The 113,538-nt window shown below is 57.2% G+C and carries 110 protein-coding genes and 1 tRNA gene (2 of these 111 only partly in view); 48 read left to right on the top strand and 63 right to left on the bottom strand.

Annotated elements, in window-relative coordinates; translation table 11 throughout:
- The 4 genes from ABWV42_RS16670 to pip all read right to left on the bottom strand — a co-directional run.
- A protein-coding gene (locus tag ABWV42_RS16670; RefSeq protein ID WP_353341165.1) for an ABC transporter ATP-binding protein crosses the window boundary here: on the bottom strand, positions 1-1,089 show its 5' portion. Its footprint begins 558 nt before the window's first position; only the first 1,089 of its 1,647 coding nucleotides appear in the window; its start codon is at positions 1,087-1,089; the stop codon falls past the left edge of the window.
- A 12-nt stretch (positions 1,090-1,101) separates the two neighbouring features.
- A complete protein-coding gene (locus tag ABWV42_RS16665) occupies positions 1,102-2,298 on the bottom strand; it encodes an ABC transporter permease (protein WP_353341164.1) in 1,197 nt (398 codons plus the stop codon).
- Positions 2,298-3,296 (bottom strand): ABC transporter permease, encoded by a 999-nt coding sequence (locus tag ABWV42_RS16660; RefSeq protein ID WP_255107157.1) that lies wholly within the window; start codon positions 3,294-3,296, stop codon positions 2,298-2,300. Before ABWV42_RS16660 ends, ABWV42_RS16665 begins: the two co-directional genes overlap by 1 nt.
- Positions 3,297-3,477: 181 nt before the next feature.
- A complete protein-coding gene (gene pip / locus ABWV42_RS16655) occupies positions 3,478-4,449 on the bottom strand; it encodes a prolyl aminopeptidase (protein ID WP_353341163.1) in 972 nt (323 codons plus the stop codon).
- 50 nt (positions 4,450-4,499) lie between these two features.
- Between pip and ubiG the strand changes: the two genes are divergently transcribed.
- Entirely contained in the window at positions 4,500-5,246 is a 747-nt protein-coding gene (gene ubiG / locus ABWV42_RS16650; protein WP_353341408.1) for a bifunctional 2-polyprenyl-6-hydroxyphenol methylase/3-demethylubiquinol 3-O-methyltransferase UbiG, read from the top strand.
- A gap of 6 nt (positions 5,247-5,252) precedes the next feature.
- On the opposite strand, the gene ABWV42_RS16645 is transcribed toward ubiG, so the two are convergent.
- The 4 genes from ABWV42_RS16645 to ABWV42_RS16630 are packed head-to-tail and all read right to left on the bottom strand — an operon-like array spanning position 5,253 to position 7,557.
- The gene (locus ABWV42_RS16645) at positions 5,253-5,690 is read right to left on the bottom strand and encodes a MarR family winged helix-turn-helix transcriptional regulator (protein ID WP_255107160.1); all 438 of its coding nucleotides are present in this window, start codon (positions 5,688-5,690) and stop codon (positions 5,253-5,255) included.
- The gene (locus tag ABWV42_RS16640) at positions 5,691-6,524 is read right to left on the bottom strand and encodes a carbon-nitrogen hydrolase family protein (protein ID WP_353341162.1); all 834 of its coding nucleotides are present in this window, start codon (positions 6,522-6,524) and stop codon (positions 5,691-5,693) included.
- 3 nt (positions 6,525-6,527) lie between these two features.
- On the bottom strand, positions 6,528-6,788 hold the full coding sequence (grxC, locus tag ABWV42_RS16635) for a glutaredoxin 3 (protein ID WP_255107162.1): 261 nt from the start codon (positions 6,786-6,788) through the stop codon (positions 6,528-6,530).
- A gap of 34 nt (positions 6,789-6,822) precedes the next feature.
- Entirely contained in the window at positions 6,823-7,557 is a 735-nt protein-coding gene (locus ABWV42_RS16630) for a double zinc ribbon domain-containing protein (protein ID WP_353341161.1), read from the bottom strand.
- A gap of 11 nt (positions 7,558-7,568) precedes the next feature.
- Here ABWV42_RS16630 and ABWV42_RS16625 point away from each other — a divergent pair, with 11 nt between their 5' ends.
- Both ABWV42_RS16625 and hemH read left to right on the top strand, forming a co-directional pair.
- Positions 7,569-8,387 carry a methyltransferase domain-containing protein gene (locus tag ABWV42_RS16625; protein WP_353341160.1) on the top strand — a complete coding sequence of 273 codons (819 nt, stop codon included), beginning with the start codon at positions 7,569-7,571 and terminating at the stop codon, positions 8,385-8,387.
- A gap of 55 nt (positions 8,388-8,442) precedes the next feature.
- On the top strand, positions 8,443-9,501 hold the full coding sequence (gene hemH, locus ABWV42_RS16620) for a ferrochelatase (protein WP_353341159.1): 1,059 nt from the start codon (positions 8,443-8,445) through the stop codon (positions 9,499-9,501).
- 78 nt (positions 9,502-9,579) lie between these two features.
- Here hemH and ABWV42_RS16615 read toward each other — a convergent pair whose 3' ends face one another.
- A complete protein-coding gene (locus ABWV42_RS16615) occupies positions 9,580-9,756 on the bottom strand; it encodes a hypothetical protein (protein WP_255107166.1) in 177 nt (58 codons plus the stop codon).
- 146 nt (positions 9,757-9,902) lie between these two features.
- A complete protein-coding gene (locus ABWV42_RS16610; protein ID WP_353341158.1) occupies positions 9,903-10,499 on the bottom strand; it encodes a L,D-transpeptidase in 597 nt (198 codons plus the stop codon).
- 169 nt (positions 10,500-10,668) lie between these two features.
- On the opposite strand from ABWV42_RS16610, the gene dalA reads away from it, so the two are divergent.
- Positions 10,669-11,190, top strand: coding sequence for a divisome-associated lipoprotein DalA (gene dalA / locus ABWV42_RS16605; RefSeq protein ID WP_353341157.1), 522 nt, complete (start codon positions 10,669-10,671; stop codon positions 11,188-11,190).
- Here dalA and ABWV42_RS16600 read toward each other — a convergent pair.
- The 6 genes from ABWV42_RS16600 to hslO form a co-directional block, all read right to left on the bottom strand.
- Complete coding sequence (locus ABWV42_RS16600; RefSeq protein ID WP_255107169.1) at positions 11,181-11,675, bottom strand: L,D-transpeptidase family protein; 495 nt, start codon at positions 11,673-11,675, stop codon at positions 11,181-11,183. The two genes, dalA and ABWV42_RS16600, sit on opposite strands and share 10 nt — an antisense overlap.
- Before the next feature lie 84 nt (positions 11,676-11,759).
- A complete protein-coding gene (locus ABWV42_RS16595; protein WP_353341407.1) occupies positions 11,760-12,974 on the bottom strand; it encodes a class I SAM-dependent RNA methyltransferase in 1,215 nt (404 codons plus the stop codon).
- Position 12,975: 1 nt separating this feature from the next.
- Entirely contained in the window at positions 12,976-14,826 is a 1,851-nt protein-coding gene (locus ABWV42_RS16590; RefSeq protein ID WP_353341156.1) for an ABC transporter ATP-binding protein, read from the bottom strand.
- An 18-nt stretch (positions 14,827-14,844) separates the two neighbouring features.
- Positions 14,845-15,999 (bottom strand): CCA tRNA nucleotidyltransferase, encoded by a 1,155-nt coding sequence (locus tag ABWV42_RS16585; RefSeq protein ID WP_353341155.1) that lies wholly within the window; start codon positions 15,997-15,999, stop codon positions 14,845-14,847.
- The gene (locus tag ABWV42_RS16580) at positions 15,996-16,592 is read right to left on the bottom strand and encodes a CoA pyrophosphatase (protein ID WP_353341154.1); all 597 of its coding nucleotides are present in this window, start codon (positions 16,590-16,592) and stop codon (positions 15,996-15,998) included. The genes ABWV42_RS16585 and ABWV42_RS16580 overlap by 4 nt, the downstream gene beginning before the upstream one ends.
- Positions 16,585-17,577 (bottom strand): Hsp33 family molecular chaperone HslO, encoded by a 993-nt coding sequence (hslO, locus tag ABWV42_RS16575; RefSeq protein ID WP_255107172.1) that lies wholly within the window; start codon positions 17,575-17,577, stop codon positions 16,585-16,587. Before hslO ends, ABWV42_RS16580 begins: the two co-directional genes overlap by 8 nt.
- 76 nt (positions 17,578-17,653) lie before the next feature.
- Here hslO and ABWV42_RS16570 point away from each other — a divergent pair, with 76 nt between their 5' ends.
- Positions 17,654-18,091, top strand: a complete 438-nt coding sequence (locus tag ABWV42_RS16570) for an NUDIX hydrolase (RefSeq protein WP_353341153.1) — start codon at positions 17,654-17,656, stop codon at positions 18,089-18,091.
- Here the strand turns inward: ABWV42_RS16570 and ABWV42_RS16565 are convergent.
- The gene (locus ABWV42_RS16565; RefSeq protein WP_353341152.1) at positions 18,061-19,359 is read right to left on the bottom strand and encodes a PP2C family protein-serine/threonine phosphatase; all 1,299 of its coding nucleotides are present in this window, start codon (positions 19,357-19,359) and stop codon (positions 18,061-18,063) included. The two genes, ABWV42_RS16570 and ABWV42_RS16565, sit on opposite strands and share 31 nt — an antisense overlap.
- A 161-nt stretch (positions 19,360-19,520) precedes the next feature.
- Here ABWV42_RS16565 and ABWV42_RS16560 point away from each other — a divergent pair, with 161 nt between their 5' ends.
- From ABWV42_RS16560 to ABWV42_RS16550, 3 genes are all read left to right on the top strand, one after another.
- Positions 19,521-19,889, top strand: a complete 369-nt coding sequence (locus tag ABWV42_RS16560) for an Hpt domain-containing protein (RefSeq protein ID WP_353341151.1) — start codon at positions 19,521-19,523, stop codon at positions 19,887-19,889.
- A 150-nt stretch (positions 19,890-20,039) separates the two neighbouring features.
- Entirely contained in the window at positions 20,040-21,266 is a 1,227-nt protein-coding gene (locus tag ABWV42_RS16555) for an argininosuccinate synthase (protein ID WP_255107176.1), read from the top strand.
- A gap of 79 nt (positions 21,267-21,345) precedes the next feature.
- The gene (locus tag ABWV42_RS16550; RefSeq protein ID WP_353341150.1) at positions 21,346-21,630 is read left to right on the top strand and encodes an SCP2 sterol-binding domain-containing protein; all 285 of its coding nucleotides are present in this window, start codon (positions 21,346-21,348) and stop codon (positions 21,628-21,630) included.
- A 20-nt stretch (positions 21,631-21,650) separates the two neighbouring features.
- On the opposite strand, the gene ABWV42_RS16545 is transcribed toward ABWV42_RS16550, so the two are convergent.
- Together ABWV42_RS16545 and ABWV42_RS16540 are read right to left on the bottom strand one after the other, a co-directional pair.
- Positions 21,651-22,364: a sulfotransferase-like domain-containing protein gene (locus ABWV42_RS16545; RefSeq protein ID WP_353341149.1), complete on the bottom strand. Its 714-nt coding sequence runs from the start codon at positions 22,362-22,364 to the stop codon at positions 21,651-21,653.
- Between the two features lie 58 nt (positions 22,365-22,422).
- Complete coding sequence (locus ABWV42_RS16540; protein WP_353341148.1) at positions 22,423-23,334, bottom strand: D-amino acid aminotransferase; 912 nt, start codon at positions 23,332-23,334, stop codon at positions 22,423-22,425.
- Between the two features lie 150 nt (positions 23,335-23,484).
- On the opposite strand from ABWV42_RS16540, the gene msrA reads away from it, so the two are divergent.
- A complete protein-coding gene (gene msrA, locus ABWV42_RS16535; RefSeq protein WP_255107180.1) occupies positions 23,485-24,144 on the top strand; it encodes a peptide-methionine (S)-S-oxide reductase MsrA in 660 nt (219 codons plus the stop codon).
- Between the two features lie 33 nt (positions 24,145-24,177).
- Here the strand turns inward: msrA and ABWV42_RS16530 are convergent, their stop codons facing one another.
- Positions 24,178-25,050: a ribokinase gene (locus ABWV42_RS16530; protein WP_353341147.1), complete on the bottom strand. Its 873-nt coding sequence runs from the start codon at positions 25,048-25,050 to the stop codon at positions 24,178-24,180.
- A gap of 83 nt (positions 25,051-25,133) precedes the next feature.
- Positions 25,134-27,389: an NADP-dependent malic enzyme gene (locus tag ABWV42_RS16525; protein WP_353341146.1), complete on the bottom strand. Its 2,256-nt coding sequence runs from the start codon at positions 27,387-27,389 to the stop codon at positions 25,134-25,136.
- Positions 27,390-27,568: 179 nt separating this feature from the next.
- Between ABWV42_RS16525 and mutS the strand changes: the two genes are divergently transcribed.
- Positions 27,569-30,184, top strand: coding sequence for a DNA mismatch repair protein MutS (gene mutS, locus ABWV42_RS16520; RefSeq protein WP_353341406.1), 2,616 nt, complete (start codon positions 27,569-27,571; stop codon positions 30,182-30,184).
- Between the two features lie 61 nt (positions 30,185-30,245).
- Here mutS and ABWV42_RS16515 read toward each other — a convergent pair whose 3' ends face one another.
- Entirely contained in the window at positions 30,246-30,806 is a 561-nt protein-coding gene (locus ABWV42_RS16515; protein ID WP_255107183.1) for a nucleotide exchange factor GrpE, read from the bottom strand.
- Positions 30,807-30,816: 10 nt separating this feature from the next.
- Positions 30,817-31,881 (bottom strand): heat-inducible transcriptional repressor HrcA, encoded by a 1,065-nt coding sequence (gene hrcA / locus ABWV42_RS16510; protein WP_353341145.1) that lies wholly within the window; start codon positions 31,879-31,881, stop codon positions 30,817-30,819.
- A gap of 115 nt (positions 31,882-31,996) precedes the next feature.
- Between hrcA and rph the strand changes: the two genes are divergently transcribed.
- From rph to ABWV42_RS16490, 4 genes are read left to right on the top strand one after another with little or no spacing between them, the layout of a single operon-like run.
- Positions 31,997-32,710: a ribonuclease PH gene (rph, locus tag ABWV42_RS16505; RefSeq protein WP_353341405.1), complete on the top strand. Its 714-nt coding sequence runs from the start codon at positions 31,997-31,999 to the stop codon at positions 32,708-32,710.
- Positions 32,707-33,318 carry an RdgB/HAM1 family non-canonical purine NTP pyrophosphatase gene (rdgB, locus tag ABWV42_RS16500; protein ID WP_353341144.1) on the top strand — a complete coding sequence of 204 codons (612 nt, stop codon included), beginning with the start codon at positions 32,707-32,709 and terminating at the stop codon, positions 33,316-33,318. Before rph ends, rdgB begins: the two co-directional genes overlap by 4 nt.
- On the top strand, positions 33,311-34,468 hold the full coding sequence (gene hemW / locus ABWV42_RS16495; RefSeq protein ID WP_353341143.1) for a radical SAM family heme chaperone HemW: 1,158 nt from the start codon (positions 33,311-33,313) through the stop codon (positions 34,466-34,468). Before rdgB ends, hemW begins: the two co-directional genes overlap by 8 nt.
- A 2-nt stretch (positions 34,469-34,470) precedes the next feature.
- Complete coding sequence (locus ABWV42_RS16490) at positions 34,471-34,824, top strand: YbaN family protein (protein ID WP_353341142.1); 354 nt, start codon at positions 34,471-34,473, stop codon at positions 34,822-34,824.
- Here ABWV42_RS16490 and ABWV42_RS16485 read toward each other — a convergent pair.
- From ABWV42_RS16485 to ABWV42_RS16455, 7 genes are all read right to left on the bottom strand, one after another.
- Positions 34,814-35,707 (bottom strand): ParB/RepB/Spo0J family partition protein, encoded by an 894-nt coding sequence (locus ABWV42_RS16485; RefSeq protein ID WP_255107189.1) that lies wholly within the window; start codon positions 35,705-35,707, stop codon positions 34,814-34,816. The two genes, ABWV42_RS16490 and ABWV42_RS16485, sit on opposite strands and share 11 nt — an antisense overlap.
- Before the next feature lie 21 nt (positions 35,708-35,728).
- A complete protein-coding gene (locus ABWV42_RS16480; RefSeq protein WP_353341141.1) occupies positions 35,729-36,538 on the bottom strand; it encodes a ParA family protein in 810 nt (269 codons plus the stop codon).
- Positions 36,531-37,151 carry a 16S rRNA (guanine(527)-N(7))-methyltransferase RsmG gene (gene rsmG, locus ABWV42_RS16475; protein WP_353341140.1) on the bottom strand — a complete coding sequence of 207 codons (621 nt, stop codon included), beginning with the start codon at positions 37,149-37,151 and terminating at the stop codon, positions 36,531-36,533. Before rsmG ends, ABWV42_RS16480 begins: the two co-directional genes overlap by 8 nt.
- Positions 37,152-37,153: 2 nt before the next feature.
- Positions 37,154-39,016 carry a tRNA uridine-5-carboxymethylaminomethyl(34) synthesis enzyme MnmG gene (gene mnmG, locus ABWV42_RS16470; RefSeq protein ID WP_353341139.1) on the bottom strand — a complete coding sequence of 621 codons (1,863 nt, stop codon included), beginning with the start codon at positions 39,014-39,016 and terminating at the stop codon, positions 37,154-37,156.
- Positions 39,017-39,028: 12 nt separating this feature from the next.
- Entirely contained in the window at positions 39,029-40,327 is a 1,299-nt protein-coding gene (gene mnmE, locus ABWV42_RS16465) for a tRNA uridine-5-carboxymethylaminomethyl(34) synthesis GTPase MnmE (protein ID WP_353341138.1), read from the bottom strand.
- 10 nt (positions 40,328-40,337) lie between these two features.
- A complete protein-coding gene (gene rho / locus ABWV42_RS16460; protein WP_353341137.1) occupies positions 40,338-41,609 on the bottom strand; it encodes a transcription termination factor Rho in 1,272 nt (423 codons plus the stop codon).
- A 123-nt stretch (positions 41,610-41,732) separates the two neighbouring features.
- Positions 41,733-42,182: a CopD family protein gene (locus ABWV42_RS16455; RefSeq protein WP_353341136.1), complete on the bottom strand. Its 450-nt coding sequence runs from the start codon at positions 42,180-42,182 to the stop codon at positions 41,733-41,735.
- Between the two features lie 409 nt (positions 42,183-42,591).
- Between ABWV42_RS16455 and ABWV42_RS16450 the strand changes: the two genes are divergently transcribed.
- From ABWV42_RS16450 to dnaQ, 4 genes are read left to right on the top strand one after another with little or no spacing between them, the layout of a single operon-like run.
- Complete coding sequence (locus ABWV42_RS16450; protein ID WP_353341135.1) at positions 42,592-43,191, top strand: Maf family protein; 600 nt, start codon at positions 42,592-42,594, stop codon at positions 43,189-43,191.
- Positions 43,188-44,021, top strand: coding sequence for a shikimate dehydrogenase (locus ABWV42_RS16445; RefSeq protein ID WP_255107197.1), 834 nt, complete (start codon positions 43,188-43,190; stop codon positions 44,019-44,021). The genes ABWV42_RS16450 and ABWV42_RS16445 overlap by 4 nt, the downstream gene beginning before the upstream one ends.
- Positions 44,018-44,611 carry a dephospho-CoA kinase gene (coaE, locus tag ABWV42_RS16440; RefSeq protein WP_353341134.1) on the top strand — a complete coding sequence of 198 codons (594 nt, stop codon included), beginning with the start codon at positions 44,018-44,020 and terminating at the stop codon, positions 44,609-44,611. Before ABWV42_RS16445 ends, coaE begins: the two co-directional genes overlap by 4 nt.
- Entirely contained in the window at positions 44,604-45,335 is a 732-nt protein-coding gene (dnaQ, locus tag ABWV42_RS16435; RefSeq protein ID WP_353341133.1) for a DNA polymerase III subunit epsilon, read from the top strand. The genes coaE and dnaQ overlap by 8 nt, the downstream gene beginning before the upstream one ends.
- 28 nt (positions 45,336-45,363) lie before the next feature.
- Here the strand turns inward: dnaQ and secB are convergent, their stop codons facing one another.
- The gene (gene secB, locus ABWV42_RS16430) at positions 45,364-45,858 is read right to left on the bottom strand and encodes a protein-export chaperone SecB (RefSeq protein WP_255107200.1); all 495 of its coding nucleotides are present in this window, start codon (positions 45,856-45,858) and stop codon (positions 45,364-45,366) included.
- 58 nt (positions 45,859-45,916) lie between these two features.
- A complete protein-coding gene (locus ABWV42_RS16425; protein WP_353341132.1) occupies positions 45,917-46,405 on the bottom strand; it encodes an FxsA family protein in 489 nt (162 codons plus the stop codon).
- A gap of 104 nt (positions 46,406-46,509) precedes the next feature.
- Here ABWV42_RS16425 and ABWV42_RS16420 point away from each other — a divergent pair, with 104 nt between their 5' ends.
- Genes ABWV42_RS16420 through ABWV42_RS16410 form a run of 3 tightly spaced genes read left to right on the top strand, consistent with a single transcriptional unit; the run spans position 46,510 to position 48,775 of the window.
- Positions 46,510-47,166, top strand: a complete 657-nt coding sequence (locus ABWV42_RS16420) for a Tim44/TimA family putative adaptor protein (protein WP_353341131.1) — start codon at positions 46,510-46,512, stop codon at positions 47,164-47,166.
- Positions 47,163-48,200, top strand: a complete 1,038-nt coding sequence (mltA, locus tag ABWV42_RS16415; RefSeq protein ID WP_353341130.1) for a murein transglycosylase A — start codon at positions 47,163-47,165, stop codon at positions 48,198-48,200. The genes ABWV42_RS16420 and mltA overlap by 4 nt, the downstream gene beginning before the upstream one ends.
- Complete coding sequence (locus ABWV42_RS16410; RefSeq protein WP_255107204.1) at positions 48,197-48,775, top strand: Smr/MutS family protein; 579 nt, start codon at positions 48,197-48,199, stop codon at positions 48,773-48,775. The genes mltA and ABWV42_RS16410 overlap by 4 nt, the downstream gene beginning before the upstream one ends.
- A gap of 3 nt (positions 48,776-48,778) precedes the next feature.
- Here ABWV42_RS16410 and hslU read toward each other — a convergent pair whose 3' ends face one another.
- The 10 genes from hslU to regB all read right to left on the bottom strand — a co-directional run bounded on the left by hslU (position 48,779) and on the right by regB (position 62,645).
- Entirely contained in the window at positions 48,779-50,089 is a 1,311-nt protein-coding gene (gene hslU / locus ABWV42_RS16405; protein ID WP_353341129.1) for an ATP-dependent protease ATPase subunit HslU, read from the bottom strand.
- A complete protein-coding gene (hslV, locus tag ABWV42_RS16400) occupies positions 50,086-50,643 on the bottom strand; it encodes an ATP-dependent protease subunit HslV (RefSeq protein WP_255107206.1) in 558 nt (185 codons plus the stop codon). The genes hslU and hslV overlap by 4 nt, the downstream gene beginning before the upstream one ends.
- A gap of 124 nt (positions 50,644-50,767) precedes the next feature.
- Positions 50,768-51,088 (bottom strand): thioredoxin, encoded by a 321-nt coding sequence (gene trxA, locus ABWV42_RS16395; protein WP_255107207.1) that lies wholly within the window; start codon positions 51,086-51,088, stop codon positions 50,768-50,770.
- A 38-nt stretch (positions 51,089-51,126) separates the two neighbouring features.
- Positions 51,127-54,525: a double-strand break repair helicase AddA gene (addA, locus tag ABWV42_RS16390; RefSeq protein WP_353341128.1), complete on the bottom strand. Its 3,399-nt coding sequence runs from the start codon at positions 54,523-54,525 to the stop codon at positions 51,127-51,129.
- Positions 54,522-57,455 carry a double-strand break repair protein AddB gene (addB, locus tag ABWV42_RS16385; protein WP_353341127.1) on the bottom strand — a complete coding sequence of 978 codons (2,934 nt, stop codon included), beginning with the start codon at positions 57,453-57,455 and terminating at the stop codon, positions 54,522-54,524. The genes addA and addB overlap by 4 nt, the downstream gene beginning before the upstream one ends.
- Positions 57,448-58,140, bottom strand: coding sequence for a nucleotidyltransferase family protein (locus ABWV42_RS16380; protein ID WP_353341126.1), 693 nt, complete (start codon positions 58,138-58,140; stop codon positions 57,448-57,450). The genes addB and ABWV42_RS16380 overlap by 8 nt, the downstream gene beginning before the upstream one ends.
- A complete protein-coding gene (locus ABWV42_RS16375; protein ID WP_353341125.1) occupies positions 58,116-59,135 on the bottom strand; it encodes an aminoglycoside phosphotransferase family protein in 1,020 nt (339 codons plus the stop codon). Before ABWV42_RS16375 ends, ABWV42_RS16380 begins: the two co-directional genes overlap by 25 nt.
- Complete coding sequence (gene tsaE / locus ABWV42_RS16370; protein ID WP_353341124.1) at positions 59,128-59,604, bottom strand: tRNA (adenosine(37)-N6)-threonylcarbamoyltransferase complex ATPase subunit type 1 TsaE; 477 nt, start codon at positions 59,602-59,604, stop codon at positions 59,128-59,130. Before tsaE ends, ABWV42_RS16375 begins: the two co-directional genes overlap by 8 nt.
- A 45-nt stretch (positions 59,605-59,649) precedes the next feature.
- Complete coding sequence (locus tag ABWV42_RS16365; RefSeq protein ID WP_353341123.1) at positions 59,650-61,170, bottom strand: PAS-domain containing protein; 1,521 nt, start codon at positions 61,168-61,170, stop codon at positions 59,650-59,652.
- A 68-nt stretch (positions 61,171-61,238) separates the two neighbouring features.
- Positions 61,239-62,645 carry a sensor histidine kinase RegB gene (gene regB / locus ABWV42_RS16360; RefSeq protein ID WP_353341122.1) on the bottom strand — a complete coding sequence of 469 codons (1,407 nt, stop codon included), beginning with the start codon at positions 62,643-62,645 and terminating at the stop codon, positions 61,239-61,241.
- Positions 62,646-62,733: 88 nt separating this feature from the next.
- Between regB and ABWV42_RS16355 the strand changes: the two genes are divergently transcribed.
- On the top strand, positions 62,734-63,348 hold the full coding sequence (locus tag ABWV42_RS16355; protein WP_353341121.1) for an SCO family protein: 615 nt from the start codon (positions 62,734-62,736) through the stop codon (positions 63,346-63,348).
- A 74-nt stretch (positions 63,349-63,422) separates the two neighbouring features.
- Entirely contained in the window at positions 63,423-63,977 is a 555-nt protein-coding gene (locus ABWV42_RS16350; RefSeq protein WP_255107216.1) for an ActR/PrrA/RegA family redox response regulator transcription factor, read from the top strand.
- 138 nt (positions 63,978-64,115) lie between these two features.
- On the opposite strand, the gene ABWV42_RS16345 is transcribed toward ABWV42_RS16350, so the two are convergent.
- From ABWV42_RS16345 to ABWV42_RS16335, 3 genes are read right to left on the bottom strand one after another with little or no spacing between them, the layout of a single operon-like run.
- Positions 64,116-64,616 (bottom strand): GNAT family N-acetyltransferase, encoded by a 501-nt coding sequence (locus ABWV42_RS16345; protein WP_353341120.1) that lies wholly within the window; start codon positions 64,614-64,616, stop codon positions 64,116-64,118.
- On the bottom strand, positions 64,616-65,200 hold the full coding sequence (locus ABWV42_RS16340) for an HD domain-containing protein (RefSeq protein WP_255107218.1): 585 nt from the start codon (positions 65,198-65,200) through the stop codon (positions 64,616-64,618). Before ABWV42_RS16340 ends, ABWV42_RS16345 begins: the two co-directional genes overlap by 1 nt.
- A 22-nt stretch (positions 65,201-65,222) precedes the next feature.
- Positions 65,223-66,359, bottom strand: a complete 1,137-nt coding sequence (locus tag ABWV42_RS16335) for a glycosyltransferase family 8 protein (protein WP_353341119.1) — start codon at positions 66,357-66,359, stop codon at positions 65,223-65,225.
- Positions 66,360-66,498: 139 nt separating this feature from the next.
- Between ABWV42_RS16335 and ABWV42_RS16330 the strand changes: the two genes are divergently transcribed.
- Positions 66,499-66,819 carry a hypothetical protein gene (locus tag ABWV42_RS16330; protein WP_353341118.1) on the top strand — a complete coding sequence of 107 codons (321 nt, stop codon included), beginning with the start codon at positions 66,499-66,501 and terminating at the stop codon, positions 66,817-66,819.
- 18 nt (positions 66,820-66,837) lie between these two features.
- Here ABWV42_RS16330 and ABWV42_RS16325 read toward each other — a convergent pair whose 3' ends face one another.
- A complete protein-coding gene (locus ABWV42_RS16325) occupies positions 66,838-67,794 on the bottom strand; it encodes a glycosyltransferase family 8 protein (protein ID WP_353341117.1) in 957 nt (318 codons plus the stop codon).
- 201 nt (positions 67,795-67,995) lie between these two features.
- Between ABWV42_RS16325 and ABWV42_RS16320 the strand changes: the two genes are divergently transcribed.
- Positions 67,996-68,310 (top strand): hypothetical protein, encoded by a 315-nt coding sequence (locus ABWV42_RS16320; RefSeq protein ID WP_353341116.1) that lies wholly within the window; start codon positions 67,996-67,998, stop codon positions 68,308-68,310.
- 118 nt (positions 68,311-68,428) lie between these two features.
- Positions 68,429-69,814, top strand: coding sequence for an adenosylhomocysteinase (ahcY, locus tag ABWV42_RS16315; protein ID WP_353341115.1), 1,386 nt, complete (start codon positions 68,429-68,431; stop codon positions 69,812-69,814).
- A 63-nt stretch (positions 69,815-69,877) separates the two neighbouring features.
- Here ahcY and ABWV42_RS16310 read toward each other — a convergent pair whose 3' ends face one another.
- On the bottom strand, positions 69,878-71,260 hold the full coding sequence (locus ABWV42_RS16310; protein ID WP_353341114.1) for a calcium-binding protein: 1,383 nt from the start codon (positions 71,258-71,260) through the stop codon (positions 69,878-69,880).
- Positions 71,261-71,509: 249 nt separating this feature from the next.
- On the opposite strand from ABWV42_RS16310, the gene ABWV42_RS16305 reads away from it, so the two are divergent.
- The gene (locus tag ABWV42_RS16305; protein WP_255107225.1) at positions 71,510-71,851 is read left to right on the top strand and encodes a DUF2853 family protein; all 342 of its coding nucleotides are present in this window, start codon (positions 71,510-71,512) and stop codon (positions 71,849-71,851) included.
- 233 nt (positions 71,852-72,084) lie between these two features.
- On the opposite strand, the gene ABWV42_RS16300 is transcribed toward ABWV42_RS16305, so the two are convergent.
- From ABWV42_RS16300 to tsaD, 5 genes are read right to left on the bottom strand one after another with little or no spacing between them, the layout of a single operon-like run.
- Positions 72,085-72,477: a DUF1761 domain-containing protein gene (locus ABWV42_RS16300; protein WP_353341113.1), complete on the bottom strand. Its 393-nt coding sequence runs from the start codon at positions 72,475-72,477 to the stop codon at positions 72,085-72,087.
- 56 nt (positions 72,478-72,533) lie between these two features.
- Positions 72,534-72,947, bottom strand: coding sequence for an EVE domain-containing protein (locus tag ABWV42_RS16295; protein WP_353341112.1), 414 nt, complete (start codon positions 72,945-72,947; stop codon positions 72,534-72,536).
- The gene (locus ABWV42_RS16290; protein ID WP_255107228.1) at positions 72,947-73,216 is read right to left on the bottom strand and encodes a YciI family protein; all 270 of its coding nucleotides are present in this window, start codon (positions 73,214-73,216) and stop codon (positions 72,947-72,949) included. Before ABWV42_RS16290 ends, ABWV42_RS16295 begins: the two co-directional genes overlap by 1 nt.
- Entirely contained in the window at positions 73,213-74,178 is a 966-nt protein-coding gene (locus ABWV42_RS16285; RefSeq protein ID WP_353341111.1) for an NAD(P)H-dependent glycerol-3-phosphate dehydrogenase, read from the bottom strand. The genes ABWV42_RS16290 and ABWV42_RS16285 overlap by 4 nt, the downstream gene beginning before the upstream one ends.
- Complete coding sequence (gene tsaD, locus ABWV42_RS16280) at positions 74,175-75,272, bottom strand: tRNA (adenosine(37)-N6)-threonylcarbamoyltransferase complex transferase subunit TsaD (protein ID WP_353341110.1); 1,098 nt, start codon at positions 75,270-75,272, stop codon at positions 74,175-74,177. The genes ABWV42_RS16285 and tsaD overlap by 4 nt, the downstream gene beginning before the upstream one ends.
- Positions 75,273-75,345: 73 nt before the next feature.
- On the opposite strand from tsaD, the gene ABWV42_RS16275 reads away from it, so the two are divergent.
- The 4 genes from ABWV42_RS16275 (at position 75,346) to ABWV42_RS16260 (ending at position 79,016) form a co-directional block, all read left to right on the top strand.
- Positions 75,346-76,065, top strand: a complete 720-nt coding sequence (locus ABWV42_RS16275; RefSeq protein WP_353341109.1) for a uroporphyrinogen-III synthase — start codon at positions 75,346-75,348, stop codon at positions 76,063-76,065.
- A 51-nt stretch (positions 76,066-76,116) separates the two neighbouring features.
- Positions 76,117-77,391, top strand: coding sequence for a COG4223 family protein (locus ABWV42_RS16270; RefSeq protein ID WP_353341108.1), 1,275 nt, complete (start codon positions 76,117-76,119; stop codon positions 77,389-77,391).
- Between the two features lie 10 nt (positions 77,392-77,401).
- The gene (locus ABWV42_RS16265; protein WP_353341404.1) at positions 77,402-78,895 is read left to right on the top strand and encodes a heme biosynthesis protein HemY; all 1,494 of its coding nucleotides are present in this window, start codon (positions 77,402-77,404) and stop codon (positions 78,893-78,895) included.
- 45 nt (positions 78,896-78,940) lie between these two features.
- Positions 78,941-79,016 (top strand) — tRNA-Thr (locus ABWV42_RS16260).
- A gap of 948 nt (positions 79,017-79,964) precedes the next feature.
- Here ABWV42_RS16260 and ABWV42_RS16255 read toward each other — a convergent pair.
- The 3 genes from ABWV42_RS16255 to betI form a co-directional block, all read right to left on the bottom strand.
- Entirely contained in the window at positions 79,965-80,675 is a 711-nt protein-coding gene (locus ABWV42_RS16255; RefSeq protein ID WP_353341107.1) for a hypothetical protein, read from the bottom strand.
- Between the two features lie 80 nt (positions 80,676-80,755).
- Positions 80,756-80,965 carry a helix-turn-helix transcriptional regulator gene (locus tag ABWV42_RS16250; protein WP_353341106.1) on the bottom strand — a complete coding sequence of 70 codons (210 nt, stop codon included), beginning with the start codon at positions 80,963-80,965 and terminating at the stop codon, positions 80,756-80,758.
- A 752-nt stretch (positions 80,966-81,717) separates the two neighbouring features.
- Positions 81,718-82,404: a transcriptional regulator BetI gene (gene betI / locus ABWV42_RS16245; protein WP_353341105.1), complete on the bottom strand. Its 687-nt coding sequence runs from the start codon at positions 82,402-82,404 to the stop codon at positions 81,718-81,720.
- A 129-nt stretch (positions 82,405-82,533) separates the two neighbouring features.
- Here betI and ABWV42_RS16240 point away from each other — a divergent pair, with 129 nt between their 5' ends.
- From ABWV42_RS16240 to ABWV42_RS16180, 13 genes are all read left to right on the top strand, one after another.
- Positions 82,534-83,457, top strand: a complete 924-nt coding sequence (locus ABWV42_RS16240) for an ABC transporter substrate-binding protein (RefSeq protein WP_353341104.1) — start codon at positions 82,534-82,536, stop codon at positions 83,455-83,457.
- Between the two features lie 170 nt (positions 83,458-83,627).
- The gene (locus ABWV42_RS16235; protein ID WP_353341103.1) at positions 83,628-84,716 is read left to right on the top strand and encodes a quaternary amine ABC transporter ATP-binding protein; all 1,089 of its coding nucleotides are present in this window, start codon (positions 83,628-83,630) and stop codon (positions 84,714-84,716) included.
- Positions 84,717-84,719: 3 nt separating this feature from the next.
- Entirely contained in the window at positions 84,720-86,777 is a 2,058-nt protein-coding gene (locus ABWV42_RS16230; RefSeq protein ID WP_353341102.1) for an ABC transporter permease, read from the top strand.
- A gap of 12 nt (positions 86,778-86,789) precedes the next feature.
- Complete coding sequence (locus tag ABWV42_RS16225; RefSeq protein ID WP_353341101.1) at positions 86,790-87,686, top strand: alpha/beta hydrolase; 897 nt, start codon at positions 86,790-86,792, stop codon at positions 87,684-87,686.
- A gap of 127 nt (positions 87,687-87,813) precedes the next feature.
- Positions 87,814-88,983 carry an aromatic ring-hydroxylating oxygenase subunit alpha gene (locus tag ABWV42_RS16220; RefSeq protein ID WP_353341100.1) on the top strand — a complete coding sequence of 390 codons (1,170 nt, stop codon included), beginning with the start codon at positions 87,814-87,816 and terminating at the stop codon, positions 88,981-88,983.
- A gap of 72 nt (positions 88,984-89,055) precedes the next feature.
- Complete coding sequence (locus tag ABWV42_RS16215) at positions 89,056-90,477, top strand: aldehyde dehydrogenase family protein (protein ID WP_353341403.1); 1,422 nt, start codon at positions 89,056-89,058, stop codon at positions 90,475-90,477.
- A 48-nt stretch (positions 90,478-90,525) separates the two neighbouring features.
- The gene (locus ABWV42_RS16210) at positions 90,526-91,758 is read left to right on the top strand and encodes an NAD(P)/FAD-dependent oxidoreductase (protein WP_353341099.1); all 1,233 of its coding nucleotides are present in this window, start codon (positions 90,526-90,528) and stop codon (positions 91,756-91,758) included.
- 39 nt (positions 91,759-91,797) lie between these two features.
- Positions 91,798-92,121 carry a 2Fe-2S iron-sulfur cluster-binding protein gene (locus ABWV42_RS16205; protein ID WP_353341098.1) on the top strand — a complete coding sequence of 108 codons (324 nt, stop codon included), beginning with the start codon at positions 91,798-91,800 and terminating at the stop codon, positions 92,119-92,121.
- 684 nt (positions 92,122-92,805) lie between these two features.
- A protein-coding gene (locus ABWV42_RS16200; protein ID WP_353341097.1) for an IS3 family transposase occupies positions 92,806-93,902 on the top strand; the annotation gives its coding sequence in 2 pieces (ribosomal slippage) (positions 92,806-93,055 and positions 93,055-93,902; 1,098 coding nt in all).
- A gap of 280 nt (positions 93,903-94,182) precedes the next feature.
- Positions 94,183-94,509: a hypothetical protein gene (locus tag ABWV42_RS16195; RefSeq protein ID WP_353341096.1), complete on the top strand. Its 327-nt coding sequence runs from the start codon at positions 94,183-94,185 to the stop codon at positions 94,507-94,509.
- Between the two features lie 202 nt (positions 94,510-94,711).
- Positions 94,712-96,571 carry a biotin/lipoyl attachment domain-containing protein gene (locus ABWV42_RS16190; RefSeq protein ID WP_353341095.1) on the top strand — a complete coding sequence of 620 codons (1,860 nt, stop codon included), beginning with the start codon at positions 94,712-94,714 and terminating at the stop codon, positions 96,569-96,571.
- Positions 96,572-96,669: 98 nt separating this feature from the next.
- Positions 96,670-97,116, top strand: a complete 447-nt coding sequence (locus ABWV42_RS16185; RefSeq protein WP_353341094.1) for a hypothetical protein — start codon at positions 96,670-96,672, stop codon at positions 97,114-97,116.
- Between the two features lie 97 nt (positions 97,117-97,213).
- On the top strand, positions 97,214-98,518 hold the full coding sequence (locus ABWV42_RS16180) for a hypothetical protein (protein ID WP_353341093.1): 1,305 nt from the start codon (positions 97,214-97,216) through the stop codon (positions 98,516-98,518).
- Positions 98,519-99,233: 715 nt separating this feature from the next.
- On the opposite strand, the gene ABWV42_RS16170 is transcribed toward ABWV42_RS16180, so the two are convergent.
- The 6 genes from ABWV42_RS16170 to ABWV42_RS16145 are packed head-to-tail and all read right to left on the bottom strand — an operon-like array spanning position 99,234 to position 107,685.
- Positions 99,234-99,986, bottom strand: coding sequence for an amino acid ABC transporter ATP-binding protein (locus tag ABWV42_RS16170; protein ID WP_353341092.1), 753 nt, complete (start codon positions 99,984-99,986; stop codon positions 99,234-99,236).
- Positions 99,983-101,896: a propionyl-CoA synthetase gene (locus ABWV42_RS16165; protein WP_353341091.1), complete on the bottom strand. Its 1,914-nt coding sequence runs from the start codon at positions 101,894-101,896 to the stop codon at positions 99,983-99,985. Before ABWV42_RS16165 ends, ABWV42_RS16170 begins: the two co-directional genes overlap by 4 nt.
- Positions 101,897-101,906: 10 nt before the next feature.
- The gene (locus tag ABWV42_RS16160) at positions 101,907-102,656 is read right to left on the bottom strand and encodes an SDR family NAD(P)-dependent oxidoreductase (protein ID WP_353341090.1); all 750 of its coding nucleotides are present in this window, start codon (positions 102,654-102,656) and stop codon (positions 101,907-101,909) included.
- Positions 102,657-102,668: 12 nt separating this feature from the next.
- A complete protein-coding gene (locus ABWV42_RS16155) occupies positions 102,669-104,315 on the bottom strand; it encodes a hydantoinase B/oxoprolinase family protein (protein ID WP_353341089.1) in 1,647 nt (548 codons plus the stop codon).
- Complete coding sequence (locus ABWV42_RS16150) at positions 104,312-106,399, bottom strand: hydantoinase/oxoprolinase family protein (protein ID WP_353341088.1); 2,088 nt, start codon at positions 106,397-106,399, stop codon at positions 104,312-104,314. Before ABWV42_RS16150 ends, ABWV42_RS16155 begins: the two co-directional genes overlap by 4 nt.
- Before the next feature lie 14 nt (positions 106,400-106,413).
- Positions 106,414-107,685 (bottom strand): NAD(P)/FAD-dependent oxidoreductase, encoded by a 1,272-nt coding sequence (locus tag ABWV42_RS16145; RefSeq protein WP_353341087.1) that lies wholly within the window; start codon positions 107,683-107,685, stop codon positions 106,414-106,416.
- A 145-nt stretch (positions 107,686-107,830) separates the two neighbouring features.
- Here ABWV42_RS16145 and ABWV42_RS16140 point away from each other — a divergent pair, with 145 nt between their 5' ends.
- Positions 107,831-108,232 (top strand): rhodanese-like domain-containing protein, encoded by a 402-nt coding sequence (locus ABWV42_RS16140; RefSeq protein WP_353341086.1) that lies wholly within the window; start codon positions 107,831-107,833, stop codon positions 108,230-108,232.
- Positions 108,233-108,253: 21 nt separating this feature from the next.
- Here ABWV42_RS16140 and ABWV42_RS16135 read toward each other — a convergent pair whose 3' ends face one another.
- Complete coding sequence (locus ABWV42_RS16135; protein ID WP_353341085.1) at positions 108,254-109,039, bottom strand: IclR family transcriptional regulator; 786 nt, start codon at positions 109,037-109,039, stop codon at positions 108,254-108,256.
- A gap of 60 nt (positions 109,040-109,099) precedes the next feature.
- On the bottom strand, positions 109,100-111,421 hold the full coding sequence (locus tag ABWV42_RS16130; RefSeq protein WP_353341084.1) for a molybdopterin-dependent oxidoreductase: 2,322 nt from the start codon (positions 111,419-111,421) through the stop codon (positions 109,100-109,102).
- A 93-nt stretch (positions 111,422-111,514) separates the two neighbouring features.
- On the opposite strand from ABWV42_RS16130, the gene metC reads away from it, so the two are divergent.
- The 3 genes in view from metC to ABWV42_RS16115 are tightly spaced (at most 50 nt apart) and all read left to right on the top strand, a layout consistent with a single transcriptional unit that may run on beyond the window.
- Positions 111,515-112,681, top strand: coding sequence for a cystathionine beta-lyase (gene metC / locus ABWV42_RS16125; protein ID WP_353341083.1), 1,167 nt, complete (start codon positions 111,515-111,517; stop codon positions 112,679-112,681).
- 10 nt (positions 112,682-112,691) lie between these two features.
- On the top strand, positions 112,692-113,327 hold the full coding sequence (locus ABWV42_RS16120) for a VOC family protein (RefSeq protein ID WP_353341082.1): 636 nt from the start codon (positions 112,692-112,694) through the stop codon (positions 113,325-113,327).
- Positions 113,328-113,377: 50 nt separating this feature from the next.
- A protein-coding gene (locus tag ABWV42_RS16115; protein WP_353341081.1) for an MBL fold metallo-hydrolase crosses the window boundary here: on the top strand, positions 113,378-113,538 show its start. The gene runs 703 nt beyond the window's last position; 161 of the gene's 864 nt are visible here — the first part of the coding sequence; it begins with the start codon at positions 113,378-113,380; its stop codon lies beyond the right edge, outside the window.

Genomic DNA, 113,538 nt, shown 5'->3' with positions numbered 1-113,538 from the left:
ATCTGCCATCTGATAGATCATCTGCGCCTGACGCAGCTGCATTTTGCTCCGCTTGCGGTAGTCGAGCGGAAGTGCCTCGCCGTCAAATTCCACATGACCCTGCTTGGGCGGCAGCAAGCCAGTGATACAACGCGCCGTGGTCGATTTGCCCGAACCGGACTCACCAACCACTGCAACTGTCCGACCTTCATGAATGTCGAAGCTGACATCGTGCAGCACCGGAATTTTGCCATAAGCAGCAGTCACGTTCTGCACGGAAATCACCGGGGTTGCCGAAGTGTGCACAGCAGGTTTTTGCGGGCGCTTGAAGCTTCGAACTGCCCAGAGAGATTTCGTGTAATCCTCTTGAGGGTCAGAGAGCATCTTGCGGGTTTCCGCCTCTTCGACCTCATCGCCCTTGAGGAGCACTTTGATCTTGTCAGCCATCTGCGCCACGACCGCAAGATCGTGCGTGATATAGATCGCGGCCGTATCGAATTCCTCGACGATCTCGCGGATCGACGCGAGAACCTCAATCTGGGTCGTTACGTCCAACGCTGTTGTTGGCTCATCAAAGATGATCAGGTCCGGACGGCATGCCATTGCCATTGCAGTCATCGCGCGCTGAAGTTGTCCGCCTGACACCTGGTGCGGATAGCGAAAGCCAATTTCCTCCGGGTTTGGCAGTCGCAACTTACGGTAAAGCTCTACACCATCAGCTTCACTTTCAGCCTTGCCCAGCACTTTGTGCTGAACTGGAGCTTCGGTGTGCTGGTCGATCAAACGGTGAGCCGGGTTGAAACTTGCAGCCGCGGACTGGGCAACATAAGCGATGCGTTTTCCTAGGAGATCGCGCTTTATTGCAGCCGAAGCATTGACCAAGTCGATCCCGTCAAATTCAACGGTTCCATCTGAAATCCGGCATCCATCTCGAGTAAACCCCATCGAAGCGAGACCAACTGTAGATTTACCAGCGCCGGATTCGCCAATGAGACCCAGCACTTCGCCTTTTTTCAAATCAAGATCGACGCCATTTACGATCTGGTTCCAGGTTTCATCACTGCGGCCTTCAATTTTGAGACCGCGAACTTTGAGCAATTGTTCAGACATTCTCAGCCTCCCTTATTCTTTCAGACCCGAAGATTTGTGCAGCATCCAGTCGACTACGAAGTTCACGGCAACTGTCAGCAGGGCGATGGCACCTGCCGCCAGAAGCGGAGCACTTGCCACCTGCGGCGCGAACGCAGCGAAGTTGATAAACTGCGCGAGATCGCGAACCATCGTCCCCCAATCCGCAAGGGGTGGCTGGATCCCCACACCCAGGAACGAAAGCGATGCGATGGTCAGGAACACAAAGCAGAAGCGCAATCCGAATTCGGCCAGAAGCGGCGCTGTCGCATTGGGGAGGATTTCGCGGAAAATCAGATACCCCAACCCCTCACCCCGCAGCTTTGCAGCCTCGATATAGTCCATCACCACGATGTTCAGACCAACCGCGCGGGCCAATCGGAAAACGCGCGTCGAGTCGATGACCGCGATGATGAGAACCATGTAGAAAGTCAGCAGGCCTTTCTCTGATCCCGCCCAGGCAGCCGCAATCGTCATCAGCAAAAGCGCAAAGATGAGAGACGGAATTGCCATAAGAACATCGACAGCCCTAGAAACGATCTGATCAAGCCAACCACCAAGAGTTGCCGCCAAGAAACCAAGAGTGCCACCGATGAAAAAGGCGAGGACAGTGGTTGCAAATGCGATACCAACCGTATTTTGCGCACCGTAGATCAAACGAGACAGGATATCTCGACCGATCTGGTCCGTTCCCAACGGGTAATCTGGATTGCCACCCATTGCGGGATTGCCGCCGGGCACAATGTTGGCTGCACCCAGAATTTCTTCCTGACCGTAAGGTGCAAGAATGCCGGCAAAGATAGCCACAAATGCGTAGATCAGGATGGTCAGGACCCCAAAGCTCGCCGTCAGAGGCATAGAGCGAAAGAGCTTTCTAGTTGCATTCGTTCCAACGGAACGTCCCAGAATCCGGAAGATCCACGCAGCGATGGCAAAGATCACCAAGCCTTCTACCGCTTTCCCGAGGAAGAAGTACTTGTTGGCGACTGTAGCGTCACTCGAGTGCGAGAGCACATAGGACCAAACCAGCCAAACAAGAACCACGGCCCCAAATACAAAGCCAAAGGCGACTCCATAAGACATATCGCGGAAGTAGGGCTTGTTGCCAGTTATCTTCTGGCCAAGAAAGCGGAATGCCCATCCCACAGCCGCCATTCCAACGGCCCAGAGAAGCAAATTCAGAATTGTCATCATTTCGGGTGCCTCAGACGCGGGTTGGACAGGATCGATAGAATGTCAGCCGTCAAATTCAGCAGGATGTATGCCGCTGCAAAAATCAGACAGCACGCCTGTACTACTGGGATGTCACGGATTTTCACGCTGTCCACGAACAGCTGGCCAATGCCTGGATAGACAAACACAACCTCGACAACGACGACGCCCGTGATCAAGTAGGCAAGGTTCAATGCAATCACGTTGATAATCGGAGCAAGCGCATTAGGAAGCGCGTGCTTGACGATCACTCGCATCGGAGAAAGCCCTTTGAGGCGTGCCATTTCGATATAAGGCGAGGCCAAAAGGTTGATAATCGCAGCACGGGTCATTCGCATCATGTGGGCGGTAACAACCAATGTCAGGGTCAAAGCGGGAAGCAGCGTTTTTTCAAACCGCTCTCCAAAGCTCATTCCGTCATAGATGTTGGACAACGACGGAAGCATTGGATTCAAAACCGCAAGGAACAGGATCAGAATGTACGCCAGAAAGAACTCGGGCGACGAGATGGAACTGAGAGTGAGAATGTTCGTTGCGCGATCGAAAATCGAGTTTCGATAGAGGGCGGCCAAAACACCGAGAGTGATCGAGATCGGAACGGCGATCAGTGCGGTGACGCCAGCGAGGAACATGGTGTTCTCAAACCGCGGGCCGATCTGCGCTGCAACCGAGGCCATTCCAGAGCCAGCATCGGATCCTACGAATGACGCGAAGTTCGCTTGGGCAAAGCTATTTCCAAGGTCTCCTTGGACAGCGCCGCCCAGCCAGCTCAGATACCTGGAAACAGGATGCTGATCCAACCCAAGATCCTTGCGGATTGCATTTACGGCTTCTTCTGTTGCGCCCTGTCCTAGGATTGCTTGCGCAAAATCCCCGGGCAGCAAGTTCACCGCGGTGAAAATGACGACTGAAACGACGAACAGCGTCAAAACCCCCAGCGCAAGACGCTGGGCTATGATTTTCAATATCGAGGCCACTTGTCCTCACCTGTTGGCTTTTTTGTGATTAGCTTCAGGTTAACGGGCGACAGAAACCTGTAAACCCTCTAAATCTTAAATGCCCATAAGAATTTCGTTTTCGTGTGTTTTTATGTTGGGTTTCCCCCATTTTTCGTTTTTTTGGGGGTAGAGCCAAAGAAAATCTGGACCTATCAATCGCTCAAATTCGTGCCAATTGGTTCATAACACGGACCAATTCCGCACTGATGCCCGGCTCCGAAAGCGCATGCCCAGCGTTGTGAACCATCCTGAGTTGTGCGTTTTTCCACCGAGACGTTAGCTCGTAAGCGGACTGAGGTGGACAAATCATGTCATAGCGCCCCTGCACGACAAAACCGGGGATATGAGCGATCTTGTCCAAATTTCCAAGAATTTGGCTATCTTCGTCGAGAAAACCCATGTTCTGAAAATAGTGGTTCTCCAGCCGAGAAAATGCCCGTGCATACTCGGCGGGAGGCTCGCCCACTGCACCTACCGAATTCATGGAAGCGAGTGCGTTTTCCCACTTGGCCCAGGCCTGCGCGTAGCGGACTTCGGTCGATCGATCCCCGCTGAACAACCGCGTGTGATAGGCTGCAATCAAGTCACCGCGCTCAGTTTCCGGAATGAGGTTTACGAACTTTTCCCAATGCTCCGGCCAGAAATGACCTGCACCGCCACCATAGAACCAATCTAGTTCCGGGCGCGTCATCAAGAAAACCCCACGGAGAACCAAACAGGCCACCCTGTCAGGATGAGTTTGTCCGTAGATGAGAGCAAGCGTCGCCCCCCAACTACCGCCGAACACAATCCACGACTCGATATCGAGAGCCTCGCGAATGGCCTCCATATCGCCGACAAGGTGCCATGTCGTGTTGTTTTCAACAGACGCATGAGGTCTGGATTTCCCACATCCCCGCTGATCGAAGAGGACTATTCGATAAACTTTCGGGTCAAAATACCGCCGCATCGCCGGGCTCGAACCACCACCCGGACCGCCATGCACAACAACGACCGGCAAACCATCTGGCCGACCGGACTGTTCGACATAAATTGTATGACCATCACCCCTGTCGAACATCCTCTGGTCAAAGGGTTCAACAGGAGGGTAAAGGTAGCTGACCGCGCGCTTTTGGCCCGAGTTTTTATCCATGTCCGACCTATATAAAGTGAGGCGGCCCAAATGAGCATATGGAGATCAGAATGCAAGGCTCACAATCAACTGTCGACCCCTCAGAAGTCGCAAAGTTTGAAGCCATGGCGGCTGAGTGGTGGGATCCAAACGGAAAATTCAAACCTCTCCATATGCTGAATCCCTGCCGGTTGGACTATATCACCCGCCAGGTTGCCGCGGAATTCGACCGCGATCTTTCGCAACCAGAACCCTTCAAGGGGCTCCGTCTGCTGGATATCGGTTGCGGTGGCGGCCTGCTGAGCGAGCCTATGGCGCGTCTCGGCGCGACTGTGGTTGGAGCGGACGCTGCGGGTGGCAATATTCCCGTGGCCAAAGTCCATGCAGAACAGTCCGGCCTGGACATCGACTACAGACACACCACAGCCGAAGCCCTTGCGGAAGCGGGTGAGCAATTCGATGTGGTTCTCAATATGGAAGTGGTCGAACATGTGGCCGATCCGCTTTCCTACCTCACAGCCTGCAAAACGCTTCTGAAATCCAGTGGCCTGCATCTGTGCTCGACGATCAATCGCAACCCCAAGAGCTTTGCTGTCGCAATTGTCGGAGCGGAATACGTGATGCGCTGGCTGCCCAAAGGTACACACGAGTGGCACAAGTTCATCACGCCGGACGAGCTTTTCGATCTGTTGGAGAAATCCGGCGTCAAACCGGTGGATCGCAAGGGGTTTGTGTTCAACCCTATCAGCTGGCAATGGTCGATTTCTGATCGCGACCTCAGCGTGAACTACGTCACGGCAAGTGTGCGGGCTGACTGATCAGAATTAGGTCTGATCAAGCTTGACCCGCAATTCGCGAAGGATAGGCAAGGCCGCACGCACGCGATCTTCGCCAAGATCTTCCACGATTTCGGTAATCATCGGAGCGATTCCCGACAGCGCCTCATCTCGGGCTTGTCGACCAGCCGGGCTTATCCCCACGATCTTGCGGCGAGCATCATCCCAATCAGGGCGCACGTGAATGTAGCCTGCCACCTCAAGCTTGTTGAGCGTGTTCGTCATTGCGCCGCGCGTGACATGAAAGGTTTTTGCCAACTGTGCCGGGCTGCGCTCAGCCCCTGCTGGTGCCAGATGGTTGAGAACAGAAAAATGGGAAAGCTCCATTCCTTTTGGAAGAACTTTGGACAGGCGCGCGCGTGCCAACTGATCTGCCATCAGGATTTCACCGAACAATGAAATCGCCAACGAATTGTTATCGCTCATTCAGGGGCCTTCGAAATCTCTGTCGTGGGTCAATGACGGGACCTTTCGTCGTGCTTTTGCCACCATAGATAGGTCCAGATCAACACAAGACACGCCGGTTTTCGTTCCGGCGTCCAACAGAACCTCGCCCCATGGCGCAATTACCATCGAATGCCCATGTGTTTGCCGCTGTTTTCCACGCGATGCAGAATGAAGGCCGGTTTGCGCGGGAGCCAACACGAAGCACCCTGTTTCAATTGCCCGCGCCCGGAGAAGTGTTTCCCAATGCGCTTTTCCGGTCAGATGGGAAAAAGCAGCCGGAACAGTCAAAATTTCCGCGCCTTCCTTTGCAAGCCGCCTATGCAAGTCAGGGAAGCGCACGTCATAACAAATCGTCATCCCGACTTTGCCGAACGCAGTTCCCGCCACGACCGCTTTGGATCCCGGGCGATAGCCGTCCGACTCGCGATAGGTTTCCTCAGTTGAAACCTGCACATCAAACATGTGGATCTTGTCGTATCTGGCGAGAATCTCGCCATCAGGGCCAATTAGGAAAGATCGGTTGGCGAACCTGCCGTCCTTGTCATCGGTTTTCAGCGCGAGTGATCCGATAAGTAGCCAAATCCCAAGCTCACGTGCCTCAGCCCGCAAGCCGGCCAGCGTTTCGTCATCCGTTTCAAGTGACAGAACACCGGCCTGGTGCGCGCGGCTTGAGGAAACACAGTTGGTCACTTCAGGCGTAAGCACAAATTCGGCGCCCTGCACTGCTGCGTCCTGCATCATGTCGCGGACTGTCTGAAGGTTTTCGACAGGGTCATCCGAACTTGTCATTTGCAGAAGTGCAACGCGCGTCATGGATCAAGCGGCCAAAAGAGGATCAAGTTTACCCGCACGTTCCAGCGCATAGAGATCGTCGCAGCCGCCGACATGAGTTTCACCAACAAAAATCTGAGGGACCGTACGCCCACCATTGGCACGATCAATCATCTCGGCCTTGCGCGAAGGCTCGCGGAAAACGTCAATCTCAGTGAACTCGACACCCTTTTGGTTAAGCAAGCGTTTAGCCGCGTGACAGAAACCGCATAGTGGGCTGGTGTAGATCTCGATGGGTTTAGACATGGTTTCCTCAGTCGATATGTCGTTCGAGAGGAATTTAGGCATCCTTGGCAACGCGCGCCAGTGTAATGACGTTCACGTCCTTGGCACCGTGTTCAATGAGCACATCAGCCGCAGCTGTCAAAGTCGCACCAGTCGTCATCACATCGTCGACCAATAGTATTTTCGCGTCCGCCACGAGTTCTTCGTGTTTCGGATTCACTGTGATGGCACCTTGCATGCGGGCAAACCTCTCATCCATTGAAAGGCCCTTCATTGTTCCCCCAACCAGTGGGCGCTCCAACAGATCAAGACACGATTGAAGCGAAAGCTCGTTCGCAAGGGCTTGGGTCAGCAGGGCGGCTTGGTTGAACTTCCGCAAAAAGAAGCGTCTTCGGTGCAGTGGGATAGGAACAAGAAGTGTGTCCTTTTTTACAAGAGGCTTGGCCGCCAGGGCCATCCATCGGGCGGCAGGATATGCGACGTCATGTCGATCGCCATGCTTGAGAGCCAAAACAAGTTTGCGTGCGTTGTCTCGGTACAAAAGAGCTGCTCGCCCCTTTTTCCATGGCCGTTCAATTTTCAGGCAGTCATCACAAACTTCGGTACCTGTTTCGGCCTCGCCTGGAAGAGGCACTCCACATTTGTCGCACACCAATCCTCCAATGAATAACATGTCGTGCCAACACGCTCCGCACAGACCGAAATCCGTTGCAACCAACGCGCCACAATTCACGCAACGCGGAGGAAAAAGCAGTTGGATGAGCGTTTGAAACTTTTCCTGCATCAACATATGTTCCGCCCATGCAAACCACGCCTGAAATAGTCGACCGCAAGTCGCTTAGCCTGCACCGATCTCGCGCAGATCGCGACAAGGGGATGTTTCTTCAGAAGCTTGCTTTCGATGATGTTCAGGATCGTCTGTCTTTGGTTAACAGAGACTTTACAAATGTCGCGGTTGTGTCGCCCTTCCCCGAAGTTTGGGCAGCGATTTTTCCTGATGCGCGTGTCGTTCTTGATACCGATCTTCTTGATCTGGAGCCAAAGTCGTTTGACCTTGTGATCCATGCTCTTTGCCTTCACTGGGCAAACGACCCCGTTGGCCAGATCATTCAATGTCACCGCGCCCTTAAAAGCGACGGGTTGTTCATGTGCGTCACCTTCGGAGGACAAACCCTCACCGAACTACGTGCCGCTCTCGGACAGGCCGAAAGCGAAGAAAGAAACGGGCTTTCCCCGCGCGTCGTCCCCATGGGGGAAATTCGGGATCTCGGAGCTTTGCTTCAAAGGGCCGGCCTTGCGCTTCCAGTAGCCGATTCCGTGCCCATGAAGGTGACCTACAAAACCCCCTGGCATCTGATGAAAGACTTGCGTGCGATGGGGGAAACCAATGCGCTTTCGGGGCGCCTACGTCATCCAACAGGAAAATCGGTGTTTCTCAAGGCTGCCAGCTTGTACGAATCCGAGTTTGGGGAAGATGGTAGAATACCGGCGACTTTTGAACTGGTGTTCCTGACAGGCTGGGCACCTGATGAAAGCCAACCCAAACCGCTTCGTCCGGGATCGGCTTCGGCCCGTCTTGCCGAGGCACTTGGCGCAGTAGAAACGCCACTCAAAGATTGACACAAGCAGGCCAAGCACTAGGTCAGCGATGACGTTGAAGAAAAAGGGACATTTCATGTCGGACACCACCGCAACCCGCCCAGAACACAGTCAGCCGGATCATCCAAAGGTGGCACGCGGTAAGGTTGGTGTTTTGCTTGCAAACTTGGGCACGCCGGATTCCTACACCTACTGGCCAATGCGCAGATATTTGAACCAATTTCTCTCGGATAAACGTGTCATCGATTACCCCGCATGGAAATGGCAACCGATCCTGAAGGCAATCATCCTGACGAAGCGCCCCTTTTCGAGCGGCGAGGCCTATAAGTCGATCTGGAATCATGAGCTTGACGAAAGCCCGCTGATGACCATTACGAAGGATCAGACCGCAAAAGTCGCCACTTCAATGCACGAGAGTTTCGGCGAGAATGTCATGGTCGATTTCTGCATGCGCTATGGAAACCCATCTACCGAATCGAAAGTGCGGGAGATGGTTGCCGCGGGATGTGAAAAGATACTCTTTTTCCCACTGTATCCGCAGTACGCTGGCGCCACTACGGCCACTGCCAATGACGAATTTTTCCGCGCCTTGATGAAAGAGAAATGGCAACCGGCGGTCAGGACGGTACCAGCATATTTCGACAATCCAGGATACATTGATGCCTTGGCGCAATCGGTTGAAGCGGCCTATGCCGAAATCGAGCAAAAACCCGAGCTTCTAGTGGTATCCTATCACGGAATGCCCATCCGCTACTTGATGGAGGGCGATCCCTATCATTGCCAGTGCCAAAAGAACACGCGGCTATTGCAAGAGCGCTTGGGTTGGGAAAAGACAGATCTCAAGACTACGTTCCAGTCTCAGTTTGGACCGGAAGAATGGTTACAGCCTTATACGGTGGAAGAGGTGGCACGCCTTGCCAAGGAAGACGGCGTCAAGCGCATCGCAGTTATTGCTCCAGCGTTCTCGTCCGACTGCATCGAGACGCTTGAAGAGATCAACGAAGAAATCAAAGAGAGCTTCGAAGAGGCTGGCGGTGAGGAGTTCACCTATATCCCCTGCCTCAACGATCAGGATGCGCACATCGCCGCCCTTTCGGACATCATCAAGGACAATCTGAAAGGTTGGATTGGCTAAAGCCGGCTCAGCCCCTCCAGAATGCGAAAAAGGCGGAGCCATCGGCTCCGCCTTTTTCTTTAGTAGTGTATCGTAAAATTACGATGCAGCTGCAGCAACCAGAGCGATCAGGAGCAGCGGAACCCAGATAGCAGCGCTCGACGAGCTTGCTTCGGCTTCAACTACAGTCGGCTCAACAACCGGATCAGCCATCGAACCAGCGAATGCGGTCGAAGCAGCGGCGGTCAGAGCAGCAGCGAGAACGAGTTTTTTCATGTTATCCTCCAGATAAAAGCTTGCCGCCATAGTGTGAGGGCGACGACAAGCACCCAAGACTTACCTCGTATCTTTGTCTAAACCGCAATTCAGATCAATTGCAAACCCAAGATACGGATTCTCAAGGCCCAACGGCCAAAATGTCGTCAAATAAGCAACACTTGCGTGCCAACTTTGGCCAAACCGAACAACTCCGAAATATGCTCGTTATAGAGCCCGATGCAGCCATTGGACGAACGCCGGCCAATCTTGCGTGTATCGTGTGTTCCGTGAATACGGTAATACGTCCAGCTTAGGTAAAGAGCGTGTGTGCCAAGCGGATTGTCAGGCCCCGGCGGAACATGATCGGGCCATTCAGGATTGCGTTTACGCATCGCAGGAGTCGGCCGCCAGCTTGGACCTTCCACCTTGCGCACCACCTTGGTGCGTCCCCGGCGTGTCAAATCCTCGGTCAACGGGACAGATGATGGGTAAAGCTTGTACGTTTCACCATCTTCAGACCAATAGTGCAGTGCGCGTGATGTAACATCCACCAAGATGGCACCATTTCTCAGATTGGAGAAATAAGGCGTCCAATCCAGTGCTCGAAAGCTTGAGATGTTGCGTACGACAACCTCGCTGAGATCACGCTCAACTTCGGTCGTGGAGGACTCGGTCTGTGCGAGCGCGGGTGCACCTATAAAGGCCGCACCAGCCGCAAGGAACGAGCGCCGTCCAAATCCTTTTTGGCTATTTTCTTTCATAGTTGCTCTCCAAACCCCTTTGGATTTCTGTTCCACAAAAGAATATTGCGTGAAAGCCGCAGTCGCAAATCAAACACCTGTCATTTGGCGAAGTCACGCTGATGTGGGTTTTCAAGGCAACGGACCCTAAGGTAGAGGTGAGTCCAAAGGAAAAATGATGGGACGAGCAATGACGCGACTAATTGCGCTTTTCACCGCCGCAGTAATTGTGCTTGCAGGCTGTGACACGACAACCGGCGGATCTGGCAGCACGCGACAGTATAAGATCTCGTCCAACAGCACAGCCAAAATTCAGTATCGCGTTCTCGACTCCATCAATGCGCTGCGTCAGGCTTCAGGTGCCCCTGCTCTCGAATTGAATGCACAGCTAAACGCAGCGGCGGCAACGCACTCTCGTGACATGTCCATCCAGAACCGCCCTTGGCACTTTGGCTCTGACGGCTCTTCGCCTCTGCAGCGCGTGCAACGCGTTGGCTACACTGGTCGTTTTCTTGGCGAAAACATCTCTGAAACCTATGAGACCGACATGCAAACCATCGAAGCATGGCTTGCCGATGAAGGAACACGTACGATTCTGCTTAACCCAGAAGCACGCCACTTGGGCTTTGCCTGGTATCAGGAATCAAACGGCAAAATCTGGTGGACACTCGTGACGGGCAGCCCGGTCGATACTCCGCAGGTTCACGGATAGATCGAAATCGGTGTCCCGTTTCGAACCATCGCGTAGATATCTTCCATTTCGCTGTTGGTAACGGCGATACAGCCGGCCGTCCAATCAGGTCCGCCTTTCCGGTTCTTCCAGGGGCGGCCATGGATGAAAATGTCACCGCCGGGATCTTTTCCCTGTGAAGATGCGTAAGCTCTGTCCGCCGCATTTGGATAGGAAATACCCAGGGACAAATGAAAGGCGCTGTTTGGATTGCGACGGTCGATAATATAGTCGCCTTCGGGCGTACGCCCGTCACCTAGAATCGTCTTGTCACCTTCGGGTGCAAATCCCAGTCCGATGTCATAGGTTTCCAAAACATCGTCTTGATGCATCAGATACATTTTGCGGCTGTCTTTGTAGACGAGAATCCGCGTAACTTCTGGCCCATTGTAAGTCTTGAACTTCGACGCACACCCGGCAAGGCCAACAAGACTCAAGATCAATAGGGCAACTGCGAACCTGCGCATGGAAACGATCCTTTTGGGTGCTGTCTTACAGTGTTGCTGGTTTCGAGTACAGAAAAGGCTGGCGTTCCACGATATCGTGATGCCTCATCGAGAGAAGCAAGCAGCAAGTTCAATGTGTGTCGACCACCGAAACTGATCAACCACCTGAATCCAATCTAGTTCATAACCCGCGTCGACCAATGCCTTGGCATCTCGGGCAAATGTGACCGGGTTGCAGGACACGAAAGCGATGACGGGAATATTGGATACCGCCAGTTGTTTGACCTGAGCAGCGGCACCCGCCCGAGGTGGGTCGACAACGGCAAGGTCATAGTCAAGATCTTCAGCCATCACCGGATTCCTGAAGAGATCACGTGTTTCCGTCGTCACTTTCTTTAAACCGTGCGACTTGCGCCAACCCTGATCCAGCGCCTCCATCATCGGGCGCGCACCTTCGACCGCGTGCATCTCATGTCTCAAGGCCAAGGGCAGCGTGAAGGTGCCGCAGCCAGCAAACAAATCGATGCCCTTGCGCCCAGCGCCTTCAATCGCGCTTTCGACCGCGGCCAAAAGCGCCTTTTCACCTTCATCCGTAGCCTGGAGAAATGCTCCTGCCGGAGGAATGACTTGAGCCTGGCCGAAACTCTGACTGGCTGAATGTCTCGCGGCAACAACCTCACCATCCCAGCTCAATCGCGCCAGCTTATGGCGTTCTGTTTCCTGGGCGAGCAGGTTTTGCAGCGGACCATCAAGGGGTTTGCCGCCAGTTACGGCGACGTCCAGCCCATTGGCGGAAACGGCAACCGTCACACTCATCTCGCCCTTGCGACTCCCGCCAAAAATGGCCAGCTCCTTCACCGCTGCAATGCCGTCGCGAAGTTGCGGCAACAGCAACTGACACTCTGGAATTTCGGTTATCACATCGCTGCTACGGGCATGAAACCCAACGGTTGCGCCCTTTTTCGTACGGCGAGCCGAGAAAACTGCCCTGCGTCGGGACATGGGGGAAGACGTTTGGATTGGATAAAACTCTGCTTCCAGTCCCTGAGCTGCAAGAGCCTGCCTCACCACATCGGTTTTCCAATCGGCAACAAAAGAGTCGCTTGCATGTTGCAGTTGGCACCCTCCGCAGCTGCGAAAATGGCGGCAGGGCGCTTTTACCCGATCAGAAGAGGGCTCAACGACTTTGACGTTTTCCAGACGGCTTCCAACGAGTTCCCCGGAAACGATCTCGCCGGGAAGTGTCAGCGGCGCGTATACAGGACCCTCAGCAATACCATCGCCGTGATGGCCCAGACGTTCGATCTTGTACTCTGTCATTTCATCCGTTTTCGTCTTCTTCACCTTCGATGCTGATAAACCCGCCTGACTGCCGCTCCCAGAAACGTGCATAAAGGCCATTGTTCTTCAGCAACTCGTCGTGTGGGCCTTCTTCAACGATTTGTCCATCGTCCAGCACAAGAATTCTGTCCATTTTGGCGATGGTCGAAAGGCGATGCGCAATCGCAATTACGGTTTTGCCTTCCATCATGCCGTAGAGCGTTTCCTGAATGGCGGCTTCAATTTCGGAATCCAGAGCGCTTGTCGCTTCGTCCAGGATCAGGATTGGTGCGTCTTTCAGGATCACGCGGGCCAATGAAATGCGCTGCCGCTGGCCGCCGGAGAGTTTAACACCACGCTCACCAACCTTGGCGTCATACCCGCCCTGCCCGCCGGGATCACGCAGGTCCATGATAAAATCATGCGCCTCCGCCTTTTGCGCCGCCTCGATCATCTCGCTTTCTGTCGCATCAGGTCGACCATAGAGAATGTTCTCCCGAACCGAGCGATGCAAAAGCGCACTGTCTTGCTGCACCATGCCAATCTGATCTCGCAAAGAGTTTTGCGAAACGCGCCCGATGTCTTGTCCATCGATAAGAACTCGGCCCTCTTCCGCATCGTAAAACCGTAGGAGCAACTTGACCAAAGTGGATTTTCCGGCTCCGGATCGCCCAATCAATCCAACTTTTTCTCCCGGTTGGACCCTCAAAGAAACCGAATTCAAACCTCCCGCGCCACGGCCATAGTGATGGGACAGGTTCTCGATTTCGATCTGGCCGTCTTCGACCTTGAGATCAGGGGCACCCGGCACATCAACAAGCGAGATCGGCTGTGCGATGGTTTCCATACCTTCTGCCACAACACCCAATTGGCGGAAGAAACTGGTCAACGCCCACATGATCCAACCCGTCATCGCGTTCAACCGAAGCGTCAGAGCAGTCGCGGCGGCAACGATACCAACACTGGCCGTACCCTGAGACCACAGCCATATCGCCCATCCAACAACGGCAACAATCAGAACCCCGTTCAGAAGCACGAGAACCACATCCATGACGGTGTAGATACGCATCTCGGCCTGGAACGTTTCGCGGGCGTATTCGATCGACTCCTTGGCATAGTCCATCTCGCGCTCATCATGTGAGAACAGCTTGACCGAATGGATATTCGTGTAGGCGTCGACAACGCGGCCTGTAACCTGCGATCTTGCATCGGACGCGCGCTGAGACGCAGGCCCAACCCTTTGGATCGTCCAACGCACAAGAAGCCCGTAAAGGAAAACCCACCCAAGCATTGGCAGAACGAGTCTGGGATCGCTGTCGGCCAATAGAATTGCCGCGCCCACAAAGTAGGCCATCGAGAATGTAATGGCGTCGAACACCTGAAAGACCGCTTCGCCAGCTGCAGGCGGTGTCTGCATGATCCGGTTCGCAATGCGCCCCGCAAAATCACCTTCGAACCAGCCGACCGACTGGCGCAGAACATGTTTATGCGCACGGTACCGGATTAACGTGCCAAAGTTCGGCATGACCGCATTGTTGAGAAGCAGAACATCAATTGCCTGAAGCAATGGGCGAAACAGAAGGATCGCCAGGCCAACAACAACAAGTTCGAAGCCGTGAACACTCCAGAACTGCGCCGGATCACCGGACAGCAAATCGACAATACGACCCATATATCCGATCAGGATGATCTCGACCGCGGCAACAATGATCGACATGAGCGTTGCAAGCGCAAAGAGCTTTTTGAAAGGCTGAGAGTATTCCCAGAGAAACGGGAACAGCTTGCGAGGAGGCGTATCACTGTCCTCATAGGCACAGTACGGATCAACGAGGTTCTCGAAAAACCTGAACATGAAACACTCTCTCGATAGTTAAATTTCGAGAAGCGCCTCACGATCCAGTTGAAAGTTGGACTCGATCCAGCGGCGCTCCAACTCCTTGAGCTTTTGCCCCAAGGTGGGGCCAGAATACGCTGGCATCAAGTCTTTCGGCTTGATCGGAAACACAGCGGCCACACCCTGTTGGATTTCTGCAAGCAATGACTTCTCCAGGGGCATCTCCAACATGGCGCATCGCAGAACCATAACAGAAGCCGCGAAAGACGCGCCAAATCGGTATCCGAGCTCGGCGAGTGAGCGCGCACTTCCGGTTTCTTCCCGCAATTCCTCAACAAGGCGCAATTGTTTTTTGGAAAGGCGCAAGGCGTCGCCAAGGTTTTCGCCTACGGTTGCGGCAAGCCGGCGCATTGGGTCGGGTTCAAGCCCGAGCAACCCCTCGAAATGCACCAATGGCGCGACTGCCTTTGCTTCGGCGCCCTCAATGACCCTGATCAGCACGCCGCTTGCATTCATTGCGGCCAAGGCCGGTGCAGGATCCCTCGCGCTCAATAGTTTGACAAATTCTGCGCCGACTCGTTCTTTTGACAGGCTATCAATCCCGTCAACATTCGCAGCAATCGCTGCGAGGGCTTCGGCGTCCATGCCCTCTTCGGGATTGCCGTACCAAGCGTGGAACCGAAAGAACCGCAGAATTCGTAGATAATCTTCGCGAATGCGCTGATCGGCATCATCAATGAATCGCAGCTTTCGGGCGTCTAGGTCTTTCAATCCCCCCAGGGGATCAAGGACGATCCCGCTGGCATCCGCGTAAAGCGCATTCATGGTGAAATCACGGCGGTGCGCATCGTCTTCTACATGTTTGGAAAACGCGACAACCGCCCGACGACCGTCAGTCTCAACATCTTTGCGGAAGGTGGTAATTTCATGGGGAACATGGCCGGAAACAACCGTGATCGTACCATGTTCAATCCCGGTTGGAATCGCGTTTAGCCCAGCGCCAGCGGCAAGTTCCATAACGATCTTGGGCAAAGCGTCGGTCGAAATATCGATGTCGTTGACCTCTGCGCCAATCAACGCGTTGCGCACGCAGCCGCCCACAAACAGTGCTTGGTACCCGGCGTTGGTGAGCATCTTGCACACGGCTTGCGTATGCTCGTTCTCCAGCCAGGAACCAGATACCCGGATCACGCTTCCATCCTTTCGGCAAGACCGCGCAGAATGCGCGCCGTCGCCCCCCAGATGTAATAGGGACCAAAGGGAACCGTAAAGTAATGACGCCTCTGTCCGCGCCATCGCCGCGATTGGATCGAATACCGACCGGATTGAACAAGGTGGGACAGAGGAACCGAAAACACCTCATCCACTTCGCCCGGTTCTGGAGTGACAACAAACCGGGAAGTTACGTGCGCGACAACGGGAGTGACGGAAAATCCTGTGACTGTCTCGTGGCAAGGCAGTGTTCCGAGAACCTCCACGATATCAGAAGGCAATCCGATTTCTTCGCGGGCTTCCCGAAGGGCAGCGGCCGTGACGTCCACATCTCCCTCATCCTTTTTGCCGCCAGGAAAGGCGATTTGACCTGGATGGTGTTTGAGATGCGATGCGCGCTTGGTAAGGATCACGCGCAGCTCGCCTTGCTGCATTTCTATGGGAACAAGCACACCAGCAGGCCGCAGTTTACGCCCCGCCGGCAAGACAACATCTGGATTGAGATCGAAATCCGAAGACTCGCCGCTTTCACGAGCAAGGGCCCGTTTCAGTGGAATTAGCGGGTCACTCACCCTTGGTCTCTTCCGCCTGGAATCCAACCGTCTTCGGATCAAGCTCGTAGTGCGCCCCACAGAACTGGCAATCCGCAGTTACCAGACCATCATCGGTGGTCATCTTTTCGATGTCCTTTGCCGAATATATAGAAAGGCTTTGGCGAACGCGTTCCTCGGAGCACGTACATCCAAACTTAACAGACTGCGTATCGTAGACGCGTGGCTGTTCTTCGTGGAAAAGGCGAATCAGCAGGTCCGTCGGGGAAACGGAGGGGCCGATCATCTCCAGATCTTCAACGCTATCGAGCAGAATGTTAGCGCGATTCCAGTTCTCTCCGTCATCCTCGTTTAGGATGTCAGACGCAGCAAGGAGGCCTCCCTCGGCGCTACCACCTTCTCCGGTCACATGAGGAGATGCCTTTGGCATGTGTTGGAGCATGATACCGCCCGCGCGCCAATGTTCTGGCACACCCGGCTCAATCGACTTGCCAAACCGTAGGGCAAAACGAGTCGCCAGCTGTTCGGATTGCGCAAAATATGTCTCGGCACAGGCCTTCAATGACCCACCGGCCAATGGCGCAATCCCCTGGTAGGGTGTCATACCATTGCCCTGATCCATGAGAATGGCAAAATACCCGGCGCCGATCTGTTCAAAGGGATCGCCATCCGTCAGGCGGCTCTCATCATAACTCGCGTAAGCACGAATGCGCGCGGGTTCGCCTTCTTCTTGTGGCCCATAGTAATCCGTTGCGATCATCCGCACGGCGCCTTTGGACTGAACTTGCAAAGAAAGCTTCCAACGTAGCTTAATCGACTGACCAATAAGCGCGGTCAAAAGTGCCATCTCGGCAACCAGTGCTTCCACGGCGGGGGGATAGTTGTGTTGCTTCAACACACCATCCAACACGCCATCAAGACGTGCAACGCGACCGCGAATATCCGATTTGTCGAGCTGGAACGGCAGAACTGTGTCGTCCCAGGCGATTTTGTTTCCAAGAGTCATGGGGTTTCCCTAGTGGCCTTCATTTGCCATACCGCGACTATATAGGAGCGGCAAGCCAAACAAAAAGAGGTGCAACGTGATACGACGATTTGGGCAACCTCCGAGAGCCGATGTCAAATACCGGGCCCGACCCGGCGTCTATGCCGTCCTGCTTCAAGGATCGGATATGCTTCTGACATTTCAAGAAGAGCCGGATCCGGAATTCCAACTGCCCGGGGGCGGCATCGACCCAGGCGAGTCCCCTGTCTTCGCTCTTCACAGAGAAGTATACGAGGAAACGGGCTGGACAATTTCCGCACCGAAACGTTTGGGGGCATTTCGGCGCTTCGTGTTCATGCCAGAGTACGATCTCTGGGCGGAAAAGGTCTGTACGATATATGTCGCGAGACCTGCGCTTCGATTGGGCCCTCCGACTGAACCCCTGCATTCAGCTTTTTGGTTGCCAGCAAGTGAGGCGATCGGGGTTCTGGCGAATTCAGGCGATCAGCATTTTGCGGCCACATGTTTGCAATGACGGGCGCAGGGACTGAATTCAAACAAAATTCCGGAGACATCATCAGACATCTTTTCACTTCCAGAAAAGGCGATGAGTCTTTTGTGGAGGTCGGCCAACATCGTTTCGACGGGCTGGTTTCTCAGTTGGTATAACAACTTCGACAAGGCGCTTTCACCTAGCAGGTGACCATCAGGCCCGGAGCATTCCGTGACTCCATCTGACAGGATTAAAAGACGGTCTCCCTCGTTGAGGTCCACTTCAAGTTCCTGATATTCCACGTCTTTAATCAGGCCAATTGGAAACCCTCCCGACCCAAGAAATTCAACCTTCCCTGTTTTGCGCAAAATCACTGGATGCGGATGTCCAGCCTGAGTCATCGAAACTCTGCCCAACTTAAGATCCAAAACCGCCAGAAGCATTGTGAAATAGTGCTCCGTTTCGAGTTCAGAAAGCAGGATGTTATTTAGCCTCGCGGCGACCTGCGAAGGCGCGAGATACTTTGTTTCACTGTTCTCATTTGAAACTAGTGCGATGTTCTGATCCGCGGAATTGGACGAAAGATAGCCAGCTAACCTTGCGGTCATAAGTGCGGAACTGACCCCATGTCCTGACACGTCCAGTGCATAAAGGCCGATTTGGTGGGGGCTAATCCTGTAGTGACCAACGAGATCGCCACCTACATGCCCGCTTGGTTGAAGCATGTAGGAAACAGACCCCCTATCGAAAACCTGAAAAGTCTCTTTAACCAAAGACTGTTGAAGCTTTTTGGCTTCCAGCAAATCGTTGTCCAACAAGCCATACAACCTTCTCAATTCGCCTAGTGTTTGGGAAATAACTTCATTCTTTTGCGTCAACTCCTTCTGCATCCGGAGGATTCGATCACCAGCGTTGATCCTTGCCCTGAGTTCATGCGCATTGACCGGCTTGGAAATGAAGTCATCTGCTCCACTCTCCAATCCCCTGGCAACCTCTGCCTTCTCGCTCTTGGAGGTCAGCAAAATAAAATATCCGTAGCCATCTGACGGAAGTGCCCGAAAAGCCTGACAGAATTCGAGGCCGTCCATTCCCGGCATGACCCAATCGCTGATAATCAGATCTGGGCGCTGGTGAAGGCAATGTTGGAGCGCTTCCTCGCCAGAAGCGGCTTCATGAACCTCATACCCATCGCGAACCAAGGACGCGGATAGAATCCGACGTTGAAGCCGGCTGTCATCGACCAATAGCACACGCTTGATAGCTCTTGGTGGTGATTTGGTTGGTACATCTTGGTGCTTTTGAAGTGACAAAGGTGGATCTACCGGGACAGTCGCTCGAGTTCACAGGACCATTGTTATCACGTTGTGCCTTAACAAGACCTCAACCCAACTGCGCTCGATACTGTTTGTCGTGGCGCTCATTTCTTAAGGATTCCATGTCACAGTCGTCTCGGGCGACTGCGAGGTAAGGAATGATCAATTGGGATCGCGTTGAAGAATTGCACGAAGAAATTGGGCCAGAGGATTTTGACTCTGTCGTCGCGCTATTTCTGGAGGAGGTCGGTCAAGCAATTTGCCGGCTTGAGGAAAATTCTTCTCGCTCTAATCTGGAGGCGGATCTGCATTTTCTGAAAGGCTGTGCTCTAAATCTTGGGTTCAACAGTTTCTCGCTGGTTTGCCAAACAGGGGAAACACTGGTTTCCGAGGGCAATGAGGAGCTCGTTAATTTGCCTGGCTTGCTTGCAACTTATGAGGACTCTCTGAATGAGTTTCAATTGGAGCTGGAGACCCGGCTCAAACAACTGAAGCGGTCTATTCCCAAACCTTCCAGCATTGGCTGAAACAACAGGGTTTCCAGGCTGAAATCCGCAGTAAACAAAGCCAATTTAAGGGATTTCGATCGATTTCTCTTCTATGGTTCTGCCTGCACCTTGCCCTAGTGTGGAAAACCCGTTATCGCGCCCTCGATATACGTATAAGGGGAAGAAAACATGTCCGCGCCCAAGAAAGTTGTTCTGGCCTATTCCGGCGGCCTTGATACCTCGATCATCCTGAAGTGGCTGCAAACCGAATATGGTTGCGAAGTGGTGACCTTCACCGCCGATCTGGGTCAGGGTGAAGAACTCGATCCTGCCCGCAAAAAGGCAGAACTTCTCGGTATCAAACCCGAGAACATCTATATCGAGGACATCCGCGAAGAATTCGTGCGCGACTTCGTGTTCCCCATGTTCCGCGCCAACGCGCAGTACGAAGGCCTGTACCTTCTTGGCACCTCGATCGCGCGCCCTCTGATTTCGAAGCGTCTAATTGAAATCGCCGAAGAAACCGGCGCAGACGCCGTCGCGCACGGTGCGACAGGCAAGGGCAACGACCAAGTCCGTTTCGAACTGGCTGCTTATGCGCTGAACCCCGACATCAAGGTGATTGCACCCTGGCGTGAGTGGGATCTGACTTCGCGGACCCGCTTGATCGACTTTGCCGAGAAGAACCAGATTCCGATCGCAAAAGACAAACGTGGCGAGGCCCCGTTCTCTGTAGATGCAAACCTTCTGCACACCTCTTCCGAAGGCAAGGTTCTGGAAGATCCGGCGCAAATGGCACCCGACTATGTGTTCCAGCGCACCGTGCATCCCGAAGATGCACCCGACACTCCGGAGTATATCGAGATCGGCTTTGAAAAGGGTGACCCGGTAAGCATCAATGGCGTCGCCATGTCGCCGGCAACCATTCTGACGGAACTGAACGAATACGGTCGCAAGCACGGCATTGGCCGTCTTGACCTCGTTGAGGGCCGTTTTGTTGGCATGAAATCGCGCGGCATCTACGAAACACCTGGCGGCACGATCCTGATCGAAGCCCACCGTGGGATCGAGTCGATCACGATGGATCGCGGTGCGATGCACCTGAAAGACCAGCTCATGCCGCAATATGCCGAGCTGATCTACAATGGTTTCTGGTACTCGCCCGAGCGCGAAATGTTGCAAGCCGCCATCGATCTGAGCCAAGAGCACGTCACCGGCACCGTTCGCGTGAAACTGTACAAAGGCCTGGCTTCGACGGTTGGTCGCTGGTCTGAGCATTCGCTCTATTCGGAAGAGCACGTGACTTTCGAAGAGGATGCTGGCGCGTATGACCAGAAGGACGCGGCGGGCTTTATCCAGCTGCAGGCCCTGCGTCTCAAGCTGATCGCGATGCGCAACAAGCGTGTGGGCAAGTAAGCTCCAGCAACGTCAGCATTGCCTGAATATGAACGCCCCCCTAGCACTCTAGGCGGGGCGTTTTCTTTGGGAGTGAGACATGGCGTTGCAACAAATTGCGGATGGAATTCAATCGGGTTTGGCGGGTAAGTCCTTTGATGGCAGTCTAAAATTCGATTGTGGAGACGATGGGGTAATCGTTCTCAAGGATGCATCAGCCAGCACAGAGGATCAGGAAACCGACTGCACCATTCGGATTTCCAAGGACAACCTAACCAAGTTGTTGACTGGGAAGCTCAACCCGATGACCGGTGTCATGATGGGCAAGCTGAAAGTATCCGGCGATATGGGCGTTGCGATGAAGCTTGGGAAGCTAATCAGTTAAGTTTCTGATTTTGCGCGCTTTCACGCCTTCTCAGACTGCATCTTGCGGTAGTAGATCATAGCCTCATCCAGCACTTTTTGAAGATGCTGGGGGACGCTCGGCAAGGGGCCTTCGGGCCCTGCGAAACCGGAAGAGTTCCAGACCGCACTGTACCAATGCGGGGCCCAGACGCCATCGTCCTTGTGGCCGCCGCGGGGCCATTTGAGCATGGCATCTTCGAAGTCCAGTTCAAGCTTAGTACATATTTTTTTCAATTCTTTCATAGGGTTATATCGTATGTCGTGACTATCGACGACAATTGGAGTTTGCCCCCACCCCTTAACTAGATCGAACAATTCGACCTGTTGACGAAAGCCGATGTCGTTCACCGTGGGGTTCTCACGCTTGGCGGCATAGCTGGCGATGACGCGGGCGGGATGACGAATGAGGAAGACGTTGACGCAGTCTTTCATCCACTCCCTTGGTATGCCAGGGATCATGTGTTGCGTCATATGCTTTTGATAGAAAACGGTTTTTCCCTCTGGAACTTCCCCAACCAGAGATCGGGAAACCACCTCGGGATCCAGTGATTGCGATGCCAGAATCTCGTCTCGCATCGGGTGATCAAGGCCCGTCCTGGCAAGGTAAGCGGCGTAGAATGGTTCGTCCACGACGGCGCAATCCGAGCGATTTCCAAAGCTGTACATCATGGCTGTCGAGAGGTTTCGCGGGCCGGACCACATGGCGATTTTCATCGGATTTTGCCTGTCTGTATCACGTCGGTATTACGTCGGTATTGCGGAGGTGCGGGATTCAGCTTTCGACATTGCGGGCGACCAAATCTTTGTAGAGCGCGCGAATGCGGTTGGTCACCGGCCCCATTTCTCCGCTGCCAATCTGCCGCCCGTCAATATCGCCCACGGGCGTCTGGGCGCCGAATGTTCCGGTGAGAAATGCCTCGTCGGCGCCATAGGTATCCACGAGTGAGTAGTTGCGCTCGAACACCGGAATGCCGTCTGCGCGGCACAGGTCGATCACCTTTTGGCGGGTGATGCCGTTCATGCAGTAATCGCCGGTTGAGGTCCAAACTTCGCCCTTACGCACGATGAAAAAGTTGCAGGCATTGGTCGTATTCACAAAGCCATTCACATCCAGCATGAGGCCTTCATCTGCCCCTGCCTTTTCGGCAGCGATACAGGCGAGGATGCAGTTCAACTTGGAATGCGAATTGAGCTTTGGGTCCTGTGTCATAGGGAGGCCGCGGATATGGGGTACCGTGGCCAGGCGAATCGGGCGTGGGATCGATGGCCTGGAATGTTCCATGATGATGGTTATCGTTGGCCCCTGTCGGGACAGGCCCGGGTGCTGAAACGGGCGGGTTTTGACACCGCGTGTAACCATAAGGCGGGCATGGGCATCGGTGGTCATGCCATTCGCGGCGCGGGTATCTTCCAGCGCCTGTTTCACGGCGTCTTTGGACATGCCGATGTCGAGATCAATTGCCTTGGCGGCTTCGAACAGGCGGTCCATGTGTTCATCAAGGAAGGCCCAGTGCCCCTGATAAAGCCGCAACCCCTCCCAGACACCGTCACCAAGCATGAAACCGGAATCATAGACGCTTACCACGGCTTCGGCCTTGGGAACGATTCGACCATTCAAATAGATCAGGATGTTTTCGTTTCGCGCATCGTCTTCGGCCTGGTGCGTCGTGACGTGATCGTCCATTTCGAGCTCTCCCTCTTTCTCGCGAGGCTAGGAGCCTCAGGACAGACTTCCAAGGGGTAAACTGTGGTCACCAACCCGTGACATTCGATTGCATGGGATTGTGCTTCGCGTTGTTGCGCAGCAGGCTACTCCATATCAGGAGGTTTCATCATGCGTCTGGTTCTCAAAGCTAAGCCCATTGTACTGGGAGCACTCATCTCAATTGGTCTTCTTGCACACGGCACCCAAGCGAAAGCCGCCGAAGATACCTTGATCGTAGCAGGAGGGTGTTTTTGGTGCGTCGAGAGCGATTTTGAAAGCGTGAAGGGCGTAAAGGAAGCCGTTTCCGGATACACCGGCGGAAAGACCAAGAACCCCAGCTACAAGGATGTGACTCGTGGAGGCTCGGGCCACTACGAGGCAGTAAAGATCATTTTTGATCCGAACGTGGTGAGCCGGAGAGAGCTGTTGCACAAGTTTTTCCGTTCGGTTGATCCGACGGATGCGGGTGGCCAATTCTGTGACCGTGGAAACAGCTATCGAACAGCCATTTTCGTCTCTAACAAGGCGGAAAAGTCCCTTGCAGAGAAATCCAAGGCCGAAGCACAAAGTGCGCTGGGGCGTAAAATTGTGACGCCGATCCTTGAGGAAGGCCGGTTTTACGATGCCGAAGCGTACCACCAGGATTACTACAAGGGTTCAAAGCTTGTCCTGACGCGGTTCGGGCCGAAACGCCAATCCGAAGCATATAAACGCTATCGCGAAGCCTGTGGCCGCGATGCGCGCGTCGCGCAGCTTTGGGGTGATGCGGCACCTTTTGTCGGTCACTAAGGGCTTAACCCGGGTAGCGGGCTGCCGCCCCTGTCAAAAACCGGCGGCCCTTACCTCTGCAAGATCAGGAATGACATCTGCAGTGCCCTCGCGAGTCACCATGAGCGCAGAGGCACGGATCGCTAGGTCGATTGCCTGTTCGATCGGCTGACCCCGATCAAGCCCCGCAGCAACATATCCCGCAAAGGTATCACCGGCCCCTGTCGCGTCGACGGGCGTGACCTTGGGCGCGGGGAATTCGTGCTTTTCGCCTGAAATAGTGTCTATCAACACGCAACCACGGGCCCCCAATGTCACAATGATCTTGAGCGCGCGCCCCTGCCCGATCGCTTCACCGGTGGCGGCCTTGTGCTGCTTCAGTTCGACTTCGTTCAGGATGACGACGTCGGCAAAGGGAAGCGCGGCTTCCAGAGCTTCGGTTTCATAAGGAGCAGGACAACAGATCACGCGCAGACCGAGGCTCTTGGCTGTTTGCGCGGCAAAGACCTGTGCGTTGGTTTCGTTCTGAAAGATCAGGGTGTCCCCAGGGGACGCCTCGGATAGGACAAGGCCGATCTGGTCTTCGGAAATCAGGCGATTGGCACCGGGATAGATGACGATGGCGTTCTCGCCTGAGGGATCAACGTTGATAATGGCGTGGCCCGTGGGTTCTTCGATCCGGGCAATGGCGCGGGTGTCGACGCCATATTCCATCATCCTCTCAACCGCCCACGCGCCATCGGACCCAACCGCGCCGATATGGGCCACATGCGCGCCGGCGCGGGCCGCCGCGACCGACATGTTGGCCCCCTTGCCGCCAAGCCCGCGGCTCATGGCAGAGGCCGCCAAAGTTTCCCCCGGCGCGGGAAGGTGCGGGACGCGGTAGAAGTAATCGGCATTGATCGAACCGAGATTGTAGATCGCCATTGGGTTTGTCCAAGTGTGAGGGCCAAAGAAAACGGGCCGGACAAGTTTGCCCGACCCGTCAAAAACTTCAAGCTGATCCGCGGTTAGCCGACTTTGCAGGCCGCGAGGATCGCCATGTTCAGGATGTCGTTGGCGGTGGAGCCGGTCGAGCAGATCTGAATCGACTTGTCGACGCCCGAGAGGATCGGGCCAATCACGGTTGCGCCGGCCATTTCCTGAAGCAGTTTGGTTGAGATCGACGCCGAGTGGCGGGCGGGTACGACCAGAATGTTGGCGGGACCAGTCAGGCGTTGGAACGGATAACTTTCCTGCGCCTTGGGATTCAGGGCGACGTCGACTGTCATCTCGCCTTCGTATTCGAAATCGACACCGCGAGCGTCCAGTACGCGGGGCGCGATGTGCATCTTTTCGGCACGTTCCGACACCGGGTAGCCGAAGGTCGAGAAGCTGACAAAGGCCACGCGCGGCTCGAGGCCCATGTGACGGGCAACGCCTGCTGCGCGTTCGGCGATGTTTGCCAGATCGGTTTCATCCGGCCATTCATGAACAAGCGTGTCGGCCACAAGAACGATGCGGCCGTTGTGAAGAAGCGCGGTCACACCAACAGCGCCATGTTCTGCATCGGCATCAAACACGTGGTTGATGAGGCCAAGAACGTGGGCGGATTTACGGGTGGCACCGGTGACGAGGCCGTCGCCATGCCCGTGTTGAAGCATCAGCGACGAGAACACGTGGCGATCACGCGCGGCCAGTTTGAACACGTCGTGACGGTCAAACCCTTTTCGTTGCAAACGTTCGTAGAGGAAGTCGACGTAGGTATCGAGGTGGCGGGTGTTCTTGGCGTTGACCACTTCAATTTCGCGAACGGCATCGCCAAGGCCGGCAGCCTCGAGCTTCTTTTTCACGTCATCTTCACGACCAACAACCAGCGCCTTGCCGAGGCCGGAACGCTGATAGGTTACGGCGGCGCGCAGAACGCGGGGGTCGTCGCCTTCGGCAAAGATCATGCGGGCCTGCGCGTTGCGGGCGCGGGCATTCAGGCTGCGCAGGATCGACGCCGTCGGATCCATCCGCGATTTCAGGCTGTCTTCGTAGCCCTGCATGTCGATGATCGGACGGCGGGCAACACCGGTGTCCATGCCAGCCTTGGCGACTGCCGGCGGAATGCGGAAGATGAGACGCGGATCAAACGGTGTGGGAATAATGTAGTCGCGACCGAAGGAAAGCTTGCGACCATAGGCCATCGCGACCTCGTCGGGCACGTCTTCGCGGGCCAACTCTGCAAGGGCTTCGGCGCATGCGATTTTCATTTCGTCATTGATGGCACGGGCGTGAATGTCGAGAGCACCGCGGAACAGGTAGGGGAAGCCAAGCACGTTGTTCACCTGGTTCGGATAGTCCGAGCGGCCCGTGGCAACGATGGCATCAGCGCGTACTGCGTGCGCTTCTTCCGGTGTGATTTCCGGATCGGGGTTGGCCATGGCAAAGATCACGGGATCATCCGCCATCGACGCGACCATATCCTGGGTCACGGCGCCCTTGACCGAAACACCAAGGAAGACGTCGGCATCTTTCATGGCCTCTTCGAGTGTGCGGAGATCGGTCTTGATCGCGTGGGCCGATTTCCATTGGTTCATACCTTCGGTACGGCCCTGATAGATCACGCCCTTGGTATCGCAAACGATACAATTTTCATGTTTCGCACCCATCGATTTGAGCAGTTCGATACATGCAATGCCCGCAGCCCCTGCCCCGTTGAGCACGATTTTGCAGTCTTCGATTTTCTTGCCCGAGATATACAGCGCGTTCAGAAGGCCAGCGGCGCAGATCACGGCGGTGCCGTGCTGGTCGTCGTGGAAAACCGGAATATCCATCTCTGCCTTGAGTTGCTGCTCGATGATGAAGCACTCGGGCGCCTTGATGTCTTCGAGATTGATGCCGCCAAAGGTGGGGCCCATCAGCTTGACCGCCTTGATGAACTCTTCCGGATCTTCGGTATCCAACTCGATGTCGATCGAGTTCACATCGGCGAAGCGTTTAAAAAGAACTGCCTTGCCTTCCATCACCGGCTTAGAACCAAGTGCGCCGAGGTTGCCCAGACCAAGAACCGCCGTACCGTTCGAAATGACCGCAACAAGGTTGCCCTTGTTGGTATAGTCATAAGCAGTCGAGGGATCGGCAGCGATTGCTTCGCAAGGAACCGCCACACCAGGGCTATAGGCCAGCGAAAGATCGCGCTGGGTGGTCATCGGGACCGATGCCTTGATCTCGAACTTGCCCGGGGTCGGTTCAAGGTGGAAGGCTAGGGCCTCTTCGGGTGTGACTTTGGTCTTGGTCATCAAATAGCGTCCTTTTTCGGGTCAAAGGCGTCATAGACGAGCCTACGGACTCTCTCAACCTGTTTGCGCCAGTTCTTAACGCGTTTTCGCCTTTCGTCCTCTGCGACGATTTTGCTAAGTCTGTCTGCACTATCTTGGGGGAAACAGCAGTGAACGCAGGCAAACCGGCCGTCACGCCGATGATGGCGCAATATCTCGAGATCAAGGCCGAGTATCCGGACGCCCTTTTGTTTTATCGAATGGGCGACTTTTACGAGATGTTCTTTGATGATGCCGTTGCGGCGGCCGAGGCGCTGGATATCGCGCTGACCAAGCGCGGCAAACACGACGGTGCCGAGATCCCGATGTGCGGTGTGCCGCATCATGCGGCCGAGGGCTATTTCCTGACCCTGATCCGAAAAGGGTTTCGCGTTGCTGTTTGCGAACAGATGGAAAGCCCGGCTGAGGCCAAGAAGCGCGGCTACAAGGCTGTTGTGAAACGGGAAGTTGTGCGGCTTGTTACTCCGGGCACCCTGACCGAAGATTCCCTTTTGGATGCGCGCAGGCACAATTTCCTTGCAGCCTTTGCGACCGTGCGGGACGAGGCTGCGCTGGCCTGGGCGGATATTTCGACCGGATCGCTTTACGTGATGCCCGTTTCGCCCGTGCGTCTTGGCCCGGAACTGGCGCGGCTGGCCCCGTCGGAACTTCTTGTCGCCGAGGGATCAGAGGCGGAATTGTACGAAACAGTCTCGGATGTTGGGGTTTCCCTTACACCTATGTCGCGTGGGTCTTTTGACTCGACCAGTGCGGAAAAGCGTGTTGCGACGCTGTTCAAGACGTCTTCGCTGGATGCCTTCGGAACCTTTACCCGCCCAGAAATCGGGGCGCTCGGCGCAATTGTCGACTATCTTGAACTGACCCAAAAAGGCAAACTGCCGCTTTTGCAACCGCCGGTACGGGAAGCAACGCAGGGCGTGATGCAGATTGATGCCGCGACGCGCCGGAACCTTGAACTGACCCATGCGCTTTCGGGGGGTAAGGCAGGTTCATTGCTCGCGACCATCGACAAGACGGTAACCCCGAGTGGCGCCCGGCTTCTTGAACAACGCCTATCCAGCCCGTCGCGGCGGCTTTCGGTGATTCAGGGTCGGCACGATTCAGTCTCTAACATGGTGGAAAACCGTCAGATTGCGCGTGATTTGCGTGACAGCCTCAAGAAGGTCCCCGATCTGGATCGGGCGCTGTCACGTTTGTCTTTGGACCGAGGCGGCCCGCGTGACCTTGCCGCGATCCGAAATGGCCTAAACCAAGCAGAATCGCTTTATTCGAGCCTGAATTCGGCACAATTGTCCGATGATCTGGCCGATGCGGTAGAGGCTCTGGGGGGGCATGAAGAACTGTTGGACCTGCTGGATCAGGCGCTTGTGGCCGATCCGCCCCTTCTGGCGCGGGATGGCGGATTCATCGCGCCGGGATACGATGACGAGCTGGACGAAAGCCGGACGTTGCGCGACGAAGGGCGCGGCGTGATCGCGGGGATGCAATCCCAGTATTCGGAAATGACGGGAATTGCCTCTCTCAAGATCAAGCACAATAACGTTCTGGGCTATTTCATTGAAACAACGGCAAAACATGCCGATGCGATGATGTCCGCGCCGCTGTCCGAGACCTTCATTCACCGCCAGACAACCGCCAATCAGGTGCGCTTCACAACCGTGGAGCTCTCTGAGATGGAAACCAAGATCCTGAATGCGGGGAATCGGGCGCTTGAGATCGAAAAACGTCTCTATGACACCTTAAAAGGGTCTATTCTGGACGCAGCGGGACAGGTTTCAAGCGCATCAAGGGGGCTCGCGGAACTGGATTTGGCCACTGCGTTGGCCGAACTGGCCATTGAGGAAAGCTGGTGTCGTCCGGACGTGAACGAAAGCCGTGACTTTCACGTGGAAGGCGGACGCCATCCGGTGGTTGAGGCGGCCTTGCGCAAGCAGGGCGGGTCGCCTTTTGTCGCCAATGACTGCGATCTTTCCGGCGGGGATGAAGCGAGCATCTGGCTTTTGACTGGTCCGAACATGGCCGGTAAATCGACCTTTCTGCGTCAGAACGCGTTGATTGCCCTTCTCGCGCAGATGGGGAGTTTTGTGCCGGCAACCGAAGCGCGGATTGGCGTGGTGAGCCAGTTGTTCAGCCGCGTTGGCGCCTCGGATGATCTGGCGCGCGGGCGATCCACTTTCATGGTTGAAATGGTGGAAACCGCCGCGATCCTGAATCAGGCCGATGATCGCGCGCTGGTTATTCTTGACGAGATCGGCCGCGGCACCGCGACCTATGATGGTTTGTCGATCGCATGGGCCACGCTGGAACATCTGCATGACGTGAACAAATCGCGCGCCCTGTTTGCCACGCACTATCATGAAATGACGGCGCTTTCTGAAAAGCTTGGCGGTGTTGAAAACGCCACAGTGACGGTTCGGGAGTGGGAAGGCGAGGTCATCTTCCTGCACGAAGTCAAAAAAGGGGCGGCGGATCGCAGTTACGGGGTGCAGGTTGCACAACTCGCCGGATTACCGCCAGTCGTTGTCGAGCGTGCGCGCGTTGTTCTGGAGGCTCTGGAAAAGGGCGAGCGTGAAGGGTCAGGTCAGAAGGCGTTGATCGATGATCTTCCGCTTTTCGCCGCGACGCCGGCACCGCAACCGGTAGCGGCCAAGGGCCCCTCGCCGGTTGAGGAAATGCTGGGCGATGTGCATCCCGATGACTTGAGCCCGCGAGAGGCGCTTCAGGTTCTTTATGCTTTGAAGGAAAAGCTGGGCTAGCGCGACACGCGCCAATATCCCAAAGAAAAAGCCCCCGAACTTGCGTCGGGGGCTTTGTTTTTTAGCCAGTGAAGGACGAAACGCCCACCTGCGCGGGGCGCAGCAGGCGATCGTGCAGCATGAAGCCTTCGGCCGATACCTGGATGATGTCGCCCGATTTGGTGCCAGGCAGCGGCGCTTCGAACATGGCTTCGTGCATGTTCGGATCGAACCGGTCTCCAACGGCCGGGCTTACGATCTCAACACCGTGTTTTTTGAAAACGTTCAGCAGCTCGCGCATGGTCAGTTCGATCCCTTCGATCAGCGCGGCCGAAGCCTCTTTCTGTTCGTCGGTGATCGCGTCCAGCGCGCGCTTCATGTTGTCGTAGACCGGCAGGATATCGCGGGCCAGCTTGGAACCGCCATATTGCTCGGCGTCGCGGCGCGCTTTGTCGCTGCGTTTACGCGCGTTTTCGGCATCTGCCAGCGCACGCATGAACCGGTCTTTGTACTCGTCACGCTCAGCGCGCAGCGAATCCAGTTCAACCGCCTCGTCTTCGAGTTCGTCCAGGCTCTGGGCAAACTCTTCGGCCTCGGCTTGTTCGATGTCGTCCAGAAACTCGTCTTTTTTCGGTTCTGCCATTTCTCAACCTCTAACCGCGATCGGAAATCAATTTTCCAACCAGTTGCGCCGTGTAATCCACAATCGGCACGATACGTCCATAGTTAAGGCGCTTGGGGCCGATTACGCCCACAGCACCCACAATCTTTCGATCCGCGTTCATATATGGAGACACCACCAAAGAGGAACCCGAAAGTGAAAAAAGTTTGTTCTCAGAGCCAATAAAAATGCGCACACCGTCGCCCTCTTCGGCGAGTTCGAGAAATTCGGCAATGTCGCGCTTGCGCTCGAGGTCATCAAACAGGGTGCGGATGCGTTCGAGATCTTCGGCTTCTTCTTCCGATCCCAGCAGGTTTGCCCTGCCCCGCACGATCAGGCGCTCGTGGCTGCCTTCATCATCCGCCCAAAGCGCCAACCCGTTTTCGACCAGATCACGCGCGAGGGTGTCGATCTCCTGACGGCGCTGGCTGATCTGGTTGCGCACGCTTGTTTGCAATTCGGACAGCGTGAGCCCCTCGACCATGGAATTGAGGAAGTTCGCCGCTTCCCTCATCGAGCTTGGGGTTTGTCCGGGCGGCGGTGTAAAAAGGCGGTTTTCAACGTGCCCATCGGCAAAAACGAGAACAACAAGGGCGCGATCATGCGCAAGGCTAACGAACTCGATATGCTTGATCGGTGCCTCGTGTTTTGGCGCCAGAACCAGAGAAGCGCCCTGTGTTACACCCGAAAGGGCCGCGCCAACCCTGTCGAGCATGCCGCCAACATCGGCGTTGCCTTCGCCAAGGGTCGCGTCAATCTTCTGACGGTCCTGCGCATCGAGATCGGAAACCTCCAAAAGACCATCGACAAACATGCGCAATCCCATCTGCGTGGGAACGCGGCCGGCACTGACGTGGGGGCTGTCCAGAAGGCCAAGATACTCCAAATCCTGCATCACGTTGCGCACGGTTGCCGCGGAAACCTTTTCCGACATGCTCCGCGTGAGGGTTCGAGACCCGACGGGATCGCCTGTATCCAGATAGCCCTGGACGACGCGGCGAAATACTTCGCGCGAGCGGTCGTTCATTTCGTTGAAAATGCGGGCGCTGTCGCTCATGGCTCATCCTTGTCCTGAATGTCATTAAAGTGCCCTTGGCAGAAAGGTCAATCGGGGTTGCGTTTCGTTGCTGCGGCCTTGTATCCCCATGCCCAAGCAACAAAGGATTATCGCCATGCGTCCGTCGGGAAGAGAACTGAATGAAATGCGCCCGGTTTCCATTGAAACCGATGTCACGAAACACGCCGAAGGCTCTTGCATGATCAAGATGGGCGATACGCATGTTCTGTGCACCGCCTCGATCGAAGCGCGCGTTCCGCCCTTTATCAAGGGTTCGGGTCTTGGTTGGGTGACAGCAGAATACGGCATGCTGCCGCGCTCGACCTCATCGCGTATGCGTCGCGAGGCTGCCGCGGGTAAGCAAGGCGGAAGAACGGTTGAAATTCAACGACTTATTGGTCGCTCTCTGCGTGCTGGTGTGGATCGTGTCGCGTTGGGTGAACGCCAGATCACGGTTGACTGTGACGTTATCCAGGCAGATGGCGGCACGCGCTGCGCGTCGATCACGGGCGGCTGGGTTGCGCTGCGTCTTGCTGTGAACAAGCTGATGAAAGCGGGCGACGTGATCACCGATCCGCTGATTTCGCCGGTTGCCGCGGTATCTTGCGGGATCTACGCGGGCCAGCCTGTTCTGGACCTGGATTATCCGGAAGACTCCGAAGCCGGCGTTGACGGGAATTTCATCATGCTGGGCAACAAACAGATGATCGAAGTCCAGATGTCGGCGGAAGGGTCGACCTATTCGCGCGACCAGATGAACCAACTTCTCGACCTGGCAGACAAGGGTGTTGAAGAACTGGTTTCTGCGCAGCTTGCGGCGACGGCATGACCCGGAAATTCGACGGAAAAACCCTGTTGGTGGCAACACACAACAAGGGAAAACTCGAGGAGGTGGCCCACCTTCTCGAGCCCTATGGCGTCAAGGTGGTAGGCGCGGGTGAAATGAACCTGCCCGAACCGGAAGAAACCGAGGATACGTTTGTCGGGAATGCCCGGATCAAGGCGCATGCCGCCGCAAAGGCAACCGGTTTGCCGGCACTTTCGGATGATTCCGGCCTGTCGATTGACGCTCTGGATGGTGCGCCCGGTGTCTATACGGCGGATTGGGCCGAAACCGGAAATGGCCGGGATTTCATGATGGCGATGACTCGCGCACATGACGAATTGATTGCGAAAGACGCCCCAAAGCCGTGGACGGCACAATTCCGGAGTACGCTGGTTCTGGCTTGGCCTGATGGGCATGATGAAGTGTTCGAGGGTGTCGCGCCCGGCACGTTGACCTGGCCGATCCGTGGCAAAGACGGTTTTGGCTATGATCCGATGTTCATTCCCGAAGGCCTTACCGTGACATTCGCGGAGATGGATCGCTGGGAGAAAAACAAGATCAGCCACCGCGGTCTCGCGGTTGCCAAGTTCGTAGCAGGCTGTTTTGGCTGAGGATTGGCAAAACGGGGGCTTTGGTCTCTACATTCATTGGCCGTTCTGTCAGGCCAAATGCCCCTATTGCGACTTCAACAGCCATGTTTCGCAAAAAATAGACCAGAAACGCTGGCTTAGAGCCTATCTGGCCGAGATTGACAGAGTCTCTCAAGAGACTCCAAATCGCATTCTCAACACGGTCTTCTTTGGTGGCGGCACGCCAAGTTTGATGGATCCCGAGATCGTGGCCGAGATCCTTGATAAGGTGCGCAGGGCCTGGCCGTCTTCCAACGATGTCGAAATCACGCTTGAGGCTAATCCGGGCACTGTTGAAGCAGGACGATTTGAGGCCTATCGCCAAGGTGGCGTAAACCGGATTTCAATGGGTATCCAGGCGTTGAATGACCATGATCTGCAGCGTTTGGGGCGGATTCATTCGGTTTCCGAAGCCAAAGCCGCTTTTGACATCGCCCGCACAACCTTTGATCGGGTTAGTTTTGATCTGATTTACGCACGACAGGACCAAACGCTGGAAGATTGGCGGGCAGAATTGCGCGAAGCCCTGTCTATGGCGATTGATCATCTGTCTTTGTACCAGTTGACGATCGAGGATGGCACGGCGTTCGGTGACCGCTATGCCCGAGGAAAATTGCGCGGCCTTCCTGAAGACGATCTTTCGGCCGATATGTACGAGGCGACATTCGATATCTGCGGTGAATTCGGTTTTGAGGGCTATGAAGTCTCTAACTATGCCAAAGTTGGCAATGAATCGCGCCACAATCTGATCTACTGGCGCTATGGGGATTATGCCGGGATTGGCCCGGGTGCACATGCACGCCTTACATTTAATGGTCAGAAATACGCCGCTGAAAGCTGGCGCAACCCTACAAAATGGCTGGATTCCGTGCAATCAGGCTCGGGAGAGTCGCTCCGGGAATGCGTTGACCGGGAATCTCAGCTGATCGAGTTCATGTTGATGGGTTTGCGCTTGTCAGAGGGAATTGATCTCCTACGTTACAAACAGTTGGCTGGCCGAGACTTTGGTAGCACCAAAGCGGACACGTTGAAGGATCTGGGTCTCATAGAATGGGACGATCAGAGGTTGAGGGTGCTTCCGAATGGCCGGATGGTTCTGAATTCCGTTCTTGCGGAGCTTTTGGTGGAGTAGACATGCGGGTACTTTGGGCAGTTCTTGGCTTGCTTTGCGTTGCCCTTGCCGTGATCGGCATCGTTCTTCCGCTTTTGCCAACCGTCCCGTTCCTGCTTCTGGCGGCATTCTTCTTTGCAAGATCGTCTGAGCGGCTTCACAACTGGCTATTGGATCACCCTACCCTCGGCCCCCCGATCGAAGACTGGCAATCGCGCGGCGCAATCAATCCAGCAGCAAAACGTCTTGCCACCATCTCGATTGTCGTTGTGTTCGGAATTTCGCTCGCCATCGGCCTGCGCCCAATGTTGTTGGGCATTCAGGCCGGTGTTCTAAGCATGGTTCTCTTGTTTATCTGGACGCGGCCTAGCTGGTAGAGCTGAGGATACGGCAGATTTCATCAAGCTGATCGAGCGAGACGTATTTGATGGTCAGCTGACCGCTTTCGTCGCCGGTTTTGTGATCAATGATGACCTTCATCCCCAGGTTGGCCGACAAATCCCCTTCGAGGGCAACGGTATCCGCGTCTTTCTTGGGTTTGGGCGCCGCGGGCTTTGGTTCGGACGGCTTGTTTTGCGCGGCTTTTGCCAGAGCTTCGGTCTGGCGCACGGAAAGACCGCCTTTGACCACCTTCTTGGCCAGCGCAGACGCATCTTCCGACGTAATCAAGGCGCGCGCATGGCCAGACGACAAGGCCCCTGTTTTCAGCAGCTCAAGAACATCTTCGGGCAATTGAAGCAGACGCATGACGTTTGCGATGTGGCTGCGGCTTTTGCCGAGAGCTTCGGAAAGCTTTTCCTGCGTATGACCAAACCGATCCATCAGCGCGCGATAGCCCGCCGCCTCTTCGACCGGGTTCAGATCGGCGCGCTGGATGTTTTCAATAATCGCGATCTCAAGAACTTCGGTATCGTTGTATTCGCGCACAACGACGGGCAGTTCGTGTAGTTGTGCAAGCTGCGAGGCACGCCAGCGGCGTTCACCAGCGACGATTTCATAGGTTCCGCCTTCACGCTCGCGCACGATCAGCGGCTGAATGACGCCTTTTTCCTTGATCGAAGCGGCCAGTTCGTCGAGTTGGTCCTGAGTAAAGTCGCGACGGGGCTGATCGGGATTGGGTACGATCTTTTCGATCGGGACAGTCATATCCGCGCGGCGCGGCTCGCCTGTTTGTTCCTGAACCTTTTCTTCAGTCACATCTGCCATCAACGCAGACAGACCACGCCCCAGACCACGGGCTCTTCCCTTTTTCTCAGCCACAGCGCTCTCCTCTTTTTCTTATTATGCAGCGATTTTCATGTGCTTGGACATAAGTTCGCGCGCCAACTCGCGGTAAGCCTCGGCCCCTTTGGACGTAGGATCGTAGTCGATAACCGGCTGGGCGAAAGACGGGGCCTCGGAAACGCGGACATTCCGCGGAATGCGCGTTTCCATAACCAGTTCGCCGAGGTTGTCACGGGCATCCTGTTCAACCTGCTGCGAAAGGTTGTTGCGCGCATCAAACATAGTGAGAACCACGCCTTCGATGCGCAGCTTGGGGTTCGCCGTCTGGCGCACTTCGCGAACGGTCAGCATGAGTTGCGACAGACCTTCAAGGGCGAAAAATTCGCTCTGGAGCGGGATCAGCACGGAATCCGAGGCGATCATGGCGTTGACCGTCAGCAGGTTGAGTGACGGAGGGCAATCAATCAGGATGTAATCCCAGTCAAAGGCATCCATTGCCGGCTGGCGCAGCGCGTCATGAAGAAGAAAGCTTCGTTTTTCGTTGGAAAGCAGTTCGATATCTGCCGAACTCAGGTCGACGGTTGCCGGGATAATTCCCATCCCCTGAACGCCGGTCTCCTGGATGACATCGGTCAGTTTGATGTCTTCAAGCAGAAGATCATAGGTCGTGAGTTTCCGGTCTTCGGTTTCAACACCCAGACCTGTCGATGCGTTGCCCTGCGGATCAAGATCGACGACCAGAACGCGGCACCCTGCCTCGGCAAGGGCGGCGGAAAGGTTGATAGCGGTTGTTGTCTTGCCAACCCCACCTTTCTGGTTGGCGACTGAGATAATTTTCGGGCCCCGGGGACGAGTGGGATCAGACACGTCGTATTTCTCCGACCTTGAGAATAACTGCTTCGACTTCTGTCTTACTTGTAATGACCTCGTGGTTGAATGACCACGATTCCTCTGCTTTGCGCAGTTCTTTTTGCCAAGTGGCGCCTTTCGGGAACAAGGCGGTGCCGGTTTCGCCTAAATGGCGCTCAGCAAAGGAAAACAGGAGATCCAGATCTGCGAGAGCGCGGGCTGAAAGGATCGAGGCATTCTGGGGTTCGGCCTGTTCGATTCGTTTTGTGATGACATTTGCCGTGACACCGGTCTCGCGTAGAACCGTCCGCAAGAAGGCGCACTTACGTTGATCGCTTTCGATCATGGTGAGCTTGGTCGGGGAATTGGCTTCGGCGGCCATGATGGCGATCACCAATCCGGGGAACCCTCCCCCACTGCCGATATCCACCCAATGATCTATAGGATGATCTGCGCAGTGAAAAATCTGTGCGGAATCATAGATGTGGCGCTCCCAGAGATCGGGAAGTGTTGTTTTGGAGACCAGATTGATTTTCGGGTTCCACTTGCAGAGGAGATCAGCCAGCTTTTTGAGGCGATCCGATGTTTCACGTGAAACATTCAGGCGGCCCAAAACATCTTCTGCGCTCATACTCACGCGATCTTTCCCTTCTTGGCCTGGCGAATACGCGCAAGGATCAGGGTAAGCGCCGCAGGCGTCATGCCGTCAATCCGTCCTGCCTGACCAAGGTTCGCGGGGCGTGTCGCGTTGAGCTTTGCTTTGAGTTCATTGGAGAGGCCCTCGACGATGTCGAAATCGAAGTCGGCGGGTATCTCCTGATTCTCGTCCCGCTGCATGGCTTCGACATCACGCTTTTGGCGTTCGATGTAGTTGGCATAAAGCGCGTCGCGCTCAAGCTGGGCGCGGGTGTCCGGATCAATGGAGGCATATCGCGGGTCCAGTTGTTCCAGATCTCCAAAGCTGACATCGGGGAAGGCGAGAACCTGAAAGGCCGTCCGGCGGTTGCCATCCTGATTGACCGAGATACCCGCGGCATTGATTTGCTTTGGAGAGAACCTCTCGTCTTCCAGAAGATCGCGGGCCGTGTTCAGGCGATCGAGTTTTTCACCAAAGGCGCGACGACGGGTTTCGCCGACAAGGCCAAGCTCCAGCCCTACCGGGGTGAGACGCTGGTCGGCGTTGTCTGCCCGCAGCGACAGGCGGAATTCGGCGCGGGAGGTGAACATGCGATAAGGTTCAGTGACACCGCGCGTGATGAGGTCGTCGACCATAACGCCGATGTAGCTGTCCGAGCGGCTGAAATACTTGGGGTCTTTGCCCTGCGCGGAGAGCGCGGCATTTAGGCCGGCAACAAGCCCTTGGGCGGCGGCCTCCTCATATCCTGTGGTTCCGTTGATCTGACCCGCAAGATATAGACCAGGAACGGTCTTCACCGACAAGGCAGCATCAAGGGCGCGGGGATCAACGTAGTCGTATTCGATGGCATAGCCGGGTTGGAGGATCTCGACTTCCTCAAGACCATAGATCGAACGGACGTAATCTTCCTGGACATCGACAGGTAGAGAAGTCGAGATGCCGTTTGGATAGACCGTGTCGTCATCCAGACCTTCGGGTTCAAGAAAGACCTGGTGCGACGTCTTGTCGGCAAAGCGGACGATCTTGTCTTCGATCGACGGACAATAGCGCGGCCCTACCCCCTCGATGTGACCGCCGTACATGGCTGAGCGGTCCAGGTTTTCGCGGATGATCTGATGGGTCTTTTCGTTGGTGTGGGTGATCCCGCAGGCCACCTGCCGGGCTGAAGGCGCCTTATTGAGGAACGAGAACATCGTAGGCTCATCATCGCCGGGCTGAGAATCCAGAAGATCCCACTTGATGGTTTTGCCGTTCAGACGCGGTGGCGTACCGGTTTTCAAGCGGCCAAGCGGCAACTGAAAGCTGTCGATTCGCTCGGCCAGACGTACGGAAGGGTCATCCCCCATACGACCACCGGGGCGAGAGACATCGCCGATATGGATCACACCTCGCAGGAATGTGCCGGTGGTTAGGACAACTGCGTGCGAAGAAAGCTCTGATCCGTCAGCCAAGATGACACCGCGAACAGAGTTTCCCTCCATGCGGAAATCGGTGGCTTCACCTTCGATCACAGTGAGGTTCGAGGTGGCCATGATCTCTGCCAGCATCGATTCGCGATAGATTTTGCGATCTGCCTGCGCACGGGGGCCTTGTACGGCAGGGCCTTTGCGACGGTTCAGAAGGCGAAACTGGATGCCAGCCTTGTCAGCCACGCGCCCCATGACGCCATCAAGCGCGTCGATCTCACGAACGAGGTGACCCTTGCCCAGCCCACCAATCGCCGGATTGCAGGACATCACGCCGATGCCCGAGGTTTTGAGGGTGACTAAGGCAGTCTGCGCACCCATTCGGGCCGCTGCATGAGCGGCGTCCGCACCGGCGTGTCCGCCGCCAACAACGATGACGTCAAAATGTTTCACGTGAAACACTCCTTACTTTCCGATGCAGAAGCTCGAGAAGATTTCATCCAAGAGGTTCTCGACATCTACGCGACCCACAATCGAATCCAAAGCACGAATCGCACTGCGCAGTTCTTCGGCCGCGATCTCATAGTGATCCGGCCCCAGAGCAAGCACCGCGTGCGCAGCCGCGAGGTTATCGTTTGAGCGCGTCATAGCAACGCGATGGCGTTCGCGCGTAGCAATACCAGAGCGCGCCGCCTGTTCGGACAGAGCCTCGGTGATTGCTGTCACGAGCTCGGATACCCCCTGCCCCGTCTTTCCGGAGACGGCGTTGTCAGACTGCTCCAAGGTATCGGCCTTGGCCGCGCGGACAATGTCTCCTTCAAGCGGCTGGAAATCGGGGTGATCCCCCTGATCCACAAGAAAGACGCGAAGATCGGCAGCCTCGGCGCGCTGACGGGCGCGTTCGATTCCAATGCCTTCGACGTAGTCTTCGGTTTCCCGAAGGCCGGCGGTATCGAGAAGGGTGACAGGAAGGCCATTCAGTTCCATCCGCACCTCGATCACATCGCGGGTTGTCCCGGCGAACTCAGAGGTGATGGCCGCCTCACGGCCTGCAAGAGCGTTCAGAAGCGTCGATTTGCCAACGTTTGGTGCGCCCAGAATGGCAACCTCGAACCCCGTCCTGATGCGCTCTGCCGTCTCGACACCGGAAATTTCCTTGGCCAAGTCGGTGCGTACCTCCGAAAGCAAGCCCTGCACCTCTGGCGTCACGTCGACCGGAACCTCTTCATCGGCAAAATCGATGGTTGCCTCAAGCAATGCCGCGGCACGGATGAGTTTTTCGCGCCAGCCGCCAGCAAGATCCCCCAAGTCGCCTGACAGAACGCGCAGGGCCTGACGCCTCTGGGCTTCGGTCTCTGCTTCGATCAGATCGGCGAGACCTTCGACCTGGGCAAGGTCGAGACAGCCGTTCTCAAGCGCGCGACGGGTGAACTCTCCCGCCTCTGCCAGACGTAGGCCTTCAACATCCGAAAGCTCGCGCAGCACGGCGTTCACCACGGCCACAGAGCCATGCAGGTGCAACTCCAGCACCTCTTCGCCGGTAAAGCTGTTCTTTTCGGGGAAATAAATCACCAGCGCCTGATCGAGGCGGCGGCCTTCCTTGTCCTTCAGGAGCTTGAGCGAGGCGTGACGCGGTTCAGGAAGGCCAATGCCAAGAGCCTCCCCTGCCCTGGAAATCAAGGGGCCAGACACACGAACGACAGCGACCCCCGCTTTACCGGGGGCCGTTGCCAGAGCGAAAATCGTATCAGGCACATAGGCCATCGCGAAACCCTTAGGTGTTCATCGAGTCAAAGAACTCAGAGTTGGTCTTGGTCTGCTTGAGCTTGGACAGCAGGAATTCGATCGCGTCCGTGGTGCCCATCGGGTTAAGGATGCGGCGCAGGACAAAGGTCTTGGCCAGATCGCCCTTGTCGACCAGCAGGTCTTCTTTACGGGTGCCCGACTTGAGAATGTCGATGGCCGGGAAGACGCGTTTGTCGGCAATCTTGCGATCCAGTACGACTTCGGAGTTGCCGGTGCCTTTGAATTCTTCAAAGATCACCTCGTCCATACGCGAGCCGGTGTCGATGAGGGCGGTCGAGATGATGGTCAGCGAGCCACCCTCTTCGATGTTCCGCGCAGCACCGAAGAAGCGCTTGGGACGTTGCAGGGCGTTGGCATCCACACCACCGGTCAAAACCTTACCAGAAGACGGCACAACGGTGTTGAAGGCGCGACCCAGGCGGGTGATCGAGTCAAGCAGGATGACCACGTCACGCTTGTGTTCAACCAGGCGCTTGGCCTTCTCGATGACCATCTCGGAAACGGCGACGTGGCGGGCAGCCGGTTCGTCAAAGGTCGAGGAGATGACCTCGCCTTTCACCGAGCGCTGCATGTCGGTAACTTCTTCCGGACGTTCGTCGATCAGCAGAACGATCAGATAGCACTCGGGGTGGTTGGCCTCGATGCTGTGCGCGATGTTCTGAAGGATAACGGTTTTACCGGTCCGCGGCGGCGCAACGATCAGCGAACGCTGGCCCTTACCAATCGGCGCCACGAGATCGATCACGCGGGCCGATTTGTCCTTGATGGTCGGATCTTCGATTTCCATCTTCAAACGCTCATCCGGATAGAGCGGTGTGAGGTTGTCGAAGGCGATCTTGTGTTTCGCTTTCTCTGGCTCTTCGAAGTTGATCTTCGTGACGCTCATGAGAGCGAAGTAACGTTCGTTTTCTTCCGGCGCTTTCATCACGCCTTCGACCGTATCCCCGGTGCGCAGCGAGAACTGACGGATCATATCTGGCGAAACATAGATGTCATCCGGACCGGGAAGATAGTTGGCCTCAGGCGAACGGAGGAAGCCAAAGCCGTCCTGAAGCACCTCGAGCACACCCTCGCCGATGATTTCCCATCCTTCATCCGCGCGTTCGCGGAGAATCTGGAACATCATTTCGCCTTTACGCATTGTCGAGGCGTTTTCGATCTCGAGCTCTTCAGCCATTGCCAAGAGATCCTTGGGGCTTTTCGCCTTGAGATCTGCCAATGCGAGTTTTTCAATTGTCATGGGAAACATCCTACGCACGACCAAATCGGGCCGTGGATTGCATCAGTCATTCGGAAGACACTTGGCCCGGACGGGCCAGTTGCCGAATTACATAAGGAAACTTGGGAGGGGAGTCAAACCGCGTCAGAATTTAACGACGACAGAAAGAACGATCACGATCATTAACAAAGTCGGGACTTCGTTCATCATTCGATAAGATCGGCCTTGCAGGGTGTTTTCACCACGACCGAATTGTTTCCGCTTTATCATCAGCCAGTGATCGAACACCGTCATGGCAATAACCGCAGCACCCTTGGTGTATGGCCAGATGGCAGACCAGTCCACGACACCGGGTGTGAAGACCAAAGTCAGCCCAGCCAGCCACGTGGCGATAGAGGCAGGGGCCATGATGTATCTCTGGAGCTTGTATTCCATGATACGGAGCGTCTCGTCGAGCTGATCTCCGACTGTCGCTTTCTCAGCATGATACACGAACAGTCGAGGTAGATAGAACAGCCCGGCCATCCAGGACAGAACGGCCATGATATGGAACGACAAGACGTACGGGTAAATATCGACGAGAAAGTAGGTCATCGGGTTTTCCAGACTGAACTAATCCCTCTCTAAATAAATAAATAAAAAGATAAAAGGATGATGATTAAGTAGGCTGCTCCAATCCTGTGGATTATGCGTTTTTCACAAGGTTTTTCCACATTGGAATGAATTGCCCGAAGAATCTTAACGAAATTCATTTTTCGATTTTTAGTTAAATTATTTCAGATACTTAACCTATATCATTCGGGCAGTGCAGAATGTGGAAAACTGTGTGAGCGAATCTGTATCCACGACTTTCTTCACAGGCTGGAAGTTTTACAAATTCACCGTGGGGAAAAACTGGGGAACTCGCTGAGATGGGCTGGGTTTTCCCAAGCTTGCATTGCTTTGGGGAATTTCCGAAAAACTGCCCTAGCTTCGTCAACGAGAAACCCACGGATTTATCCACATGTCACAACACATCATCCTCGCGTCTGGTTCCGAGATCCGGGCAACGCTGTTGCGAAACGCCGGCATCGCCTTTGATGTCGAGGTTGCGAAAGTGGACGAAGAAATGTTGCGCATGGGCCTTGAGGCCGAACAGGCGCCGCCACGTGACATTGCCGACGCATTGGCCGAAGCAAAAGCGGCCAAGGTGGCGAGAAAGAACCCCGATGCGCTGGTTATTGGGTGTGACCAGGTGCTTGATTTCGAAGGTCAGGTGTTTTCGAAACCCAAGAACGTGGAAGACGCGCGAGATCAGTTAAAAGCGTTGCGCGGTAAACGGCATACCTTGTTGTCTGCCGTGGTGATTTTTCATGAGAGGGAACCTGTCTGGCGACATATCGGCATGGTGCGCCTGCAGATGCGGGACTTTTCCGATGCCTATCTGGAAGAGTACCTTGAGCGAAACTGGGAGAGCATTCGCTGGAGTGTTGGAGGCTACAAGCTTGAAGAAGAAGGTGTGAGATTGTTCCATCGCGTTGACGGTGACTATTTCAATGTTCTCGGGATGCCGCTAATCGAAGTATTGAACTATCTCATGGTTCGAGGAGATTTGATGTCATGAGCCTGCCAAAGATCCCACTTGCCGGGGTGATCGGCCACCCGATCGCGCATTCAAGATCGCCCTTGCTGCATGGCCACTGGCTTCGGACCTATGGAATCCAGGGTCACTATATTCCGATGGATGTGGCTCAGGGCGATTTGCAAGCCGTTCTGGAAGCAATGCCAAAGATGGGTTTTGTCGGCGCGAACGTCACCATCCCGCACAAAGAGGCGGTGATGGAACTTGTTGATCACGTGACGGACCGCGCGTCGTTGATCGGGGCGGTGAACACGCTGATTTTCCGCGAAGACGGCAAGACGATTGGTGATAACACGGATGGGTACGGTTTTATCGAAAACCTGCGTCAGGGCGCGCCGGATTGGAAGCCGGATGCGGGGCCAGCCGTTGTTCTTGGCGCTGGCGGCGCGGCGCGGGCTGTTGTCGCTTCTTTGCTGGATGCGGGTGTTCCAGAGATTTTGATCACCAACCGGACTCGTGTGCGTGCCGATCAGCTGCGTGCGGACTTTGGTGCGCGGCTTTCTGTGGTGGAATGGGTGCAAGCGGGCAATATTCTTGAGGACGGGGCAACTGTCGTGAACACGACATCCCTTGGCATGGCTGGTAAACCCGAGCTTCGGGTTCCATTGGATGGCTTGCGAAAAGATGCCGTTGTGACCGATCTTGTCTACAACCCTCTCAAAACGCATCTACTTGAAATCGCTGAAGAAAAAGGCTGCACCACCGTCGATGGGCTTGGCATGTTGCTTCATCAGGCCGTTCCTGGCTTTGAACGCTGGTTCGGACGCAGGCCGGTTGTGGACGACGCAACCCGAGAGGCGGCGCTGGCATGACGTTTCGCGTTGGATTGACCGGCTCTATCGGCATGGGAAAGTCGACGACGGCAAGGCTTTTCGCCGATGCCGGATGTGCGGTTTGGGATGCGGATGCCGCAGTTCATCGCATGTATTCCAAAGGTGGGGCTGCGGTGGCCCCGATTGAGGCCGTTTTGCCGGACGCAGTGAAAGATGGTGCGGTTTCGCGTGAACGGTTGAAAGAGCTGATCGGCAAAGACGCCTCGGTTCTGAAGACGCTGGAAGAGATCGTGCATCCTCTGGTCGCCAAGGATCGTGCGGAATTTGCCGAAGTCGCCACGTCGGATATTCTGGTATTCGATATTCCGTTGCTGTTCGAAACCGGGGGAAACCTGACGATGGATGCTGTCGTATGTGTCTCTGTTTCACCTGAAATCCAGCAAGAAAGGGTTCTGGCGCGTGGTACGATGACGGAAGATCAGTTTCATCAGATCCGCGAAAAGCAGATGCCCAATGATGAGAAATGCGCGCGATCGGATTTCGTGGTGATCACGGATACTTTGGATCATGCGCGTGAACAGGTGGCGCGGATCATCGAGGCCATCAGGGAGAGAATGACCTATGCGTGAGATCGTGCTTGATACCGAAACCACAGGTCTTGATCCCAATACCGGCGACAGGATTGTCGAAATCGGTGGTGTGGAGCTGTTCAACCACATGCCGACGGGCAACACCTATCACCAGTACATCAATCCCGAACGCTCGATGCCGATGGAGGCGTTTCAGGTTCACGGAATTGGCCCCGATCTTCTTGAGCCGCCGCAAACCGATAATCCAGCCGCGATCACGTTGCGTGATAAGCCGGTTTTCAAAGAGATTGGCCAGGCGTTTCTGGATTTCGTGGGGGATGCCAAGCTTGTCATCCACAACGCGTCATTCGACATGAAATTCCTGAATGCCGAATTGAAGTGGATGGGGTTGCCCCAGATACCCTGGGAACAGGCGCTGGATACACTGGCAATCGCGCGGAGAAAGTTTCCGGGTTCGCCAGCGTCTCTGGATGCCCTGTGTCGTCGGTTTGGCATCGACAATGCCAACCGGACCTTGCACGGCGCGTTGCTCGACTCGGAAATCCTTGCGGATGTTTATCTTGAGCTGATTGGCGGGCGTCAGCCGGATTTTGCGCTGTCTGCCGTTGCGACGAAAAAGACGGAAACGGTTCAGGATACCAGTTGGCAGCCAAAACCACGCCCTAGCCCCCTGCCCTCGCGGTTGACCGAAGACGAAAAGAAGGCCCACGAAGACTTCGTTACCAAAATGGGCGACGATGCCTTGTGGGCCAAACTTGGGTAACAGCCCCGCAATGCGGGACCATTGAAACTTATTGAACTGCGGCCTGGGCCTGTGCTTCTGCCTGACGACGCGCCAGTTCCTGGCGGTACAGCTGCATGAAGTCGATGTTTTCGAGGTTCAGCGGCGGGAAACCACCGTCGCGGGTGACGTCGGAAACGATGCGGCGCAGGAACGGGAACAGCAGACGCGGGCATTCGATCAGCAGGAACGGATGCAGTTGGTCTTCCGGAACGCCTTCGATGTGGAAGATGCCGGCATATTCCAGTTCGAAGATGAACATCTCGTCACCGGTTTCTTTGGTCTTGGCGGTGATGTTCAGCTTGGTCACAACTTCGAACTGGTGTTCGACTTCGCGCTTCTGGGCGTCAAGGTTGACCTGAACCTGAACGTCGGGCTGTGCTTCACCGCTGATGCGTTTCTGGGCGAGGATGTTCTCGAAGGACATGTCCTTGATGAACTGCGCCAGAACATTCATGCGAACCTGGGGTGCCGCCTGTGCCGCGCCGTTGTCGTTTTCCGACATGGTTTTCTCCTGAATAAATCAAATCTCTGGTCTGCTTTATCAGGAAGAAAACCGCGCCTCAATGCTTAGTCCAGCCTGAGGGTTGATGCGTCGGTCGTTTCGTTGGGTCGACTTCGGTAAAGTCGCCATCGATCACGTCATCCTGGGCAGGGTGGGATTGCTGTTGCGCGCTGTGCATGGATCCCATCGCGAAGCTTTGAACCTTCACGCGCGCCTTGATGTAGTTGAACACGGCCACGCGCACGGCCGGGACAAGTAGGGCAAAACCAACCGCATCGGTGAAAAAGCCCGGCGTCAGAAGAAGTGCGCCGGAGAACAGGATCATGGCGCCGTGTGCCAGGGGTTCGGTGGGATCATTGAGGTTTTCGAAAGACCGTTTCAGGTTGCCGAGGGCCAAAGCGCCCTGATTGCGCACCAGAAACGTGCCGAGCATCGCCGTGACAACAACAACTGCAAGGGTTGGCAATAGGCCGATCGCCCCACCGACTTGGATGAAAAGCGCAATTTCGATCAGGGGAACACCGACAAAGGCCAGGAACAGCCACATATTCTTCAATCTCCAAGTTTGTCACCGAGCCAGTGGACTTGATCTGGCCTGTGACTTACATAAGTGCGGTATACGCCTGTTTCCATGCCCTGTTCGAGGTACTCATGAATTCACCCATTCTTCAGCTGCTTGTGTTGGCTGGTATTGCCGTCTTTCTCATCCTCCGTCTGCGGAGCGTTTTGGGAACGCGAGATGGGTTTGAGCCACCGCGCCAGCAACAGGTTCAAACTGAGCGTCGTGGTCCGGAACTTGAGGTTATCCAGGGCGGTCCAGATCCGGACATCGTGGATCACGTTGCCGAAGATTCGGATGAGTACGCAGCGCTTGCCGCAATGAAGCAGATCGAGCCGAGTTTTGGCGTGAGCGATTTCCTTCAGGGTGCGCGTGGCGCTTATGAAATGATCCTGATGGGTTTCGAGAAGGGCGATCTGGGTTCGATCAAGCCGTTCCTGTCGGATGAGGTTTATGATGCCTTTGCCCATGTCGTCGAGGTGCGCGAGAAACAAGGCCTCACGGTCGAGAGCGAATTTGTCGGTGTGCGCGAAATGGCGTTGCACAATGCGACATTCGACACGGATAGCCGCGAAGCCGAGATCACCGTTCGGTTTATCGGTGAATTGACCCATGTTGTGCGAGATCGTGCGGGTGACATCATCGAGGGTGACGAACGCCAGGTCAAAAAGCAAAGGGACATCTGGACTTTTGCACGGGCCATGGGGTCGGATGATCCCAACTGGCAACTTGTCGCAACGGGCGAATGATTTCCTGGTTTCGGGCGGCTGTTCTGGCAGGACTGGCGATGGTCGGGTCTGAGGCAGCATCCGAAACCACGATCAAGATTCTGGATTTCAAAGATCTGGATGGATGGGCCGAGGATGATCATGCCGCGGCCCTTTCCACGTTTCAGAACACCTGCATGGATTTCGATGCCCCGGATTGGCAGGCGCTGTGCAAGGCGGCGGGTGAAATTTCAGATGCGCGCAGTTTCTTTGAGCTGCTGTTCCGACCGGTTCTGGTCGAAGACGGCAAGGATGCGCTGTTCACGGGGTATTTCGAACCTGAGCTGGATGGGTCTTTGGTTCCGACCGAACGCTATCGGTACCCCTTGTATCGGCAACCTCCGGAAGCGCGCCGCAAAACCAGCTGGCTTACCCGCCGTGAGATCGAAACCAGCGGCGCCATGGTGGGGCGTGGACTGGAGATTGCATGGGTTGATGATCCGGTAGAGCTTTTCTTCCTGCAAATTCAGGGATCTGGCCGCATTCATCTGCCTGATGGAAGCTATCTTCGGGTTGGCTACGGTGGATCAAACGGTCGGCCTTATCGCTCAATCGGTGTCGAGCTTGTGCGGCGCGGTGTTTATTCAGCCCATCAGGTCAGTGCGCAGGTGATCAAGAATTGGGTGCGCCGCAATCCGGTGGATGGTGCAGAACTGCTGCGCCACAACGATTCCTATGTTTTCTTCCGCAAGGTTACACGCGTGCCTGCGGATCAAGGGCCGCTTGGGGCCATGAACCGTTCGATCACCACCATGAGAACGGTTGCCGTTGATCCAAGGTTCACACCGCTCGGAGCCCCTGTCTGGGTTGAAAAAGAAGGTGAAACGCCTTTGCGGCGGCTTATGATTGCGCAGGATACGGGATCGGCGATCAAGGGCGCGCAGCGCGCGGATATTTTCTTTGGCACCGGGGATGATGCCGGCCGTGCGGCAGGACGTTTGAAAGATGGTGGACGAATGATCATTCTTCTGCCAATTCAGCGGGCCTATGCCATGTTGCCCGAGGCCGTGTTGTGAGTAGAAGACGTCTGACCCCTGAAGAAGTAGATCTTTGGCGCAAGGTGGCGGACTCTGCGCATCGGATGCACCCGGAACGCTCTCGGCACGAAGAGCCAAAGCCGAAACCCAAGCCGATCAAACCGGTTCGGCCGCGTGTGCCAGAGTTCGAAGTTGGCTCTCGGGCGCAGACCGCCCTGCCCCGCAATGATCTGTTGCCCGGTATTTCCGAACGCGTGGCGCGACAGCCGTTGCATATGGATAAGAAGGTCTATGGCAAGATGAAGCGCGGGAAGATGTTGCCAGAAGGCAAAATCGACCTGCACGGCATGACCCAGGAACAAGCGCATCCGGCGCTGACTGGATTTATCATGCGGTCATTTTCCGAGGGAAAGCGGCTTGTGCTGGTGGTGACGGGGAAAGGCAAATCCAAGCCGGATGACGGGCCAATCCCGGTGCGACGCGGTATTTTGAAACATCATGTGCCGCAATGGCTGGCGATGCCGCCGCTCGGTGCGATGGTGCTTCAGGTTGCCGAAGCCCATGTGCGTCATGGTGGCGCCGGAGCCTACTACGTGTATCTCCGACGCCACTGAGGTTTACAGGACGTAGCGGCTTACGTCTGCGGACTTGGTCAGTTCACCAAGGTTTTGTTCAACAAATGCTGCGTCGATGGTGATCTCGTCTCCGGAGCGATCGGGTGCCGTGAAGCTTAGCTCTTCAAAGACACGTTCCATCACCGTGTAGAGACGCCGTGCACCAATGTTTTCAATGGTTTGGTTCACGTCTGCCGCGATTTTCGCCAGTGCCGCGATGCCTTCGTCCGTGAAAGTGACCACCACCTCTTCGGTGTTCATCAGAGCGGTGTACTGACGGGTCAGGGCATTGTCAGTTTCCGTCAAGATGCGCACGAAATCATCTTCGGTCAGGGCACGCAGTTCCACGCGGATCGGAAGGCGGCCCTGAAGTTCGGGCAGCAGATCCGAGGGTTTCGCGATGTGGAACGCCCCGGACGCGATGAACAGGATGTGGTCGGTTTTGACCGGACCATGCTTGGTGCTGACGGTTGTGCCTTCGATCAATGGCAACAGATCGCGCTGCACCCCTTCCCGGCTTACATCTCCGCCCCGAGCTTCGGAACGAGCGCAGACCTTGTCGATCTCATCAAGGAAGACGATGCCGTTCTGTTCAACCGCTTCCAGCGCAGCCTTGGTGACGGATTCGTCGTCCAATAGTTTGTCTGCCTCTTCGGAGATCAGGATTTCATAGCTTTCAGCAACCGTCATGCGACGCTTCACAGTGCGACCGCCAAAGGCTTTGCCGAACAGATCACCGATGTTCATCATACCCATCTGGCTTCCGGGTTGGCCGGGGATGTCGAACATGCCACCCATTGGGTTCGTGGAATCAGCCACTTCCAGCTCGATCATCGTGTCATCGAGTTCGCCTGACTTCAGCTTTTTGCGGAACATTTCGCGGGTGGCATCGCGGGCGTCCTCGCCGGCGATTGCCTCGATCACGCGGTCCTCTGCGCCGCGATGAGCGTTGGCCTTGACGTCTTCACGCATGTGTTCGCGAGTCATGGCAATTGCGCTGTCGACCAGATCGCGCACGATCTGTTCAACATCGCGGCCCACGTATCCCACCTCGGTGAATTTCGTGGCTTCGACCTTGATGAAAGGCGCGCGGGCAAGTTTTGCCAGCCGGCGGCTGATTTCGGTTTTGCCGACGCCGGTGGGGCCGATCATCAGGATGTTTTTCGGGTACACTTCTTCCCGCAGATCATCGGAAAGCTGCTTACGGCGCCAACGATTGCGCAGCGCCACGGCAACGGCGCGTTTTGCATCGTTTTGCCCGATGATAAAGCGGTCGAGTTCGGAAACGATTTCGCGCGGGGTCAGATCGGTCATTTGGTGATTTTCTCTACGGTCAGGTTGCCATTGGTGTAGACGCAGATGTCTGCCGCGATGGCCATCGCGCCGCGGGCCACCTCTTCGGCGGATTTGTCGCTGTCCATCATGCCGCGTGCGGCTGCGAGAGCAAAGTTGCCGCCCGATCCGATGGCCGTGACGTCGTGTTCGGGCTCAAGAACGTCCCCTGCCCCGGTGATGACGAAAATGTCGGCACCGTCCGAGACGATCAGCATGGCCTCGAGCTTTTGCAGGTACTTGTCGGTGCGCCAATCCTTGGCAAGTTCTACAGAGGCACGGGCCAATTGGCCGGGGGTGGCTTCGAGTTTGGTTTCCAGACGCTCAAGCAAAGTGAAGGCATCTGCTGTCGAACCGGCGAAACCAGCAACAACGTCGTATCCACCGGGCGACAGGCGGCGCACCTTGCGGGCGGTGCCCTTGATGACAGTCTGGCCAAGGGAAACCTGGCCGTCGCCAGCAATCACCACTTCGCCGTCTTTCTTGACGCCGATGATCGTTGTTCCGTGCCAACCGGGGAATTGGTCTTGCGACATACATTTCTCCTTTTGTTGAAGACCTATATGAGGCCCGCGCGCAAACCGCACAAGGGCAGCCCTTGCCGCAGAACGAAAAAGGGCGCCCCGATTGGAGCGCCCCTTGACCAAATTGATCGTAAGATCAGATGGCTTCTTCGATCCAGCTTTGCAGCGCGGCTTTCGGAGCAGCGCCGGCGCGGTTCGAAACAACCTGACCGTCTTTGAAGATGAACAGCGCCGGGATGCCGCGAACACCCATCGCCGCAGCGGCGTTCGGGTTCGAGTCAACATCGACCTTGGCGATCTTTACCTTGCCTTCGTACTCGGACGACAGCTCTTCGAGAGCCGGGCCGATTTGTTTACAGGGGCCACACCACTCGGCCCAAAAATCCACCACTACGGGGATGTCCGAGTTCTTGACTTCGGCGTCAAAGGTGGCGTCGGTGACAGCGACGGTTGCCATGTGATTTCTCCTGAATGGATAGCAGCGTTTGGCAGAACCTAGGTAGAGCCTTGGCTGGCGTCAAGGTATCCAGTGGTCACAAGCGCCTGTGTCACAAGATCGTGGGGCAAGAACATCAGTTCTGCATGACGCGTCCAGAGGATCGCGGTTTCGATCTTACGATCAGGATAAATCTGGGACAGCGCGTGGGTATAGGCGCCCATCTGGCGCAAAATACCCTCGGGCGTGGCCTCTGGCGAAGGCGGCACCGTCGCGTTTGTTTTGAAATCAACGGCTAGGATGCGATCCGGTTCAATGATCAGCCTGTCGATTATGCCGTGCAGACGATGGTCTCCGATCTTCGCAGTAAGCGGGACTTCGGCAAGTGCTTGCGGTGTAAAGACATGCGCCATTGACGGGGTGTCGAGAACGGTCGTGGCCTCTGCCAGCAAGGGGGCAATGTCATCGGCGAGTGGCGGGAGATCGGACGCCAGAAGGATGTTTGTGCCAACTGTGGGCCATTGGTCCCTTGGATAGTCAGGCAGATGTTCCAGCAGAAGGTGGATATGGGTTCCCCGCGCCATTGCCGCCTCTTCATCCAATCCGGCATCTCCGGCAAGGGCCTTGGCACCGCCGAGATCAGAGGGGCTCAGGGATTTCTGTGGCTTCTCGGGTTGTCTGGCCGGCGTTTTGAAGAGGGCAGGCAATTCCGGAAGCACGTCCTGCGCCACTTCTTCAACGTCGGTGACCTGACCGGACCAATCACCGTGCGAATATCGAAGGCCTTCGCCAAAGGGGAACTGCATCGTTTGTGCCCCAACCGACCCCAACCCACGGCGGATGACGTCGTACCAGGCTTCTCCATCTTTCCCGAGATCACCGGCCGCGGCGACGATCAGCCATTTCTCGGCACGTGTCATCGCCACGTACAAAAGGCGCTTTCGCTCGGCCTTGAGGGTTTGGGCTGTTGTCTCGCGTGCATCGCTCACGAATTGTGGCGATGAGGCAGAAGGTGTTGCCCAAAGCGCGGAGTCTCCGGCCTCGATAATCTGGCTATCGTTGCGGATCTGTCGCTTGCCGGTGTCGGGCAGGATGACAATGGGCGCTTCCAAACCTTTGGAGCCGTGCACCGTCATGACCCGAATACGATTTCCGGCGCTGTCCATCTGGCGTTTGATTTCAAGCTCGTCGGTTTCCATCCAGACAAGGAAACCTGTCAAACTGGGCACGGCGCTGCGTTCGTAGGCCAGAGCCTGGGACAACAGGGCGTTGATTCCGTCTTCGGCCTCGGTTCCAAGGCGCGCGAGCAGATTGTTGCGGCCAAGATGGCGGGTCAGGATGCGTTCGATCAGATCATAGGGCCGCAGGAAATCGGTTTGATCCATCAGATCGCGTAAAATGGCGAGCGTTTCGGGAAACTCATCCTTGCGGTTGCGCAGGGCATTCCAGAGAACCGAGTTGGGTTTTCTGCGATGGGCGAGGTCAAACAACTGCTGTTCCGTCCAGCCCAACAAGGGCGATCGCAGGGCCGTGGCCAATGAGAGATCATCCTCGGGGGTTTCGAGGAAGGACAGCAATGCCCCGAGATCGCGAACCGCAAGTTCGGCACCCACCTTGAGGCGGTCGGCTCCGGCAATCGGGAGGTTGCGGGACTTACAGGCGCGAATGATCTCGTGGAACAGATCAGAGCGGCGCTGGACCAAGATCAGGAAATCTCCGGGTTGAACCGGACGCTGATCGTAAAGGTCATTTTCGCCTTTTTTGCCAGGAATAGTCTCTTTTTCATGGATCATCCGCGCGATTTCATCGGCAACACGATTGGCCAGAAAGACGGTGTGGTGCGTCTCGCTTTTCCGGTCGACCGGGATGTACCATTCATGCTTTTTCGCCTTTGGAGCAGGATCGACTATGGGCCACAGATCGACGCGACCGGGAAGATCGGCATTGAAGGCGCGGTGCTTCATGTCTTGCGGGAAACCGGCGCGCAGCTGTTCGTCAAAGCAGTGATCGACAAGGTTCAGGATCGCAGCAGAGGAGCGGAAGGAATACTCGAGCTCAAGCGATTGCAGGGGTTTGCCCGTTGCCGCGAGGCGCGTGGCGAAATCCTCTTTCATCCGATCGAATTCGGCGGGATCAGCCCCCTGGAAGCTGTAGATTGACTGTTTTTTGTCACCCACAACGAAAATCGTGCGCTCGATATCGCTTCGGGCGCCGGTTCCGCTGGTGAATTCCTGCGCGAGACGTTCAATCACCTGCCATTGAACCGGGCTGGTGTCCTGGGCCTCGTCGACGAGAATGTGATCAATGCCGCCATCAAGGCGATACAGCACCCATTCTGCCACGGCCCGGTCATTCAGCAGGGCACGCGCGCGTAGGATGAGGTCATCAAAATCGAGCCAGCCGCGCAGCTGTTTCTGGCGCTCGTATTCCGAAAGGAAGGCGTGACCAAAGGCCGACAGCACAGCGGCACGCTCGGCCGCAGAGAGGGCAAGGCGCGATTGTCTGGCATCTTCGAGGCGCAGCATCAGGGCATCAATTTTGGCCACGAGATCGGGGTGATCTTTTTGCAGGGCCTTGGTCGGAACAGAGCCTATCTTTGCCGAAAAGGGTGCTTTTGCGGATGCGCCCGTCAAAAAAATGCCTTCGAGACTTCCGAGATCCTCGTATGTGGGCGCGCCGATTTTCGACAGCTTCTCGGCGTTGGTGTTGTCGGTCTTGCCACCGGTGCGGAGAACCTCGATGAAAGACTGAAGCAGCTCGCCCTCGCCGCCCAGAAACACTTTGGCAGCGATGTCTTCCCGGCTGAGCGATTTACTCTGGTCCATCAGGTCGAGGAAAAAGCCCGTGTTCTGACGCGTTTCAAACCTGTCGCGGTGCCGAACGATTTCATCGGTTAAGCTTTCCAGCGTTTCGCCCGTGAAATGCCGCGCGAGGTTCTGTACCAAATCGGCCTGCGCGCCCTCTGCCATATCGGCCACGATGTCTTCACGAAGGAGGGCCGCGGCGCGATCTTCCATTTCGGCAAACAGCGGAGAAACCCCGGCCTCAAGCGGGAATCGGCGCAGCAGGGAGGAACAGAAAGAGTGGATCGTCTGGATTTTCAAACCACCCGGCGTTTCGATTGCACGCGCGAAAAGGGTACGAGCATCACGCAGAAGCGTGCCATCCAGAGGGATTTCCACGCCCAGTTCATCAAGCTGTTTGCGCAGTTCCGCATCATCCAGCATCGCCCATTCGCCAAGACGTTTGAACAGCCTGTTCTGCATCTCGCTTGCGGCGGCCTTTGTGTAGGTCAGACAGAGAATGTGCTGGGGCAGAACACCAGAAAGCAGCAGGCGGGCAACGCGATCTGTCAGAACGCGGGTTTTGCCCGAGCCGGCATTGGCGGAAAGCCAGGTCGATTCATTGGGGCGTGCGGCCTGAACCTGCCGCTCGGTGGCGTCGTCACGTTGGATCATTTCACATCCTCCGGCATCGGATCGTCGGTGATGTCCCATTCGCCAAATCGGGCAAGCTGATCGAAGTCTCCGACATCCCGATCGCTGTGTATGGCGCGGCGCGAGGTAAACCCGTTGTCTGCATCGGCATAGTGGCCGATCAGCTGAATAAACTCGTCCCAAACCTGCGCTGCTGGCGTTTTTTCGAGGGGGGCAGGTTCATCCTTTGGTGTACTGCCCAGGCCCAGATAAATCGCAGCGGCCACATCTGTCGGATCAATATCGTCAAAGCCCCCCTGCTCGGCCATCGCGGCCTCGAGGAGAAGCTGTTTGTCAAAATAGAGTTGTTCATCCTGCGATGGTGGACGGCCGGTCTTGTAATCATAAAGGATCAGCTGGCCATCGTTTGTAGCATCAACCCGATCCGCCTTGGCGGTCAGGGTGAAATCAAGCGCGTCGATGCGAGATTTGGCCTGACGTTCGTGTGCAATCGGGGCCGCCGTTTCGCGACGGCGCTGTTCGCCTTGCACAAAATGTCCGGCAACCCGCTCGATACGGGCCTGCCATAGGGCACGCGCGGCGGGCCATGGAACGTTTTCGGCAAGCACGTCGTGCGCGATCTCGGTCAGGCGGGCTTCGGTCAGGTTCTCAGGTGTTTCGGAGACTTCTTTGACAAAAGTTTCCAGAACTTCGTGAACCACGATGCCTCGCAAAAGAGCATCCGGCGTTTTCATCAGGCTGTTGAGGGGGCGCAGGCGCAGGACATGTTTGGCGTAGATCGCATAGGGGTCGCGGATCAGGCGTTTGATCTCTGTCACCGAAAGCTGTTTCGGTCGCGACACTTCTGGCGGTCGCGGCGATGGGCGCTTGGCCGGTTCGACAGGGTTGATGTCTTCCAGAGCAGCCACCAGTTTCAACCAGTTGCTTCCGCGCTGACGCATTCCTTGCAGGGCCGTATCTCCCCCCTGCCCCGGCAATCCGCTCATCAGGTTTGTCAGACGGTTGATCCAGCGGGACGGCACGGTTTCGGCTTCGTCCGAGCGGATGGAGCGGGTGAGCCAGACCTCGGGCGCGCCAATGGCCTGTTGGAAATCATGCGCCGAGAGGCCGATTCGACGTTCGGGAAGCAAAAGACCCGCATCATGGCGCATTTTACGGTTCAACCAGGGATCGGGCGAAGGCGCTTCGGGCCAGCTGCCCTCGTTCAAACCGCCAAGGATCACGAGATCGGCGCCCTGAACACGGGCCTCGAGCGTGCCCCATATGAGGATGTTGGGATGGCCTTCGTCGCGGTCGCGCACCTCTCCGTTGGCGATGACCGCGCCGAACAGATCGCTGTAGTCGGAAACGGAAATAGGGCCGGCGTATTGGGCGTTTTCCCTGAGCTGCGCCACGAGCTTGGCCGCTTCGCGCCCTGCCGCTTTCTCCCAGAGTTCACCACTGCCTTCAGGCACCTGCCCTCGCGCAATCCGCTCGGCGAGCGATATGTGGCCCTCAAGGCGAACCGCGAAATCACACTCGCCCGGCATCTCCTGATCACAGAACACACTGACGAGCCAAGCTGCCCATGTCTGATCTTCGGGATCGCGGGCGGCGGCCCAGGCTTGGAGGATATCGGGTTGCGGGTAGGTCAGGCCCTTCCTGCGAACATAAAGTTCGAGTTCCCGGGTCCGCAGCAAGTGGTCACCGCGACCTTCCGCGCTGTGTGTCAGGGGGTGTTTGAGAAGCGTCAAAAGCATTTCCGAAGTGAGTTTCTGCTGAAACAGTCTCGAAACATGGCGCAGGAAACGGCCCGGCGGGCTTAGTTGCAAGGGTTGGCCGGCACTGTCATCCGGCGTGATGTCCCAACGGTCCAGCGCGGCCGTCACTTGCCGTGTGAGCATACGGTCAGGGGTGATGAGCGCGGCGGTTTGCCCGTCTTCTGCCGCCTGGCGCAGGCGCATCGCGATGGCTATTGCCTCTTCTCGCATGGAGGAGGCTTCCAGCAAGGTGACATCTGAAACCGCGTCTTCAATGCCGGTCAGGTTTGGCCCTTCGGCAAGCCATTGATCCGTGACGGGCGCGGGGCGCAAGGCAAGCGAAACAAGCCGGTTGCGGGTTTCGCTGGGCACATCGAGACCGTGCCAGGGCACAACGTCGTTTGGTTGCATCCCGAGGATGTCCATCAGGCGCCGGAACCTGAACTGGGGGTGATCTTCACTGCTCAGGGCATCGCCCAGGGCATCCCAGACGTGATCGGGTGTTTCGAAATCAAAGCCCGGCAGAACGATGGCCCCCTGGGGAAGGCGGGCGATGGCCTGCATCAAGAGCATCATCGTACCACGCGATCCGGTGGACCCCGCGAGAATGACTGGGTGTTGCGGCGGGTTGAGGGCCCATTCTTCGGTCAGGCGTTCGATCACCAGACGCTGGCGGGTTTCCGCGTCGGGTGTGTCGTCAACGGATTCAAGGAAATCGCGCGCAATGCCAAAAAAGGTTTTCGCTCGCTCCCAATGGCCGGATTGATCGGACACATCCAGCGCCTCGATGGTGTCGGGGGTGACCCCCTCGCCGCTCATCTCTGACATCAGGGCGGCAAGGCTGTCGGCGAGATCATAGAGCGACGCGCGCGCCGCCAGATCGGGTTGCGCGTCGAGAAGCTGGGAAATCAGCCGGATCAGTTCGAATCGCTTGCGAAGCGGCGGGACCGGCGGAGGGATGTCGTGGGCGTGGGTCGCCCGCCCGAAATCCGACAAAAGCCGAATGCGTGGCAAGAGTGTAGGCGGCCCTTGATCGAAAATCTCGCGAATGCGCCGTTCCATCCGACGCGTGTTCACGATCAGCTCGACGCGCGCGAACTCTTCGGGCGGCCTGTCTGAAAACCGTGCGCGTAAGCCCTCGGCAAGGTTCTTGGGGAAATCCGCGCCGACAGGAATGCCAAAGACGCGCGGTTTGTCCGAGGGCTCAAACATCGGTTTGCTCCAATAGCGCCTCGGCAAGATCAATGCCTTCGGGCGATCCGACATCACACCATTTTCCGGGATAGGACAGGCCGAACAGGCGGCCCTCCTCGAACATCTGGTTCCAGAGAATGTTGAGCGAAAACGCCTTTTCGGCCACGCCGTGCAACTTTTCGGTCTTCATGATCTGAATGCCGCCGTAAACGTGGCCCGGTCCTCGGCTGAGCCGGCCTGTTTTGTCGATAACAAAGTCACCCTGCCCTTTGTGGCCCACAGTTGCGTGCTGGGGAACGCAAAGCAGAAGAGCGTCCATCTCTTCAGGGCGCCAAGCCTGTTTCAAAAGTTCAAACGGGTTTGGGCCTTTCCAGATCGCATCGGTATTGGCCGTGAAAACCGGACCCTCCCCCAACAAAGGCAGTGCGGCACGCAGGCCGCCTCCCGTTTCGAGGATTTCGGGCGCTTCAACGGTTGTTGTGACCTCTGTTTCCGCGAGGTGGTCTTCCAGCTGTTCCGGCAGATAATGCAGGTTCGCAACGACACGGCCGGGTGCGATCGCGCGGGCGAGATCAAGAGTGTGATCAATCAGCGCCCTGCCCCCGACCTTGACCAGCGGCTTGGGCTGAGACTTGGTGAGATGCCGCATTCGGGTGCCAAATCCGGCGGCGAACAGCATTACAGCGTCGGGATCGTGGCGCATTTTTCTTTCAGCATTTGAAGGTGGCCCGGGTGAGGCTCGGGGAGATCCTTGAGGAGCAATTCACGGGTTTCCGAGAGAGCAGGATGTGTCAAATCACGTAGCAAATAAGACCAGACCCGCGGGATCAGATCGATGTAGTGGGGCTTGCCAAAGTGCATGGAGAGGCGTGCGAAAACACCGATGATGCGCAGGTTTCTCTGGGCGCCGAGGACGTGATACGCGGTTTTGAAATCCTGTTCTTCCATGCCGGTGGCGTCTAGGTAACGAGAGATCATCCGCGTTTCGATTTGCACCGGAACATCGCGCCGCGCGTCCTGAAGGAGCGAAACGAGATCATAGGCGCTGTGCCCCACAAGGGCGTCTTGGAAATCCAGCAGGCCAACGCGGGCCGAGGCAGAGCGATCCGGGAGCCACAGCAGATTTTCGGCGTGATAATCGCGCTGGATCAGGACCTCGGCTTCGTGTGCGTGGGTTTCCAGAACTGACTGGAAATGGGTCTGAAAATGCGCGGCCTTGTCTTCGTAGGGCATATCCAGACCGCGCAGATACCAGCGGTAGGCAAGCGCGGCCATTTCGGCCATGAGTTCGGGGGTATAGGTCTTCAGGTCTGTGGGTGCGGCGTGTTTGTGCAGATCGACAAGAACGTCGGTTGCGGCCTCATACAGCGGGGTTTCCAGGTCTGGCGAGCGCTCCATGACGCGTGCGAACAGGTCATCGCCCAAATCTTCGAGCAGAAGGAAGCCATTGGTGGGATCAGAAGCCAAGACCCTGGGTGCAGACAGGCCCAGATCACAGAGGTAGGTGTCGATCTTTACGAAGGGGCGCACATCTTCGCCCTTCTCTGGGGGCGCATCCATCAAGACGGCCGTTTCGCCATTCATTTCAAGGCGCAGGTAACGGCGGTTGGAGGCGTCTCCGGCCAGTGGGCCTACCTTGGCCGCTCTCCAATCGGTTGTCGCAATGAATTTGTCGATCAGGGTGTCGCGATCAGACATCAAGAATTTCCTTAAGGCGTTGGGGCCAGAGTGCGGATTCAGCCGCGAGTTCAAGGGTGCGTTCACCCTCGGTCGCCGTCATAGCAAACCGCATCGAAAGGGCGTTTTCGGGGGCAAGTTCGGCAAGGCGGTCAGGCCACTCCACGAGGCAAATCGCATCGGTAAAGGCATCGGTCAGTCCCAGTTCGACAACTTCGTCTGGCGAGGTGAGGCGGTAGAGGTCCGCGTGCCAGATCTCGCAGCTTGTGCCGTCGTAGATCTGGACGAGCGTGAATGTGGGAGAGGGCACATCCTCTGGTTCCGAAAGCAGGGATTGGATCAGGCTTCGTGCAAAATGGGTTTTTCCGGCACCAATATCGCCCTCTAGCAGAAGGACATCACCAGGGGTCAGGAGCCGGCCGATTTCAACGCCAAGAGCAGCGGTTTGATCAGGAGAGCCAAGGGAGATCGAGTGGGAAAATGCAACCATGATCGCAGATTACACGGGGGCACGACGCCCGCAAGCAGCTTGGTTTCAGACTGTTCGGGTTTTTGATCTCGTGACGTCTGTTTCCCCGGAGTCCAGCGGTGAAAAAGAGATGACTTTGAAGCCCGCGCTTAGCGGGGAAAGTTGAAAGCTGAAGGACTGGCCGGACTTCATTTCAAATCTGCCAAAGAAAGGTTTGTCCGGGTCGAGCGTTTCGATGTGATCCTGCACCTTTGTCCAGAAATCTGTCTCGGCGCTGGCTCGCCTCCATTGGGACAAGGCATCCCCAATCGTATAGTTCGCCAGCGTGGTGTCCGGGTCCGTAGACCACAGGGTGCGATAGGCCCGGTTGCTATTGCTGATAGTTCCGTTGGGCGACATGACCGCAATCGCGTTGGGCAATGCGTCAATGATTGATTGCCCAAGTTCAATGTCAGCCCGAAACCGCCGTGTTAGCGAAATTTCTGCACTGATATCCTCGAAGAGCAAAGCAATGGCCCCGTCAGGGTGAGGCCGGCCATTGACCTTGTAGGTCAGTCCGCTGGGCAGTGACCATGTTTCGCTGTAGCGATCATCGGCTGCCGCCACCACGAGTTCGGCGATCCTTTCGCGCCACGAGGAATAGTTCTTTGGCTCCGGCATCATTCGGTTTTCGCGAAGACGATCAAAGAATGCCTGCATGTTGGGCCTAGACGAAAGAAAGTCTGCGGGGAGCGACGTGAGATCAATGAGCGCCGGATTGAAGAGGGAAAGCTGGCGATTTCGATCGAATATCGCCAGGCCAATGGAGAGTTGCGCAAAGGTTTTGGTGAGAGTTTGAACAAACTTCCGTTGCGCGATTTCCGCGTTCACGATCGTATTCGCATCCGACGCATAGTGGATAAACGACCCTTCGGCTTCTACGCTGGTCACGTCGAACCAAAGGACAACATCCTCGTTCGGGTTCCTGACGGCCGTTCGGCGTGGGGTGTCGGATTGCACCGGTGTTTCGAACAATCTGGGAAGGGGTGACATTTTTTCGGCAGGCAGAACCGTTTTGGCCAAAGCGAGGTATGCTGCATTTGCCCAGAGCAGTTTGCCCGAAGCGTCGGTCTGCCAGATAGGATAGGGCGTATTTGTCATTGCGACTTCGGCGAAACCGGGAGCTGAGTTCTGGTTTGCGTATGTGCGTGTCTGAATGCGAATGCGGGCGAGATCATCCCATTGATCCAGAATGGCAAAAGTTGGGTCCTGTGGGTTCAGTGCGGCAAAACACTCTGTTGATCGGCAGTCTCGAGTGCCTTGTTCGGTTGGAAAATTTGGAAAGCGTTCTTGCAGGATGGAAGCAGCCGAAGCCCAATCGATTCCTTGCGGGGTTTCATTCTTCAACCAAGCGAGGCCGGCTGGATTCGCGTCAACCATTGCCCCGGATTGGAACAGGAGCATTCCTTGTGGGCGGGCGGGATCGGGCACAGGAAATCTGGGTGAGCCAGCCCGTGTCGCAAAGTTGATCAGTGCGAAAGCCAGCATCGCCAAGGCAAATCCAAGCGGAATTGCGATGAGCCATTGAGAACCCAGTACTTCGGTCATTGCGCCCCACCCACAAAGTCTGGGCAATGTTGGGCGCAAATTGGTTAACGAGGGCTTAAACGCAGATTTTATGCAGTGATTTTCGGATTTTCGCCGAGGGCCGATGTTGTGCGGGACGCCTCTGCATCGATGAGTTCGCGTGGCCAGATGACCTCGACGATGGCGCCGGTTGGGCTGGCGGTGTCGCGTGAGGGGAGATAGCCGTCGGACCCATTGGCAAAGCTAAGCTCGGCCCCGCTGCGTTCCAGCAGGGTTTTGGCGATGAAAAGACCAAGCCCCATGCCCTCGTAACCGGGGCGCTGTTTTCTTTCCCGGTCGCTTCGGCGCTTGCGGACGAAAGGATCGCCGATCCGGCCGATGAGGTGCGAAGGATATCCCTTGCCGTCGTCCATGATACGCAGGGTGATCGTTTCATCCGTCCAGGACGATTCCACCCAGACATTCGCCCGGGCAAACTGAACCGCGTTTTGAATCAGGTTGCGCAGGCCGTGAATGATTTCCGGACGTCGCAGAATGCTGGGGGGTTGGTCGTCGGGGTTCTGGGATTTTGCCCGCTCGAAGTGAATGTCGATTCCGCTTTCCATATGCGGTTCGGCGGCGTCTTCGATCACCGTAGTCAGCGGAGCCTGGCGCACGTGTAGATCATCTTTGCCGGCGCGGCCCATGGAATGAAGGATTTCGCGGCATCTGTTCGCCTGATCGCGGATGAGTTCGGCATCTTCGTAGAGATGCGGCTTGTCCTCGATTTCATCCAGCTCGTCCATCAATTCGGAACTGGTGAGTTTGATGGTGGCAAGCGGGGTGCCAAGTTCATGCGCGGCCGCGGCAACCACGCCACCGAGGTCAGTCAGTTTCTGTTCACGGGCGAGGGCCATCTGGGTTGCGGCGAGGGCCTGGGACATCGAGGCCATTTCGGTAACAACGCGCCTTGAGTAGACAGCGGAAAAGAGGATGGCGATCACGATGGCGACCCAGCTGCCGTAGACAAAGACATCGGGCATTCGGAGAATGAAGCGCTGTTCTGTGCGCAGGGGCATGTGGAACCAGAGCATCAGGGTCACGAGAACAATGGCGATTGTGGCCATGATAATCGTGGATCGGACTGACAGAACCGATGCGGAAATAGTGATCGGGCCAAGCACGAGAATGGAGAACGGATTGTGCAGGCCGCCCGTCAGAAACAGCAGGAAACACAACTGCAACAGATCGAACAGGATCATGAACGAGTTCTCGGTCTCGGAGAGCAGCTTGTTCTCCGGGAAAACGAACATCGCGATCAGGTTGCCGATAACAGAGATGCCAATCGCCAGAAAACAAAGGCCATACTCAAGTTCGAGGGCGAACATGCGCTGGGCGATGATCAGGGCAATCAACTGACCGCAGACGGCAATCCAGCGCACCATGATGATTGTGCGCAGACGAATCCAGTTGCTGCGGCCACTGCCGGAGATCAATTCTGCGGAAAAATCCGTCATCTGTGTGCCTTTGTCACTTGTTCCTGCCGGATCAATTGTTAGGTGTCGCTTGAGCATCATTCAACCAATCAAGGTACCGGGGGTCATCATGGTCCGTAATCTCGCAATTCTCGCAGGAGTCGTCGTGGTGGCAGGTCTTGGGGGGACGTTCTACTTTTCCCAAGGGTCCAACGATGAGGATCAATTCGCCCAATGTCGTGAAGGCGCGGTTGCTGGGGCGATTGGTGGTCCGTTCGAACTTGTGAGCGAGACGGGCGAGACGGTGACGGACAAGGACGTCATCACCGAGCCCTCTCTGCTCTATTTCGGCTATACCTTCTGCCCTGATGTTTGCCCGCTGGACAACACCCGCAACGTCGAGGCCGTCGAGATTCTGGAAGAGCGTGGGCAGTCGGTGAAGCCTGTTTTCATTTCGATTGACCCGGAGCGCGACACGCCGGAAGTGATGGCGGAATTCACCGACTACATGCATCCGCGCATGGTGGGTCTGACCGGATCGGCCGCGCAGGTGAAGGCCGCGAGCCAGGCCTATCGTACCTACTACAAGAAGCAGGAGAGTGACGATCCGGAGTACTATCTCGTCGATCACTCGACCTTCAGCTATCTCGTGCTGCCAGAGCACGGGTTTGTCGACTATTTCAAACGAGATGTGACGCCGGAACAGATGGCAGATCGCATCGGCTGCTTTGTCGAAAAGATGTAATGTTTCCACACCGTTTGACCCCCACGTATTCGCAAGTTAATACTTGTGGAAATTGGTTGGAGGAATAGGGACGGATGGTGGAAAACAGCCTGCAGGACATTGGCCCCGACAAGTCACTTCTGCTTGTGGACGATGATGAGCCGTTCCTGCGCCGATTGGCAAAAGCCATGGAAAAACGTGGCTTTGAGGTTGAGACAGCCCAGTCGGTTGCGGCGGGCAAGGCCATCGCGACCGCACGCACCCCCGCATATGCTGTGGTTGACCTGCGTCTTGAGGACGGCAATGGCCTTGAGGTTGTCGAGGTGCTTCGTGACAAGCGCGAGGACTGTCGGGTGATTGTCCTGACGGGCTATGGCGCGATTGCGACGGCGGTTGCGGCGGTCAAGATCGGGGCTGCGGATTACCTTGCCAAGCCTGCGGATGCGCAGGACGTGATGAACGCGCTTCTGGCACCGGAAGGCGAGCTTCCGCCGCCGCCCGAAAACCCCATGTCGGCGGATCGTGTGCGGTGGGAACATATCCAGCGGGTCTATGAACAGTGTGATCGCAACGTGAGTGAAACCGCGCGTCGCCTGAACATGCACCGCCGGACGCTGCAGCGCATTCTGGCCAAGCGTTCGCCGCGGTAAGGTTTTCCGGAATCCTTAAAATCCAACGTCGGTATTGCGTCGGTATTACAGCTGTATTGCGTCGGTGCGACGGGCGTTAACCCTGTTTTCATGGGGTTAATCGGGCGTTCGCCCTGTTAGGCGTTTCTGGCCGCCATTTCAGTCTTTCAGATCGTATCTTGTCAGCACCTTGTCGACGCGTTTTCCGTTGGACAGGGTGACATTCTCGAGCTTGTTCCAGATGCGGAAACCGCGACTTTGATAATAGGTCAGGCCGCCTTCGTTGTCGGCGCGGATATTGGCGTTGATCCAGTCATAGCCAAGTTCGAGCGCGGCTTGCCGGGTGGCTTCGAACAGTTTCGAGCCGATGCCGTGGCCGGTGCGGCCGGACTTTACGAAAGTGGCGATGTCACAGGCGGTGTCGGGAAGGTCGGGCCAGGGGCCGATCCATTGAAAGCCGAGGAGTTCTCCGTTGTCGTCGATCGCCACGTGCCATGCGGAGCGCGGGGTGTTGGCCTGAAGCCATTCTCCCAATTGGTCGCGGGTCAGTGGTGTGGTGATCGCGGTGGTGCCGCCGATCGTGATGATCTCGTTCAAGAGCTCTGCGGTCTGGCGCAGGTCAGGCGTGCTGCCGGGGCGGACAGAGACGGGTGAGTGCATCAGATTTGCGCCAGCAAGGCGTTGTGCCGCGCGGTATAGTCGTTGCGCACGTCAACAGGGGGGCGGAGCCGGATGTGCAGGCCGTCGATCAGGCCATGATCCGGTTTGCCAAAGATCTTGTTGGCCTCGGCCTGCGTGAAGCCGGCAATTTCGGTGGCCTCCATCCATGCACTGAGGGTGTCGGCCTTCTTGATCTGGCGCTTGATCTGGACCGGCGTGGCGGCGGGCAGGCCAAAGCGGATGTGGATCGCGGCAGTCAGCCGTTTGTCGAGATCTTCGTAGCCCGGACCGACGGCGGCCTTGACCGGCGAGATCATGTCGCCAATCACGTATTCCGGCGCATCGTGCAGAAGGGCCGCAAGGCGCCATTTGGCCGGTGCCTTGGGGTTCATGCGGCCAAAGATCTCTTCGACAAGCAGGGAGTGTTCGGCCACGGAATAGGCGAAATCGCCCTTGGTCTGGCCATTCCAGCGCGCCACGAAAGCGAGGCCGTGGGCGATGTCTTCGATCTCGATGTCGACCGGTGTCGGGTCAAGCAGGTCGAGCCGGCGACCGGAGAGCATACGTTGCCAGGCGCGGGCCATGTCTGTTTCCTGTTCGTTCCATTTATGCCTCTGGGTAGCCCAGGGTGGACCCCTGAGGCAACAGGGGATGATGGGCTTTCCACGGATCAGGATAGCGCGCCATGAAGCGCCGGATCTTGGGATAGGTCAGTATCTGGTCGATCTCGCGGTCGAGCCGCTTGGGCCAGGGGTGGCGCAGCCATCCTGTTTCCGGTTTGGGAAAGTGGTCCGATGGGGCGTGTTCGGCGAAAAACGTCTGGAAGGCCGCAATTGTTGCGTCGCTGTACCAGGTGGCTGTTTGCCCTGCGTGCCAGGGTTTGCACAGGCCGGTGTAATGCAGCACGCCGGGATCATAGAAGCGGGTGGCGCGCGGGAAGGAATGAACGATCTGCCAGTTCCAATGCGGGCTGAGTTCGGCAAATTCACCACACAGGACCAGATTCAGCAGCGATTGATCATGGAACATGAAATCCGGGTTCCGATCCATTTCCGACAGAATGCGCGACAGCATGTTTTTGGTGTTCCAGCAGTCGACGTCGATCAGGAGGACGCCGGAATTGAGATATTTCACGCAGTCTATGCCGCGCTTTTCGAAGTCGAGAACCGGGGTATCCAGCGCAAACAGCTGGGTCTTGTCGAGGGCGGCGGCGACTGGATGATCGCCCATGTGCATCTCGAACAGATGCGAGAGATTGCGACAGTTCGGAAGGGTGTCGGCGTCGAGATAGAGGAGATGCGTGTAGCGATGGCTAAGGGCTTCGGGTAGCCAGAGGCGCAAGTAGGCCTCGATCGGGAGCCATTTGGTTGGCAAGTTCGCCGCTTGCAATGTTGCGCGCAGGTCAAGCACCAGGTTCTCGATGCCGAGTTCGGAGAGCTGTCGGGGGACGGGAAGAGGGGATAGCGAGCAGATCAGGATATCGAAGTCGCGCCTGTCTACCGTGGTTGCCGCTGTGAAAGCCGAGAAAAGCGCAGTCGACAGGCTGGCGCTGTCGACGCAATAGACCAGCGCCTTGGATCGTGGGACGGGTGGTGGGGGTGATTTCATAAACAATACCCGGGGCAACTCGTACTGGGTGCGAAAATAGCATTCACCGTGCATGGTGCCGAAATCACGTTTTTGTAGGGGGAATGGCGGCCCAAATGGGGCTGCCCCAAAAATGCCACATTTCAGGCGCATCATGATTTCATGTCGGGACCGCGTGCTGCCAACGCGGAGTATTCGCCACGGTGGCGCGATCCCGCATTCCAGGGCTTGGGGGGCACGTTCCTTCCTCCCGCGTGCCCGCCTCCCCTGTAAACGAGCAGAAATGGAGACTGGCATGTTCAGGCGAGCAATCGCAGCGTGCGTCCTGTTCGGGATGGCCGTTGCAGCCCCACCGGCGTTGGCCGGAAACTGTGCGATGCGCGACACCGTGGTCGAGCGGTTGAAATCAAAATACTCCGAAGCACTGGCAGCAGGTGGCCTTCAGGGCAACCAGGCGGCCACCTCCGTGATCGAGGTCTGGGCGTCGGATGAAACCGGCACCTTCACCGTTATCGTGACAAACCCGCATGGCATTTCCTGTGTCGTGGCGGCGGGGACCGACTGGTTCCGGGCGCTTCCGGGGGACAGCAAGATCGTGCCCGGCACGGCAAGCTGACCTGACGCGGTCATCGGGTCAGCGGACAACGGTTTCGTCGGGAAACCGGCGGCGCAGGCGGCGATAGGCGGGCAGGTGGCGAAGATGGTCGAGCACGACCAGCGCCCGTTTCCAAAGCGGCAACCGGGCCTCGCGCCCCGTGAGCGGCGTGAAGGCAAGATGCGGGAAATGCGTGGCGAAAAACGTGGCATAGCGGGTTTGCAGTTCGGCGGGATAATAGCGCGCACCTTCGGGCACCCATGGTTTCGGATAGCCGCAGAAGTGTATGATCTGCGGCTGAGTCTTTTCTGAAAAATACGGCAAATCACGGGTCCACTGCCAATTCCAGTCGGGGCCCAGTTCGGCGCGTTCATCCAGGAGCACCAGGTTGAGCAGGGATTGGTCGTGGTGCAAGATGTTTCGGTCTTGGGCGACAAAGGCCAGCATTCTTTCCAGACACTTCAGGTGATTGAAGCGAGGGACGTCAAACAGGGTGACGCCCGCGTTCAGGTAGGCGTGGCCGTGCATATTGCGGACGTCAAAGTCGTGAATGCCCCTGTCAGGGCGTCGCCATTGCAGCACGTCGCGGGTGGCGGCGACGGGGTTTTGGTGCAAATCAAGGTGAAATAGAGACGAAATCCTCTCTCCCGGCACGGTGGTGTCGGCATCCAGATAGAGCAGGCGTTCGTATCGGTCGGCGAAGTGCTGGCACAGCCAGAGGCGCATGTAGGTTGTCACCGGAAGCCATCCACCAAGGGGCAGGTTGAGGCCTTCGATCGTGTCGCGCAGGGGGAGGTGTTCGAAACGGATATCGAGGGAGGTGAGGCTTTCGGGAAGCTCAAGGGGATCCAGGCTACAGATCACGATATCGAACGCACGGTTTCTGGAATTGTTCAGGGCGTCCTGGGCCGAAAACAGCGCCATCGGCAGCATGGTTTCGTCGACACAGTAGACCAGGGCGAATTTGTTTTCGGGCAAAGGTGTTTGGCTGTGCATTGGAGGAATTCAATCAGGGTCACCGCATTCAATCAGGAATTGTCGGGTTTGGGAACAGGTGGGCGATCACCGTCGGCACGACGGTTTCGTGAACCGATGTGTGTGGGATTGGTTCCCAGCCGACCCCATATTGATAGGGCAGGGAGGTCGGCGAACCTCCGGCGCTCCTTGCGGACCAAGTGTTATGCAAGGGAGAGAAACATGTTCAAACGTCTGTTTACTGCAACTCTCTTGTTTGGAATGGCCGCGACTGCGCCGCCCGCGTTTGCCGCCAACTGTGCGCTGCGCGATGTGGTTGTGGAGCGGCTGGAAAGCCAGTTTAGCGAAAAGTTGACCGCGGGCGGGCTTCAGGGAAGCCGCGCGAGTTCGTCGCTCATCGAGGTGTGGACCTCGACAGATACCGGCACCTTCACTGTCATTGTCACCAACCCGCAGGGGATCTCTTGTGTGGTTGCCGCAGGTACAGATTGGTTCCAGCAGGAGCTTGTCAAAGAGCCGGAGGGTGTGAACAGCTGATCCCTTATTCGGGGCCTCAGAACTGTGAAATACCTTGGTTTACGGGGTGCCATTGTCGAAACGCCATTGCGGTGCTATCTGGGGCGGCAAATGACTTGCCTCAGAGGAGCACGGCGCAATGGCGACCGACTATATCGTTAAGGACATCAACCTGGCCGAGTTCGGCCGCAAAGAGCTGGACATTGCCGAAACCGAGATGCCGGGCCTGATGGCGCTGCGCGAAGAATATGGTGAGAGCCAGCCGCTGGCCGGTTCGCGCATCGTGGGCTCGCTGCACATGACCATCCAGACCGCGGTTCTGATTGAAACGCTGGTTGCGCTGGGCGCGGATGTGCGCTGGGCGTCGTGCAACATCTTCTCGACCCAGGACCACGCTGCGGCGGCGATTGCCAAGGCGGGCGTACCGGTCTTCGCGATCAAGGGCCAGACCCTTGAGGAGCACTGGGATTACCTCGACAAATCCTTCCTGTTCGACGAAGGCCCGAACATGATCCTGGATGATGGTGGCGACGCGACCCTCTACATCCTGCTGGGCGCGCGCGCCGAAGCGGGTGAAGATCTTGGCGTTCCGTCCTCGGAAGAGGAAGAGGTGATCCACGCTCAGATCAAGAAGCGCATGGAAGCAAGCCCGGGCTGGTTCACCAAGATGCGTGGCCAGATCAAGGGCGTGTCGGAAGAGACCACCACCGGTGTGAACCGCCTGTATCAACTGGTGCGTGACGGCCAGCTGCCATTCCCGGCGATCAACGTGAACGACAGTGTCACCAAGTCGAAGTTCGACAACAAATACGGCTGTAAAGAGAGCCTCGTGGACGGTATCCGCCGCGCCACCGACACCATGATGGCCGGCAAGGTTGCCGTGGTCTGTGGTTACGGTGACGTTGGCAAAGGCTCGGCTGCCTCGCTGCGCGGTGCAGGCGCCCGTGTGAAAGTGACCGAGATTGACCCGATCTGCGCGCTTCAGGCGGCGATGGATGGTTTCGAGGTTCTGCCGCTGGAAGACGCGGTTTCAGACGCTGACATCTTTATCACCACCACCGGCAACAAGGACGTGATCCGCATCGAGCATATGCGCGAGATGAAGGACATGGCGATTGTCGGCAACATCGGCCACTTCGACAACGAGATCCAGGTTGCCAGCCTGAAGAACCACAAGTGGACCAACATCAAGGAACAGGTGGACATGATCGAGATGCCGTCGGGCAACCGTATCATCCTGCTGTCGGAAGGTCGTCTCTTGAACCTTGGTAACGCAACCGGCCACCCGTCGTTCGTGATGTCGGCCTCTTTCACCAACCAGGTTTTGGCGCAGATCGAGCTGTGGACCCGTGGCGAAGAGTATAACAACGACGTCTACATCCTGCCCAAGCACCTGGACGAGAAGGTTGCCAGCCTGCACCTCGAGCGTATCGGTGTGAAGCTGTCGCAGCTGAGCAAGGAACAGGCAGACTATATCGGGGTGTCGGTCGACGGCCCGTTCAAGCCGGAACACTACCGCTACTGATTTCCAGTCGGATATTGGACGAGATATAAAACGGGGCCAACACGGCCCCGTTTTTTTGTGCGATCAACTGCCAGGCAGCAGGATGTTGGCCGTTATGTCGCTTTCCGAAAGGTGCGAAGTGTTTTCAAGCGTCACGAGAACAATGTCGAATTCGCCGGGAACGTCGTCGACGAGAATGTAATCGCCGTTGGCATTGGTGCGAATGTCGAGTTGTCCGCCGATGTTGCTGGTGTGAATTTGGATTTCTTCGTTTGCCTCGTAGTCGGTGATCACCTTGGGGTCGTCCAGTGTGGACTTCGAGAATGTGAAGGTGTCCTTACCTGCTCCTCCGGTCATCGTATCAAGACCGTTGCCGGACCAGATGAAATCATCGCCGCTGCCGCCAAACAGGATGTCGTTGCCGTCTCCACCGAACAGACGGTCGCTTCCCAGTCCGCCCTTGACGACATCAGAGCCCGCGCCGCCAAACAGGAGGTCATTGCCGCCACCGCCGTTGACGGTATCGTTGCCGTTGCCACCTTCGATGGTGTCCTGGCCGCCATCGCCATTCAGTCTGTCGTTGCCGCCCTGACCCTTGATCTTGTCATTGCCCTTACCGCCGCTGGCGCGATCCCGGCCCTTGCCGCCGTCGAGGGAGTCAAAGCCGTTGCCGCCGTTCAGGGTATCGTTGCCCTGCCCGCCGGAGAGCGTATCGAACCCGTCGCCGCCGCTTGCGGAATCTGCGCCGGACCCGAGGTTGATGGCATTTGCGTTTGAATCGCCCTGAACGCGGTCGTTTCCGTCTCCGGTTTCGACATTTTCAAAGCCGCGGAAGGTTGTGTCGTAGCCGCAGGATTCGTCAATCGACGTGGCTGTTCCGGCGGTCATGTCGACGTCCATGTCACAGGACGGCCCGACCCATGGGGTTGGCATGACAAGCCAGTCATTCCCCTGTCCGCCGTGCACGAAATCATCGCCGGGTGTCAGCCACCAGGTGTCATTGCCTTGGCCCAGACGCCCTTCGTCGTCGGTGAGCCAGCCCATTGCAGCGTCATCGCCTGTTGAGCCAAGCTCTCTCACCGGATCGCCTTGAACCCATTCGTTGGCAAAGTCGGAAAAGGCGGTGTGCCGCTCTGCGTCGGTGGTGGCATTGCGGAAGTTTTCGCTGGCTGCGATCAGGGTTGTGATGTCGCTGTAGGTTTCGGCGGCGTGGCCGAACTCGCAGGCCCATGTCGAGAATGTCGGGTGCCAGAACTTGCCGTAGTAGATGCTTCCGCCGGTCGGGTTGCCGTCACCGTCAAGCGTGAGATCGTTATTGAAGTAGAGTTCCAGGCTTGGGCCGGTAGGCAGGTCGATAAACAGGAGGGTATCGTTGATGGGGGTCAGTATCGAATCCGTGGCCACGAATTGATCGAAGATGAGTTTCAGGCTGGGTTCGGGAATGGTCGCGTAGTGTCGGTAATACATGGCAATATCCTGATCAGAGAAATTTCCGAAATCCTGCCGCAGGGCCTGTTGCAAATCAAGTAAGAGGGTTGTGATGATGCAGGGGAGGGGTGGTTGCCCCTTGTTTTATTGACCCTAGGTCACCTTGGGCATGGGGGAAACCGGCGGGATTTTTCCCTTTGTGGGTTGGGGTGGAATGTCTAACCTGCTTGCGAACCACGGGGTTCGGGAACTTTTTGCGGGGGCACCCGCCACAAGGGAGAATTTGAAATGGGCAAACGCGACGATCTTATCGCGAAATATGCGGACGACCTGAAGAACAAGTGCGGCATGGAGCCGGACATGGATCTGCTGACCAAGGTGACCATCGGTTGCGGTCCGGCGATCTACAATGACGATGCCTCGACCGTTGCGGCAACGCAGGAAAGCGAGCTTGAGACCGTCAAGAACAACTTCCTTGTGAAGAAGCTGGGCCTTGCGGATGGTCCGGAGCTGATGGATGCGATCAATTCGGTGATCGAGACCTATGGCCGTTCGGAGCGCAACAAGTATCGTGCGGTGGTCTACTACATGCTGACCAAGCATTTCGGCAAGGAAGCCATCTACGGCTGAACCGGCGATCCGGTTTCTTGAAGCAGCGCCCGCTTTGGTTAAGCGGGCGTTACTTATTTGGGAATGTTTCTAGATACTTGGTGTTTGCCGCGAGGGTGGGGAATGCGGTATCAAGGGACAAGTCGCGCCAGGATGGCCAGACCCTGAATATCGGTTCACGTGTGGTGAGTAGGGAGCACGTGGGGGAACGGGGGATCTGGCCGGTGCCGTCGGACGGACCCCCGTTCACAGTTTCAGAGCAGCGTAAGAACCAGCCCCATCAGGGTGCAGCCGATGGTGGCGTAACCGCCGTCGATCAGGATCAGCGCGCGAGGACGGCCGGCAAAGCTGTAGTTGGTTGCGATCCATGGCGTGGCCAGGAACAGGCCGATGCCAAGCCCGCCGATCAGGCCTGCGCCGGGCGAGGCGATACCGCCAAGGGCAAAGACGTGGCGCATCATGCCGGCGACGAAGATCGCGCAGACAAAGGCCACGATATAGGGCAGGGCGCCTGAATTGGGCGGGCGGCCGTTTTCGTCGGGGGTGATACCGGCGGCCTGCATCCACGGGCGGCCAAGGGCCATGTACCAGACGGCCCCAAAGACATAAGAGGCGATGGCCGCCGCGATAACCGAAATGAATTCCATGATCGTCTCCTGCTGCGCATGTTCAGGCACAGTATGGCGGAGGATCAGGGATTTGCCTACAGGCCGCCCATGTCGCAGATGATCTGCCATTCGGCTTCGGATACGGGTTGCACCGAGAGGCGGGAGTTTTTGACCAGCACCATTTCGGTGAGGCGCGGATCGGCCTTGATCATGTCAAGCGAGACGGGATTGGGCACCGGTTCCACCGCCTTGATGTCCACGCATTCCCAGCGCGGATCGTCGGTCTTGGAGTCCTGATGCGCCTCGGCGATGACCTCGACAATGCCGACCACGGATTTCTCTTTCAGGGAATGATAAAAGAAACCGCGGTCGCCGATCTGCATTTCGCGCATGAAATTGCGGGCCTGATAGTTGCGCACGCCGTCCCATTCTTCGCCGGCGTCCCCGTTGGCAACCTGCTGATCCCAGCTCCAGGTGTTGGGTTCGGATTTGAACAGCCAGTAGCGCATCAGCCGATCACCTTGTTCCACGGGATCAGTTCGACCGAGGCAAAGAGATCGGCCTGTTTGTAGGGATCGTTGGCGGCCCAGTCCTGCGCCTCTTCCAGCGACATGTTCAGGACGATCAGCGAGCCGCACATCTCGCCGTTCTCATTCAGGAACGGGCCCGCCATTTCAACGGCATCGGTGGATTTGAGATAGGCGACGTGGGCGTCACGGTTGGCCTTGCGGATCTCGAGCGCGCCGGGTTTGTCCTTGGCGATCAGGGCGATTTTCATGGGTGTTCCTCCTTGGGCGGGCGCGAGAGCAGAAGCTCCATCGCCTGTGTAATGGCAAGTTTTCCGTCAATCAGGGCGGTGACGGCCTGAGTGATCGGCATGTCGATCTCAAGATGGGCAGCGCGCGCGGTGACGGCGCGCGCGGTGGCGGCGCCTTCGACGGTGACATTCGGGTCGAAGGCTTCGTTGCGGCCAAGCGACAGGCCGAACCGGTAGTTTCGGGACTGGACCGAGGTGCAGGTGAGCGTGAGGTCGCCAAAGCCCGAGAGACCGGCCAGCGTATCGGGGCGGGCCCCAAGCGCGCGGGCCATGCGCTGCATCTCGGCGTAACCACGGGTCATCAGGGCAGCGCGGGCACTTTCGCCAAGGTTTGCCCCCATCGCGGCACCGCAGGCGATGGCGATTACGTTCTTGAGCGCGCCGCCAAGTTCGGCACCGGTGGTGTCGGTGGTGCGGTAAATGCGCAGGTTGGGTGTGGTCAGCGCCTGTTGCAGCTGTTGGCCAACGGAATCGTCTTCGACCGCGAGGGTGAGGGCGGTCGGCAGGCCGCGTGCGATGTCGGCGGCGAAGCTTGGGCCGGTCAGGATGGCGGGCGTTGCATCGGCGGCGCAATCGCGGATCACCGCGACGGGGCCAAGTTCGGTGTCCAGTTCCACGCCCTTGCAGCACGCCACGAGCGTGTGGTGGTTCAGGGCGGGGTTTTCGCGCAGGAAGCCGCGCAGTTTCTGCATCGGAACGGCGAGCAGGATGGTGTCAGCCAGCGCCGCGTTGATGTCGTGGGTGACGTGCAGCGTATCCGGAAAGGCGGCATCCGGCAGGCGGCGGGTGTTTTCCCGCGCGGCGGCCATTTCCGCGACGTGATCCCTGTCGCGTGCCCAAAGGGTGACGGGGGTGCCGGTACGGGCAAGCGAAATGGCAAGGGCGGTTCCGAACGCGCCTGCGCCGATCACGCTGATGCTCATGCCTTGGCCCCTTTCTTGCCGCTGCCCAGAAGGGCGGGTGCTTTCTTGTCGAGCGGCCAGCGCGGGCGGGCCACCAGTGTCATGTCATCTGACAACCCCTGACGCAGACGTTCAAGCCCCGCGTAGGCGATCATCGCGGCATTGTCGGTGCAAAGTGCGAGGGGTGGCGCGGTGAAGGTGACGCCGTGTTCGGCGCAAAGCATCTCTAACCTTGCCCGAATGGCGGTATTTGCAGCAACGCCACCGGCCACGGCGAGGAGCGGCTGGGCAGGGTTTTCGGCAAGGTATTCCACAAGGGCGCGGTGGGTTTTCTCGGCCAGAACATCGACAACGGCGGCCTGGAACCCTGCGCAGAGATCGGCGCGGTCCTGTTCCGTGAGGCCGCCCTTTTCGGCAATCACGGCATCGCGGGCGCGCAGCAGGGCGGTTTTCAGGCCGGAGAAGGACATGTCACATCCGGGTCTGTCCAGCAGGGGACGCGGGAAACGGAACTTTTTGGGATCGCCCTGTTCGGCGGCTTTCTGGACCGAGGGACCACCGGGTTGCGGCAGGCCCAGCAGGCGGGCGGTCTTGTCAAAGGCCTCGCCCGGGGCGTCATCAATGGTGCCGCCAAGGCGCGAGAAATCCTCGGGACCGCGGGCGATCAGGAACTGGCAGTGCCCGCCGGAGACCAGAAGCATCAGGTAGGGAAAGGCCACCTGATCGGTCAGGCGTGGGGTCAGGGCGTGGCCGGCAAGGTGGTTCACGCCAACCAGCGGCAGACCAAGACCGGCGGCAAGGCCCTTGGCGCACATGACACCGGAAAGCACACCGCCGATGAGGCCGGGGCCAGCGGTGACGGCGATGGCGGTGACGTCCCTGAGGGCAAGACCCGAGGCGGCGAGGGCCTCTTCGACACAGATGTCGAGTTTCTCGGCATGGGCGCGGGCGGCGATTTCGGGGACGACGCCGCCGAAATCGGCGTGCAGCTCGGTCTGGCCGTGGACGATGGAGGCGAGGATTTCCGGGCTGCCGTCTGCATCGGCGCGGATGATGGCGGCCGCGGTATCGTCGCAGCTGCTTTCCAGACCAAGGATGATTGTCTCGTTGTTCATGACCAATGCCGTTGCGCGGGTGTTCACAGGCAGGTAACACCGAAAGGTGCCCTGAACAATGCTGGCCGTTGCAATGACTTCTGATCTCACCCTTCTGATGACCCGGCCGATGGCGGCGTCCGAAGCCTTTGTCGAGATGCTGAGGCAGGCGGGTATTGACCTGAAGGTGGTGATGTCCCCCGTGCTTGAGATCGTGCGCCGGGATGTGACCCTGCCTTCGGACCTTGCCGGGGTGGTTTTCACGTCGAAGAACGGGGTGGCCGCGGTGGCGGGGCGGGATTTGCCTTGCTGGTGCGTGGGTGATTCCACTGCTGCGGCTGCGAAAGAGGCCGGATGGCAGGCGGTGTCGGCAGGGGGCGATGTAGAGGCGCTGTACCAGCGGATTTTGGCCGATGCGCCACGGGGGCCGCTGCTGCATGTTCGCGGTGAACACGCGCGTGGAAATCTGGCGGAGCGCCTGAGCGCGGCGGGGATCGAGACGCGGGATGTGGTGGCCTATGCGCAGGAGGTGCGGGCGCTGACAGATGAGGCAAAGCGCCTGTTGATGCGGGAAAACCCCGTTGTTCTTCCCCTTTTTTCACCGCGAAGCGCCCAGCATGTTGTTTCACAGGGGCCCTACACGGCACCGTTACAGGTGGTTGCCATCAGTGACGCCGTGGCCGCAGAGGCGGCGGGCTTGCGGGCGCAGGGAATGGAGATTGCCAGGACACCGGATGCGGTGTCGATGGTTGCGGCGATAAAACACTTTGCAGACGCAGCGTGCCGCATTGAGAGTGGAACCGGCAGGGCCTAAGCTCAGACAGGCATTTGCAGAACGAAACCGGATTCGAAAGGGTAAAGGCGCGTGGCCAAGTCAGACGAAACCGACAAGCCGACCGAGGCTCAGACCGAAGAGGGTGCCAAGGCACCGCAAGAGACCGTGGATGCGGAGGTCTCGGAAGAAACGGACGCTGCGGAAGAAAGTGTAGAAGAGGCCGTGGAAGACGCGGTTGTTCTGGATGAACCCGGAGCAGATGAGGCTTTGTCGGATGACGCCGAGGACGCGGCCGACGAAGACGGGGATGAGATCGACGGGGACGAGGTGGCGGAAGATGCCGAGCCTGAACCCGAGGTCGAGCCGGTGGCAGAGACGCCCGCGCCGGTGATCGAGGAAAAGAAAGTTGGCTTTGTTCCCGTGGTTCTTGGCGGCGTTGTTGCGGCGGCCCTTGGTTTTGGCGGCGCAACCTATCTGAGCACGCAGGGCATTTTGTTCGGCGCACAGGATGATGGCGCAGTCGAGGCGCTGGCGGCGCGCGTTGCCAAGCAGGATGATCTGATCGCCGCGTTGCAATACAACCAGGATAAGCTGAGTGCTACGGCAGACCAGGCGCTTTCGACGGCGGCGGGTGCCAATGAGGCCGCGGTGCGTTTGCAGGGGCTTTCGGATCGGATTGAGACCGTGGCAAACAACCTTGTCGCGCTGGAAAGCCGCGTGGTGGATGCCGAGAAACGCCCGATGACCGAGGGCCTTTCGGCGGCAGCGGTCGAAGCCTATGAGCGCGAGGTTGAAGACCTGCGGGCGATGGTTGCGGCACAGCTGGAAGAAGCCAGGTCGCTCAAGGCCAATAGCGAGAAGACCGCGCAGGCCACCCTTGGGCAGGCTGCGTTGACGCGAGTTGTGGCGGCGCTGGATGCCGGGGCCGCCTATCGCGGCGCGTTGACCGAGCTGGCAAGTGTCAGCGGTGTCGCCATTCCGGCCGCTTTGACGGATTATGCCGACGAAGGCGTGCCGACCCTGACCACGCTTGTCGAGGATTTCCCGGATGTGGCCCGCGAGGCGCTGGCCGATGCCCGCAAGCAGGAAGAAAAGGCCAGCGGCGCAGGCCGCCTTGGCCAGTTCCTGAAGTCCCAGCTGGGTGCACGTTCGACCACACCGCAGGAAGGCGAGGATGCCGATGCGATCCTGTCTCGCGCCGAAGCGGCGGTGAAAGAAGGACGTGTTGCAGCGGCGCTTGAGGAGTTGGGCCAGTTGCCCGAAAGCTCGCAGGCGCTGATGGCGGGATGGGCCGAAAAGGCCGCCGCCCGTGTTGCCGCGATGGACGCTGTCGAGACCCTGGCGCAAAGCCTGAATTCGAATTGAAGGACACATGATGCTTTGGTCCCTGATTAAAATCCTGTTGTTCGTGGCCGCAATTGCCGGTCTGACCTATGGTGCCGGATACCTTATGGAGAGCGAAGGCGGTGTGATGATCACCGTGGCTGGCGTGGAATACACGCTTGGCCCGCTTCAGGCGGTGATTGCCTTGGTGGCGCTGGTGGCGTCCTGCTGGGTGCTGTTCAAGCTGGCCTCGCTTTTGGTGGCGGTGCTGCGGTTCCTGAACGGCGATGACACGGCCATCAGCCGCTATTTCGATCGCAATCGCGAAAAGAAGGGCTATCAGGCGCTGTCTGACGGTCTTTTGGCGCTGGCCTCGGGGGAAGGGCGCGTGGCGATGGAAAAGGCCCGCAAGGCCGAACGCTTCCTTCAGAAGCCCGAACTGACCAATCTGCTCACGGCGCAGGCGGCGGAAATGTCGGGTGACAGCCACAAAGCGACCGAGGTTTACAAGAAGCTTCTGGCCGACGACAGCACCCGCTTTGTGGGTGTGCGCGGGCTGATGAAACAGCAGCTTGTGGAGGGCAATACCGACAAGGCGCTGAAGCTTGCCGAGACCGCCTTTGCCCTGAAGCCACGCCACGTTGAAACGCAGGATACGCTGCTCAAGTTGCAGGCCGAAGATGGTGACTGGAAAGGCGCGCGTGAGACGCTGGGTGCCAAGCTGCGCTATGGTTCGGTACCGCGTGATGTGCACCGCCGTCGCGATGCGGTTCTGGCGTTGTCCGAGGCGCGGGATATCGTGGATGAGGACGCCAGCGTTGAGATGCGCGAAAAGGCGATCGAGGCCAACAAGCTGTCGCCCGATTTGATCCCGGCGGCCGTGATGGCGGCCAAGGGCTATATCGAACAGGGCAAGGGGCGCGCCGCGACCAAGCTGTTGCGCAAGGCCTGGTCGGTGCAACCGCATCCCGATCTGGCCGCCGCCTTTGCCGCGATCGAGCCCGAGGAAACCCCGGCCAAGCGGGTGATCCGATTCCGAAACCTGATCAAGGGTGACGAAAGCCACGCCGAGGCGATGATGCTGATGGCCGAGTTGCAGATTGCCGCCAAGGATTTCCCGGCTGCGCGCCGTGCGCTGGGCGATCTCTACGAGAGCGATCCGACCACCCGTTCGCTGACCATCATGGCGGCAATCGAGCGTGGGGAAGGGGCTGATGACGCGGTTGTCAAAGGCTGGCTGGCCAAGGCGCTGACCGCGCCGCGCGGCCCGCAGTGGGTGTGTGACAATTGTCATCATATCCACACCGAGTGGACACCTGTCTGTGGCAACTGCAACGCCTTTGACACGCTGACCTGGACGGCACCGCCGGCCTCGGACGTGATGAGCGCCACCGGCGTGGAAATGCTGCCGTTGATCGTGGGTGCGCTGGAAGACAAGAGCGACGAGGCCGACGACGAGGATCTGATCGACGCCGAGGTTGTCGAAGCAGAGCAAACCCCGGAAGACGACACCCCCGAGGTGCAACCGGGCTACGTGGAAAAATAACGCTTTTCCACCGCGTCGCGGGGTGCTATTAGCGCCCGCGCAAGTGCCTCAATAGCTCAGCTGGTAGAGCAGGTCCTTCGTAAGGACAAGGTCGGGGGTTCGAGTCCCTCTTGAGGCACCACTTCAATAAAAATTTATATATAAAACAACATGTTGCTATGAGGTGGCTGGTTTGGTCCACCTTTCGGCCCACCTTTTGTAGTGCATTGATTTCAGTGTATCTGAGAGAGCTGTCCAATATATCTCTTTCAGCCGAACCAAAGAATTCGCGAATGAAGCTCAGTCGTCGAAACAAGCTGTACCTTCTCTGGGTACTTCACCCCACTTGAGTGAAGGCACCTGGCCTACGCCGATCGAAGTGGTTCACCGGAATGGCCGGAGCACTGAAAAACCAAATTGGCGCTCCAGGCGCGAAGGGGCAGAAGCGCGTGCGTAACTCTTGCACGTTGGACCGCAAAAGAACCCGCTCCGAATGGTCTTCGTACACATTGGGTGATTTCTCATCGACGGCACGCCAATAAATGGGCGAATATCCAAAAGCGGCATCGTCAATAGTTTGGCATCGGCAAATCCGCCAAAACTCTGTGCGTCGGGCGTTCAAAAAGCAAGTAAATGTACGAGACCAAATGACGGTCGAATGGACGAGACACGTAATTGATTAATCCATAAATGAGAGCCTCAAGCGAGGTGCAAGAAAAGCGATTTCCTTCTCCAAAAACAGGGTCCGATAACGCGCCTTTCCTATCTCACGAATTTTTTCAAAAAAATCAGCCAAATTAAGCCATTTTCAACTTTCTCTGTGGAGACGTAAGACGGACCCGAAAGCGCTTTTTTCTAGATGGCCTCAATTCCAAGGTTGGCTTTTAACATTTTGAAAATAATTACGTTTCCCGAAGCGTTTCTCTTTGCTTGCCTGTTTTCGAACTTGGAAAAGCAGTTCGGAAAGTGGGGAATTTTCCCCGCAAGTGTTTTTTGAGGCTCAACTGCGGGATTCTCGCAGTTGATTGGACGAATAGCCAAGCTGCCGCGCGTTGGAAATAAGTGACCAGCAGCCTCGCGCCTAGGTGGTCTAAAGACGACGCGCTTTCTGCGCATGAAAGCGGCGAATTTGCGTGCCAAAATAGTTCCAGGAGGAGATTGGGTTATCTCCCTTGTTTTTGAGACCCTTCTCCACGATGCGGGCAATCTCGTCTTCGGAAAGCCCCATTTCCATCCATTCCAGCACCTTTTCCTTTCCCTCGTGGCGCATCAGCGCTGCTTCGAGCTCGGGTTGACCATATGAGACCGCGAGAGAGTTCAGACGCTTCACAAAACCGTCCATGGGGTGAACACATTCATCTTTGTCCAAAGTGGTCGCTGCGCTGGCGGGCTTAGTCTCAGCAGAGCTTTGGTGCACTTCAGCCGGCTCCTCATCGCTTTGGGGGGCATTTGTCGGCTGACGATCTTTGCGCTTGGCAACGTTCTCCTTGGCTTTCTTGGATTTGTCCTGGAAGTGCTCGACGGCGTTCCGGGCCAAGACTGCGAAGAACCCAGCTTCGGTTTGGACAACTTTGCCAAGCTTAACCAAAGTGGTGATGGTCTTTTCGAAGGTCTTGGTACTGCGTCTGCCATGCCCGCAGCGGCGCGCGAGACGGTCCATATCGCCTTCCGCGGGCCCCTGGAGCTCGCAGTTTACCACGAGGAGACGCACCAAGGTCGCGATTTCGGTTTCGTCCAGGTCCCAGATCGCATTGCGAAGAGTCTGGATTGGAAGCTGGGCAAAGAACATTTGACCCGACATTGGTGTTATCCTCCTGCTTGGTCTGCAGTGTCGATTGGGGTCTGCTGGTAGAGGGGCATTTGCCGTGAAGCGAAATGCTCCTAGCGGTTGGCCTTCGCCATTTCGATCACATCAAGGATCTCGGATTGCGGCCAGCGCGAAGCCGAACCGAGTTTGATGGGCTTTGGCACGGAGCCGTCGGCAACGCGGCGCCAGAAGCTCGGTACGCTGATCGACAACAAGTCAGCGGCTTCACCGACCTTCAGAAGCGGATCGACAGAGCCAGTGGGGGGGAGGGGAGGTTTGGTCATGATTCAAGGTGCCTCAAAATGAGTCTTCATGAGGCAACAGAAGCGCTTTGGATCGTTCGCCGGGAGGGGATAAATTTTTTCTCCCCCCCTCCTGGCTCACTTGTTGCTTTGCTCAGAGAGCGAGGGGTTTCCACAAACCTCTCGCTGCGTGTCACTGCCCAGCGCGTCTCATCATCATGTATTTTTCTTTTTCTGAATCTGTTTTGGTAGAACGGTCGATCTACGGTCGTAAGAGAGTTTCATTGAAATCATTCAAGAAAACCGCACGAACGGATACTCGACTGTTTTCCTCGCGTGACCATTTTGAGCAACAACATCGTTTTAGTGGTGTTTTATACCTCCGGGATTCATGGCGGCCCGGCCGAAAAATGACCGCTGTGAAGGGTGCCCTTCCGGCAATGAGGCTTTTGGCGAAACGTGTTGGAGTAGAGGAGGGTGCCCTGTCAGTCGCGTAGGCCACTAGGGTGGAAACCAGAAATTCGCTGCGGCGTGCTCCAACGTTGAGTCTGCAGCACGCTGGCTTCTCATTCAATTTGTCGTTCTTTGCAGCCGGCGCGTTTCGACGTGCTGATACCAGGATGGCGGGTACGTCGCAGTTGCTGTCCATGGCCCGCCTGTGCGGTGCTTCACGTAACGGACCAAGAGCCCCACTTCATACGGCGGAAGGGACATCCAGCTGATCATTACCAAGCGCTAAGGGCAATCCGGACTGTGGTCAAAAACGTGACGATCCTGGAAGCATCATTCTAGTTTCATCTTACGCTCAAAGCTTTTTCGGAAAACGCCTTCGAGTTCAGGATAATCCCACCAAGGTTTTCCATTTTTGCCGTCGCTTGCTTGAAAGAAACAGGTGAAATCGACGTGTTGCTCAGCGTCAAAAGGACCGTTTCATTTACATAGCCGATTCCCTGTTGGCTCGACATTGGCGTTTGCTGCACGCTGGCGCGCAACCAAACGCCGTCAATCGCGGTACTGATCTGAAAGGCAATCTTTTCTGCAAGCTCGCGTTCCATAATCGGTGAGAGTGCACTGAGCAGGTTGCTTTGCATCCGGGCGTGAATCACGGTTTGAATGCGTTGGTTCTGCTGGTTGTACGGCGCATCGGCGCAAAGGCTGATCCATGCGCGACAGACTTCTTGATAGAAAACCGGGTCCGAGAAATTGCCAACGATAATGGCGCTTAGCCGTTCCATTGGGGTTTCTGCATGGCGCAAAAGCTCGATGACCCCATCCCGAAGCAATGTGTTGGCGCGTCTCATCACCGCTTCGAACAAGGCATCCTTGTCCTTGAAGTAGTGCAGCACCACGCCTTTGGAAATACCGGCACGTTTGGCGATGCGATCGATCGTAGTGCCGCGAATCCCGAACTCGACAAGTATCTCGAAAGCTGCTTGCGACAGCTCGTCTTGCCGGACTTCCTTGATTGATTTCTTGGCCATGGAGAACCTTTTTCCTCAGTCAAACAACAGCTTAATCCCCAGATTAGACGTGCACAACACAAAACATTTGACATAAAAATCGACCAGTGGTCTAAAAAAATAACGAGAGGTCCATAACAGGGGAAGATCATGAAACGCGCACTCATGTCCGGCACGGCCGGCATTTCATTGGTACTTGGCGCCGCCGCAGCGATGGCGGACGAGGCAATCATCAAAATCGCTATCAACGAATGGACGGGGCAAAACTTGTCGGCGCATATCGCCGGATCCGTTCTGCAGGAGATGGGTCATCAGGTGGAATACGTGACCGCCGGCGCAGTGCCGCAATATGCGGCGATTTCCGAAGGCAGCCTGCACTTCAATCCAGAAATCTGGACCAACAACACTGGCGACATCTATCCGAAGGCCGTGGCCGCTGGCGACATCAAGGTGGTCGGCGAACTGGGTTTGCAACCGCGCGAGGGTTGGTTTTATCCGCCCTACATGGAAGAGAAATGCCCTGGTTTGCCGAGCTACCAGGCGCTCTATGACTGTGCCCAGGCATTTGCCGCCGCAGATACGTTTCCGAATGGCCGTTTGATCACCTATCCTGCGGATTGGGGCACGCGTTCTAAGGATCAGGTTGCGGCGATGGAGATGCCGCTACAGGCGGTAGCTGGTGGCAGCGAAGGCGCGATGATTGCAGAGTTGAAATCGGCAGTCGCAGCCGAGCAGCCGATGCTGATGATGTTCTGGCAGCCTCATTGGGTGCACGCTGACATCAAGCTCAACCTCGTTGAATGGGACAGCGCCTCGGCAGATTGTGTGGCGGGGCAGGACCAGACACGTGGAGAAGCCTGCGGGTTTGCGCAGGCCAGCGTCGAGAAGATCGTCAACAAGGATTTCGCAGACACCTGGCCCAAGGCCTTTGCCTTTGTCCAGAAATATGAACTGTCGAACGATATCCAGAACGCCCTGATCCAACGCGTCGATCAGAAAGGTGTGTCCGTCGAGGATGCAGTGGCCGAATGGCTGGCTGCTAACGAACCCACCTGGCGTGCTTGGATGAACTAACCTCTCCCTGTCAACTTAGCGCTGGCCCTGTGTCAGCGCTCTTTTCCTCTTAGCCAACAAGGGTCGCACGACGACCGCAAAGCCACGCAGACGCGGGAATAGTCCTCCTTTCCCAGTTAATGCGCAGCAATCAGCTGACGTGGCCAAACAAGTGTATTGGGAGTCCGATCGTGACGAATGGCAATCCTCAGCTGGGCGACGTCAAACTGTCGTGTCGAAATATCTGGAAGGTCTACGGCGCGCAGCCGGACAAGTTCTTCAACAACCGGGATGGAGCTGACTTTGGTGGCCTCACCTCGCACCAGCACGCCGAAAACATTCGTGCCGCCAAACATATAGTCGCCTCGGCCAACGTCAGCTTTGATGTTCATGTGGGCGAAATCTTTGTGATCATGGGTCTGTCGGGGTCAGGTAAATCGACAATGGTGCGCTGTCTGTCGCGGCTGGTTGAGCCAACTGCCGGTGAAATTCTGCTGGACGGTGAAGATCTGTTGTCCGCCAACAATAAGGAACTGATCGATTTTCGACGCCACAAGATGGGCATGGTGTTCCAAAATTTTGGCCTGATGCCGCATCTGAACGTGATCGATAACGTGGCCTTTCCCCTTGAGTTACAAGGCATGCCGCTGAAGCAACGCCGCAAACGGGCGCAGGAAATGATCGATCTCGTGGAACTCAATGGCCGCGAGGCAAGCTTTCCGCGCCAACTGTCTGGTGGACAGCAGCAACGCGTCGGTATCGCTCGGTCTCTGGCGGTCGAGCCGCAGCTTTGGTTTCTTGATGAACCGTTCAGCGCGCTTGACCCCTTGATCCGACGCCAGATGCAGGATGAATTCCTGCGATTGCAGCGCGAACTACATAAATCCATTGTCTTCATCACCCATGACTTTCTCGAAGCGCTGCGCATCGCCGACCGAATGGCGATCATGCGCGACGGAGAGGTTGTGCAAATCGGCCGCCCGGTGGACCTGATCCTGAATCCAGCGGATGATTACGTGCGCGAGTTCACCAACGACGTGCCCTGGGAAATGGTGCTGACTGCCGGCGACATCGCAGACCCGGACCGCGCTTTTGCACCGGGTATGGGGCATATCTCGGCGAAGACGAACCTGGGCACGTTGCTGCCCTATCTCGCGGACCACGAAGCAGGTGTCATGGTGCGCGACGACAGCGGTCAGGATATCGGTGCAGTCAATGCGCGCGCCGTGGTTAAGGCCTTGGCCAGCGGTGTGTTCAATCCTGCTGAAGTAGAGGACTGAACCATGGAGATGCGCCAACCTCTTGTTTGGATTGTTCTGTCTGCACTGTCGCTTGCTCTGTTTTGGGCTGGGGATGATCTGTCGGCCTTGGTGAAGTTTCCGGAGTCGTTGGTCTGGACGCCCGCTGGTTTGCTGAACACTCTCATGAACGCTTTTGTTGCGATATTCGGAAGTGCGTTCAAAGTAGTCGGATGGTTGCTTGAATGGCCCATTCGAGGGGCACAGGCGGTTTTGTTGATGTTACCCTGGAGCGTAACAACAGCGGTTTTCGTGTTGCTGGGGTTCCTTGCCTCGGGGCTAAGGCTGGCGATGTTTGTCGGGTTGGCGCTGCTCTACATGGCCGGAATCGGCTATTGGATGGAAAGCATGAATTCGTTGGCCATCGTGCTGATCTCAGTGCCGATGGCGACTGCGGTTGGCTTTGGCTTCGGTGTGCTTGGGTTTTATTCCGAGCGCATGCGCAAGGTGATCATGCCGATGCTAGACCTGCTTCAGACGATCCCCGCCTTCGCCTATCTCTTGCCCATCCTGATCCTGTTCGGCTTTGGCACTACGGTCGGGCTTGTCGCCTCGGTGCTCTATGCCTTTCCACCGATGGTGCGCAATACCATTTTGGGCCTGCGCGGCGTGTCGCCTGCGGTAATCGAGGCGGGCCAGATGTCCGGTGCAACCCCGTCACAGCTGTTCTGGAAGGTGCGGCTACCGGCGGCGCAAAACCAGATGTTGCTTGGTGTAAATCAGACCACGATGGCGTCGCTATCGATGGTGATCATCGCGTCAATCATCGGCGGCACCAGCGACATCGGCTGGGAAGTGTTGTCGACCATGCGCAAGGCGCTGTTTGGCGAAAGCCTTTTGGCGGGGTTTGTGATCGCCCTGATGGCGATGGCATTGGACCGGATCACTTATGGGTTTGCGACGCGCGACAAATTCGCTGCCGGCGCAGCGCGCAACAAAGTGAGGACGTTCGGAGTCCTAGTGATCATCGCACTGTTTGTCGCTTCGACATTCATGCCCGCGTTGCGCGCCTGGCCTGAGGCCTGGGTGGTCCATCCCGCAGGGCCGATGAACGACGCTCTGAGCGCCTTGGTGGTCAATGGTCGCGATTGGATCGAAGGCTTCAAGAACCTGTCCTTCTTCTTTGTCATGCTGCCGATCAAGATCGGCCTGGCCAAAGCGGTCAGCCCTTTCACTTGGGGGTTCACGTTGACGCCGGTGCTGACAGGCGCCTATTTCGCCGCTGCCTTGGCGTTGGCGGCCTGGGCCATGTTCCGGCGGCGCGCAATGCTGGCGTCGGTTATCCTGCTGGTTGCGACGCTATTGTATATCGGCTTGACCAATATGCCGTGGCTGGCTTTGGCCGCGATCATCATCTGTGGTGCCTATCAAGCGGCGGGACGTAATGTGGCGGTTGGGACAGCGGTCGGGCTGGCGTTTTTGCTGATCTCGGGTATCTGGCCGCAATCGGTGCTGTCGCTTTATCTTTGTGGCGTCGCTGTGCTGTATTGCTTTGTGTTGGGTACCTCGCTGGGCATCTTGGCTTCAGAAAGCGATCTGGCCTCCAAAATCCTGCGCCCGCTGATGGATACGCTTCAAACCATGCCGTTGTTCGTGATCCTCATCCCCTTTGTCATGGTGTTCAAGATTGGTGAGTTCACGGCGCTGCTGGCGGTGATCGCCTATGCTATCGTGCCATCCATCCGATACACCGAGCATGGGCTACGCAACTTGCCAAGCGACGTGATCGATGCGGCGCAAACGGTTGGCTGCACGCGGCTGCAACTGCTAACTCGAGTCAAACTGCCGATGGCCCTACCAGCGATCATGCTGGGGCTAAACCAGACCATTATCTATGGCATTGGAATGCTGGTGATCGCGGCGCTTGTAGGCACAAATGGGCTGGGGCAACACATCTATATAGGTTTGGGCAATGGTGATTTCGGGGTTGGCATGACTGCCGGCATCGGCATGGCAGTTATCGCCATCATCGCAGATCGCATCACACAATCCATCAGCCACAGCTGGCAGGAAAAGCTGGGCCTGAAGGCTCCGTCGAACTGAGGAGAGCAAGCGATGGGCTGGATCAAACCCAATTTTTCCAAAAGTGCGGGGCCGTATGCCTTCAGCCAGATTGCGCAAATTCGCGAGGATCTGGCGGACGAATTCGAACCCCGGGCGGCACGCTCGTTGCGCAACTGGCCAGTGCGCCTGTCAGAAAAGGAGTTCGCCGGCTTACCCTGCTTGGTCGTCGAGCCCAAAAATGCGCGCCCTCAACGAAGGTTTCTGCATTTCTTTGGCGGTGGGTATGTCTCTGGATGTCCCGAGTACGATCTGCCAATCCTCGCGCCGTTGTCTTGTCTGTGCGCCGCGCAGTTTATCGCGCCCCGCTATGCACTGGCCCCGGAGCAAGCTTTTCCGTCGGCGTTTCAACAGGGTGACCAACTGCTGAGAGCGTTGATAGAGGCGAGGGGCAAAACGCCTTTGTCCGTCAGCGGAGAGTCAGCCGGGGCTGGGCTGGCCACGGCGCTAGTGCAGGCATTGCCAGAGCGACAGCGGCCGGCAATTTCTCAAGTGCTGCTGATGTCGCCTTGGTGTGATCTCCGCGATGGCGCATTGCGAATGGCGGACCAAACAAAAGACCCGACGTTGACGGGCCAACAACTGCGTGTCTGCGCCAACATCTATGCGGCTGAACACGACAGGGCGTGCAACCAATTGTCGCCCTTGGCCGGTCAGTTTGGGCGACATTGGCCAGACACCATCCTGACTACTACTACCGGTGACATCCTGTATCCGATGGTGCGGGCCTTACAGGTTAAGCTGCAGTCGGCGGGCGCCAAGGTCGACTGCGTGACGGAAAACTGGCTTTGGCATGTCTTTGAACTCTACGACGAGTTGCCCCAGGCGGAAACGGCCCTGCGCAAGATCGCGCAACTGGTCCTGGCGAAGGGACAGAAGAAATGCTCGTGACGCGCTGGTTCAAGCAATGCGCCGATTGGTGCGTCTGGCGTCTCTACGTTCCCGATGGCTGACGTAGACGCCTTATCGCTCTTCACAACTAAACACTCACCTCATGCAAATTGCAGGGAGACACATGATGCTTGATCAATCGAAATCCACCAATATTGTCGGATCCGGGTTCACAAAAGACGCCACCCATTCCCAAGCGGCGGGCGGGAACTTTTATACGGACCCCCAGTTTCATCAACTTGAACTCGACCGCCTGTTTGCGCGCGAGTGGAATTACTTTTGCCACCAAAGCCAGATCCCCAACCCTGGCGACTTTCTAACCGGCGTTGTGAGCGATGAGCATATCTACGTGCTGCGGGGAAAGGACGGTGAAATCCGTACCTTTTACAACGTGTGCCAGCATCGCGGCCACCAGTTGTTGAAAGAGCCTTCGGGCAACATCAAGTCGGTCGTTGTCTGCCCCTATCATGCCTGGAGCTATGACCACGAGGGTAACCTGCGTGGCGCGCCGAAGATGAAAGAAGTCGACGGTTTCGATCGCTCGAAGGTCAAGCTGACTCAGGTGCGCACTGAGGTCATCGGTGGTTTCGTGTTTATCAACTTCGACCCCGACGCCAAACCATTCCGGGAAATGGCACCCGAGTTCGAACCGATCATCACTTCGATGGTGACTGAGGTCGACAAGCTGCAATGCGTCAAAATCAAGCCCTTTGAGATCAACGCGAACTGGAAGATCGTCACCGAAAATTTCCTCGAAGCCTATCACGTCGAGTTTTCCGGCGACGCGCATGTCGCCTTGGGCAATATCATCGACATCGACACCTACCGCTTCAACATTAGCGGGCGGACCATTGAATACACCGCCGGCGGTGGAAAGGAAGAGGTCATACCCTATCAGGTGAACAAAGAGGACGACTTCATCAATACGCGGGGGGCGCCCTTCCACCAGGTGTTCCTTTTCCCACACATGTCGTTTTCGGTCTTTCCTGGCACCAACATGATGTTTGTCTTCAACATGCGTCCCAATGGGCCTGACCATACGTCCGAAGAGATCATCTACTTCACGCTCGACGGTAGCATGAGTCCCCCGACCGAGACGGCCGAGGAGTATGTCAGCGACAACCTCAATCCTGAAGACATTGAACTGGTAGAGGCGGTGCATCGCGGTGTCAGTTCCAAGGGTTTTGTGCCCGGCCGCCTGATGGTCGACCCGGACAAGAAGGCCGCCTGGGGAGAGCAGTTTATCCACCATTTCGATACGCTAGTGCTTGACGCAATTGAGCGTGGCGAAAGCTGATACGTCCGTGGTCGCGCGCGTTACCCGTCGTGCGACCACGTCCTCAAATCTTGAAACAGGACGATGGGTCTGATGAAGGCAAAGCGTAACTTCTTTATTGACGGTCAATGGGTTCCTCCGGTCGAACCGCGTGATTTCCCGGTGTTGGACCCTTCGAACGAGCAGAGCGTTGCAGTTATCTCTCTGGGTGGTCCGGCCGATGCCGATCGCGCCGTGGCGGCGGCCAAAGCCGCTTTTCCTAGCTGGTCGCAATCCTCGGTCGAACACCGTGCGGTATTGCTAGAAAACCTCCAGGAGCTTTACGAGAAGCGCAAAGTCGACATGGTGTACGCCATGGTGACGGAAATGGGCGCTCCGATTTCCTTGAGCGAAAGCGCACAATGGGCATCAGGGGCGGACCACCTGGCTGAAACGATCCGTGCCTTGCGTGCATTTCCTTTCGCAGAGCATGCAAACCAGGACATCCTCCTGCGCGAACCGATTGGCGTTGCGGCGTTGATCACGCCTTGGAACTGGCCAATGAACCAGGTGATGCTAAAAGTCGCTCCAGCCTTGGCGACGGGCTGCACGGTTGTCCTGAAACCCTCGGAAATCGCGCCGTTGTCGTCGATCCTTCTGGCCGAATTGATCGAGCAAGCCGGGTTCCCGGCGGGTGTCTTCAATCTGGTGAACGGCGATGGCCCTGGCGTGGGGGCTCGGCTGGCCGAGCACGTGGACGTCGATGTGGTAAGTCTGACCGGTTCGACCCGAGCCGGTGCCTTGGTGACAAAGGCGTCGGCCGACACCGTGAAACGTGTCTCACTAGAGCTTGGTGGCAAAGGCGCGAACATTCTGTTCGAGGATGCTGATCTCCAAGCCGTTGAACGTGGAGTGTTACATTGCATGGAAAATTCGGGCCAATCCTGCGACGCGCCAACACGGATGCTGGTTCAGCGCCCGATCTACCACCAGGCGGTCAAGCGCGCCGCTGAGGTCGCACAGAGCATCAAGGTGGACTCGGCGCACAAGTCCGGCGATCATATTGGCCCCCTTGTCAGCAAAGAACACTGGGCCAAAGTACAGGGTCATATCCAAAGTGGGGTCAAGGAAGGTGCAAGGCTTATCGCCGGTGGCACTGGCTTGCCGGGCGGCATGGAAGAAGGGTATTTTGCGCGGCCGACCATCTTTGCCGACGTGACAAACGACATGTCGATCGCCCAAGAGGAGATCTTTGGTCCGGTGCTGTGTATCCTGCCGTTTGACAGCGAAGAAGAGGCGATTGCGATCGCCAATGATACCCCTTTCGGCCTTGCAAATTATGTCCAAACCGCCGATCCCGCGCGCGCCAGTCGAGTTGCGGCAAAATTGCGTTCAGGCATGGTGCGGATCAACGGTGCATCGGCGGGGTTGGACACACCTTTTGGCGGCTATCGTCAATCCGGCAGCGGCCGTGAAGGGTCGCGCTGGGGGCTGGAAGAGTTTCTTGAAATCAAGGTGATCTCAGGCGCCGATTGATCGGTGCGCTATCAATGCGCACAGCACATTCTCTAGGAGGGCTGAAAGATGCAGCATGAAAATGAACGGTCCATCGTTGTCATCGGCGCTGGGCAGGCGGGGTTTTCCTGCTGCGCCAAGCTACGCAGCTTGGGGCATGTCGGCGCGATCACCCTCGTGGGCGATGAAGGAGAACTGCCTTATCAGCGCCCACCTCTTTCCAAGGCTTATATGTTGGGCAAGCTCGCCAAGGAGCGTCTGTACCTACGGCAACCAGAATTCTACGATGACGAGAACATAACGTTACGCTTGGACACTGGAGCCAAGGCGATAGATCGCGCTGCCAGACAAGTGACACTGAATGATGGAGAAATCCTGAACTATGATCTTCTGGTTCTTGCGACTGGCGCCCGCCCGATCACTCTGAACGAGCAGATGGGAGGCGCGCTGCGGGGTGTCCACTATATGCGCAACATTGCTGACGCTGACCGCTTGGCGCACCAGATGATGTCAGGGCGGTCCATCGTTGTAGTTGGTGGCGGATACATCGGGCTTGAAGCAGCGGCAGTCGCCTCCGAATCGGGCATGCAAGTAACTTTGATTGAGGCCGCCGACCGGATTTTGCAACGTGTCGCTGCCCAGGAGACATCTTCGCATTTTCGCGATTTGCACAGAGCTCATGGCATCGAAATTCGGGAGGGCGCCAAGCTTGATCAACTGTCCGGCGCAGATGGCGCGGTGGCAACGGCGGAATTGTCCGATGGGAGTCAGATCGCGACGGATTTGGTTCTGGTTGGCATCGGCGTGAGGCCGAACATCGATTTGGCAACTGACGCAGGGCTGGACATTGAAAATGGCATCCGCGTTGATGAATACTGTCGGACTTCAGACCCCTACATCTTCGCCGTTGGCGATTGTGCGTCATTTCCCCATGGCGCAGACCGTATCAGATTGGAAAGCGTCGGCAACGCCATTGAGCAGGCGGAAGCAGCGGCACGGGTCATTGTTGAGGGCTCGATGCCTTACGAAGCCAAACCTTGGTTTTGGTCGGATCAGTTCGACGTAAAGCTACAGATCGCCGGCCTGTCGACCGGCTATGATCAGGTTGTTAAACGGCAGCTTTCGGAAAAGGTCGTATCCTTTTGGTATTTCGCAGGTGCACAGCTGCTGGCGGTCGATGCAGCAAACGACCCGCGTGCATACATGGTGGCCAAACGCCTGATCGACGCAGGCGGCACAGTGCAATCTAGCTTGGTCGCCGATCCCGACTTCGACCTAAAAACGCTTGTGAAACGCGCGTGACGATTGCGCCCGGCACATCATACCGAAAGGACGTACACTATGGTGACACTCACCTTTATTCAGCACAGCGGCGAACAACATGTTGTCAAAACGCCAACAGGGCTGACAGTGATGGAAGTTGCGCGCGACAACAACATCCCAGGTATTGACGCCGATTGTGGCGGCGCCTGCGCATGTTCGACCTGCCATGTCTATGTTGATCCGAGTTGGATTGGCAAGTTGCCCCCAAAAGAGGAAATGGAGGCAGACCTGTTGGATTTCGCTCACGAACCGAACCCAGAAACGTCGCGTTTAACCTGTCAAATCGAGGTTACGGATGTGCTTGACGGTTTGATTGTACGCATTCCCGTGCAGCAAGGGTAAACCGTTTCGAGAACGATTAGATATGGGAAGCAAATCCCCTTAGTTGGTCCCCTGGCCTTCCCCCAGTTCTGTTGGGTTTCAGCCAACTTATGGATGAAAAACGTGAGTTCCACAGGCGGATTTTCATCCAATTCAGCTATCATCTGCAATGCTGGGCGATGTGCAGAACGGTTCTTATGGAGAAGCCGCACTACCGCGAACTGTCTGGAGGTGGATGGCAGGTTTAGGCCGTTGAATTCTTTCTACAGAAAGGGCGGAGAGCTGTCATTAGCTGCACTTGCGAAGGTCACGGGGCAGCCAAGTGAAAGCTGCCATTCATTCTTCGCAGAATAAAACCCACATGCTGTACTGCGCACAAAGGTCGGATAAGCGCGGATTACCGTGCTGTTTCGCCCCCAGCCGGAACAGACCCCAGGGCGTAACCGTAGCCTCCCATGTTCACAGGCAGGCCGATGGCAACCAACCTCAAGCAGGGTGGCAAAAATTTTTACCCACAGGAAGGGCACGGGGCTTCCCTGTTTTCTCTCAGGAGATGGATGGTCGCACGGCTAAGCTATTGTCATGACTATGTTGGAAAAAATCACTCGGATAACGTTGGCGTTCTTTGTCATGTACGGTGTGTGACCTGAGCCCCTGAATCTCCTCCAGTTTTGTGTAGAGTCCGCCCAACTTAAGGACGGACAAATGAAGACGAGATTCACTGACGAGCAGATCATTCAGATGATCAAGGAGCAAGAAGCCGGCGAGAAGACGGCTGATGTGTGCAGGCGCTATGGGATCAGCCAAGGCACTTTCTACAAATACAAATCCAAGTATGGCGGCATGGAGCCGTCGGATGCAAAGAAGCTGCGGGCACTTGAAGCCGAGAATGCGAAGTTGAAGAAGCTGCTGGCCGAGCAGATGCTCGACAATGCGATGCTGCGGGACGTGAACTCAAAAAAGTGGTGACGCCCGATGCCAAGCGGAAGGCGGTGGCCCATCTGGTGGAGTTTCATCAGGTGAGCCAGCGTCGGGCGTGCTCTGCTCTGGACGTGGATCGTTCGACCGTGCGGTATCAATCGCGCCGGTCGAATGACACGGATCTGCGCGATACCATAAAGGCGGTCGCCAAGGAACGTCGCCGGTTCGGCTATCGGCGGCTGCATGTGATGGTCGAACGGCAGGGCTGGCAAGTGAACCACAAGAAGTTCCGTCGGATCTATCGCGAAGAGAAGCTCCAGGTGCGCCGCAGGAGTGGTAGAAAGCGGGCTCTGGGCACGCGAAGACCGATGGTTGTGCCGAATGGAGCGAACCAGCGTTGGAGCCTCGATTTCGTATCTGACGCACTGACGGATGGTCGCCGCTTTCGCATCCTGACTCTGGTGGACGACCACACACGAGAGAACCTCGCATTGGTCGCCGACACATCGCTATCGGGCTTACGGGTCACGCGGGAATTGGATCGACTGATTGCAGAGCGGGGCGCACCAAACACCATCGTTTCGGACAATGGCACCGAGTTCACCAGCATGGCCGTGCTAAGATGGGTGCAGGAAACGGGCGTCGACTGGCATTACATTGCACCGGGGAAATCGACGCAGAACGCTTTCATTGAAAGCTTCAATGGCAAGTTGCGTGACGAATGCCTGAACGAGACACTATTCAGCTCACTGGCCGAAGCACGCGAAACACTGGAAATCTGGCAGGAGGACTACAACACCCATAGACCACACTCGGCACTTGGAAACCTGACGCCGAAGGAATTTGCAGAGAAAATGAACATGGACAAACTGGCAGCGTAAGGCCATCAAACTAATGCCAAGGACTCTCCGCAAGGTGGAGGAAACTTGGGGCTCAGGTCATGTGTTTTGGGTCAAGACGATCCTTTTTGATCCGCCTGCCTCCGTACATGAATGCAAAAATTAAGCGGACCACAAGACCACATATCTCGACGAATTCATCCACTACAGTTATGTTGCTCAAGCAGTATAACGACACACTCATTGTGCGTAGCAGGGCCGACTCTACGGACGCATACGGTGGAACGTATGTTGAAATAGCGCAAAAAGAAGGATTTTTCATATGAATAAGTTTTTGGCAACGCTATTCCTTTTTTCAGCTATCATTGGAACAGCGCCGACATCTGTTCTTGCACTTTCTTTCGATCAATCCAGTGCGACAATTGCTGTGTGGAAAACAAAATCGGGAAAATGGAAAGCATGCGGCCCTGTCCAGTGTCTTTCGCTTGCGGAAGAAACGGAGAGCAAGGCTTTCGAGTACGTCAATGGCTTATATAGTAGCTACCAAGAAATCGGAAAGAGCGGTCGCTGTAAGGTTTATCAAAGTTTAGAGAAAACCAAATCCTTTCATCACTCTGCCGAATGGGTGTTGGACAAAGCAAAGTGCTAGTTAAGCCTTTGATTGAAAGTAAGAAAGGTTTAGGCGAGTGCTCACGTCATTTGAATTTTCTAGAATCGCAAGCTTAGTTTTTAGGATCATAGCCGTTAGGGTCAGGCTTGTCATAGCTCTGGTACTATTTCTGGGGCATGGCTACACTCCAGCGTTTGCCCAAAATGAACTCTGCCTTCCTGTCACAGCATCCCGTGCAACATTGGCCGAGGCTCAGGAGTTCGCCTCTAACCTTCCATCTAGGTTAAAGCCGGAGGTTCGCCAAGCACCCAACGGGTACTATGCGATTACTTTGGAACGAAAAAATTTTGCAGTGAACGGGTTTTCTCTCTCAGGCTTGAAGGCTAGTGGCTTGATTCCGTCTGACGCGTTCTGTTCGTCTGGCAAGGGGTTTTCCGGGCCGATTGCACAACCTGTATTGTTGGTGCAAGAGGGGGACGCAAAAGCATTTGATTTGGGCATGGTTGCGGGTTTCGTTCCAAATAATGCAGGTCTTTACTTATTAATTTTTGGAGGGCTTTTTTCTGCAATTGGCGTTCTTCGGTTTGTCTTTGGGTCCGCCAAATCGGTGACAAGATATATGTCGCCATCAGAGGGCGTGGCGTACCCTTTGACGGTGAAAAAGGTTAATGTCTCTTTGGGGCAAGATGTCCAAGAGGGTATGCCAATTGCGAAATTTGCCTCATCGAAGAACGAAGATCTCCTCAAGCCCGCATATGTTCTGAGAGCAGAGACATCAGGCCGCATCAAGAGCTTGAATGTTGCCCCTGGGGATGCTTTGAAGCGGTCACGAATAGTCTATCAATTGCAGGGTGAAAAGACGCCTTTGGTAGAGCTTTTTCTGGAAAACTTGCTAGCGAGCCTATTGGCCGGTATTTCTATTCTGAGTGCGATTAAGAATCCAGAGTGGGTTGAGAGCGTGTTGTCTGGCAATATTGTTTTGCCGAATGTGATGGCTGCGCCGCTTCTTTTGGCTTTTGCAGCTGTTATCGTATTTATCAGTATATTGCGATTTGGATTGCCAAAATCAATATTCGTGGCCGTCGCGCCTGTTGCTGTATTCTTGACCTTCTTTGAACTCGATCCATTAATCTTCTCCACTCCTTGGGATCGATTTGAAGAGGCGAAAAAGGAAGAAGAACATCTTCGTGTCTTGCGTGAGGAAAGAATTAAAGAGAGAACTGCGGAGGCGATTGTTTTAATCGAAAGACAAATGTTCGAGATCCATCGAATTGTCATGGATAACCAGGGTGAGTTCTTCGGTAAATTGAAGTCCACATGCAGCGAGACTGAAGAGATTTATCGGCCTACGCGTGAGCAATGGACGATAGGTTTAATGGAACGAACCAAAGAGAGGGCTGAAGAGCATGTGACCTGTTTGCGAAACTATGCCCGCAAGAATGCACCAAGTTTTGTGGAGGAAAACAACTTTTTTGCAAAGCAATATTCTGCGGCGTCTCAAAGATGGTGGAGTATGTCCGGCAGTACAATGCCGCCTCGTGCCCTGGTTTCAGAGCTATCGGTCGATTTTGTTCGGCAACGCGTTGAAGACACTCTGGTTCGGGAAACGTTGAGCGAATACAATAGAATTTATTCTGAAAATATTGAGACCGCCAAATACAATACGCGTGAAATTGAAAAAGAGGCGCTTCGTCGTGAAAATCTGGCCCGATCGTTGGCCCGGTTGACTGCGCAAAATCAACGCATGTTGGATCAGCAGTTGTCTCAGTTGATTTACGGAGTTCGTCCGTCCTCGTCATCTACCTTGCAACCGGTGATCCGTAGTGGATTTGTGTCGACAACATCTTCAGTTGCAAATGGTTCATCTTCCAATACGACACAGAAGAAGCAGTACAGATGGGCTTCGTGTGATCGTACCGAGGGGAATCTTAACTCTCGGCTGCACTGCATCATGAAACCTAGCCATAAGATTGAACCAAATACTGTCTACTTGCACCGTTGTGATGTGGAACTCGAAGGCCATTGCCATAGAGGTGTTTTTGGTGGCATGACGAAAGACCTTCCCGACGATCTTAATGATGTTTTGCCTCCTCTCAGGTGATTGTTGTCTATTCCTTTGGGTGCAGCGCGGCCTTGAGGTGATGCAAAGCTGAGATGGTTTCGGTTGTCGGCGACGTGTGAGACGTAGAGAACTGTTGGATGAACAATGAAAACCTGACAGAGTTGGCTATTCAACTTGAGCTTGGCGCTCCGGGGGTTGCTTTCTGTCTGGGGGCACCGCGCACGACAGTTGAGCAGGCTCTGGGCTCAGACGCTGATCCTTTTGATGTCGGCACCATTGAGCAGCAATGTGCGGCGAAGGGGTTGGGCCCGCTGGATATCGCCTGTGGGCTGGACGGCTATGCTGTGCAGCTCTTTGCGCCAGACTATCCTCTTGGAAAAGATATGTTTTACGATCCCCTTGAACAAGAGTGCCTCACGCGAAGGGCGGTCGATCTTCTGGGGCTGCCCTGGATGGAAAAGGGTCCGAAATGGGGGTGCGGGCATGACTTGTTTGAGCCGCCAGACCGTTCGTGGGAATATACCCCCGAACAAACGGCTCAGGCGGTATATCGGCTCATCGCGGGCAAGCAGCCCTGGAAGTGAGCTCCATTCCGTTGGGCAAGGAGGAAGTTGTCGAAAAATGGTTTTCGAGCGAGCGTTGAAAATGAAACTAATTACCACACTATGGACATAGCTCTCAGTGCTTAGAACCATTTTCTCACCCGACCACCTGCAATACCCAATTATTGTGGCCGAAATTAACGTAAAGGAAGGGGAAGGGATCGGGAAAGGTGATGTCGTTGTTCGACTTCATGACCGAAACGGGAAAATGATCTCGGTTGCGTCTCCCTTCGAGGGCACTTTAACGGCATTGGATGTCCAGTTTGGGCAGCAGCTTTTCCAACGGACCAAAATAGCCTGGATTCACACTACTGAAGGGGTGCAAGCTCAGGAGACGGAAAGCAAGTCTGCTCCCGCCACTTCCCTGCGCCGGAAATCAAAACGAAAGGAAACGGCTGCTGCTCAGACGGAGTTTGATGCTTCTAAGAGATACTATGTCAGTGCTAAAGGAGCCTGGTATTTACGAGTTGCAGCCTGGCTTGGCTTTCTCTCTCTGTTTCTGATGGCACTAGTGATCATCGCCGCCAACCCTTGGGTTCTTGAATTCCTTGGTGATGGACCCGTTTTGGTGTTTTCCATAGCATCTGTAGGACTGCTCCTTGCAGGTCTATGTGGTGCAGGTGCCGGGATCGAGCTGGTCGAACACGTCTCAACCTCTGCCAAGATGGAAGCCGATACCAGAACTGCCGTGGCCCAACGAATTCGGCAGGGGGAAGATGTTACATTACCTCGGGGATTTACTCCTCCATCCATACTCGCAGTGACGGTGCCTATGCTGGCTGCCTACCTTATAACAACGGATCAAATTGAGGTTGGCAATGGGCGCGACAGGCAGTCGGAACAAATTGCAGAGATTTCTCAAGAATATTCTTCGACTGAAACACGAACGCAAAGAACCCAACATGCGGACTTTGATGTTCGTCAGTTGCTCACAGAAAACACTGGTAGTGCACGCGCTTCCGAAGACCTGGTGGTTTCGGTGATGGGGAAGCCTAAGGATGTATGCTATCGTATGGGGCTTCTTGTGCGAGCTTCGAAACTGGATCGGAAGCAATGTCCAGACTGCGCCAAGACAGAGCGTCAGGCACAAATTGACAAGATAAACTACGTCAGAGACAGCTACATTATCGGGCAAGGTAAGCTGAACTACATTAACGTGTTAGAGTTCAATCTCGGTTACGCGTCTACCGAATGCCAAGGTGCCAATTTTCTCATGCCAATCACCAAGTACATGGTTTTTTCAGACGCTATCAGTTCTGTGTGTGATCAGGGTAGTCCGGTTGTCAGCAGACAGATCCGATCTCTGGAATCTGCCTTTCATGATTCAAAACCTCATTGTAAATCCCTACGCCCTTGGGCGAAGGATCTCCTTACCATAGAATGACGAATAGTTTCCCGTGTAATTTGAGAGTTATGAGTTAAGCTGAAAACAAGGGCTGAAAAGGGCGATTTGAATGGTTTAGTGCAAAAATTATCACGTTTAAACCATGCCTGACCAGGCAGGGAAATCAGGTTCTTAGGACGGTGCGCAAAGCAGGCGCACGACGTTACCCAAGCTGCGCCTGCAGTAAAGGGCAGCTCCGTCCTGCACAGCTGCCCTCTGGCCAACAAAAATGCTGCACAGTGTGTTGAACGGCTGCTTCGCGGAAGCTGCAATGCAGCACTTGGATAAATGGCCAATGGCCGGTGTGGGCCGTTCAATCCTTTTTTTACAAGAGGGGAGGGGAACGACGCTCGCCGAATCAATCACAAACCGCGGTTCATTGGTTTAGTCGTGGAGCTCCTACTGAAGCCTGTGCGAAGTCGGTCACTTTCAGACATGGCGGCTGAGACAAATAGCTCGACCATTGGAACACCACGGGGCTGTTTCGCTTCGCCGCAGGCGCGTAGGTGCCTGTCCGACATCCCAGCATCCCAGACCGCGTTCACTACGGTGAAGTCGGCCATATCGGGCATCGACGCGGGTCGGGCAGTCTTAGGTCTGCCCGACTATGCTGTTGCCGGAACGGATCTGGCCGCACAGATTCAAGATGCCGTTGCGGCGAACGATCTTGCTCATCCGAGCGCCGGTTTGAAAACGCTCGATCATCGAGGGCCTGTCAGTGGCTGAGGACCTGATCTAGGAACATGCGGGTGCGGTCGCTGCCCGGGTTGGTGAAGAAACTATCGGGATCATTTTCTTCGATGATTTCGCCCGCGTCCATGAAAATCACCCGGTCGGCGACCTTGCGAGCAAATCCCATTTCGTGGGTGACACAGATCATGGTCATACCTTCGGCGGCCAGGGTTTCCATGACGTCCAGAACCTCGCCGATCATTTCGGGATCAAGCGCCGAGGTCGGCTCGTCGAACAATAAAATCTCGGGGTTCATGCAAAGGGCGCGAGCGATGGCGACACGCTGTTGCTGACCGCCCGACAGCTGGCCGGGATATTTCAGCGCCTGGTTGGCGATCTGCACCTTTTCCAGGTATTTCATCGCGTCCTTTTCCGCCTCGGCCTGAGGGGTCTTGCGCGCCAGCATCGGCGCCAGGGTGCAGTTTTCGAGGATCGTCATGTGCGGGAACAGGTTGAAGTGCTGGAACACCATGCCCACTTCGCGACGCATTTCGTCGATGTTGGGGGCGTCGGCGTCGATTTCGTGGCCCATGATCTCGATCGTGCCGGCCTGTTGCTGTTCCAGCTGGTTGATGCAGCGGATCATGGTCGACTTGCCCGAGCCCGAGGGGCCGCAGACCACGATCTTTTCGCCGCGGTCCACGGTCAGGTTGATGTCTTTCAGCGCGTGATAGGTGCCGTAGTACTTGTTTACAGCCGTCATGCGCACGGCGGGGATGTTTGCTTCGTGTCTCATGCGTCCTCCATCGCGTAGCCGCGCCCGCGCAGGGCGGTGGTGATTTCCGTCAGGATCTCGGGGTCGTCGATGGCGGCGGGCATTTTCCAGTCCGCGCTATCGGCGATTTTCTGCATTGTACCACGCAACACCTTGCCCGAACGGGTCTTGGGCAGCCGCTCGACCGCAATCGCGGTCTTGAAGGCGGCCACGGGGCCGATCTCGTGGCGGACCAAGGAGACCAGTTCCTTTTCGAGCGTGGCGGGGTCGGTGTCGACGCCTGCGTTGGTGACATAGAAGCCCAGCGGCATCTGCCCTTTCAATGCATCCGCCACACCCACAACGGCGCATTCGGCGATATCGGGGTGGGCGGCGATGACCTCTTCCATCGCGCCGGTTGACAGCCGGTGTCCGGCTACGTTGATGATATCGTCGGTGCGGGCCATGATGAAGACATAGCCGTCTTCGTCGATGATCCCGGCATCCGAGGTGGCGTAGTAACCGGGAAACTCGGCGAAATAGGCGCTGTGATAGCGGTCCGGCGCATTCCACAGTGTCGGAAAACAGCTGGGTGGCAGCGGCAGTTTCACCACGATATTGCCCAGGGTGCCGGGGGGCACAGGATGGCCGGCGTCGTCCAGAACCTGCACGTCATAGCCGGGCATCGGCTTGCCGGGGCTGCCCAGCTTGATCGGAAAAGCGCCCAGACCCACCGGATTGCCCGAAATGGCCCAACCGGTTTCGGTCTGCCACCAGTGGTCGATGACGGGGCGGTCCAGTTTCGCCTGCGCCCATTTGATGGTGTCAGGGTCCGAGCGTTCGCCGGCTAGGAACAGGGTGCGGAAGGCCGACAGGTTATAGTCGGCAATCAGCTTGCCCTCGGGGTCTTCTTTCTTGATGGCCCGGAAGGCGGTCGGTGCGGTGAAAAGCGCGTTGACCTTGTGGTCCTGAATGACCCGCCAGAAAGCGCCCGCATCCGGGGTGCCCACGGGCTTGCCCTCGTAGATCACGGTGGCGCAGCCGTTCAGCAGCGGGCCATAGCAGATATAGGAATGCCCCACGACCCAGCCCACGTCCGAGGCGGCCCAGAAGGTGTCGCCCGGCTGCAGCCCATAGTGATGTTCCATCGTCCAGCGCAGTGCGACCATGTGACCGCCATTGTCGCGCACGACGCCCTTGGGCTGTCCCGTCGTTCCCGAGGTATAGAGGATATAGAGCGGATCGGTCGCCGCCACCGGCACGCAGTTGGCATAGCGCCCGGCTGCCTTGGCCTCTGCCACCGCGGCGGCATAGTCGATGTCGCGGCCTGCGATCATGTCGCAACGATGGGCATCGCGTTGCAGGATCAGGCAGGCTTCGGGCGTTTCATGCGCCGTGTCGATGGCCTCGTCCAGCAGGGGTTTGTATTCGACGATCCGCGCCGTCTCGATCCCGCAAGAGGCCGAGATGATCATCTTGGGGGCGGCATCGTCGATCCGCACCGCCAGCTCATGTGCGGCAAAGCCACCGAAGACGACTGAATGTACGGCGCCCAGTCGGGCGCAAGCGAGCATGGCGAAGACCGCCTCGGGGACCATCGGCATGTAGATAATCACCCGGTCGCCTTTGGCAACGCCATTGGCCTGCATCGCCGCCGCCAGCGCGCTAACCTCGTCTTGCAGCTCGGCGAAGGTAAAGCGTTGGACATTGCCGGTCACCGGGCTGTCCCAGATCACCGCGGTCTGATCCCCGCGCCCCGCTTCGACATGGCGGTCGACGGCGTTCCAGCAGGTGTTGCAGGTGGCGCCTGCGAACCAGCGGCCCATGGCGTCCATCTCTGGGTCAAAGACCTTGTCGGCTGGGGTGATCCAGTCGATGCCCTTGGCCGCCTCGGCCCAGAATGTGACGGGGTCAGCCTGCCACGCAGCATATGTTTTATCGTATCCGGACATGAGCGCGCCCTCAGCAGACATAGTTCAGGCCCAACCGGCCGCCATCGACATAGATGGTTTCGCCAGTGATATAGCTGGCCCGCTCCGAGGCTAGGAAAGCCACGGCGTTGCCGATCTCCCGCGCGCTGCCCATGCGTTGCAGGGGGGTGCGAGACATGGCCATTTTCATTGCCTCGGGGTTGGCATTTACACCTGCCATCATCTCGGTATCGATCGAGCCTGGGCCAACCGCGTTGACGCGGATGTTGTGCGGAGCCAGCGCGAGCGACATAGCTTTGGTCAGTTGCATGACCCCACCTTTCGAGGCGCAGTAGGCCGGGATGGCCGGGATTGCGACCACAGCGTTAATCGATGACATGTTGACGATGGATCCTTCGATGCCCTTGACGAGCATGGTCTTAGCTGCCCGCTGCGAGGCGACGAAGACGCCGGTCACATTGACGTCCATAACCTTCTGGAAATGCTCCAGAGAATAGTCCAGGAAGTTGCCGGGCAGGGCGACGCCGGCGTTGTTGACTAGGGCGTGAACCGGGCCGACTTCTGCCTCGATCTTGTCGAACATGGCATTGATTTGGTCCATGTCGCCCATGTCACAGGGGATGGCAATGTGATCGCCGTCCAGTTTTTCCGCCGCCGCCTTTACGCCTTCAGCGTTGATATCCGACAGCACTACGCGGAAGCCGTCTTCGGCTAGCACTTCGGCACAGGCATAGCCGATCCCCTGAGCGGCCCCGGTTACAAGAGCAATCTTGTCAGTCATTGTCGCGTTTCCTTAGTCGTCCAGGCCGTAGTCGGCTTTTGCTTGGGTTTCAGTGATGTATCCGGCGTCCAGATCGGCGCGGACCTGATCGCGGTCGCGTGCTCTGGGATCGCCATAGCCGCCCCCACCGGGCAGGCTGAGGATCAGGCGCTGGCCGTTTTCGACCTTCTGCCGCCCCTTGCCGCGCAACTTGGTGCCGTCGGACAGCTCAACCGCCCCGGCGCCACCCGGCCCACCGCCGTTCCGGCCTTGGGCGGGGTTTTCGATCCGGTCGAACATGGCGTTGAAGAAGAAGTCATAGCCTTCGCGGGCCTCGATCTCGATGGTTTGGCCCAGGCCGCCACGGAAGGCACCGGCCCCGCCGGACCCTTCGCGCAAATCCTTGCGCCAGACGGTGATCGGTCCGACGTGCTCGGTAGCCTCGACGCTCATGGTTGATACCCCCGAAGGGAAGGCTGTGGCCGACATGCCGTCCAGTGCAGGTCGTGCCCCGGTGCCGCCCGAGTTGAACATCAGCACCTCGCGGTTGGGCAGATCGCTGTCGGGGTCGCTGGGTCGGGCCGAGATCTGGATGTTCCAAAGCGCACTGGCCCCTTCAGCTGGGACAGTGTCGGGCATCGCCTGATGCAGCGCGCCCAGCACCACATCGGGCACCAGGTGGCCCATCACATGGCGGGTTGAAACCGGGGCAGGGCGCTTGGCGGCCAGGATGCAGCCTTCGGGCGCGGTGATCTCGAACGGCAGAAGCGAGCCGGTGTTGTTGGGCACCTGAGGCGCAATCGCACATTTCAAGGCATAGCAGGCATAGGCGCGGGTATAGACCTCGGGGCAGTTCACGCCGAATTTCGACATCGGGGAGGTGCCCGCGAAATCGGCTTTCAGGGTACTGCCTTCGACTGTCAGCGCCACCTGCATGTGCACCGGTGCCTCCATCCCGTCGACGGTCATGGTCGCGTTGTAGGTGCCCGAGGGGACCTGGGCGATGGCTTCCAGCGTCGCCTTGCGGCTGCCTTCCATGATGAAATCGCTCAGCCCGTCCAGATCGTCGATGGAGAATTCATCCATCATGTCCTGCAGGCGGCGGTTGCCGGCCTCGTTACAGGCGGCCAGCGAATACATGTCGCCCACGGTCTGGTCCGGAGTGCGCACATTGGCGCGCACCAGCTGGATCAGCAGCGGATTGACCGCGCCGCGTTCGGCGAATTTGGTGATCGGGATCAGCAGACCCTCTTCAAACACCTCGCCCGCGTCGGGGCCGAAGCCACGCCCGCCGATGTCGACAACATGCGCCGTGCAGGCGAAGTATCCGATATGCGTGTCCTTGCGGAACACCGGGGTGACAACGGTGATGTCGTGCAGATGACCGGTGCCCATCCAGGGGTCGTTGGTGATGAAGACATCGCCGTCAAAGGTGTTTTGCGCGCCGATCTCGCGGGCGAAATGGGTGACGCTTTCGGCCATGGCGTTGACGTGGCCCGGGGTGCCCGTCACGGCCTGCGCCATCATCCGTCCCTGCCGGTCAAACAGGCCTGCGGACAGGTCGCCCGCCTCGCGGACTGACGTTGAAAACGCTGTGCGGATCAGGGTCGTGGCCTGTTCTTCCACCACCGCGATCAGGCGGTTCCACATGATCTGATAGTCGATCGAGGATGCGCTCATTGCTCTGCTCCTTTCCGCAGCAACAGCAGGCTGCCGTCCCCCTGACCGATCACCGAATAGGCGCTGGTCACGATGGTCGAGGTTTCATTTTCCACCACCACGGCGGGGCCTTCGACGATGACGCCGGGGGTCATGGTGCTGCGTTCGACCTCACGCGCGGTGACGGTTTGACGTTGGGCAGCATCAAAGAACTCGCGGGTCTTGCCGCCGCCCAGCGGCAGGCCGGTCAGATGGCGACCCGCCTTGGGCACCTCGGGCAGGACCGAGGCGACGGTCAGCGACCAGTTGGTCACCTCGACCGCCAGATCGTCGATGACGCGGCCGAAAAGGGTGCGATACGCCTCTTCGAAAGCGGCCAGCAGGGCGGTGTGGTCGCTGTCGGTGAAGCTGCGATAGGGCAGGACCACTGGGATCTCCCAACCCTGACCGGAATAGCGCATATGCGCGGTCAGCCGGGTCGTGGTTTCAGCATCCCCCGCGCCTTCGGACACAAAGGCGCGCGCCTCGGCCTCAAGCTCTTGCAGGGCGGCGTTGACCGTGCCTGCGTCAAAGGCGTCCAGACGCTGGAACAACCCGCGCGAGGCCTCATAGCTGAACGGCGCCTTCAGAAAGCCGATGGCCGAGCCCACGCCCGCGCCGGGCGGGATGATCAGCGCCTCGATCCCCAGTTTTTCGCACAGGCGGCAGGCATGCAGCGGCGCGCCACCGCCGAAGGCGATCATGGTGAAATGTTCGATGTCGCGACCGTTCTCGACGGTGTGGACGCGGGCCGCATTGGCCATGTTTTCGTCCACCATTTCGGTTACGCCGAAGGCCGCCTGTGAGGGGTCCATGCCCAGCTTTTCCCCCAGGCGGGACGAGATTGCCCCATGCGCCAGATCGACGGACAGCGGAATGGCCCCCCCGGCGAAGTTTTCGGCGTCCAGACGGCCAAGGGTCAGGTTGCTGTCGGTGACGGTCGGCTCTTCCCCACCGCGCTGATAGCAGGCCGGGCCGGGTTCGGAGGCTGCCGAGCGGGGGCCCACCTGAATGCGCCCCATCGCGTCGATCGAAGCGATCGAGCCGCCGCCGGCGCCGATCTCGACCATTTCGACCACCGGGGTCGATACGGGCATGCCCGAGCCTTTCTTGAAGCGATAGGTGCGGGCGACCTCGAAGGTGTTGGCGGTTTTCGGTGTGCCATCCTCGATCAAACAAATTTTAGCGGTGGTGCCGCCCATATCGAAGGACAACACCTTGTCGATCCCATGCGCCATGGCGAAATCAGCGGCGAAGATCGCCCCGCCTGCAGGGCCGGATTCCAGCAGACGAACCGGTTCCGCGCTGGCGGTTTCGACCGAGATAAGGCCGCCGCCCGAATGCATCATGAAGACCGGAGCGCTGATCCCTTCGTCCCGCAAGCGGGCCACCAGGCGGCCCAGATAATCAGCCACCTGCGGCTGCACATAGGCGTTGGCGATCACGGTGTTGAAGCGTTCGAATTCACGCATCTGCGGCGAGATCACCGAGGAGATAGAGATCGACAGATCGGGCGCGGCTTTGCGCAGCGCCTCGGCCACCATCTGCTCGTGCGCGGGGTTGGCATAGGCATGCATGAAGCCGACGGCTACGGCCTCGTACCCACCGTCCAGAATGGTTTGCACCATCGCGTCGACCTCGGTCGGGTCCAGCGCCAGCAGCACCGATCCGTCCGCCGCGACGCGCTCGTTCATGGTGAAGCGGTCCTTGCGGGCGACCAGCGGGGTGGGCAGAGTCAGGTTCAGGTCATATTGCTCGAACCGGTTTTCCGAGCGCATCTCGACCACGTCGCGGAAGCCTTCGGTGGTGATGAAGGCCAGCTTCGCGCCGCGCCGTTCGATCAGCGCGTTGGTGACAAGCGTGGTGCCGTGGATGACCTGACCAATGTCTGTCAGGGGGATGCCAGCGGTTTCGGCGGCCTTGAGGATGCCATCCAGGATCGCCTGCTCGGGCTGGCTGTAGTTGGTCAGCACCTTGCCGGTCGACAGGCCGCCGGGATGTTGCAGGGCGACGTCGGTGAAGGTTCCACCGATGTCGACACCGACACGTATGTTGGGATTGGACATGTCCGGCCCTCGTTTCAGAAGCTTTTGATGCATTGGTTGGCGGCAAATGCCGTGTGATAGAACCCGGTCTTCATCGTCCGGTTCGACACCGGATCAAGCGCGGTGAAAGGCACCGGCAGGGTGTCTTCGCTGGCTCCTGTCAACAGTTCGGCCAAGGCTTTGCCGAACATGGTGCCGGTGGTAATCCCGCGCCCGTTGTAGCCGATGGGCGAATATAGTCCCTCGGCCAGTTTGTGGATGCGGAACAGGTGGTTGGGAGTCATAGCGATCTGCCCGTGCCAAGCGTTGTCGAATTCGACCTTGCCGAGCTCGGGGAACAGGCGGGCTAGGTTCTTTTCCGCCCAGCGGCGTGATAGTCCGCTCATGCCGCCATGTACCGCGCCCATTGATCCGATGATCAGCCGCCCGAAAGCGTCACGACGCAGCGAGAACATGACTGGTGCGGTGTCCCAAAGCCCTTGTCGTTCCGGCAGGATATGGGCCGCGCGCTCGCCCAGCGGTTCGGTTGAAAGCTGGAAAAAATGGATCATGGTATAGGTCTGCTTTAGCCCCGGCCAAAGCGTATCTGTGTAGGCGTTGGTGCCCAGAACCACATGTTTGGCGGTGACAGTGCCGCGGGTGGTGCGGACCTTCCACAGATCTCCGTCGCGCTTTAGCTCGGTCGCGGTCACCCCGGTTGAAATCGTGGCGCCAGCGGCCAAGGCGGCGCGAGCCAGGCCGCGGGCATATCCCATCGGGTTGATGGTGCCAGCACGGTGATCCAGCAGGCCGCCGTGAAACTGTGAGGTGCCGGTTCTCTGCGCCGTGGTTTCGGCGTCCAGCAGGTCGACCGGAGCACCCAGCCGATGCCATTCTTCGGCCCGGCGGGCCAGGTCCTCGAACCCTTTGGGAGAATGGGCAGCGTGGATCGTACCGGTGTGGGTGACCTCGCATTCGATTCGGTGTTTTTCGATCAGCGAAAAGACGTACTCGGGCATCTTGCCCAGGCGGTCGATCAGCTCGGCGCCTTTGGCCTTGCCCAGTTTGTCATGTACGTCCTGCGGCGGCAGCCAAAGGCCGGCGTTGACCAGCCCGACATTACGGCCCGAGCCGCCGTAGCCCACGTGCTGTGCTTCCAATACACGGCAGTTCAACCCGGCCTCGGCGCCGTGCAGGGCAGTGGACAGGCCGGTAAAGCCACCGCCAACGATGGCCACATCACAGGTGACGTCACCTTCCAGCCCCTGATCATAGGTCGGTTCGGTTGCCGACATGTCCCAAAGTGAGATCGGGTTGTTCTCTGGCACGGTTCCTCTCCCTGCAAATCGTCTGGTCGGGAGCGCGGCGGTCGCCGGGGAATCCCGATGAGCATCACCTTGATGCCTTTTTCAATATGTGTCAATATTCAATAAGAACGTGCTGAGATATGAAACAATATGCCGGAGGAGTCATATGCCTAAACTGAACACGACCGTCAAAGAAATGGTCGCCAATGCCCGCGCTCGAATCGAAGAGGTCGAAACTCCCGATGCCATCGCCATGGTCGGGAATCCCAATGTCATTATCGTCGATATTCGCGACGTGCGCGAACGCCAGCGCTCGGGGTTCATTCCCGGCAGCTTCCATTGTCCGCGCGGCATGCTCGAGTTCTGGGTGGACCCGCAAAGCCCTTATTTCAAAGAGGTTTTCAGCGAAAACAAAAAGTTTGTTTTCCACTGTGCTAGCGGCTGGCGTTCGGCCCTGTCGGTGGCGTTGCTTCAGGATATGGGATTTGAAGCAGCCCATCTGAAAGAGGGTTTTTCGACCTGGGAAAAGCAGGGCGGTCCGGTGGAGTTCCCCGATTCCCGCGCGTGACTTGCGCCGTGAAGCAGAGGCTCAAATCTGCTGCAGCCTGTGCGTCACGCTTTCTGCGGCCATTTTTACCAGGTCACAGATTCGTTCTTCGTCTCCGGGTTCCAGGTTGAACTCGGGGACTGACACGCCCAGCGCGGCGACCGCCTCGCCGTCGGGCAGGTAGATAGGCGCGCCGAAGCTGAGGATACGTTCACGGAACTCCCCTGTATCGATTGCATAGCCCCGGCCTTGAGTGGTGGCCATTTCTTCGTCCATAACTTTGATCGAGGTGATTGTGCGCTCGGTATGTTTGGTCAGGTTGCCGATTAGTCGCTCACGAAGGCGGTTGTAGTTTGCCGCAAGGATCGCTTTGCCTGTGCCGACACAATGGATCGGGGCGGTGCCCGCCACCGGATTCCACGATCGGATTGGTTGGGTGCTGTCGATCTTGTCGATGTAAACCACGTTCAGCCCGTCCGGTACGGCCAGATAGATCGCCTCGCCGGTTTTCGACGACAGCATCTGCATGGCTGGCCCGGCTAAATCACGCAGGTTGAAGTTTTCGACAACCGAGCGGCCCACCTGCCAGGTCTTAAGCGTCGCGCGATATAGCTTGTCCTCGGTCGTCTGCACATAGCCAAGTGCAGTCAGCGTCTGTAGAAGGCGGAAAACGTTGGACTTGGTCAGCTCAAGCTCACGCGAAAGTTCCGACACCCCCTTGGCGCCGCGAGCGGCAGCCAGGGCTTCTAGGATCATCAACCCCTTGGACAGGGTGCTGTCCAGCCGGAGTTCCTTCTTCGGGGTTTCGCTTGCTGTCTGATCACTCAACGATCCACCTCCAATGGTCTTGTTGGGAGTACTGTTCTGCATTTTGGCACGAATGTACACTCATGGATTGTCCTCGAAGGATGGCGGTTCATGCGCCATCACATCGCAGGGCGGCCCGTCGTATTTGCGAAGTTCGACAAAGGCGGAATGTGCGGCAGGCCCCTGCGCCAAGCGCGAGGTGCGATTGTCATGGGTCAGAACATTGGGATTGCCGTGGCGGTCGCGGTGCCTGGGGTGGTTATAGTCGGGGTCATACCAGGCGCCGGTCCACAGAAAGACGACGCCGCGCGCGATATCGCCGGTGACGCGAGCCCCGGCCAAACAGCAGCCACGCGCGTTGCTCAGCTCCACCAGGTCACCATCCGCGATTCCCCGCGCCTCGGCGTCCTTGGGGTGAATCAGCACTGGTTCCCGCCCTTTGACTTTATGCGCGCGACTGAAGTCTCCGTTGTCGAGCTGCGAATGCAGACGGGTTGCGGGTTGGCCGGAGATCATAGCCAATGGATATGTGTCTACCGAGCCATCCGCTATCCCCCGCGGCGGCATCCAGACCGGATGGCCGGGGCAGTCGCCATAGCCGAACCCGGCGATCACCTGCGAGAACAGCTCGATCTTTCCGCTGGGAGTGGGCAGCGGGTTGGCGGCCGGGTCTGCGCGGAACTCAGACAGGAACACCCGGTCGGGAGCGGGGTCTGGAACTTCGATCATATCGCCAGCGGTAAAATCGTCCCAGTCCGGCAAGTCGACCCCGTGCTCCGCCGCCGACTGTACTGTCTGCGCCCACATAGCTTGAAGCCATTCCTCTTCATTGCGCCCTTCGGTGAAGCTGTCCTTTGTGCCCAGCCGGTCCGCCAGATCACAAAAGATATCGTACTCGGTGCGGGCCAAGCCGGCCGGGGACATCAAGGCGGGTGAGGGGATCAGGCAGTTTTCCTGCTTGCCGACCACGAAATCACTACGCTCTTCGGGTGCGGCGATGGGCAAAACGATATCAGCGTGACGGGCGCTGGAAGTCCAGTTCATTTCGTTCACCACCACGGTCTCGGGGCGCTGAAAGGCCGCGTGCAGGCGATTCAGGTCCTGGTGGTGGTGGAAGGGGTTGCCCCCCGCCCACCAGACCAGACGGGCATCCGGGAAGCGGCGGGTTTCACCGTTGTATTCATATCGCGCGCCGGGTTTTTCCAGCATCTCTGTGATCATGGCGACGGGGATGAAGTCGTCAACCGGGTTGCGACCTTGGGGCAGGGCGCCGGGGCGCAATATCCGGTCCATCACACCGATGGTGCCGTTCACCCCATAGCCGATGGTATAGCCGGCGCCAGGCAGGCCGATCTGCCCGAGCATGGCGGCCAGGGTGACGCTCATCCAAAGGGGCTGTTCACCCCAGTCGGCGCGTTGAAGCCCTGCCGCGCAGCAGATCATGGTGCGGCTGGCGGCCATGTCGCGCGCCAGATCGCGGATGCGGTCCGCGGCGATCCCGCAATGTGTTTCGGCCCAATCCGCATCCTTAGAGATTCCGTCGTCCGCACCGGTTAGATAGGCTGCGACCTGGTCGAACCCTACGGTGTAGCGATCCAGGAATATCGCGTCGTGCATGTCTTCGGACAGCAGCGTATGCGCTAGCCCCATCATCAGGGCGACGTCAGTGCCGGGGCGAGGGGCGAGCCATTCGGCCCCCAGCGCAGGGTCGATATCGCGGCGCAGGGGGCTGATAGACACGAAGCGGACACCTGCGGCGGCGCAATCACGCAGCGCCTGGGGAATTCGGTGTCGCCCGATGCCGCCATCGGACACCTGCGTACTGCGCTGGGGAATGCCGCCGAACATCACCATCAACTCTCCATGTGCGGCGATGTTGGAGAACCGCGTCGCCTCTTTCACGTGGTCGCGGTAGTTGCCGACGATATGCGGCATCAGCACCAGCGCTGCGTTGTAGCTGTAGTTGCCCTCTGAGCGCACAAAGCCGCCGAAGGTGTTCAGGAAGCGTTTCAGCTGGCTTTGCGGGTGATGGAAGCGCCCCGCGCTGCCCCAGCCGTAAGAGCCTGCGAAGATCGCGTCGTTTCCATGTTCGGTGCGGATGCGCGTAAGTTCGCGGGCCAGCAGGTCAAGGGCGGTGTCCCAATCGACTTCGACAAAGGGCTCCCGCCCGCGCTGACCGCCGGCGTCACCGGGGCCTTTCTCCAGCCAGCTTTTGCGTACCGCCGGGCGCCGTACGCGTGCCCGGCCGGACAGGCTAGAGGCGATGTTGCCATTGATTCGCGATGGAGCCGGGTCTGCCGGATGAGGCAGGACGTCCACGAGCCGCCCGCCCTGCATGACAGCTCGGCCAAGTCCCCAGTGATTGCTGACCAACCCCTCGGGGTCGCGATGATGTTTGCTCATCATAATGTTCCGATATGTGCAACGTTTTTTTTGTATATTGACACGTTGAGGGTGGCGCGTCATCTTCTTTTCGTCTTTTTCAGGATTGCCCAGATGACCGACCAAAATCTAGATCTCTCCGATGCACTTGTGCATTTGGGGCGTGGGCCGCGGACACCGGGCCGCGCCGTGAACCTGCCGATCACCCAGGGATCGACCATGTTGTTTGACACTTTGGCTGAGTTCGAAGCCGCGCGTGAAGCGCGGTATCAGCCCGAGACGTTATACTATGGCCGCTACGGAAACCCGGCTAGCTTCGAGCTGGAAAAAACCATCGCCACGCTTGAAGGTGGAGCAGGGTGCATTTCGGTCTCAGCCGGGTTGACGGCGGTTACGCTGGCCCTGATGGGGGCGGCCAAAGCGGGAGATCACGTGCTGGTGGCCGATACGGTTTACACTCCCACGCGCAACTTTTGTGACACGGTTTTGCAGCGCTACGGGGTCGAAGTGTCCTACTTCGACCCGATGCAAGACTTCGCTCCGCATTTCCGCACGAATACGACGGTAGTCATGTTCGAAGCTCCCGGTTCGGGCACCTTTGAGGTGCCGGACATCCCGGCCATTGCTGCCCTGGCCCGCGCGCAGGGGGCCATCTCGATTATCGACGGGACATGGGCGACGCCGGTCTTCTGTCAACCGCTGAAGCTGGGCGTGGATGTGGTGGTGCATTCGGGCTCGAAATACATCGGCGGTCATGCCGACAGCATGATCGGTTTCATCGTCTGTAACGAGGCCACTTATGCGCCGATGCGCAAGATGGTGTTGGCCTATGGTGACAAGGCAGGATCGCAGGATGTGTTCCTGTCCATGCGCGGGCTGCGGACGCTGGAAATGCGGATGAAGGCAGCCGAGGCGGCGGGATACGAGATCGCCAGTTTCCTGCAGGATCAACCACAAATCACGCGTCTTCTGCATCCCGGATTTGCCGACTGCCCGGGGCATGATTTCTGGAGGCGTGACTTCACCGGGGCCGCAGGGCTGTTCAGTGTCGTGACCAAGCCCTGTTCAGATTTGCAGCTGCACGCTTTCGTCGATGCGTTGGAGTTGTTTGGCGTCGGCGTCAGCTGGGGCGGGTACGAAAGCCTGGTACTGCCGGTTGCACCACTGCGCACGGCCAAGCCCTGGGACGATCCGGGCCGGGTCCTCCGCTTCAATGTCGGATTTGAAAACATCGACAGCCTGAAGGCCGACTTGGCCCGGGCTCTGCCGCTTCTGGACTAAGGATCAGCATATGCACAACAAGATCGACCACTTCGCCATCGGCGCCGACACCCTGGAACACGGGCAGGCGGCGCTGGAAACCCTGCTGGGCGTCACCGTTCCGCGCGGCGGCAAGCACGATGCGATGAGCACGCACAACTGCGTTATGCAGTCGGGTAACGAAAGCTTCCTTGAGATTCTGTCGATTGATCCCGATGCGCCCGATCCGGGCCGCGCGCGGTGGTTCTCGCTGGACGAGGCTGCGACGCGTGACCGTATCACCGACCGCCCCGGCGCCCTGTGCTGGGTTGTGGGCACCGACAATCTGGACGCGGTGATCGAAAACAGCCCTGTCGATCTGGGGGAGGTGGTGGATTTTGCACGCGGCGATCGCACTTGGCGGTTAACGGTGCCTCGTGACGGTCATCTGCCCGAAGGCGGCTTGCTGCCTGCCTTCATCGAATGGTCCCCGGGGCCGCATCCCTCGACCGGACAGCAGGATTTGGGGGTCACGCTGACCTCGGTCGTGCTGACCCACCCCGAGCCCGAAAAGCTGACCGCAATGCTCAAGGCCCTGCAGGTTGACCATTTGGCGCGGGTCGAAGAGGGGGCCGCCAGCCTGGCATTTGAGTTGAATAGTCCGAACGGCCCTGTCCGCATCGACTGACACCCCAAAGGGCGCCCTAGCGGCGCCTTTTCAAATTAAGGAGGACCTTCATGACCGTCCGACCCAATGTCACCCCATTCTTTGACGACGATAGCAACACGATCTCATACGTCGTGCGTGACCCCTGCAGCGCCGCCTGCGCGGTGATCGATTGCGTGATGGACATCGACTATGCCGCCGGGCGGCTGAGCTTTGAAAGCGCGGATGCCAT

The sequence above is a fragment of the Pelagimonas sp. KU-00592-HH genome (genome assembly GCF_040369695.1).
Taxonomy (GTDB): domain Bacteria; phylum Pseudomonadota; class Alphaproteobacteria; order Rhodobacterales; family Rhodobacteraceae; genus Shimia.
Note: the sequence above shows the minus strand (reverse complement) of the source record. Positions and strands in the feature narration are given on the sequence as shown.

Excerpts from the sequence above, each read along its gene's own strand:
- ABWV42_RS16665 (WP_353341164.1), bottom strand. The coding sequence starts at position 2,298 with ATGACAATTCTGAATTTGCTTCTCTGGGCCGTTGGAATGGCGGCTGTG.
- pip (WP_353341163.1), bottom strand. The coding sequence starts at position 4,449 with ATGGATAAAAACTCGGGCCAAAAGCGCGCGGTCAGCTACCTTTACCCT.
- ubiG (WP_353341408.1), top strand. The coding sequence starts at position 4,500 with ATGCAAGGCTCACAATCAACTGTCGACCCCTCAGAAGTCGCAAAGTTT.
- ABWV42_RS16645 (WP_255107160.1), bottom strand. The coding sequence starts at position 5,690 with ATGAGCGATAACAATTCGTTGGCGATTTCATTGTTCGGTGAAATCCTG.
- ABWV42_RS16640 (WP_353341162.1), bottom strand. The coding sequence starts at position 6,524 with ATGACGCGCGTTGCACTTCTGCAAATGACAAGTTCGGATGACCCTGTC.
- grxC (WP_255107162.1), bottom strand. The coding sequence starts at position 6,788 with ATGTCTAAACCCATCGAGATCTACACCAGCCCACTATGCGGTTTCTGT.
- ABWV42_RS16630 (WP_353341161.1), bottom strand. The coding sequence starts at position 7,557 with ATGTTGATGCAGGAAAAGTTTCAAACGCTCATCCAACTGCTTTTTCCT.
- ABWV42_RS16625 (WP_353341160.1), top strand. The coding sequence starts at position 7,569 with ATGCAAACCACGCCTGAAATAGTCGACCGCAAGTCGCTTAGCCTGCAC.
- hemH (WP_353341159.1), top strand. The coding sequence starts at position 8,443 with ATGTCGGACACCACCGCAACCCGCCCAGAACACAGTCAGCCGGATCAT.
- ABWV42_RS16615 (WP_255107166.1), bottom strand. The coding sequence starts at position 9,756 with ATGAAAAAACTCGTTCTCGCTGCTGCTCTGACCGCCGCTGCTTCGACC.
- ABWV42_RS16610 (WP_353341158.1), bottom strand. The coding sequence starts at position 10,499 with ATGAAAGAAAATAGCCAAAAAGGATTTGGACGGCGCTCGTTCCTTGCG.
- dalA (WP_353341157.1), top strand. The coding sequence starts at position 10,669 with ATGACGCGACTAATTGCGCTTTTCACCGCCGCAGTAATTGTGCTTGCA.
- ABWV42_RS16600 (WP_255107169.1), bottom strand. The coding sequence starts at position 11,675 with ATGCGCAGGTTCGCAGTTGCCCTATTGATCTTGAGTCTTGTTGGCCTT.
- ABWV42_RS16595 (WP_353341407.1), bottom strand. The coding sequence starts at position 12,974 with ATGACAGAGTACAAGATCGAACGTCTGGGCCATCACGGCGATGGTATT.
- ABWV42_RS16590 (WP_353341156.1), bottom strand. The coding sequence starts at position 14,826 with ATGTTCAGGTTTTTCGAGAACCTCGTTGATCCGTACTGTGCCTATGAG.
- hslO (WP_255107172.1), bottom strand. The coding sequence starts at position 17,577 with ATGACTCTTGGAAACAAAATCGCCTGGGACGACACAGTTCTGCCGTTC.
- ABWV42_RS16560 (WP_353341151.1), top strand. The coding sequence starts at position 19,521 with ATGATCAATTGGGATCGCGTTGAAGAATTGCACGAAGAAATTGGGCCA.
- ABWV42_RS16555 (WP_255107176.1), top strand. The coding sequence starts at position 20,040 with ATGTCCGCGCCCAAGAAAGTTGTTCTGGCCTATTCCGGCGGCCTTGAT.
- ABWV42_RS16550 (WP_353341150.1), top strand. The coding sequence starts at position 21,346 with ATGGCGTTGCAACAAATTGCGGATGGAATTCAATCGGGTTTGGCGGGT.
- ABWV42_RS16545 (WP_353341149.1), bottom strand. The coding sequence starts at position 22,364 with ATGAAAATCGCCATGTGGTCCGGCCCGCGAAACCTCTCGACAGCCATG.
- ABWV42_RS16540 (WP_353341148.1), bottom strand. The coding sequence starts at position 23,334 with ATGGACGATCACGTCACGACGCACCAGGCCGAAGACGATGCGCGAAAC.
- msrA (WP_255107180.1), top strand. The coding sequence starts at position 23,485 with ATGCGTCTGGTTCTCAAAGCTAAGCCCATTGTACTGGGAGCACTCATC.
- ABWV42_RS16530 (WP_353341147.1), bottom strand. The coding sequence starts at position 25,050 with ATGGCGATCTACAATCTCGGTTCGATCAATGCCGATTACTTCTACCGC.
- ABWV42_RS16525 (WP_353341146.1), bottom strand. The coding sequence starts at position 27,389 with ATGACCAAGACCAAAGTCACACCCGAAGAGGCCCTAGCCTTCCACCTT.
- mutS (WP_353341406.1), top strand. The coding sequence starts at position 27,569 with ATGATGGCGCAATATCTCGAGATCAAGGCCGAGTATCCGGACGCCCTT.
- ABWV42_RS16515 (WP_255107183.1), bottom strand. The coding sequence starts at position 30,806 with ATGGCAGAACCGAAAAAAGACGAGTTTCTGGACGACATCGAACAAGCC.
- hrcA (WP_353341145.1), bottom strand. The coding sequence starts at position 31,881 with ATGAGCGACAGCGCCCGCATTTTCAACGAAATGAACGACCGCTCGCGC.
- rph (WP_353341405.1), top strand. The coding sequence starts at position 31,997 with ATGCGTCCGTCGGGAAGAGAACTGAATGAAATGCGCCCGGTTTCCATT.
- rdgB (WP_353341144.1), top strand. The coding sequence starts at position 32,707 with ATGACCCGGAAATTCGACGGAAAAACCCTGTTGGTGGCAACACACAAC.
- ABWV42_RS16490 (WP_353341142.1), top strand. The coding sequence starts at position 34,471 with ATGCGGGTACTTTGGGCAGTTCTTGGCTTGCTTTGCGTTGCCCTTGCC.
- rsmG (WP_353341140.1), bottom strand. The coding sequence starts at position 37,151 with ATGAGCGCAGAAGATGTTTTGGGCCGCCTGAATGTTTCACGTGAAACA.
- mnmE (WP_353341138.1), bottom strand. The coding sequence starts at position 40,327 with ATGGCCTATGTGCCTGATACGATTTTCGCTCTGGCAACGGCCCCCGGT.
- rho (WP_353341137.1), bottom strand. The coding sequence starts at position 41,609 with ATGACAATTGAAAAACTCGCATTGGCAGATCTCAAGGCGAAAAGCCCC.
- ABWV42_RS16455 (WP_353341136.1), bottom strand. The coding sequence starts at position 42,182 with ATGACCTACTTTCTCGTCGATATTTACCCGTACGTCTTGTCGTTCCAT.
- ABWV42_RS16450 (WP_353341135.1), top strand. The coding sequence starts at position 42,592 with ATGTCACAACACATCATCCTCGCGTCTGGTTCCGAGATCCGGGCAACG.
- ABWV42_RS16445 (WP_255107197.1), top strand. The coding sequence starts at position 43,188 with ATGAGCCTGCCAAAGATCCCACTTGCCGGGGTGATCGGCCACCCGATC.
- coaE (WP_353341134.1), top strand. The coding sequence starts at position 44,018 with ATGACGTTTCGCGTTGGATTGACCGGCTCTATCGGCATGGGAAAGTCG.
- dnaQ (WP_353341133.1), top strand. The coding sequence starts at position 44,604 with ATGCGTGAGATCGTGCTTGATACCGAAACCACAGGTCTTGATCCCAAT.
- secB (WP_255107200.1), bottom strand. The coding sequence starts at position 45,858 with ATGTCGGAAAACGACAACGGCGCGGCACAGGCGGCACCCCAGGTTCGC.
- ABWV42_RS16425 (WP_353341132.1), bottom strand. The coding sequence starts at position 46,405 with ATGTGGCTGTTCCTGGCCTTTGTCGGTGTTCCCCTGATCGAAATTGCG.
- ABWV42_RS16420 (WP_353341131.1), top strand. The coding sequence starts at position 46,510 with ATGAATTCACCCATTCTTCAGCTGCTTGTGTTGGCTGGTATTGCCGTC.
- mltA (WP_353341130.1), top strand. The coding sequence starts at position 47,163 with ATGATTTCCTGGTTTCGGGCGGCTGTTCTGGCAGGACTGGCGATGGTC.
- hslU (WP_353341129.1), bottom strand. The coding sequence starts at position 50,089 with ATGACCGATCTGACCCCGCGCGAAATCGTTTCCGAACTCGACCGCTTT.
- hslV (WP_255107206.1), bottom strand. The coding sequence starts at position 50,643 with ATGTCGCAAGACCAATTCCCCGGTTGGCACGGAACAACGATCATCGGC.
- trxA (WP_255107207.1), bottom strand. The coding sequence starts at position 51,088 with ATGGCAACCGTCGCTGTCACCGACGCCACCTTTGACGCCGAAGTCAAG.
- addA (WP_353341128.1), bottom strand. The coding sequence starts at position 54,525 with ATGATCCAACGTGACGACGCCACCGAGCGGCAGGTTCAGGCCGCACGC.
- addB (WP_353341127.1), bottom strand. The coding sequence starts at position 57,455 with ATGTTTGAGCCCTCGGACAAACCGCGCGTCTTTGGCATTCCTGTCGGC.
- ABWV42_RS16380 (WP_353341126.1), bottom strand. The coding sequence starts at position 58,140 with ATGCGCCACGATCCCGACGCTGTAATGCTGTTCGCCGCCGGATTTGGC.
- ABWV42_RS16375 (WP_353341125.1), bottom strand. The coding sequence starts at position 59,135 with ATGTCTGATCGCGACACCCTGATCGACAAATTCATTGCGACAACCGAT.
- tsaE (WP_353341124.1), bottom strand. The coding sequence starts at position 59,604 with ATGGTTGCATTTTCCCACTCGATCTCCCTTGGCTCTCCTGATCAAACC.
- ABWV42_RS16365 (WP_353341123.1), bottom strand. The coding sequence starts at position 61,170 with ATGACCGAAGTACTGGGTTCTCAATGGCTCATCGCAATTCCGCTTGGA.
- regB (WP_353341122.1), bottom strand. The coding sequence starts at position 62,645 with ATGACGGATTTTTCCGCAGAATTGATCTCCGGCAGTGGCCGCAGCAAC.
- ABWV42_RS16355 (WP_353341121.1), top strand. The coding sequence starts at position 62,734 with ATGGTCCGTAATCTCGCAATTCTCGCAGGAGTCGTCGTGGTGGCAGGT.
- ABWV42_RS16350 (WP_255107216.1), top strand. The coding sequence starts at position 63,423 with ATGGTGGAAAACAGCCTGCAGGACATTGGCCCCGACAAGTCACTTCTG.
- ABWV42_RS16345 (WP_353341120.1), bottom strand. The coding sequence starts at position 64,616 with ATGCACTCACCCGTCTCTGTCCGCCCCGGCAGCACGCCTGACCTGCGC.
- ABWV42_RS16340 (WP_255107218.1), bottom strand. The coding sequence starts at position 65,200 with ATGGCCCGCGCCTGGCAACGTATGCTCTCCGGTCGCCGGCTCGACCTG.
- ABWV42_RS16335 (WP_353341119.1), bottom strand. The coding sequence starts at position 66,359 with ATGATGCGCCTGAAATGTGGCATTTTTGGGGCAGCCCCATTTGGGCCG.
- ABWV42_RS16330 (WP_353341118.1), top strand. The coding sequence starts at position 66,499 with ATGTTCAGGCGAGCAATCGCAGCGTGCGTCCTGTTCGGGATGGCCGTT.
- ABWV42_RS16325 (WP_353341117.1), bottom strand. The coding sequence starts at position 67,794 with ATGCACAGCCAAACACCTTTGCCCGAAAACAAATTCGCCCTGGTCTAC.
- ABWV42_RS16320 (WP_353341116.1), top strand. The coding sequence starts at position 67,996 with ATGTTCAAACGTCTGTTTACTGCAACTCTCTTGTTTGGAATGGCCGCG.
- ahcY (WP_353341115.1), top strand. The coding sequence starts at position 68,429 with ATGGCGACCGACTATATCGTTAAGGACATCAACCTGGCCGAGTTCGGC.
- ABWV42_RS16310 (WP_353341114.1), bottom strand. The coding sequence starts at position 71,260 with ATGTATTACCGACACTACGCGACCATTCCCGAACCCAGCCTGAAACTC.
- ABWV42_RS16305 (WP_255107225.1), top strand. The coding sequence starts at position 71,510 with ATGGGCAAACGCGACGATCTTATCGCGAAATATGCGGACGACCTGAAG.
- ABWV42_RS16300 (WP_353341113.1), bottom strand. The coding sequence starts at position 72,477 with ATGGAATTCATTTCGGTTATCGCGGCGGCCATCGCCTCTTATGTCTTT.
- ABWV42_RS16295 (WP_353341112.1), bottom strand. The coding sequence starts at position 72,947 with ATGCGCTACTGGCTGTTCAAATCCGAACCCAACACCTGGAGCTGGGAT.
- ABWV42_RS16290 (WP_255107228.1), bottom strand. The coding sequence starts at position 73,216 with ATGAAAATCGCCCTGATCGCCAAGGACAAACCCGGCGCGCTCGAGATC.
- ABWV42_RS16285 (WP_353341111.1), bottom strand. The coding sequence starts at position 74,178 with ATGAGCATCAGCGTGATCGGCGCAGGCGCGTTCGGAACCGCCCTTGCC.
- tsaD (WP_353341110.1), bottom strand. The coding sequence starts at position 75,272 with ATGAACAACGAGACAATCATCCTTGGTCTGGAAAGCAGCTGCGACGAT.
- ABWV42_RS16275 (WP_353341109.1), top strand. The coding sequence starts at position 75,346 with ATGACTTCTGATCTCACCCTTCTGATGACCCGGCCGATGGCGGCGTCC.
- ABWV42_RS16265 (WP_353341404.1), top strand. The coding sequence starts at position 77,402 with ATGCTTTGGTCCCTGATTAAAATCCTGTTGTTCGTGGCCGCAATTGCC.
- ABWV42_RS16255 (WP_353341107.1), bottom strand. The coding sequence starts at position 80,675 with ATGTCGGGTCAAATGTTCTTTGCCCAGCTTCCAATCCAGACTCTTCGC.
- ABWV42_RS16250 (WP_353341106.1), bottom strand. The coding sequence starts at position 80,965 with ATGACCAAACCTCCCCTCCCCCCCACTGGCTCTGTCGATCCGCTTCTG.
- betI (WP_353341105.1), bottom strand. The coding sequence starts at position 82,404 with ATGGCCAAGAAATCAATCAAGGAAGTCCGGCAAGACGAGCTGTCGCAA.
- ABWV42_RS16240 (WP_353341104.1), top strand. The coding sequence starts at position 82,534 with ATGAAACGCGCACTCATGTCCGGCACGGCCGGCATTTCATTGGTACTT.
- ABWV42_RS16230 (WP_353341102.1), top strand. The coding sequence starts at position 84,720 with ATGGAGATGCGCCAACCTCTTGTTTGGATTGTTCTGTCTGCACTGTCG.
- ABWV42_RS16225 (WP_353341101.1), top strand. The coding sequence starts at position 86,790 with ATGGGCTGGATCAAACCCAATTTTTCCAAAAGTGCGGGGCCGTATGCC.
- ABWV42_RS16220 (WP_353341100.1), top strand. The coding sequence starts at position 87,814 with ATGCTTGATCAATCGAAATCCACCAATATTGTCGGATCCGGGTTCACA.
- ABWV42_RS16215 (WP_353341403.1), top strand. The coding sequence starts at position 89,056 with ATGAAGGCAAAGCGTAACTTCTTTATTGACGGTCAATGGGTTCCTCCG.
- ABWV42_RS16210 (WP_353341099.1), top strand. The coding sequence starts at position 90,526 with ATGCAGCATGAAAATGAACGGTCCATCGTTGTCATCGGCGCTGGGCAG.
- ABWV42_RS16205 (WP_353341098.1), top strand. The coding sequence starts at position 91,798 with ATGGTGACACTCACCTTTATTCAGCACAGCGGCGAACAACATGTTGTC.
- ABWV42_RS16195 (WP_353341096.1), top strand. The coding sequence starts at position 94,183 with ATGAATAAGTTTTTGGCAACGCTATTCCTTTTTTCAGCTATCATTGGA.
- ABWV42_RS16185 (WP_353341094.1), top strand. The coding sequence starts at position 96,670 with ATGAACAATGAAAACCTGACAGAGTTGGCTATTCAACTTGAGCTTGGC.
- ABWV42_RS16170 (WP_353341092.1), bottom strand. The coding sequence starts at position 99,986 with ATGAGACACGAAGCAAACATCCCCGCCGTGCGCATGACGGCTGTAAAC.
- ABWV42_RS16165 (WP_353341091.1), bottom strand. The coding sequence starts at position 101,896 with ATGTCCGGATACGATAAAACATATGCTGCGTGGCAGGCTGACCCCGTC.
- ABWV42_RS16160 (WP_353341090.1), bottom strand. The coding sequence starts at position 102,656 with ATGACTGACAAGATTGCTCTTGTAACCGGGGCCGCTCAGGGGATCGGC.
- ABWV42_RS16155 (WP_353341089.1), bottom strand. The coding sequence starts at position 104,315 with ATGAGCGCATCCTCGATCGACTATCAGATCATGTGGAACCGCCTGATC.
- ABWV42_RS16150 (WP_353341088.1), bottom strand. The coding sequence starts at position 106,399 with ATGTCCAATCCCAACATACGTGTCGGTGTCGACATCGGTGGAACCTTC.
- ABWV42_RS16140 (WP_353341086.1), top strand. The coding sequence starts at position 107,831 with ATGCCTAAACTGAACACGACCGTCAAAGAAATGGTCGCCAATGCCCGC.
- ABWV42_RS16130 (WP_353341084.1), bottom strand. The coding sequence starts at position 111,421 with ATGAGCAAACATCATCGCGACCCCGAGGGGTTGGTCAGCAATCACTGG.
- metC (WP_353341083.1), top strand. The coding sequence starts at position 111,515 with ATGACCGACCAAAATCTAGATCTCTCCGATGCACTTGTGCATTTGGGG.
- ABWV42_RS16120 (WP_353341082.1), top strand. The coding sequence starts at position 112,692 with ATGCACAACAAGATCGACCACTTCGCCATCGGCGCCGACACCCTGGAA.